The following is a 115,343-nucleotide window of genomic DNA, read 5'->3' on the forward strand; positions in this document are numbered from 1 at the left end:
CACCAATCAAAATTGACTTTGATGAGTGAATCGTTGCGTAACGATGGACGGATTTGGGTTCCCAAGAAGGCTGGCGACAATCGCGCTGCCAAGGATATTCCCGAAAGCGAACGCGATTATTATCTCGAACGCAAATATCCTTCGTTCGGCAACCTCTCACCGCGCGATATTTCTTCACGCGCTGCCAAAGAAGTGTGTGATGAAGGTCGCGGCGTAGGTCCAGGCGGCTTGGGTGTCTATCTCGATTTCAGCGATTCGATCAAGCGGTTGGGCAAAAATATGATTGCCGAACGCTATGGTAACTTGTTCGAGATGTACGAACGGATTACTGGCGAGAATCCCTACGAAGTGCCAATGCGGATTTATCCCGCTGTGCACTACACCATGGGTGGCTTGTGGGTTGACTACAACTTGATGAGCAACGTCGAAGGTTTGCACGTTTTGGGCGAAGCCAACTTCTCCGACCACGGAGCCAACCGCCTTGGGGCGAGTGCCTTGATGCAAGGTTTGGCCGATGGCTACTTTATTCTGCCCTACACAATTGGTGATTACATTGCCAGCGCCAAATTAACCCCAATTAGTACCGATCACCCAGCTTTTGCTGAAACTGAGCGCGAAGTAACCACGCGGCTCAAGCAATTGCTTGAGATCAATGGCAAGCGCAGCGTCGATGATTTCCATCGCGAGCTTGGCAAAGTGATGTGGGATTACTGTGGCATGGCGCGGAATGATGCTGGTTTACGCACCGCCTTAGAACGCATTCCGCAAATCCGCGAAGAATTCTGGCGCGATTTACGCGTGCCAGGCAGCGGCGAATACTTCAACCAAGAGTTAGAAAAAGCCGGACGCGTGGCCGACTTCCTCGAATTTGCTGAATTAATGTGCCACGATGCGTTGATGCGCACCGAATCGTGTGGCGGTCACTTCCGCACCGAAAGCCAAACCGAGGATGGTGAGGCCAAACGCGATGACGAGAACTTTACCTTTGTGGCCGCTTGGGAATACAAGGGCGTTGGTACCAAACCAACTATGCACAAAGAAGTTCTTGAATTTGAAAACGTTCACCTTTCAACTCGTTCGTACAAGTAATCGCTGAGGTGCTTCAATGAAATTAAAATTGCACATTTGGCGACAAGATAACGCCAAAACAGCGGGCAAAATGGTCAGCTACGATGCCAACCATGTCAGCCCCGATATGTCATTTCTCGAAATGCTCGATGTGCTCAACCAAGAGTTGATCACCAAGGGCGACGATCCGGTGGCCTTCGACCATGACTGCCGCGAAGGGATTTGCGGTGCTTGTTCGATGGTGATCAACGGGATTCCCCACGGGCCACAGCGGGCAACCACCACCTGCCAATTGCACATGCGCTCATTCAAAGATGGCGACGAAGTGTATATTGAGCCATGGCGGGCCGAGCCATTCCCTGTGATCAAAGACTTGGCAGTTGATCGTGCAGCCCTCGACCGAATTATCGCCGCTGGCGGCTTTATCTCGGTTGGTACTGGCTCGCCGCCAGATGGCAACGCGATTCCAATTTCCAAAGAGATTTCTGATTTGGCGATGGATGCGGCGGCCTGTATTGGCTGTGGCGCGTGTGTTGCTGCTTGTCCTAACGGCTCAGCAATGTTGTTCACCGCTGCCAAGGTCTCGCATCTGAACTTGTTACCCCAAGGCGAGCCAGAAAAAGATCAGCGGGTGATCAATATGGTTGCCCAAATGGATGCAGAAGGCTTTGGCAATTGTACCAACTATGCTGAATGCCAAGCCGCCTGTCCCAAGGAAATTAGTATCCAGTTTATTGCCAAGATGAACCGCGACCTCATTCGGGCCAAGTTGCGCGAAGGCAACAACGCTGGCTCTGGCAAAACCGGTGGGGCGTAAGCTCTAGGGATCGGTTGCTGGTAGGTGGGGATCGGGCTGTTATTAGCTCGATCCCTGTTTTGGTTAACAAGAGATGCTATAATGCCACAGGATCTTTATACAGATAGGCCAGGTTGATTATGAATCAAGTGCATCCGCATAATCCTCAAATACGATTGAGTCATTTAAGTATTAAGAACTTCAAAGGAATTGAAGAAGTTGAAATCGATTTCCCTGAACCACAACTCAATGGCGATCCAGATATTATGGTTATGGGTAGTCGCAATGGTTTAGGCAAAACATCAATATTTGAGGCTTGCTCGTTATTATTTCTCTATATTTTTGGCAGCGATCGCTTTCGTGATATGGTATCACAGGTTAGTCGCTATGGTATTTCGATCAACATACCTGATCTATTGATTCGTTCTGGGATTGATAAGTTTGATATCTCAGGTCAAGTAACGATTGAAAATAAAGTTTACTCTCCAAAAATTACATTTTCAAGAAATGGCAAATTCAAGCTTGAGAATGAAATACCAAAATCACTAACAAAAATGTATGATTATAATATTATTGATTATTTTCATACAATGCTTGGATTACAACCAAATCCTTTAATTATTTCAAATTTCATCTACTTCCATAGTCATCGAAAAATACAAGAAGGTAGTTTGGAATTAGGTAATATGCTAGACGATAATACTAGTATTGGGATAAATAATAAAAATTCAATCTTACGTAGAAATTCTAATATCAAAAGTACCTTCAAACAAGAAATTCTTCGATTATTAATGAGTCGTGGTGGCTTATTTGAAAGTTCTAACGAGCAAAAAGCTGAGCTTATTTTAAATAAACTTAATGATTTAGTTGAAGAATATGCTAATGGGAGAATAGAAAAACTTAAAGCATTACCAGACAGCACAATTGAGTTTTTAGTAACTCCAAGTAATGGCGGAGAATCTTTTAATTTTGATGGATTAAGCTCAGGCCAAAAAGAAATTATCTCAACATTATTTCTAATTTGGAATTATACCGAGAATAATCCTGGGCTTATATTAATTGATGAACCAGAACTACACTTAAATTCACAATGGCATAGGCCATTCATTAAAAATCTTTATAAGCTTGCACCGAATAATCAATATATTATTGCGACCCATTCAGAAGATATTTTCGATTCAGTTGATGCTGATCGCCGAATTTTATTATCGGATGACTGATTATGGCCAAGATTCAAGTTTCAACAGGTATTCCTAATGCCGAAGCTATTAAACAATCCAATCAACATGTCTTATATGTTGAGGGTAATGGCCCAAATTCGTTTGATCATCAAATTATCAGTGAATTATTAAGCGACCAGGATATCTCGATTGATGTTAAGCCATTTGGCCCAGCATCACGTATTCAAGGTGCAGCTCAGGCATTAGCCCAGCATCATCCAACATATTATTTCTTAATTGATCGTGATCATTTAAAAGATAGTGAAATCGAAGAATGTTGGTCGAATTTTCCCAACCCCGAAAATCATAATCTTTTGGTATGGAAGAAACGTGAGCTAGAAAATTATTTCCTAGATATACCATTTCTTTCCCAAAGTGAGTTTTACAAAAAACCTAGTGATGAGCTGTATGAGAAGTTATTACGGCTTGCTCAAGCAAGAATATATCTTGATGTAGCAAATATGATTTTAACTGAGATTCGTGAGCAAATAAAAGGGATAGACTTTACTCGTCCAAAACCACAAGAATGTACTAGCAAAGATTCAGCACTGATCTTTCTGAGAGAAAGTAATTTTATCGCTCAGAAAAGAGATATCCTTCAAGCTTATATTGATAATAAATATCTTGAAACACTGTTTCTGGAAAAATTAGAATTATTGACCGGAGGACAGGAGCCCTTGAAGGTTGGTGAAGGTCAGTGGGTTAATCTGATGCAAGGAAAAGAACTATTAAGGCCATTAATTAATGATAATTTTCGAGTTATAACGACTAATAGAACATATTTACAAGGCGATGAAAGATTAAAGACGGTGCTAAAAAGGTTGGTTAAGCAAGTACAACTCGATAACCAACCACACGACTTTCAAAATCTATGTGGATTGATCAAAAAACAAATAGCGAAAAAGTAAGCTATTGAGGGATCGGGCTGATACTAGCTCGATCCTTGTTTTTGATCCACGAAGTGCACGAAGAGTTGAAATCGCGAAGGACGCGAAGAGCACAAAGGTTTTTTAGCCACAGATTCCCACAGATAATTTCCGATAGCCGATAACTCAAAGCCTATAGCCATATTTCCTCTGCACTTCTGTGTTAGAAATCTAGCCCCTGACCTCTGACTCCTGACCCCTTAGCTTTTTGCTCGATCTTCTTTTGATGGTGCTATAATAGAGTCATTATATCGGCAATCGGACAACTGAAGGATGACGCAAGGTTGTGCGTCGGATGGCTCACTGCATCCTGCGGTGAGCTTTTCATATATCCCAAGGAGGATAACCCCATGCCAATCGATTGGAGTGCTAAGTTCGCGTTTGAAGGGCTGACCTATGATGATGTGCTGTTGATTCCAGCCTACTCGGATGTCTTGCCTTCGCAAATCGACGTTAGCACGTGGCTGACCCGCGAGATTCGTTTGAACATTCCAGTTGTCTCATCTGCGATGGATACCGTGACCGAAGATCGCATGGCAATTGCGCTGGCTCGCGAAGGTGGCCTTGGCATTATTCACAAAAATATGGCTCCCGCGCAACAAGCAGATTTGGTGCGGCGGGTCAAGCGCTCAGAAAGTGGCATGATTACCGATCCCATCACCTTACGCCCCGAGCAAACCATCGGCGAGGCTTGGGAACTGATGAGCGATTACCATATTTCAGGGGTGCCGATTACCAGCGCTGCTGGTGAATTAGTTGGGATACTTACCAACCGCGATTTGCGCTTTGAAACCGACCCCACTCGCAAAATCAGCGAATTGATGACCAGTGAAGAACTGGTCACCGTGCCAGTCGGCACAACCCTCGAACAAGCCAAACAAGCTTTGCATCAACACCGGATCGAAAAGGTTTTGGTGGTCGATGAACATGGCAAGCTCAATGGTTTGATCACAGTCAAGGATATTCAGAAGCAGATCGAACATCCTAATGCCACCAAAGATGCTTATGGCCGCTTGCGGGTGGGCGCTGCCGTCGGCGCATCGCCCAGCGAATTAGAGCGGGTGCGCTTGTTGGTTGAGGCTGGGGTTGATGTGATTGCGGTCGATACTGCTCACGGCCACTCCAAAGCCGTGCTCGATGCCATTGCCCGAATCAAACAACAATATCCTGAACTGCAAATTATTGGCGGGAATGTCAGCACTGGCGAAGGTGCTCGTGCCCTAATCGAACACGGTGCTGATGCGGTCAAGGTCGGGCAAGGACCTGGATCGATTTGTACCACTCGGGTGGTATCAGGTGCGGGGATGGCACAAGTTACGGCGGTGATGGAGTGTGTTAAAGCAGCCGAAGAAGCAGGCGTGCCAATCATCGCTGATGGCGGGATTAAGTATAGCGGTGATGTTGCCAAAGCACTTGCTGCTGGCGCACATACGGTTATGCTCGGTGGTTTATTGGCAGGCACCGACGAATCGCCGGGCGAGATGATTCTATACCAAGGTCGCTCATTTAAATCCTATCGCGGCATGGGTTCGATTGGCGCGATGCAGCAAGGCAGCAGCGACCGTTATTTCCAAAGCAACCAGCCTGCCCGCAAGTTGGTGGCCGAAGGAATTGAAGGTATGGTTCCTTACAAAGGCGCACTGGCTGATACCATTTATCAATTGGTTGGTGGGTTGCGCTCGGGGATGGGCTATGTTGGGGCGCATAATGTTGATGAATTGCGCAAGAATGCCCGCTTCTCGCGAATTTCGCCAGCTGGCTTGGCCGAAAGCCATCCCCACGATGTAACGATCACCAACGAAGCTCCCAACTACGAGCGACGCGGCTAGGATTCAGAACAGCCCTGCTTCCTTAGAATTGGAAGCAGGGCTGAAATTTTAGCCAACTTGAGCGCTATCGTTGCCAACAGCAGCTAAAGTTTCCTTTAAATGATGGCCTTCGTGCCAGATACAGCCACCAGTTTGGGCAACTGGTGAGGCTGCTTCGCCACCCCAAGGCGCAACCATCGGGGCTGCTAGTTGCTCAGGAGTGAAGCTTGCCAATGTATCCTTGATTTGCTGGCGCACGCTAGTCCATTGCTCAAGAGCTTGTTCATAGCTAAGATTGTTGCGTTCTGAGACAGTGCGACCATTGAAAGCATTAAGCGCCGCTTCGGCTTCCAAATCGGGCATTTCGGTTAGGTAGCCTTGGCCTGCTTGATGCGCCTGTAAGCCCTTCAAAAACTCTTCTTCCCAAATCGTAATATGGCAAATAATGTTGGTGACCGTCCAAGGGCCATCAGCATAAACCAAGGCATTGGGGTCGAGTGCTCCAAATTTGGCTTGGTTGGCAGCCCGATCAGCATCCAAAGCGGCGATCATTTCGGCAACAGTAGCGTTTTGCATCTGATACACACTCCTATAACAGAACGTATGTACGATTATACCTAACTAGCAGCTCGATCAACTCAGTCTAAAGGTTGAGTTATTTGCCTTGCCATTTCGCAGCCCGTTTTTCTAAAAAGGCACTCGTGCCTTCCTTGACATCTTCGGTAACGCAAAGTTGGCCAAAGAGGCCATTTTCGTAAGCGATAGCATCACGCAAGCTCATTTCAGCGCCCCGATTGATTAAGCGTTTGGCAAGCGCAGTTGCTAATGGCGCGTTTTTGGCAACTTTGGTGGCCAGTTTATGGGCCTCATCAAGTAATTCGCTAGCAGGCACGATTTTTTCAATTAAGCCCAGCCGCTGAGCTTCGCTGGCAGGAATTCGCTCGCCAGTAAGGACTAAATATTTTGCCACGCCAGTGCCAGCCAAACGTTGGACGCGCAAGGCTCCACCCCAACCAGGCACAAGTCCTAAACCAACTTCAGGCAAGCCAACCTGCGCTTGCTCGCTAGCGATGCGGATATCGCAACCCAAGGCTAGCTCGAAGCCACCACCAAGCGCAAAACCGTTGATTGCTGCGATGGTGACTTGTGGCAATTCGCCCAGTTTCCAGAGCACATCGTGCAAGGCCTCTGACATTTGGCTGCCTTGCAGCGAGCTTTCGATGCTGTTGACCTCGCTAATATCTGCGCCAGCAACAAAGGCTTTTTCGCCAGCCCCAGTGATGATCAAAGCTCGCACTTGGGTATTGTGGGCTAATTGCTCGACGGCTTGGCCCAATTCACGAATGGTTGCACTGTTCAAGGCATTCAAGGCCTTAGGCCGATTAACCGTAATAACCGCGATTTGCTCGTTAATTTCAAACACAATATGTTCAAATGACATAGAACCCCCTATGTAAAGGATGAAGGATGAAGGATGAGGGATGAAGGATGAAATTTGGATCAATCATTGAGCGAATATTCTCTATTTCGCAGCATTGAGCATAAAGGATGAATTATATGTGATGAAGCTCTGAATCATATATTTCATCCCTCATCCTTGTATATAATTCATCCTTAGTAAGAATAAAAGCCTTGGCCCGATTTGCGCCCGAAGTGGCCGGCGAGCACCATGCGGCGCAGTAATGGTGGCGGGGCAAAGCGTGGCTCACGGAATTCATCAAACATAATATTGGCGATCGAGTAGACCGTATCAATCCCCACAAAATCGAGTAGGGTTAATGGCCCCATCGGATGCCCACAGCCAAGCTTCATGCCTTCGTCGATGTCTTCACGGGTAGCAACGCCGCTTTCAAGCAAACGCACTGCATCCAACAAAAACGGCACAAGTAGGCGATTGACAATAAATCCAGTGGTATCGCTGGTGTTAATGGGGGTTTTGCCCAAAGCCCGGGTAAATTCGTGCAAGCTGGCAATCGTTTCATCGGAGGTTGTCAGAGCACGAACAATTTCAACCAATTTCATGACCGGAACCGGATTGAAGAAGTGCAATCCCGCAAAACGGTCGGGGCGTTTGGTCACTGCGGCCATTTCCATAATCGTTAGCGATGAGGTGTTGGAAACAAAAATCGTGCTGGGGGGACACAATTCATCGAGCGCAGTAAAAACTTCGCGTTTGGCTGGCAATTGCTCAACAATCGCCTCAATAATCAAATCGCAATCTGCCAAATCCTCGAAGCTGGTAGTGCCATACAAGCGGGCCAAGCTTGCATCACGGTCGGCGGCACTTAGTTTGCCTTTGCTAACATCCTTTTCCAAAATGGCGTTGATGCGATCCAAGCCTTTATCTAATACAGCTTGATTAACTTCTCGCACAACCGTCATGAAACCTGCTTGGGCCGCAACTTGGGCAATGCCCGCGCCCATCAAGCCACAGCCAAGTACCCCGACTTTCGTGATCGCCATCGATCATCTCCTTGTGCTACAACAAGCAATTTATGCTCGCTATTATAGCCGACTTAGAATGCAGTGCGTTAGGAAAAGGATGAAGGATGAGGGATGAAGGATGAAAAGGGCAAAAGGTAAAAGGCAAAAGTAGGGATCAGCGTCGGCTTTGACAACTGACCCCTATTAACTGGCCGCTTATTTAATGTTGGCTAATTGGGTTTGGCTGACCCTTGGTATCTTCGGGTTCTTTGGTTGGCGATGGTGCTGGTGGCTCCTTCGTTGGTGCCGGAGTTGGCGGTGGCTGGGTTGGGGGCACGTCGGTTGGCTTGACATCCCCTGGATCTTTGGTTGGTACAGGTGCGGTTGGTTCGCGCACGACAGTTGGGGTGGCGGTTGGTAGCCCAATAACAGGGATTTCGGTTGGTGCTGGCACATCGGTTGGCTGCATGGTCGGTGCTGGCACATCAGTTGGTGCTGATGTGGGCATCGGCGGCACATCGGTCGGCACATCAGTTGGTACTGACGTGGCTGTTGCAGTTGGTTTGATCACCGATGGAGGAACCCTAGTCGGTTTAGCAGTTGGCCATGGCGTGCTGGTTGAAGTTGGTAATACCACCTCGGTTGGTTCCTGGGTAGGAGTATGCGGCTTGGGTGGTATTTTGGGGTTGGTAACGTGTGGCACATCGGTTGTATTAGGAGCCAAAGCTGGCTGATAGACTGCGGTTGGTCCAAGTGTAGCTTTAGCTTGGGCGGTTGGGCTAACGGTTGTATTTGCTACATCAACTCGCTGGCGGCTTTGATCAAGCGTCTCGATCAGATCATTGTGTTTAATATCGTCGGTGGCATTTACCACCGGAATAATTGCAATTGTGGTTTGTAATTGCTGATTGACTTGGCTCAATTTGCTGCGCCGTGGGTCATTGGTATCGGTTGGCGCAAGTGCTAGCTCAATTGACTGAGTTTCGTTGACCACTTCATCGAGCAATTCATCTGGTACTGGTTTATTCAAGGCCACCAAACTGGCAATCTCACGCTGGCGCTCGTTGACCAGATCGATCCGAGCAGTTAATTGCTCAGTGCTCGGCGTAAACACTAGGCTAATCGATTCGCTCCAACGTTTGATGCCATACAAACTATCACCTGGCAAGGCACTCGCCGAAGCTGATAAGACCATATTTCCACTCAAACAAACCAGGAATAAGATTGTCGCGGTAGCCCAACCCCAGCGTTGGGTTAATAAGCGCCGCCGTGGTTTAGGCTTTGAGGTGGCTTGGGTGCGATAGTGTTGAGCTAAACGCATAAAATCAGCTTGAGCGTGGCTTGCTCGCACTGGCATAGTTGGTGGATTGACCCGTTGTAATTGAATTAATGGATTAATTAATTGCTGGATAGCCTCGGCATGGTGCGGATACTGCTGGCAGAGTGTTTCGAGGCTGGCCCCGTTTTGCCATGCATCAATAATCATATGGCTCAAATTATCGTTCATTAGTCCCCCACTGGTCGAAGTAATCGACCCAGCGCGTTAAGTGCCCGATGCTGTAATGCTTTGATAGCACCTTCGCTACGACCAGTGATTTGCGCAACATCACGTATACTCCGATCTTGCAGAAATCGCAGTATGATCACTTCAGCTTGCTCATCGGTGAGTTGCTGCAATGCCGCATAGAGTTCAGCATGATCCAACGATTCTAACGATTGTTGATCTGGCCCGTCGGCAGGATCAACTACACTTTCCACAAGGGTTTCTTGTTTGCGCCGCCCTTGACGACGTAAATGATCAACCACCCGATCATGGGCAATCCGATACAGCCATGAGGCAATGCTCCACCCTTGATAATTGAATGAAGCCAAGCCTTCGAGCATTTTTATAAACACATCGGCGCGAATATCTTCGGCTGTCTCGCGGTCGCCGATGCGATAGTAAATATAACGAAACAACGCGGGCGAATATGATTCATAAAGAAATTGCAGCACTGCATGATCATAGGCTTTGGCGCGTTCGATAATTTCTTGATCGCTGAGAGACTCGAACAAAACGAGCGTCCCCTTTCAATGTATACCGTCTGAAGGGTCAATTTGTTACGGTTGAATTGGCACCGTTTTTGACCATTCATCCCCATGGTACAATAGCTTGCGTCTCAGCGTGGAGTCACCCCTTGTCGATGGTGCTTGCTCCTGCTAATGTGCTGCTCTGTCATTCATGTAGATCACAAAGGAGTGTTCATGGCATCGTCAGTGGCCCTGCCAACGTTTCAATCAACCGCCCGATTATACCGTTGGTTGATTCAACCTGGTGCTGAGGTAGCAGCAGGCCAGATTGTAGCGTTGGTTGTTGATGCACACGCTGAATGGGCGCTTCCAGCACAGCAAACTGGAACGGTTGCGGCATTATTAGTTAATGAGGGAGCCACCCTCGATGCGACTACTCCATTATTACAATTTGTTGAAACGGTGTCAAAACGTCAACTTACTGTCACCCCACTTGCTCGTTGCATCGCCAAGCGCCATCAACTCGATTTAAACACCATTAGCGGCACACTCGCCGATGGGCGGGTTGGTAAACGCGATATTCTAGCCCATTTGCCTGATGCTTCTCCAACCACAGCTGAGCCGACCGAGCAACTCGCCGCGCCTGCCGATGGGTTTTGCGTTGCTGAACAGATGGGCAATGCCTTTGCGCAATCTGAGCAAGTAATTGTGGTTGCTGCTCCTAAAAGCCCGCCAACCAGCCAAGCAACGCCGCAAGCAAGCATGCTTCAGCCGTGGACTGAAGCCCAACTCCAACAAATTCAGCTCCGTCAACTTGCCGCTGCCAGCATTCCCCAAGCCTATTGCTCGCACGCCATTAGCTTGGATCGATTTGATCCAACTGAATTAACTGCGCATTTACTGCTAGCAACAATTCAGGTCTTGCAACGCCATCCGTTATTACGCAGCGTTTGGGTCGATGGCGATCGCTTGGAACGTGCTAGTTTACATATGCATGTTGAACATCCTTTGGGTAGCTGTAGCATTCCATTTGCCGCCGATTTGAATTTGCGTGGCTTACAACGGGCATTAACTAGCGCGACCAATGAGCAAACTGGGGTGTTTAGCTTCATCCTGAGTGCGGTGAATCTGTGGAGTGCTGCGCCGATCAACTATGGTCAATCGGCGACCTTGCATATTGGGGCCACGCGCAAAGTTTTAGTTGGCGAGGCATTGCAAATTAGCCACCAAGCAATCGCTACTCTCAGTTATGATAGCCGTTTGATCAGCGATGCTGCTGCCGAAGCATTTTTAGCTGATCTCGCCAAAGCCCTGGCTTAATTTAACGATTGTACAGCAATTGCATCGGCCCATGTTAACGTGCCAGGCATTGCGCTAAGCCCAATTCGGCCAATTTGGCCTGGCTCAAACCAGAAATCGCCCAAACTGAGCCAACTACCAGCATGGTTGGCTTGCTCGATCACAATTTCGCTCATCCCATCGCTATGGGCAATGCGATAATGGGCTGTGCCAGCCTTGGTTGCAACGTTGGGAATAAAGACCAATACGCGATAACGACCCGCTTGGGCGATCCATGGCCGCCAGAGGGTTTGACCACCAGTGCTTGTCCAATGTGAGCCATTGAAATTGCCCACAGAATCCGCTTGCCAGCCGCTGCCATAGCGCGTGGTCGTGGCTGGGTCGCTATCATCGGCCAAACTGCTCATGGCTGGTTGATTGCAACTATCCACCTGATCGAGCCATAACCAACGGCTGCTGGCTCCGGCTGGATGCGCAGCCCATGGATCGGGCAAGGTGCTACACCAACCAGCGGGGTCAACATCGCGCCCTAAGCGCTGAATGCTCAAATGGAGATGATCATTAACGCTACAACCAGTTTGCCCAATCAGCCCCAGTAATTCCGATTGAGCTACCTGCTGGCCTGCTTGGACATCAATCCGCCCCAAATGCCAATATGCGCTGCGATAGCCATTGAGATGCTGAACCACCACCACGCCTGCTGGTGTCGCACAGCCGCTATCAATCCAGCCCGCAAATAGCACCGTGCCCGCTGCCACCGCCAAAATCGGGCTATCAGTAGGTAGATCATAATCCCAGCCATTATGCCCATCATAGCCCAATTCAAAACTTAGACCATTACCTAGCATCGTGCCATCGGCATTAATTAAAGGATACTGATGGTCGAATTGGGCAATTGGATGGTTGGCAGCACTAAACGGCGTGAGCATAAATGGCTGATCGATTACTGAATTGTAGATTGGCTGGCGCGGATCGCCCATAATCGGCGTTACCTGCGCGACCCATGACTGTTTGCCAGAACCCAACAAATGCTCAAGCTCAGTTTGGTTATGGGTTTGAGCCAAAACCCGCAACAAACTTGCATTCGCGAGATCTAAAGGTTGCTTGGTTGACCACCAGCCGCCATGCTGAAGTTGAAATGTGTTGGTAATTGGCTGGCTTAAACCTTCGCGTAGTTTGAGCGTTGCCCAGAGCACTTGTTGGGGAAAGCCTGCTTCGGGGCCACCAAAGGCATGCTCAAACCCTGTTGAATCAGCTAAATCGTGATTAATTGCTAATAAACCGACTAACACCAGTGGATTAATATTCCAGCGCAAGGCTTGGCCTGTGATGATATTGGCAGCATCTTGTTGGATGCCATTGCCCACAGCAAAGGTTTGCTTAGCCAAGGTGGGCCAGTATTTAGCCAGTAACCTAGCAATAGTTTGGGCATCGCCATAGCGAGCATCTTGCAAGCGCACCGGATCGATCAACAAGGGCAATTGGCGTTGTTCGGTTGCGCTGCCAATGCCTGCGCCTTCGGGTATTGCTGTTGCACTTGGTATTTCAATTGCTGGTTTAGGATTTATTTGGTTAGTTGGTTGTGGATCAAACACGCTTGGCAAGAGCAATGGTATTGGCAAAAGCAGACATAAATCAAGCACCAGCAGCAATAACAATGGCTTGGGTAAGCCACGATCAAAACGCCAAGCACGCTGCAATGTTCGATTGGGGCTGAGTGAATGACGGGCCATAGACCAAACTCCTGCATACGAAAACTGTTGTTAGCCTAGCCTGCCACTACTCAAAATGCTACCCAGCGAGATTACCAACTGATGTCAGGAATAAGAACATAGAGCAAAGAACATAGAACAGAAGGATGCGGGATCAGGGGGCAGGGGCTAGATATCAGGATGTTAACCTAGCGGCGCAGAGAATGAAATGTTCATCTACGCCCCTGTGTTAATCTTATTTGATGATTAGCAAACTTCGACTCTTCGTGGTTTCAGGGTGTATAGATTAACCAGGAGTGGGGTCGTTACACCTCGCGCCGTGATTGCAACTTGGTAGCTTCCCGCAATACTATTGGCCTGAAGCTGCGACACGTTGTATTCCATTAGATGAAGCCGAGATCATGCCGAACTCTATGACTGCCCCAACATCACATGATTGATCAGCGCGACCGCCGATCCCACACCATGCTCGGCACGCAGCTGCTGTCCAAGAGCGGCGGCCCGACACCCTATGTCGGCATCAGTCACGGCGGCGCTGATCGCGGCGGTCAGTCCAGCGACGCTCAGCCGCTTGCGCGGGATCGGCTGTGGCCCAACGCCTAAATCCGCGACGCGTTTGCCCCAGAACAACTGATCGCCCATAAACGGCACAATGATCGAGGGCACGCCGGCCCGCAACCCGGCGGCGGTGGTGCCGGCCCCGCCGTGGTGGACGACCGCCGCCATTCGCGGAAACAGCCAGCTGTGTGGGATAGACCCAATCATATGCACGTTGGCTGGCAAATCAGCCACGCTCAGGCCGCCCCAGCCAGCGGCCAGCACGCCGCGCTGGGCGGATCGCTCTAAGGCCTCTAGGGCGATCCGCCCAGCTTCCTGCGGATCGCGGCTGCCCATGCTGCCGAAACCGATGTAAACCGGCGCTGGTCCGGTGGCCAAGAAGGCGGCAAGGTCGGCTGGCGGCGACCAGCCGGCCGATTCATCGAGAAACCAGTAACCGGTCAGATGATGCCTGGTAGGCCAGTCAGCCGGGCGCGGTAGGACATGGGCGCTGTATCCGTACAGCACTGGCATCTGGCTCCGTGCCAGCGTGCGGAACGGCCCCCAGAACGGCGCTTTTGGGAGGCCCAGCGCTTGCCGGGTAGCCTCATCGGAGGCCTTGAGGCTGTGCCAAAACAGCTGGCGGGTGGCATGGAACGAGAATCGGTTGAGCGCCCGACCGAAGGGCAGGTTGGGTACCAGTGGGCTGGGAAAAGCGTGGGTCGGCGTGAATGGAAAGACGTGGCTTTCGATCAGCGGAATCTTGAGCGCGGCGGCGATCGAATGGACACCGCCGAACACCGACATTCCAGCCACGATCAAGTCACTTCCTTCCAAGAGCGGCGGCAGGATGCGAGCGCTTTCGGTGGCACGCTTGCGCATCTCGGCACGCATGCGCATGAGGATGGTCAGGAAGTTGCCGTTTTCGGTGACTGCACGCCACTCGGGGCTTTGCAGAAGCTCCTCGATGTCTGGTCCAGTGGAGTGAAACTCCAGGCCTGCATCGTGGGCCAGCCCGGCGAAATTGACTGACCCCAGTAGGCGCACGTGATAACCGGCATTCTTTAGGCCTGCGCCGAGAGCGACATAGGGCTGCACGTCGCCGCGCGATCCGGATGTGACGATTGAAATGATCGGCATTGGGTGTCTCCAGTAAGTGGTTCGTCGTTCGAGCATTGTTCGGTAGGTCGTCCTGAACGTGGACATTAACGCCCTTCCATGCTCGATACAAGCTACTAAGTGCCAAATCCATTAATGATGAGGTCGGCTGCGATGTCGGGGACGGTGTCCCAGTGGTCGGCAAGGATGCGGTCGCCCATGATATGCTCGATCATCAGGCCCATGATCATCCCGGCAACGGCCCGGATAGTCAGCTTGAGCGCGGTTGGGCTAAGGTTGTGACGGACGGCGTGGTCGGCCAGCATTGTTTCAGCGAGGGTTAGGGTTGGCTCAAGGATCTGGGTATAGTACATGCCGCGTAACTCCTCGTTGACCATCATCTCCGAGAGGACAATGCGGAACAATGCGAAGTTGTCGGTTTTTAGGTCTGTCCAGGGGTGCTGGAGCATGGTACGGATAATCGTCGGCATATCGCCGTCGGTGGCCTCTAACGGGATGCTATCAGCCAGCACAACGGCCTTCATACGCTCGAAAATGCCCATCAGGATGGCAGTCTTGGTTGTGAAGTAGGTATAAATCGTGCCTTCGGCGATGCCGGCCCGTCGAGCGATATCGCGCGTTGTGGTCGCGTGGAAGCCTTTTTCGGCGAACACTGCGGCAGCGGCATCCAAGATCTGGTTAGTGCGTGCGGCGATGCGTTGCTGCTGGATTGGGTCAATCATCTAGATTCCTCCGATACCTGCGACGCGCTGAGTAAAGATGAGTGGTTACTCATTTAAATGAGCAATCACTCATCTAAATGAGTATGAAGTATGCGCTGGTGTTTGTCAAGGGGGAGTGTCACCATAAGGCGTTTAGCTGCGATGCCAGCAACACGATGAATTGTAGCGCTGTCGCTGCTAATTAGAGCACATTTGTGCCATAAAAACCCATCGACGAAATCATAGAGACCTCAAAGCATGCTGGATGATGGGTATTGTGGTACGATTTCAGACTGAACAGATGTTTAATGCAGAAAACTAGGAAAATCTGCGTTTAACTCCATGGTGGTCTTGCGGTACTACTGGTTCAGAGTTGCAAGGATAGGAGGAGTATTGAACTATCGGATGCACCAGCGAGGCTGTTATGCCCAAACGTACTGGCTGTGCCTACGTGGCAACAACTCCAAATGCAGATTACCGGCCCAAACAGTATCTCTATGAACTCATTTGCCCCATTGGCTTAACTGAGGATTCGGTCGCCGACCGCGCCATCAAAACCACCGTGCGCGATCATCACCTATCACCTTGACCATTGGCGTGCCAATGGCCTTCTTGGCTTGGTTGCGGCTCCCACGTCCCTCCAGCATGCTGCTCGATTTGGTCGCCTTTGTGTTTGCGCTCAAGGCCGAGCATCCCCCGCTCAGGCCCATGAACTGGCCACGATTTGTTTTATCAAACATCTAGTATCAAAACCATTCGGCGCATGCTCGCGCCTCGCCCAATACCGCCATCGGATACCCTTTGGGTGATTGGTCGGTTGACATTCGCTATCTCGATATGAAGCGTTTGCGTGGCGGCAATAGTTACTGTATTAATGCCCGCAGTATTGGAGAGAAAGGTTGTTTGTTGAATCGTGAGTGTACCATTATCGACTAGCTTACGCTGATTACCTCGATTATGCTAGATCATATGTGGATATTCAACCAGCAACACTGGTTTTAACGCAGCGGCGCAGAGAAACATTTAATTCTCTGCGCCGCTGCGTTAAAGCTGTTTAATTACTTGGGAGCTTTACGCTCTTCGTGATTGCAAACGTCTAGCCTCTGATCTCTAGCCCCTGAACCCTACTTTACAATCAACTCAACCTCGATATTGCCACGGGTTGCGTTGCTGTAAGGGCAAACGGTGTGGGCTTTTTCAACCAAGGCTAAGGCAGTTTCACGCTCAACCTTGGGCAAATCGACAGTCAAGGTAACGGCCAAGCCATAGCCACCTTGGGCATTGGCCCCAAGGCTGACTGTGCCAGTCACGCTTGAATCAGTTGGATCGGCTTTGGCATGTTTGGCGACCAAACTTAAAGCACTGTGAAAACAGGCAGCGTAGCCAGCCGCAAACAATTGCTCGGGGTTGGTCGCGCCGCCAGGCCCACCTAACTCTTTGGGCGAGGCAAGATCGAGCGTTAAGCTGCCATCAGCTGCGGTTACTTGGCCCGTGCGTCCGCCCGTTGCCGTCATTGTGGTCGTATATAAGGTTTTAAGTGCCATAATCATCTATCTCCAAAAACATACTAGATTTATATTGATAACAATCATATTGTATGCAATATAATTTGTCAACAGCTAATTTTCGTGCTACGGTGCTTGAGTTATATAAACAGGAGGCCAGCGATGAACTTGGAACAACAGGGCTTATTGTTGGAGCAGCAATTGTGCTTCGATGTCTATGCGGCCTCGCGAGCGATCAATAAGGCTTATCGGCCACTTTTAGAAGCCTTGGGCTTAACGTACCCTCAATATTTGGTGATGTTGGTGCTGTGGGAGCATGAAGCCCAGACCGTCAAACAACTCGGCGAACAATTACAACTCGATTCAGGCACGCTCTCGCCATTGCTCAAACGACTTGAAAGTGCAGGCTTTTTGCAGCGTCAACGCCGTGCCAGCGACGAACGTGAAGTTGAAATTCAATTAACCGAAGCAGGCCAAGCCTTGCGCCAACAGGCCAGCAATGTACCAGCCTCAATTTTTCAGGCAATTGGCTTAAGTGCTGCTGAATATCTACAGCTTAAGCGTTTGCTACGCCAAGTGATGGCTTCGGTTGAAGCAAATCTCCCTGATTAGGGATGGTTAGTTTTGATAAACTTGATTCAATCGATCATGATCACCACCCCTCCGCCCCGCCTCAAGGCGGAGAACGCAGGTGGTTTTCATCCCCCTGCACCCCCTAAAGCACAATCATTGGATAGCTATCGCACAATAGCGAATCTGCAAAGAGATGTTTGACGAAGTGCTTTTGATCGAAATGCGACGGCCCCTACGATCAAACCATCTATGGTATAATCAAGGCCCGTACTGATGATATTCAGTGCGGATTTTTTATTTAACGCGGAGCACAGTAAATGACGAAGTATATTTTCGTGACGGGTGGCGTAGCTTCATCGGTGGGCAAGGGAATCACCGTGGCCTCGCTGGGCCGTTTGCTGAAAAGTCGTGGCATTAGCGTTTCAATTCAAAAACTTGATCCATATATCAATGTTGACCCTGGTACGATGTCGCCCTACCAACATGGCGAGGTCTTTGTGACCGAAGATGGTGCTGAAACCGACCTCGACTTGGGCCACTACGAACGCTTTATTGATGAAAATTTGTCCCGCGTTAATAACATTACAACCGGCCAAATTTATTCTTCAGTGATTCAAAAAGAGCGCCGTGGCGATTTCCTCGGTGGCACAATTCAAGTTATTCCGCATATCACCAACGAAATTAAAAGCCGCGTAGCCTTGGTCGCCAAAAATACCAATGCCGATGTGGTGATTGTCGAAATCGGCGGCACGGTCGGCGATATCGAAAGCCTGCCCTTCCTCGAAGCTATTCGCCAAATGAAAAAAGATGTGGGCCGTGATAATGTGATGTATATTCATGTCACCTTGCTACCCTATCTCCAAGCCAGCGGCGAACTCAAAACTAAGCCAACCCAACACTCAATTGCTGAACTGCGCCGCGTTGGTATCTCGCCAGCGGTGGTGTTGTGTCGCTCCGATTTGCCAGTTGATGATGATATTCGTGAGAAAATCGCCCTGTTTGCTGATTTGCCCAACGAGGCGGTGGTAGCTCTACCAACCGTCGATTCAATTTATGAAGTGCCGTTGGTGCTTGAGGAAGCAGGCTTAGGCGATTTAATTATCGAACGCTTGGCTTTGGCTGCTCAGCCAGTCCAACTTGATGAATGGCGCTCGTTAGTTGAGCGGATCAAACAACCCAAACGCCATACCACCGTGGCGATTGTGGGCAAATATGTTGAACTGCGCGATGCCTATATGAGCGTCGCTGAATCGGTGCGCCACGCTGGTTGGGCCCAAGATATTCAAGTTGAGATCAAATGGGTCTCTTCAGAAGAGCTTGAAGTCGCTGATCCAGTAACCATGCTCGGCGATGTGCAAGGGATTATCGTACCTGGTGGCTTTGGCTATCGCGGGGTCGAGGGTAAAATTCGGGCTGTACGCTATGCTCGCGAAAACAAAATTCCCTTCTTGGGGCTCTGTTTGGGCATGCAATGTGCCACGATTGAATTCGCTCGCTTTGCCTTGAATGCGCCTGATGCTAACTCAACCGAGTTTAACCCCAACACCAAACTGCCCGTAATCGACTTTATGCCTGATCAATTGGATATTAGCGACAAGGGCGGGACGATGCGCTTGGGAGTTTACCCCTGTATTTTAGCGCCCGATACCAAAGCAGCCAAAGCCTATGGTCGTGAATTAGCCTTGGAACGCCATCGCCATCGCTTTGAGTTTAACAACAAGTATCGCAAGGCCATGGAAGCAGCTGGCTTTGTGATAAGTGGGCACTCACCTGATGGCCGTTTAGTCGAGATTGTTGAATTGCGCGACCATCCATGGTTTGTGGCTTCGCAATTTCATCCTGAGTTCAAATCGCGCCCGAACAATCCTCATCCATTGTTCCGCGATTTTGTGCAGGCTGCCTTGGAACAAACCGCCGAATAATTGGTTGTTGATTGCTGGAGATCGGGCTAGCAATAGCTCGATCTTCATTTTTTAACGCAGAGGCGCAGAGCGTTTAATATTTTCTCTGCGCCGCTGTGTTAAAACTACCCTTTCATAATTCATCTTTCATAATTCATCCTTTTATCTCTCAGTCTAAGGGCTTAGAAATTTCCGCCCGACGACTGATGCCAGCCTGCTTAACAGCGCTTATAGTTAGCCCATCACCAAATCAGATTCGATTGCAACATAGGAAAGGAACGAGCACCATGCGACGGCTACTCACCAATCCACAACCAAAACGCCAGTCAAGCACACATTACTCGCCAATAGCCCACATTTGTGGCTCATTGCGTAATGTAGATTTAGGCTATGGTTTTGCTGGCGAGATGAGTTTGACGAAGGATGGATGGCGACCAATAGTGTGACGTGTACTGACACACGCTAGTGCTATGGTCGTCACAGCAGTGACGACTATTTTGTTTTAGCTAGAGGTTTGCTCATGACGCTCGAAGATCCTACCCGCATTGATATTGTTGCGGGTTCACTCGACCCCGCCCGCCCTGGGTTGGATTTATGGGTCGTGGACACTGGTTCAATCAGTGATGACAGCCTCCGCTATCGTTTGCTGATTGCGAAAGTCTTGATCTATGCCAATTATATTGCCAGCCCAATGTTTACCGTTCAACATCCTAAGATTAAGCGCTCCGATGTTTTGATTCGGGTGGTTTGCTTAACTGCCCCAACCAAAACGATGCGCGACGTAACTGGGATTGTTTCATGGTTTGATCAAACCTTGCGTGTGCCTGTGGTGGTGGAAGATGCCGCCAAGGTTGCCAAGCGCTTGGATGCCTGCCAAGGCGAAGTTCGCCGCTATGTACGTAAGGTGTTGGAATTGGCGCAGATTGAGACAGCGCCCGAACCAACATCATGGCGCTTGCCATGGCGCGGTAAAGCCAAAAAGCCCGCTTGAGGGAGAGAACGAGCGGAGCAGGAATTAACCAATAGTTTGAGGTATCGCTAGCCAATGATCGATTTCATCATCAATGGGTTAGCGCTTGTGGGAGAGAATCAACAAACTGGCGAGGTGAAGGATTTACAATTTAGCCAGCTTCCTCGCCAGCTTGTGGGAGACAAGTGAGAGTTTGCTGAGGTGCTTGTGGGACATACTTCGCTTGAACCACGAAGTTCCACGCCTTTTCCTCAGCAGCCCTGACCGTTCAGCATACCGATTGAAGGAGTCGTATGCCGCTACCAGAGGAACCAAACAATGTTAACGTGGCGAATGTGGGCTTTAATCAGCCGCTTCTTGGAACCCTTGTAACACCATGATCGTCTCGTGATAGATCTTGACGAAGGTGAGGGCTATAACCGCGAAGAACGCGAAGATCACGAAGAAGGTTTTAACGCAGAGGCGCAGAGCATTTGGTTATCGGAATATTATGAGGGTTTTGTACTGGTGACAGGGATTCAGGTAACTCACTGATCCCCAGCCCCTAAACCCTAATCCCTAAACGTGAGCATATAGTTTAACGGCAGAACATCAGGATGTGCTTCGGCACAGTACTTCGACAACTCTTCCTCAATTTGAGGTGATCGTGGGAGTTACTTCGTTAGCCTGACGTACAGGTTCGATTCCTGTTATGCTCACCAATGTGATCCACGAAGGGCACGAAGAAGGTTTTAACGCAGAGGCGCAGAGAGGAAGGCGCTTGGCTATTGACAGCATCTGTGGGCTTGGTTTCATCCTTCATCCTTCATCCTTCATCCCTCATCCTTCATCCTTAAACTTCGGGCCTATAGCTCAGTTGGTAGAGCAAACTGCTTCTACGTCAACTTCCTCGTTCGCGAGGTGATAGTAGGAGCTACTTAGGTCGCAGGTTCGAGTCCTGCTAGGCCCGACCTATTGTGGCTCCATGGTCTAGTCGAATCAGCTGTGATGTAGTTGCCCAAACCAATTCACAGCGTTTGACCCGCAAGCGTGATTCGGGCTAGACCATGGTTTTTTTGTTGAGAAGAGTCGTTTCCCTTCCTTATAACTTGGAGGTGGCCATGAACACTGTTCGCCGCCTGTTTGCTCGCACGCCTGATGCAGCTAATGGGCTTAACCACGAGGGCTTTCCCACCTATCAACGCAGTTTGGCTGAACGTTATGTGCAAAACTTGTTGACCAATACGATTGGCTCGACCTTTTATGCCTCGCAAGGTACCAATTATGGCTTGGCCTTGGAGTTGCACCAAACGATGTTAGCCCATGACCCACTATTTGCTGCGAAAGCCTTGGTGTATGCTCGCGAACAAGGAACCATGCGCCTTCAGCCAATTATCGGTTTGGTTGTGCTATCAACCGTCGATTTGGGCTTATTTCGCCAAATTTTCAACCGAATTATTCTAACGCCAGGCGATTTGCAAGATTTTGTACAAATTGTGCGTTCGCGCCAGCTTCGGCCTGGCATGGGCCGCGCAATCAAGCAAACAATCAATGCTTGGTTGCTTAACTTGAGCGAATATCACGCAATTAAATATGGCGGCACGAACGCAGGCAGTATGACCCTGCGCGATGTGCTGCGCCTAACTCGCCCGCAACCTGTCGATGATCGCACTCATGCCTTGTTTAGCTATTTGATCGATCGCGAACGCTGGCGCAAAACTTGGGCCGAACAAGTGCCTACCCTGTTGCCGCAAATCGCGGCGGTCGAGCAACTTAAACGCACGAGCGATCCGACCGAGCAGCGAGCGTTGGTTGAGGCTGGTCGTCTGCCCTACGAAATTGTCACGGGTACTGGCAAGCCAGATTTGGCAATGTGGCGAACGTTGATCGAGCAAATGCCCTATTTTGCCTTGCTGCGCAATTTGGCCAGTTTGCAACGGGCTGGTGTGTTCCACGATGCGGCGATGGTTGAATATGTGGTTGGCCGTTTGAGTGACCTTGAGGCCTTGCGCCGCGCCAAGATTTTGCCCTTTCGTTTGCACGCCGCTTGGTTGGCCTTCACGCCATTGAGCGAGCAGGAAAAGCTGATTCAGCAAACCCTTGAGCAGATGCTCGAAATGGCCTTTATCAACATGCCCGAAATTCCTGGGCGAGTGGTAGTTGCCCCAGATGTTTCTGGCTCGATGGGCGGGCAAATCAACCCTAAATCGCGGGTACGCTATGTTGATATTGCTGGCATTTTCGCTGGCTCGCTCTATCGCAGCAACCCAACCGCCCAACTATTGCCGTTTAATACCAGCATTGTTCAGATGGAGACTTGGCGCGAAACCAAGCTGATGTGGGTTACAAAGCAGATTACGGCCAAACTTGGTGGTGGCACAGCGGTTTCCGCCCCAATTTCCTACTTGTACGATCGCCGTGAGGTGGTCGATGTGGTGATTGCGATTACCGACAATGAAGAATGGGCACGCGATAGCTATGGTGGCACGAGTTTCGTCAGCGTTTGGCGTAAATATCTGGCCGAGGTTAACCCTAAGGCTCAAGCATTTTTGATCACGATTGCGCCCTACCCGCACGCGGTTGCCCCGCCCGAAGAGCCAAATGTGAGCTTTATTTTTGGTTGGGCCGAACATGTGCCCGCCTATATTGCCCAAAGCCTGCTTGGTTACGCCGATCAGCTTAGCGCGATCGAACAAATTGCGCTGTGATCAAGCCCAATGCTAACAATCCCTATAGAGTAATTCTATGGGGATTGCTGCATTTAACCCGATTTTTCGTGTATGATTAACCAATGCAACGGCTCATCAATCGGGCTATGCACAACAACGAGCATGCAATGAAGCATGAATGCTATCAATGTCGATGGCGCTAGCAGAAACCAATTGGTGTGAATATGCAGACAGAACATTCCGATCTCCTTCCACGTTACACCACTGCTCTAATTGGGCGTGATGCTGAAACTGCTGAAATTGGCGCTTTATTGGCGCAAGGTCAGCGGTTAATTAGTTTAGTTGGGGCAAGCGGCGCGGGCAAAACCCGTTTAGCGGTTGTTTGTGCCCGTTTATATGCCGACCAGTTTGTTGGAGGCTGTTTTTTTGTGTCGTTGGTACCGATTCGCGCTGCGGGTTTGGTGCTGGCAACGGTTGCCGAAAGCCTCGGTATCGCTCCCACCACCGATCAACCATTGCTGACCACGATTGCCGCTCATTTTCCACATCAACCTAGCTTGTTAATTCTCGATAATATTGATCATGTGGTTGAGGCTGCTTCTGATGTCCAAGCATTAGTTATGGCTGTGCCGCAATTAACGATCTTGGTCACCAGCCAAGTTGCGCTGAATGTGGCTGCTGAAACGATTTATCGGGTGCCATTATTGAGCGTGCCTGCCGAAGATGCTCGTTTGAGTGCCAGCGAAATTTTGCAATATGGCGCGGTTCAATTATTCAGCGAACGCTTGCGACGCTTGCAGCCAATGCTCAAAGTCGATCAACCACAGGCTCAAGCGATAGCCGAAATGTGCCGTTTGGTGCAGGGCTTGCCGTTGGCCGTCGAGCTAGTTGCCAGCCATAGTCGCAGTTTGCCACCCTCGGATTTAGTGCGAATGGTGCGGCATCACTTGCGTTTAGGTGCGGCCATGATCGACAAAAATAGCACCATGCAACGCAAAGAAATTTTGTGGCCAGTGCTCGATTGGTGCTATCGCCTGCTTTCGCCAACGCTACAAATTTTGTTTATTCGCTTGGGGATTTTTCGCGGCAGTTGGACGCTCGAATCGGCGGAAGCGATCTGCGCGGGAATTCCCGATGTGCCGATCAATGTGGTCGAAGGATTACAGACCTTGGTCGATAAATCGTTGGTGCAGCTTGAAACCTTGCCCAACGGCGACCATCGCTATCTGATGCTTGATGCAGTGCATGCCTATGCCGAGGGTCGTTTACAACGTCGCCGTGAAGCTAACCACCTGCAACGTTTGTATAGCTCGTACTTTACCCATTTGGCTGAGAGTGCCGAAAAACCCTTGCTCGGAGCCGAGCAGCCGTTGTGGATGGCCCGCTTGCAGAGTGATATTTACAACTTGCGCTCAGTGCTCGATTGGGCGGTTGAGCAACATCCAGCCACAGCTTTGCGAATTGCTGGCTCGTTGTGGTTGTTTTGGTTTACCAAAGGCTATGCCCAAGAAGCTCGCATTTGGATTCGCCAAGCATGGCGGCGTGAACATGAAATTGAGCCTGTTGTGCGGGCAAAAGCAGCGATTGCCGCAGGCATTTGTGCCCAATATTTTGCCGATCATGCTGATGCTACCTTGTGGTATGAGCGTGGTCAAGCCTTGTTCAAGCAAGTTGGCGATACTTTTGGCGAAACACGGGCTTTACATAATTTGTCATCATTAGCCTATCAACAACGCTACTATCAAAAAGCAATTGAGCTTGGTGAGGATGTGGTGGCCCGTTGGCAAGCGATGGATGATCGTTCGGGCGAAGCTGCCGCCTTGAGTAATTTGGCCAGTTCCTACACTGGTTTGGGGCGTTTCGATGATGCTGAACGGTGCTATCAACAAAGCCTGCAACTCAACCGTAGTCTTGGCAATCAAGTTGGCATTATTCTCTGTCAGAGTGCCCGTGGCTGGCTCGCTTGTGCCATTGATGATTTAGCATTAGCCCAAGAGGCACTTGAAGAATCGCTCAACCTGGCCTTGCAAAACGATGCACGTAACTTAATCCCTGGTTCGCAAAGTGCATTAGCCCGAGTTTGGTATAAACAGGGCCAGATCCAACGTGCTTTCGAGCTTTTGCGGCCTGTTTTTGATATGCAAGCCCAATTGCAAAATTTGGAGCAATCGGGCGAAGAAATGATAACCCTCGCCGCTGTTTTGGCTGAGCACTATCCGGCTTTAGCTCAACCAGCGCTTGAGTTTGCTGAACGTATGCAAGACCCCTATAATGAGGAACTTCAGCCAGATCCGGCGATGCTAGGCTTTTTCACTCAAACTGCTGAGCGGGTAAACTATTTTGCAGGGCAAGCTGCGGCTACATCAACGCTACCAGCAATTAGCGAATTTCTCGATTTAGTCGATCAAACGGTTGATCCACGAGTGTTAGGGTAAAATTTTGGGATCGAGGAGTTTTGAGCATAGAGGGAAACGCTTCGGGAGTGCTCCCCTCGCCCGCCGCAGTGGGCGAGGGGCTGGGGGTGAGGGCATAGGGAACTGGTTGTTAACCTTATAATCCATTACATTTAGTCAATAGCCACACTGCGCCGCTCCTTAAATGCGCGTTTCAACCCTTTCGTTTGCTTCTCGATTGCCTAAATTAATAAGGATACTCTGATGATGCGACAGATTGGGCGCTGGACAGGCTTAGCAGTGATTATAGGCCTTGCTGCTGGCCTTGCTAGCGCCTTTTTTTTAGTTAGTTTGGCTTGGGTGACCAGCCTGCAAACCAACAACTGGTGGTTATTGTTAAGTTTGCCGTTACTTGGTGGCTTGGTGGCGTGGCTCTATCAACGCTTTGGCACGAACGTGGCGGCTGGCAATAATCTGATCATCGAACAACTGCATAACCCTGATTCGGCTGGGATTCCCTTGCGCATGGCTCCCTTGGTACTGCTTGGAACCTTGCTAACCCATCTTGGTGGTGGTTCGGCTGGGCGCGAAGGTACGGCAGTGCAAATGGGGGCGAGTTTGGCGGCGCGAATTGGGCGTTGGTGGCGTTTACCCCAAGCTGAATGGCGTTTGGTCGTGATGATGGGCATCAGCGCAGGGTTTAGCAGCGTCTTTGGTACGCCGATTGCAGGCACGATTTTCGCCATGGAAGTGCTGGCATTTGGGGTTTTGCGCTATGAAGCATTATTGCCCTGTTTGGTAGCAGCCTTGGTTGGTGATGGGGTGGTACGTTGGCTGAATGTTGCTCATAGCCATTATCATGTGGCAAGTGTACCCGATTTGAGCATGATTTGGGCGATTTTAGTTGTAGCAGGAATTTGCTTTGGCTTAGCTAGCAGTGCCTTTGCGATCTGGACTGAATTGGTGCAAACATGGTCGCGCCGTTGGCTGCCCAACCCAATTTTGCGGGCAGTGGTTGGTGGCGGACTGATTGTCATGATTAGCTTTTTATTGAATACTCGTGATTACAATGGGCTAAGTTTGCCGCTGCTAGCCCGGGCTTTCGAGCCACAAGGCGTTGTGCCGTGGGCATTTGCGCTTAAATTATTGTTGACAGGCTTGACCTTGGGTGTGGGGTTTAAAGGTGGCGAAGTAACGCCATTATTTGTGATTGGCGCGACGCTTGGCTCTACGCTAGCCCAGCTTTTTGGTGTGCCTGCTGATCTGCTGGCGGCTTTGGGTTTTATTGCGGTGTTTGCTGGGGCAGCCAATACCCCGATTGCGTGTGTTTTGATGGGTGTTGAGTTGTTTGGCTCGACCTTGCTTGGACCCTTGATGCTGACAACCTGTATTGCTTACAGCGTTTCTGGGCATCGCGGGATTTATGCCGCGCAACGGGTTGGCTGGGCCAAACGCCAGCACTTGGGCTATCAAACAGGCAAACGGCTTGATCAACTGGATGTTGATTAAAAAAATGAGGCCCGAACTCTAGCCTAGTGTCGGGCCTCGGCAGCGCTATTGATTTGCACACATCAATACGTTTAAACTACCACGTCAGTCCTAAGAGCGCTGGGTTTTTCCATTAAACTACGGCCCCAAAGTTTGGCGGAGCTGGCTAGATTCGAACTAGCATCCAGCGGTATATGCATGATAGTGTTTGACTTGATGTTCAACAGCAAATACTGAATCTAGAGCGATAATCTGAATTTGAATGGCTGTGTTAGCGCCTCTGCCAATTGGGCTACCCAGCCTAGTTTTGGTGGCTGGGGGAGGATTCGAACCTCCACTTTCTAACACGACGTTTGCCGATTCAGCTTGAGCTTTAGTCTCAGCTTGCGCTCTTGCGCAGTGCTATTGTAGGCTAGGTTGCGGCTTTGAGCAATCGTGCTTTAGGCTGATTCATGAGGAACTAGGGGTCAGGGATCAGTTATGGAAACCAAGAAGAACACGAAGCATACGAAGGCTGATTTTTAGCCACAGATTGGCACAGATGTATTTGATTATTCCGCTGTACCAACAAGGTGATTTTTGTTAGCCACGAATTGCCCAAATTCCACAAATGATCCATTTCATCCCTTTTAATGCTCTGCGCCTCTGCGTTAAACTCCCATCACCCAATAACCAAGCACTCATATCTTTATGTTCTATGCTCTCTGTTCTATGCTCTCTTTCCTGATCCCTGACCCCTAGCCCCTGATCCCTACAGGCTATACAACTCAAAAGTACGTTGCAACATCGTTTGCAACTCAAATTGTTGTTGAATGCGTTGGCGGGCGGCTTGGCGGCAGGCTTGGTTTAATGCTTGATCGCTGAGCATGCGCCCGATTGCTTGCGCTAGCGCAGCACTTTGGCCTGGCTCAACTAGTAGGCCTTGAACTCCAGCGCTAATTGCTTCGCGCGTGCCGTCGGTGCTGCTGGCGACAATTGCTTGCCCACTGGCCATGGCTTCGAGCAAGGCAAACGATAAGCCTTCGTAAAGCGATGGCAAGACAAAGACATCAAGCGCAGCCAAAGCGGCAGGCATATTGGCCTGCTGGCCAACAAAATGAACTTGATTTGGCTTGGGTAGTTGTTGGGCGGCTTGGCGTAATTCGTCAGCTAAATCGCCCTCACCAATTAATGCGACATGCAGGTTTGGCTGCGCTTGCCACAGCGTTGGTAAGGCATCGAATAATATTTGATGGCCTTTTTGGCGACTCAAACGTCCCACCACGCCTAAAAGTGGCACATCGGTGGGAATCTGCCATGCTTTGCGAGTTGCTGAATCGCGTGGTTGCGGTTGCCAGCGTTGGCTATCAACTGCATTATAAATTGTGTGCAAACGCCGTTTGGGAAAGCCAAATTGCTCAAGCAATAATTGAGCATTGCCTTGTGAAACCGCGATGCCAGCGTGTAAGGTGGCGTATTGCCAACGCCGATTGAGCAAGCGCAAATGGTGTGAAAGCCAATTGAAGCGAGGAATTGGCGTTACCAATTGGAAGGTGATAACTCGGCGTGGCACTCGCGCTAAGGCTGCACCCAATACCAATTCAGCAGCGCGGCGCGGCGAAGGCACAACGAAATGCACAATATCAGGCCGTAATTGGCGAAAAAGCCGCGCCGCTTGATTAATTGCTTGCAACGATAAGCCATGGTCGTGCACCACATCCAAGGTTGCGATGCTCGCCCCATGGGCTTTGGCTCGATCGATCAAGGATTGGGTGGCTGGGCGCGGCGGCAGCAGCAAACCAAGCTCAAACTGCTGTTGATCAGTATTCAGCAACAGCGTTTCTAAATAGCCCTCGGCTCCGCCAAGCGCTGTGCTATCGCTAACAAACCAGAGTCGCCGTCTCATGCAGGCACTCGATAGATCGCTAAACGAGTTTGTTTGATGCGATAAATCGGCAAGCGCTCAGCTAATTCATTAACGCAGCGAGTTACCCCAACACACTCAGGGTGTGCATCGACCCAAGTATAATCATCCCAAACGACCACCCCGCCAGGCCGTACCAATTTTAATGCTACCTCGGTATCGGCCTTAACGAAGGGATACGAATGATCAGCATCAACCAACACTAAATCCATTTGGCCATAATATTGGCTAAAATCGAATGGCTCTAAACCAAGCCAAAGCTGGGTGATTTTGCTGGCCTCAGGGGTATTGTGAAAATGCTGGCCTGGCGTGAAGCTTAATTCAAACTGATAGCCATTGCGCCGCAGATACTCGTTGCGAGTCTTGACATCAAGATCAAGGGTGTAGATGTTGGTTTCAGGGCTGCTATGCTGGGCCATCATGCGCGTGGTTGCGCCCATGTAGGTGCCAAATTCAAAAATCGTTTTAGGTTGGCTAATTTGGGTCACCCCTGCCAGTGATAGCAATTCGGCCAAAGGCATTTCCATCGTATCGTCGCGCACAATCGCGGCAACTGGCACTTCGATGCTAGCTTGGTGACCTTCGGGAAACAGCTCAGGCAGCGAGCGTTGAGTCAGGGTATATTCAGCGTAACGCCCATATTGTTCAAATAGGCGTTGGCGCACGGTTTTTTGATTATTGGCAACCCGCCAAGCGATATAGCGTTGCAACACGGGCTTGGGGATAAATGGCCGCACTCGGCTTTTCCACGACATAGCGCTTCCTTTGACAATTAATAAATGTAATGGTTCATTGGTTGGCAATGACGTTCATATCCTCACCCCCTAGCTCCCTCTCCCGCACGCGAGGCGAAGGGGAACTGCTCGGAAGTACCCGCCACAGTGGGAGAGGGGTTGGGGGTGAGGGTACGGCGAAACTGGTTGTGAACCTTATAATCCATTACAAATAAAGACTGGTAACTGCTTGCGATAATTCGGCCAGATCGACGGTAGCTGTGCCAACTTTGCCCACCACAATTCCGGCTGCCAGATTGGCCAATTGCATGGCCTGCTCTAAACTGCTGCCACTGGCCAGTGCCAAAGCCAAAATTGCCACAACCGTATCGCCTGCTCCGGTTACATCGTAGACGTTGCGAGCATGGGTTGGCAAAAAGACTGGAGCATGGTCGTTGCGATAGAGTGCCATTCCATCAGCGCTGCGGGTAATGATCAGCGCTGCGCCTTGCAGCAACTCTAATAATTGATCGGCTGCCTGCTGCAATTGTTCAAGCGTTTGTAAGCTTAGTCCAGTGACAACTTGGGTTTCTTGCAGATTAGGCGTAATAACGCTGGCTTGGGCATACCGCCGATAATTAATCCCCTTAGGATCAACCACTACCGGAATGTTATATTGCCGTGCTTGTTGAATTACATGCTGACAAACCCGCTCGGTCAGTACACCCTTGGCATAATCCGAAAGAATGCAAACCTGATAATTGGCAATCTGTTGATCGACCCAAGTACAAAGCGCTGCTTCGCTGGTTGGATCAAGCGGCGTGCTGACCTCGCTATCATAGCGCAACATCTGTTGGTTATGGGCGATGATGCGGGTTTTGAGCGTAGTTGGGCGTTGAGCATTGATCAAGCCGCTGCTTTCGGCAACGCCCGCCTGTTGCAGGGCAAGTTTGAGCTGCTGGCCCGCCAAATCATCGCCGATCACCCCACCGAGCAGCACTTGGGCATTGAGCGCGGCAATGCTGGCGGCCACATTGCTAGCTCCGCCTGGCCGATAGCTGCGCGAACGCACATTGACGATCGGCACTGGCGCTTCGGGCGAAATGCGAGTAACATCACCCCAAATATATTCATCGAGCATGACATCGCCAACAATTAAGACCCGTTGTTGGCTTAATTTTGCCAGCGTAGCAGTTAATTCATGCACAATGAATCTCCAATTCGATCAATTCATGGGCTGGGCGTGGCTGGATATAATCGATCTTCAACGGCTGCCCAACCAAAGCTAATTGCTCCTCAACTGCCGCCAAGACCATTGCTGGCGTAATTTCCTGCATACATTGGCGCTCGATTGGGCAATTCTCCCAGAGCCAACAAGGTGCACAATTTAATGGCGTGTACAAATTGCTGTTGCAGCTATAGCCCGATTGAAATGGCGCTTCACGACCACCAAAAATAATCACCGAGCGGCAATCGACCGCCCGTGCCAAGTGCATTTGAAAGCCGACAAAGCCAATAAAGAGCTGGGCGGCCTGCAAAATTGCTGCCGATTCACGGATGCTGGCTTTGCCCCGCAGATCGATCACATGCTCAAGTTTGGGATCGCTGGGCATGCCAAGTTGCACAATTGTAAAGCGTTTGGCTAATTCGTTAACCACAATTTGCATGCGTTCGGGATACCACTCTTTGGTTGCGATTGGATAGCGTGCTGCCAAAATTGAGCTTTGCACCGCAATATACGGCTTGGAAATAATATGTTGAGTACGTTCAGCTTCAGTTAAATGCAGATAAGGCCGCACGCCCACCGGATAATCAATGCCTAAAACTGAAGCCATATTGGTAATCAGATGCTGTTGTGGTGGTAAATCGCGGGCTTGCTCTTTAATATGGGTCGTATAATTGAGCCGCTTGAAGGGTAAGCCATGCTGTTCAATGATTTTAAAATAGTAAGGCATCACCGGAATAATGCCAGCAATATCGGGATTATGTGCAAATAACTCCGGATTATTGGTTTGCATCCAAAGATCGGCTTCGCCATGTTCGCGCAATGCCCGAAAAATTGCTGTGCATAACAATTGATCGCCGAGGCCACCGCCAAACCCTAACACTCGTCGGATTGTCGGTTTGCGCAGATGCAGATTTAAATGCCACCAGCGTGGCAAAAATTTGCTTTGCCAATCGTAGCGCAGGCGGCGTTGAACTCGCACTAAAAATGAGATTTGGTTTGGATCTGCCACAACTAGGCCTCAATTTTCTCGCACACCAGTTCCCACGAATAAATATCAACATCGGGGTTTTCATGAATAAATTTGGTTTGGCCTAATTCACGCAATAAGCCTTTAACAAACTCTAACGAGAAATGGGCATGCTTGTGATGAGGATTGTAGGGCTGACCAGTTTTTTGGCAATGTACTCGAAATCGTTGTTCATCGGGACAGAAAATTACCAAACGACCACCAACTTTTAATACCCGTAACCATTCTTTTAATGCAGCTTTGGTATCGTCGAAATCTTCGAGCAAATGCGACGAATAAATATAATCGATCACATTGTCGGCGAACCAATATAAATGATCGGCATCGCCGCCCAATTGCACCGGATATTGGCCGACCGCAGTATAGGGTTGTGGCAAATCGACCCGCACCGCCCGAGGATTAATTGGGTCGCCACCAAAGCCCAAATCTAAGCCATAACCGACACAAAATGGATCAAGTCGGGCACGACATTTTGATGTTTCGCTGGCCCAAGCCCATTTACTAGTACGTTTAGCCTGAATTTTGGGCAAAATGGTGCGCATCGCTGAACGCGCAGCAGTTTCGATGCCTAAGGCTCGGCTGACAGTTTTTAATGCTGGCAAAGCCCGCAGATAATTTTTCCAAACAATTTGGCGTGTGCGAGCAATATATTTAGTCATGGCGCGAATCCTTGTTACAGGCAGCATAGAGCGCTGCTTCAACCCGATCGATCATGGTGGTCATGCGAAACTCATGATCCACAATCTGGGTGGCTTGATCATGCAGTTTTTGAGCTAAGGCTGGTTGATTAAAGAGGGTTACAATATGGGCGGCGCAGCTCGCGGCATCGTCGCGGGCAAACACCATACCCGTTTGTTCATGCTTGATAATTTCGGTTGTGCCGCCAGTATCCGAGGCTACCACCACCAAACCCATTGCCAATGCCTCAACCACCGTGATGCTAAATGGCTCGTCCCAACGTGATGGGAAGATCAAAATATCGTGGCTGGCGTAGATCTCAGGCAGCTGTTGGCGCGGTAATTTGCCTCGCCAGTCAACACTCTGGCTAATACCAAGGGTTTCGGCATAGCGCTGCATCTCGCTGGTATATTCGGCAGAAAGTCCAGATCCAACAATCGAGAGCGTTGCTTGCGCGAAGCCATGGTGTTGCTGAACCAAGGCAAAGGCCTCAAGCAATGTTTCCATGCCTTTGTGGCCGGAAATTTGGCCAACGAATAATAAACGCTGGCCCATACTGGCTGGCCGTTCGCGCCGCACAAACAAATCGTAATCAACGCCCCAGCGAATCACTTGAGCATTGGGCATTGGGCCGATGGGTTGGGTTTGCTTGAGCAAAAAGTCGCTGGCAAAAATTGCGTTGGCATAGCTCAATGGCAGATTATTGCGAAAGCCAGTTTTACACCCAAGTTTCCGACCAAGCAGTTTGCGCCCCAGCCAACGCACAGGATGGCGCGGCATATAGTGCCATGGATCGAAAATTCCAATCCGGATTGGCCAATGATCGGAGATGAAAAAGACGGTGCGATAGCCGCGTGCTTGGAGCATACGCACTGCCGACATCGAGGCTTGGTAGAAGCTCCAGACAAACACAATATCGGGTTTTAGCTCTTCAGCAAGCGCTAAAATGCGCGGCTGATTGTGGAGTTCGCGTTCATACAAACGGCGTTGATGAGCCAAAGTGGTTTGAGCTACTGGGTGAATATCGATCGTCAGCGAACGCTCGATAAAGCCTTCACGTACTTCACGATCTACGCCGTAGGTGCTAGTTAAAACCGTGACATCGTGACCTTTGGCGCGTAATCCAGCAACCACATCGCCACAACCAACCTCGTAGCCACCGATATAGTGCGGCGGAAATAAGCTGGTCAACACCAGAATCTTTAATGGTTGCATTAATCGCGATCCTCTTGAGCCGTCTCAGGCCATTGCCACTGACCGCCAAGCCGTACATTGCCGGCATAATCCAATCGGCTCATTGAGGCTGGAGTAGTCGGGCCAGGCAAAATTTCAACCTGAGCACACCCAGGCAGGTAATCCAAGGCACTACCATCGCCCGAACGCACCCCAACATCAAGCAAATAGATGCCTGGTTGCAAGTTGAGCGTGTCGAGGGTGCTGGTGAGTTGGCCGTGCTGGCCACGCTTGACTTGGTAACGCGGTGCATTCAAATCACTATCAACCGTCATTAGGCGCGTGCCTTCAAGCGATGAGAACCCATAACCAAACGACACACCATAGACATCGGCATACGATTCGTAGTTAAAGCTCACGTTGAGCACTTCGCCATGCAAAATTGGCTCGCCATGATTAAAGGTCAGGTCATTTATCTTAAAGCGTTTGCCATAATCGTAATGGCGGGTTGCCTCGCGCAGATCAACGCGCGAGCTACTTGAAGTGACAGTTTGCATCAAATATTCGTTGACAATTGCTGCCGAAGGGCCATCTTTGAGCACAGTGCCTTGGTTGAGCCATACCACTCGTTGACATAAGCTGCGAATTGCCGCCATATTGTGGCTGACAAAGAGCACCGTGCGGCCATTTTGGGCGACTTCGCCCATTTTGCCTAAACATTTCTTTTGAAATTGGGCATCGCCAACCGCTAGAACCTCATCAACAATCAGAATTTCTGGCTCAAGGTGAGCGGCCACCGCAAAGGCCAAGCGTAAATACATGCCGCTGGAATAATGTTTAACCATCGTGTCGATAAATTGCTCGACCTCAGCAAAGGCCACAATTTCATCGAACTTACGGTTAATTTCGGCGCGGCTCATGCCCAGAATCGCCCCGTTGAGATACATATTTTCGCGGCCTGTGAGGTCGGGATGAAAACCCGTACCAACTTCAAGCAGCGTTCCAACCCGTCCGCGAATCAAGGCTGAGCCAGTGGTTGGCTCAGTAATCCGCGAAAGCACTTTTAATAATGTACTTTTGCCCGCACCATTGTGGCCGATAATCCCAACGACCTCGCCCTGTTTAACATCGAATGAAACATCACGCAGCGCCCAAAATTCCTTGGTCGCAGCTTGGCTACCTTGACCGCGCATGGCTGAACGCAAGCGGCGGGCAGGGGCTAACATCATATCGGACACCGTTTCGCGAAAGGTTTTTTGAAATGCATTCGCCCCAATGCGAAATTGCTTACTTAAATGCTCAACCTGGATCGCAATCTCGCTCATTGTTACACCATATCTGCAAATTGTTTTTCAATTCGGCGGAAGTATAAAGCTCCGGTGAACAGCAGGAACACTGCAATGCCCACCGATGGCAGCATGGTTGACCAACTAATTTGGCCTGTACCAAGCATCGACCAACGAAAGCCATCGATTACCCCAACCATTGGGTTCAAGCCATACAACCAGCGCCATTCTTGAGGAATCAAGCTGCTGGAGTAGGCCACGGGGCTGCCATATTGCCAAAGCTGGGCCATAAACGGAATGACATAACGAATATCGCGAAACTGCACATTTAACGCAGCCAGCCATAAACTTACGCCTAAACCAGTGATCAGCACCAGCATAATGAATAATGGCAGTGCCAACATACGCATGCTTGGCGTGATGCCAAACCACAGCAGCATGCCAAACATCACCACAAAGGCAATAGCAAAATCGACCAAGCCACCAAGCACGGTTGAAATTGGCACAGTTAAGCGGGGAAAATAGACTTTTTTGATTAAGTTGGCGTTGCCAACTAAGCTATTCGATCCCTGACTGAGCGCGTTGGCAAACAGCGCCCAAGGCACGAGCGCCGTAATCGAAAAGGCTTCATAGGCAATGCCATCGGAAGGCAATTTGGCCAGCCTGCCAAAAATCAACGTAAAGACAATCATCGAAAAGACTGGTTGGATGATTGCCCAAGCTGCGCCAAGCACCGTCTGTTTGTAGCGAACTTTAACATCGCGCCAAATCAGAAAAAACAGTAATTCACGGTAGGCCCAAAGCTCGCGTAATTGCAGCGAAACCCAGCCTTTGGATGGTTCTATCCGCGTGATGGGGGTTGTTTGTAACGTCGTGGAGGCTCTTTGCACTGTTTTCTCACCACACAATGTTTGTTAACAGACCAAGCCATTATAGCATATTGGGTTTTGATTTACGAAGTGCACGAAAGGGTCAGGACTCAGGGATTACGAAGTGCACGAAAGGGTCAGGACTCAGGGATCAGGGACTAGGATGAAACCATGAAGCTTGGTTTTCTGATCCACGAAGGACACGAAGGGGGCGAGGGGTCAGGATTCAGGAATGAGGGGGCAGCGTTGCATTATCGAGTCCAAGCAGGAAGCCTGACTCCTGATCGCTAGCCCCTGACTCCTAAATCCGCTCTACGCATCTGCGTTAAAAGCTTGGCTTTAATTGGGTCATCGACCTTATTTCATCCTTCATCCCTCATCCTTCATCCTTTTTACTCTGCTCTGCGCCTCTGCGTTAAATAAAGATCGAGCTATTGCTAGCCCGATCCCCAATTCCTATGCTCTATGCTCTAATTAATGAAACGCTGCCATCCCAGCAGTCCCAGTTTCGCCAGTTTGCTCGATTTGGGCCTCAGCTTTTTTGCGCCCGCCACGCAACTCGATTTCCTTGAGGAAGAAAACCACCACAAAGCCCAAAAGCGTGATGCCAAAGCTGAAGATAAACACATGATGGATGCCATCAACCAAGCCATATTTGACCGCACCCAACAAGGTATTGTAAAGTGCTTCGCCTTGCTGGCCGCCTTGCGCAAATTGCGCTTGAATTAGCGATTGGGTTTCGGGCGAAAGCAAAATTTGCGGATTGTTGAAGGCTGCCAAACGTTCGGCTGGCACATTTTGGGCAACTTCGGCTGGAATTGCTGCCTTGAAGGCTGGCAAATAAGCCGAATTCATCACCGAACCCATCGCTGCCAAGGCAATTGTGCTGCCAATCGAGCGGAAGAAGGTCAAGGCTGAGGTTGCTTGGCCAATTTTGTTGGGCAAGGCATTTTGGGTAATCAAGGTATACAACGACATCCCCGCACCCATGCCCAAGCCCAGCACCACCATATCAATCGCCACACTGGTATTGGTCGAATTAATATCGAGCTGCAATAGCATAAAGCCGCCCAATACGCTAATTGCCATACCAACAATGGCGATAATTTTGTATTTGCCAGTTGCCGCCACAATTTGGCCCGCCACCACGCTACAGATAATCGCGGTCAACATCAATGGAGTCATAATCAGGCCGCTATTGGTAATCGAGGTGCCAATCACGCCTTGCACAAACAAGGGCAAGAAGAAAATATTACCAAATAGCGCCATATTCGAGATGATTGTGATCAGCACTGAGATGCGGAAAATGCTATTTTTGAACAGGCTTGGCTCGATAATCGGCTGACCATTGTTGTGTTCCAGCCATGCTTCAAAGCCAATAAATGCACCCAAAAATACAATCGACAAGCCAAACATGCTCAACACCTGAGCCGAAAGCCAAGCGTATTGCGAGCCAGCCCAGGTAAAGCCCAGCAACAGTGGCACTGTGCCAGCAACCAACAAAATCGAGCCGATGTAGTCAATTTTGACCCGTTGGGCTTTGCGGCCAAGGGTTGGCATCAAGAATACCAAGGTCAAGAGCGCGATAATTCCCAACGGCAAATTGACGTAGAAAATCCAGCGCCATGAAACGTGTTCAGTCAACCAGCCACCAGCGGTTGGCCCAAGGATGGCCGAAATTCCAAAAACCCCACCAGTGATGCCTTGCCAGCGAGCGCGTTCGCGTGGCGTGAATAAATCGCCCACAATTGCCAAGGCAATCGGCATCAAGGCGGCTGCGCCTAAGCCTTGCAAACCACGAAAAATGATTAATTGGTTCATGCTTTGAGCCGCACCACATAAGCCTGAGCCAATTAAAAAGACAATTAAGCCAAAGATAAACAACGGCTTACGCCCAAACATATCCGAAAGCTTGCCATAAATTGGTACCATCACGGTCGAAGCTAACAGATAGGCCGTTGTAACCCAGGTATAGCGATCAAAGCCGTGCAATTCGGTGATGACTTTGGGCATCGCCGTACCTACAATCGTTTGATCAAGCGAGGCCAACAGCATCACCAAGAGCACGCTCAACATCGTGAGCAAGGTTTCGCGCTTGGTATAGCGTGGCTGTTCAAATTCAACTGCTGCCGAAGCCGCTTGCTTAATTGCCGTTTCCATTCCGCGCCTTTCTTAAGCTTACTTCCGTGAAATCCCATGGAAGAAAATTTGAATTATTTGAGGCAGCAACTCTTCAAACGCCACTGTTTGATCAGTTGTCAGATGATGGTAGTTGCGAGGAGAAAGCAAATTGAGATACATCACAATCATTACTTTGGTTGAGATTTGCGGATCAAATTCGCCCTGAGCTTTGCCTTGCTCGATAATTTCGCGCAGCAAATTGCGTACATGATCAATAATCGGCTGGGTGCGTTCATGCTTTTCGGCAAACCGCGAACGCATATCAGCACTGCCAAACACCTCAAGAAAAATCTGCATGCGGCGGGCTTCGCTCGGGTCGTAGGTGCGTTGCAGAATTGCTTCCAAGCGTTGACGGGCACTGCTGGTGCTGGCCGCAACGTCTTCGATTACTTGCACAAAGTTTTGTAATTGCCGCTCCACCAGGGCAATCATCAAATCTTCTTTGCTAGGAAAGTGTAGGTAGACTGTGCCTTTGGCAATCCCAACTTGGGCTGCAATATCGTCGATTGAGGTTTCGTGGTAGCCGCGCTCCAACAAAATGGTTTGCGCCGCCTCTAAAATCAGCCGAGCGCGTTCTTCGCGTTGGCGCTCTTTCAACGACATAGCGGGCTTGGTTGATTTCTCTAGGCTTGGCATGATCAATTCCTTACGCTCAGCCATTATTTGACCATCAAGCAATTTATGACTGATAAGTCAAATAATAACCATGAAACTATTCGATGTCAATTCAGTCAAAAGTCCTAGGACTTGGGGTTAAATAGTAACAGCGCCAAGTCTCGGCGCTGTCGCGGGTTAATTGGTCGTTTGGAGCATTATGGCAACAAGGTTCGGCGAATTTCGGCAATTGCGGCGTTACGGCGATCGCGTAATTGCTCGCCCCATAGCACCGTTGGCACCGATTTACGCACCGCACAATCGTCAATCGGGCAACGCTGGCAGGTTTCGTGAATCACTGTGCGATGAATCGCCGGATCATCGACGAACTTGATTACCTTAGCTAGTTCTGGCGTAAAGCGAAAACCAACCACCACACTACTGCCAACAGTTGGGGTCAGCACCAATGGTCGCGCAAAACCTAAATCCAAAAAGCGATCTTGGCTTTCTAAAAACTCCGAGATTTGCACATCGACCAAAGGCTGTTGCTGCCCATTGTGATCAGCTAGATTGATCAAGAGCCGCGAGGCGAGCCAACGCCGACAGTAATGTTCGTGTAAACCGATTCCACTTGGTAGCAACAAGCGATTCATATTAATCCGCTTGATCAGCTTGTAGGAGCCTTCAACATTGTGAAAACGCAAAAAGTGCAATGAAATACCAAAGGCCGCCGGAATGACCTCGCTGAAACGATACAATAACATTTCGGGCGTAACATCATAGTGGTTGAGCATCGCCAGCAGCGGCTCGGCGCTCCACGTCGTTTGATTGAATAAGGTTGCAATATCGGCGATCATCGGCTGGCGTGGCATCAACAACGCACCGCCAAAATACGAGGCTTTGAAATCGTTGGAAACTTGGCGAAACGACAGCACTTGATCAGGCGTTGAGGTGACCGAACGCTCATTCAAGCCCAGTGCCGCATAACCAAGCTCGCGAGCCAAAATAAATTTGCGCTGCAATTGGTACAAATTCGGATTGATCAACAAAGTTTTGCGCGGCGTGTCGATATACACCGCGCGATAATGCGAGAGAATTTCGTGCTCAGCCAAGCTGGTTTCATCAATATGATAGCCAAATTGCTGCTGCAAAATCTGTTTGAGCTGATCGATGCCCACTGGAAAGAGATTAAGCTGATATTTGGTGGCAAAGGCTTCAGCTTCTTCCTCAATTTCGGGAAAATAATTCTCATGAATTTCTTGATACGAACGCAGCGCCGCCCGAAAGAAATGCTCATCCTTCATATCATATTGGCGGGCAATTTCCCAAATTGCGTGTAACAAGGCGCTAGCTTTATCAGGCGCTTTGGTAAATAAACCAACCAACTCATTCGGGTCAAGCTCAAATTCCTCGAAAGGAAAATGGCGTAACAACGGCGATGAAAGCATATTTTCAAGGTAGGCCAAGGCCGGATTCAGCTTGATCGAAACCAGTTCATCGTAACCTTTGCCCAGCACTTGAGCCATTTTGACAATTTTATCAGGCTTAGGATACTTGCGCCCCTTCTCCATCTCAGTCACATACGACGGCGATAATTCAGCGCGTGCAGCAAATTCAGTCAGGCTTAAATTGGCTTCGAGGCGGGCTTGACGCAGTTTCATGCCAAAAATTAAATTAATTACATCAGTACTCATTCGGTTCCTTCATGCTGCAAAGTCTCGGAAAATAGCGTGAGGCAACCCACTCCCGCTTAACTATACCATCAGAATGAACTTGCCCAATTGTGCTCAGTCGCAAGGCGGAGATCTTAAATCGGCCTTAGGCTGATGGCAAATTGCGGCCAGCAAACGATACTTTGCCATAGCAATACCAAATCAAGCAGGAGCAACCTTAGCCTTATGACTGAGCAACAAGCAGCAATTCAGCTGAGTAATCCACCGCAAATCGACGGATTTCAAGTACGCTTTTTTCGCGACGACGCGGACTTTGGCGCAATGGCTGAAATTTTTACCGCCGCCTCGAAAGCCTTGGCCGAACGCAATATCACAACGGCTGAGGATATTCAACGCCAATATCGCAACACCCCTAACACCGATCTGCATAAAGATCTGGTGATTATCGAAGTTGATCATCAGCCAATTGGCTATGCATTTAGTCGTTGGTACGATGAAACTGCTGGCAATCGGATTTTACGAGCGATTGCCCATATTCGGCCAGAATGGCTCAATCGCGGGATTGGCCATGCAATTTTGTCCTATCAAGAGCAACGATTACGCGAAATTCATGCCGCAAATCCTACTAGCAACACGCCCTTCTTCCAAACCTATGGCTTTGATCGCAACCCCTACAGCGCTAAGCTTTATCAAGAATTCGGTTATGAGGTGGCACGGCGTGGTTTCAGCATGAAACGCGATTTGAGCCAACCGATCGGCAGCCAAGAACTACCCGCAGGGATCGAAACCCGCCCAAGTCCACCCGAAGTCTATCGCCAAATTTGGGCCGCCGATGCCGAAGCCTTCCGTGATCACTGGGGCTATTCCGAGCCAACCGAAGCCGATTTTCAACGCTGGGTTCAATCGCCATTCTTTCAGCCGGAGCTTTGGCAAGTGGCATGGGAGGGCGATCAAGTAGTAGGCATGGTGCTCAACTATATAGATCATAACGAAAATAGCGAGTACAACCTTAAGCGTGGCTATACCGAAGGCATCAGCGTGCGACGGCCATGGCGCAAACAAGGGGTTGCTTCTGGCTTAATCAACCGTAGTTTAGCGATGTTCCGCGAGATGGGCATGACCGAGGCGGCCTTAGGGGTCGATAGCGAGAACCCAACTGGAGCACTGCGCGTGTATCAACAATGTGGTTTTGAAGTTGAGTACGCTTCAACAACGTATCGTAAGCCGTTGGAATAGAACATAGCGCAAAGAACATAGATAGAAATTGAGTAACAGGTTTGATCCACGAAGGACACGAAGATCACGAATGTTGGTTGAATGGTGCAAGGGCATTGGTCGGCAATTCAGGCAATTAATCACCCCACCTTCCTTCGCGCTCTTCGTGTTCTTCGTGGTTTCATCCTTCATGTCCTTCGTGCGTTTCGTGGTTAAGTACTTAATCTTTAAATGGATAATCCTGCCAGAGCTTGCTCAAAATGATGATTGCACAAGCTCCAATGCTGATCCACACAAAACTAGCATAGCCCAAAAAGTATGCCGCAAGCGGCGCAGTCCCGATCATTATGAGTGCGGCCCAACTACTGCGTTTTAAGCCAAGCGCAAAAAAAGCGCCTAAAGCTAACAGGGGCAAGGCCAAAATTGGCGCAAGCACGCTAATTACGCCTAAACCAGTCGCTAAACCCTGACCACCAACAATTAATAGCCAGTGTCGCCAATGTTGCCAAGGTGTTTTCAAACTGCGTACTAGCAAATAGGGCGAGTAGCAATGGCCCAAAACTGCCGTAATCCCAACCAGCGCCACTGGCCATTGGTCTGCCAAGATTGAATCGGCAAACAACATGGGTATGAGCGCCTTGAGCGCATCGAGCACCAGCACCAATACCCCAGCCCAAGCACCCGCCACCCGCAACGAATTGCGTGCTCCCACATTGCCCGAGCCAGTTGAACGCACATCTTGGCCACTTAACAGCCGCACAACCGGCACAGCGAAGGGAATTCCACCAATTAAATATCCCAATAACCCAAATAATCCGATCAGCATGACAAACCCTCTACACCCGAATGGTTAATGCGGCTGGCTGAATAGTAATATTAATCTCGTGCAAGCTCGCACTAAAAACCTCGCCATCAACATGAACTGGCACGCCGCGTTCACTATACAACTTAAAGGTACGGGTTTTGAGCATTGTCACACTTGGTAGTGCGGTATGGCTTCCTTGGCGCACGCGGCTCGAATCACGTACCATCGACCAGCGCGATTGATCGCCAGTCAGGCAAACATCAAGCACTCCATCGTCAATTTGCGACTCAGGTGTAATCCAAAAGCCGCCGCCGTGGTAGCCACCATTGCCAACCGTCGCCATATTGATGCGTTTTTGCAAGGTCAGATCATCAGTTTCAATCAGCAAATCGCGGGCTTCATAGCTTAAAATTGATTTGAGCACCGCGATGATATAGACCAAACCGCCTTTGACTCGTTTGAGTTTTTGGGCCTCAATCGCCACATTCGCATCCAAACCAATTCCAACACCATTGATAAACCAGTGCTGATTGATCATGCCAAGGTCGATGTGGCGCAAGCGATTGGTCGCAATTGATCGAATGGCTTCGACAATATTATTAGCTGGCACTTTGAGCATTTTGACAAAATCGTTGCCCGTGCCCAGTGGAATAAAACTCAATGGCAATTGCGAACCAGCCATGCCATTCACAATTTCATTAATCGTACCATCGCCACCCGCCGCGATAATTCCATCCCAATTGTCATCAGCGACACACTGTTGGGCTAAGCGTGTGGCATGGCCGATGTGAGTAGTTTGGAATAACGTGGCTTCAAGCCCAAAATGGCTGAGCATGGCCATAATGTGCGGGGCTTGGTGGGCTGCGCGTTGGCGATTGGAATGGGGATTCAAAATGACTGCTAGCCGCAGTTTTGACATAATGATGCTCCTCGTCATGTGGGTGCTAGCAGCATTATAGCAGGGGTGTTTTGAAACGGGGCTAGTTGTTAGCGATGCGGGATGAGATTTAACCACGAAGAACATGAAGCGCACGAAAAATAAGCTTCGTGACCTTCGCGTTCTTCGCGGTTGAAAAGATATTCTTTGCTCTACGCTCTTACTTAGGCAAATGCTCGGACAACTTCGGGCATTTCGAGCACGGTCGATTCAAACCAATTGAGTTGTTCGCGCAGCGCCACAACTTCGCCCACAATTAAAATCGCTGGTGCGCCGATGCCCGCCGCTTTAACCGCTGCCTCAATTTGATCAAGTGGTGCGACTACCGTTTTTTGCTCAGCAGTCGTGCCCCAGCGAATCACCGCAGTTGGCGTATCGGCTGGGCGACCATTGGCGATCAAACTGGCCACCGTGTGGTTGATTCGTGTGATCCCCATCAAAAAAACCAGGGTATCAACACCTTGGGCCAAGGCTTGCCAATTGATCCGACTGGTTGGCTTGGTTGGATCTTCATGGCCTGTCACAAAGACCACCGATGAAGCCACATCACGATGAGTCACCGGAATTCCGGCATAGGCTGGAGCAGCAATTGCCGAAGAAATGCCTGGCACAACTTCCCATGCAATTCCGGCAGCGCTCAAAGCAGCAGCTTCCTCACCACCACGCCCAAACACAAATGGATCACCGCCTTTGAGTCGAACCACCAATTTACCTTGTTGAGCGTGCTCAATCAAGGTTGCATTGATCCAATCTTGGCTGGCGGAATGTTGACCGCCGCGCTTGCCAGCCGGAATCAATTCGGCATCGCTACGAGCTTCGGCCAATAATTCGGGCAACACCAAGGCATCGAATACCACAACATCGGCACTTTGCAAACGGCGTAACCCTTTGACGGTAATTAAATCGGCGGAGCCTGGACCAGCCCCGACTAATGCAACAAATCCTTCGCGTGTCATAGATCCTCCGTTGGCAAGTGATTGAGCGTCGTCGGCTGTTGGGCTAATTCAATCAGCAATTGATCAAAATACTGCTCACGTTCTGCTGTACTTAGTGCCGCAAGTTCGGTGCGTTGGCCTGCGACAATTTGAGCCAGCGTGGCATAACGTTGATCAAAATAAGTGCTGAGTTGTTGGCGTAGATAGCGACTTAAGGCTGGGCTAGCCCCGCTGCTACTGACGCTAAACAACAACGAGCCTTGACGATGATTAGCGGTTGTGATGAAATTCCCCTCTTCAGCAGCATCGGCGATATTGAGGAGGATTGAATGGTTGTGGCATTCCTGGGCAATTTGCTGATTGACCAAGCGTTGATTAGTTGCGGCAACAACCAAAAAAGCCTGTTCACAATCACCAAATTGATATTCACGAGCAATGTGCTGAATCTGACTGCTGGCTTGCCAGTGTTGTAGTTGTGGCGTTAGTTGGGGGCTGATCACAATTGGTTTTGCGCCACCTGCGATTAATCCAGCAACTTTGCGCTCGGCAACCGCACCGCCACCAATTACCACACAACGCTGTTGGGCTAAATTGGTCAAGACTATTGGGTACATAACAATCAGCCTTTAGTCACCAACCAAATGGTTAGCGCCAAACAGCAGTGGTTGGGCAAAAGCAACATTGCAAATCAAGTGGGTAGTCCCAGTATAATCAACAATTCTGTTTTTGCGTAGCAATAAATCAGCCGATTTTTATCGAATTTGCGCCATCATTGCCCTCACCCCTAGGCTATCGCTTTCAAAGGTAGGTTTTAACGATCCCTCACCCCCGACCCCTCTCCCACTGCGGCGGGAGAGGGGCGTTCCACCCCATTCATGATGGTGTGGTTCCCCCTCGCCTGCTGGGTGGGAGAGGGGGCTAGGGGGTGAGGGATCGTTCATCGACTATGAATCCCACCAAAGACCTACCTTTGTAAACTTCCCCTCGCTTGCAGGCTAAGGGTGAGGGAAACTGCTAGCGGCCTTTATTCCAAGAGCCTTCTTCCGTCCACACGCCTTCTTCGGTTTCTGGCTCGCCAAAGCCAAGATAAACTCGCAGTTGGTCGTCGGTTTGGCGCTTGGCCCAATGGCGGAACTGATCCTCGGGGCTGGTGCGTTGGGCTTGATAGGTGGTCACCAAGTTGCCCAAACGATCGGCCAATTCTGACCATGGCACTTTGGTTGCCACCCGTCGGCCAATCGCTGCATCGTCGCCCAAGGCTCCGCCAAGCAAAATATCGGTGGCTGGTAGCTTGTTTTTGCTGCCATCAGGGTTGCGAATTACACCGCCCTGCAAGCCAATATCGGCGATGCTATGCTGACTGCACGAGTGTGGACAAGCCGAAAGATGGATGCGCAACGGCACATCAAGCTCAACTTTTTGATCCAAGGCTCCGGACAATTGCCAAGCAGCTTCTTTGGTTTCGATGGTGGCGAAGTTGCAGTAGGGCAAACCAGTACAAGCAACAACCGTGCGTTGGATGCGTGGGCCATTTGGCTGCAATTCTTGCAATAATGGTTCGGCCAGCAAGCCATCCAAACGCGCTTCAGGAATGTAGGGCAACAGTAAATTTTGGCTGTGGGTCAGACGAATTTCGCTTTGGCCATATTCACGCGATAAACGGGCAGCCTCGCGAATTTGAGCTGGCGTGATGCGGCCTGTTGGTACAAGCAAGCCAACCCAGTAGAGATTGGGCTGCTTTTGGCGAAATACCCCAACTACATCGCCACTGTAAACTGCTGGTGGCACATCGGTTGCCGCCCGTTCCAAGGGGTGCCCAAGGTAGCGCACAACTTCTTCGCGGAAGCGCTCTGCACCCCAATCGGCGATCAGATATTTTAGCCGCGCATGGTTGCGCTTTTCGCGGTAGCCAAAATCGCGATAGACCAAGGTGATGGCGCGAGCAATTTCAACCACGGCATCGAGATCGGCTGGCACAAATACATCAATATTTTGGGCCAGATGGGGTTCGTGTGAAAGCCCGCCACCAACCCAAACGTTGTAGCCTAGCACAACCTCGCCATCAATTTCCTTGCGTCCGGGGGTGAACGAAAGGTCGTTGATTGGTGCTTGGGTCGCATCAAGTCCGCCACCAGCCACGGAAACTTTATACTTGCGGGGCAAGTTTGAGTAATCGGTGTTATACGCAAAGTGCTCGTCGAGTGCCTTGAAAAATGGCCGTGGATCGATCCACTCATCGGCAGCAATCCCAGCGACTGGACTACTCACAACGTTGCGCGGCACATCACCACAAGCCTCAATCGACGAAAGGCCAACGCTTTCCAAGGTTTCAAATACGGTTGGAATATCGCGCAAGGCAATCGTATGCAATTGGAAGGTTTGGCGGGTGGTAATTTCGACCCGACCAGGCGCAACAGTTTCTGCCAATTGTACAATTGCATCAGCTTGATCAGCGGTCATGATTCCGCCAGGTAAGCGCACCCGCAACATGAAAAAGCCATCTTTGGGCTTATCGTGATACAAACCATACCATTTGAAACGGTTCATATCGCTTTCGGTAACTTCATTGATATCGCCACTTTGGGCGTAGCGATAAATATCTTCAAGTACCGCCAAGCCATCTTTTTCAAGTTTTTGCAGTTCGACTGGGTTTAGTTTTGGGGTTGTAGCAGTCATGCGCCCTCCTCAACGGCGGCAACCGTCGGTAGATAGCCAAGTTCTTCCAATGTGTTAACAATGCGGGCAACGCTAGCATCGAGCGATTCGGCGTGGCTTGGAATCACCACCTCAGGATTGGTTGGTGGTTCATATGGGTCGGAGACCCCAGTGAAATGGGGAATTTCGCCAGCCAACGCCTTGGCATACAAGCCTTTGACATCGCGGTCGATACAAACTTCCAATGGGCAATCGATATAGACTTCGACAAAACGAGCGGTGCTGGCGCGAATTTCCTCGCGGGTTTGGCGATAGGGCGAGATAGCGGCGGCAATTGCCACTCCGCCATGGCGCGAAACCAAATCACAAACCCAACCGATGCGCCGCACATTGGTATCGCGATCTTCCTTCGAGAAGCCCAAACCTTTGCTCAAATGGGTGCGCACAACATCGCCATCAAGCACCTCGACCCGTTGGTCGCGTTCGCGCAGCACCTCGGCCAAAGCCGCCGCTATCGTCGATTTGCCTGCGCCTGATAAACCAGTAAACCAGATAATATATCCCTGACTCATAGAAAATCCTTTATGGGAAGGGTGAAAGATAAGGGATGAAGGATGAATTCATTCCTATATTGTCGATGCTGTTTGTTCCCTTACCCCCCGCCCCTCTCCCACTGCGGCGGGAGAAGGGAGTGCTGTCGGATCGGTTCCCCCTCGCCTGCTGGGCGGGAGAGGGGGCTAGGGGGTGAGGGATGTTCTATGCTCTATGTTCTATGTTCTTTAACTCAATTCACGCAGCGATCAATTCTTCGATAACTTCACGGCGGCTGAACTCAGGTGGTGGCAATTCGCCGCGTGACAAGAGCGCCCGCACGGCAGTGCCACTCAAAATAACGTGGTGTTCGTTGGAGTGTGGGCAGGTTTTGGCCGAGGCCATCGCGCCACAGCGTTGGCAGTAGAAGGTATGTTCAAAGAACAACGGCGTAATGCCTAAAGCTGCTGGATCAAATTCGTTGAAAATATATTGGGCATCGTAGGTGCCGTAGTAACTGCCAACCCCAGCGTGGTCGCGGCCAACAATGAAGTGGGTGCAACCATAGTTTTTGCGATTCAAGGCATGGAAAATCGCTTCGCGTGGGCCAGCATAGCGCATTGGCGCAGGGAAAACTCCCAGCAATACCCGATTGGCGGGGTAGTATTCACGCAGCAAGCGCTCGTAGGAACGCACGCGGGCTGGCGCTGGCACATCATCGCTTTTGGTTGTGCCAACTAAGGGGTGTAGCAACAAGCCATCGACGACTTCTAAGGCACATTTTTGAATATATTCGTGAGCGCGGTGAACCGGATTGCGGGTTTGGAAGCCCACGACTGTGCGCCAGCCAGCATCGCTGATCGATTGGCGCACTTCTTGGGGAGTACGTGGCAAGTGTGGAAATGCCCCTTGCTCAACCTGCAACAACCAAATTGCCCCGCCAACCCGCCAGCGTGGGGCGGCATATAAACGGGCAACACCTGGGTGAGCGCCATCGGTTGTGCGATACACGTGTTGGGCTTCGTGTTCAACATCCACTGGGAAAATATCTTCAACTTCGAGCACTGCCAAAATCGTACCTTGTTCATCAGTTAATGCAACTGGCTGATCAAGCACCAAATCGTAGGCTTGATCTTCGGTAATTGGCAAGGTAATCGGAATCGACCAGGGCAAGCCATTTTTGAGGTGCATAGTTTCGACGACCGCCTTATAATCGTGGCGATTCAAGAAACCAGTTAAGGGGCTATACGAACCAATCCCAATCATCAAGAGATCGGCGCGATGTGGCTCATCGAGCACAATTCGTGGCAAATCTTGGGCCGATTGCAACAAATTTTCGCGTAAAAGACCGCTAGGAATCCGATTGACCAACGTACCGCCGTGAGGCAAGATTAATGATGGAACAGCCATTGAAGCACACCCTCGAACATATAATAGCAGCTAGCATAAAGTGGCACCTTTATGCTAATCAACATTGATTACACATAACATAACGAACAAATCGAATTTTAGATATGGAGTCCACACTCGGTTTTGTTGAAGCCAGCCCAGCGCCCGCTGCGTGGGTCACCGTTCACAGGGTGGCTTGTACAAGTGTGACATCCGAGGCTGGTGTAGCCTTGATCCAACAATGGGTTATAAGGAACACCATTGGCATGAATGTAGCGCCAAATATCGCGCTCCGTCCATAAGGCTAAGGGGCAAATTTTAACCAATTGATGTTTTTCATTCCAAGAAACTACTGGAGTATTTGCCCGTGTGCTGCTTTGGTCGCGCCGCAGCGCAGTTAACCAAGCATCGTAGGGAGCCAGCACATCTTTGAGCGGCTCGACCTTGCGTAGTTTGCAGCACAAATCGGGGTTGTTGCCCCAAAGTTCGGGGCCGTGGGTGGCGGCTTGTTCAGCCACAGTTTGGCGTGGGCGCGAATATTGCACCGTAATGCCATAATGCTTTTCAATTTGCTCAACCAAAGCGTAGGTTTCGCTGAACAGCAAGCCTGTGTCGAGCACCAGCACTGGCAAGTTTGGCTCAATTTTGAGCGCAATATCGAGCAACACCATGCCAGATGAACCGCCAAACGAACACGTCAGGGCTAGATTAGGAAAATAGTGATCGATAGCCCAACGCACAATTGCTTGAGGAGTTTGGCTCGTTAATTGAGTATCGAGTGCTGTCAGAGCCTCACGGCTTGGCAGGGTTGCGTGCATGACCATAAAAAAAACCTCATCTGTATATTGGGCAGACGAGGAGTAGGGATCGTGGCATGACTGTCACGGGCTACTGCTCATCTGTCAGACATCACTGTCGGAATTAGCACCTTAAACTTAACTGATCAGGTTAAGGATGGTTGCTGGGGCTTCGTCGGGCCGATCCCTCCGCCCCTCTGGATGAGTGCAACGGGTTTAGTTTTTTAAGCTGTGAGGAATATAACATACTTGATAAACAAAGTCAAGAATTATTCTATCGTATTTTAGTCAAGATTTGGAGTATACTTAATTACGGATGAGTTCAACGGGCGATTTAGCCCATTCTAATGGTCAATTTTAATTTGCCTAGCTCTCTAGCTAGCAACGATAGCAATCAAGGATAGTTAACTGAATGACTCAACAATATGCTTTGGCGACCCTCGGCGGGGGCTGTTTTTGGTGCTTAGAAGCGGTCTTTGATGATCTGCAAGGCATCATCAGGGTTGAATCGGGCTATGCTGGCGGCCATGTTGCCAACCCAACCTATGAGGAAATTTGCGGCAAAAAAACTGGCCATGCCGAAGTGGTGCGCTTAACCTATGATCCCAGCGTGATTAATTTCAGCCAAATTTTGGATGTCTTTTTTACCATCCATGATCCAACCACGCTTAATCGGCAAGGCTACGATGTTGGGCCACAATATCGCTCGGCGATCTTTTATCATGATCCTGAGCAAAAAGCGGTGGCTGAGCAAACGATTGCCGGATTAAATGCCAGCGGTCAATGGTCTGACCCGATTGTGACTGAAGTAACACCAATTAACAATTACTACGAAGCCGAAGATTATCACCAAGAATATTTTGCCCATAATCCCTTCCAACCATATTGTATGGCAGTCGTTTCGCCCAAGGTGCAGAAATTTCGCAAGGAATTTAGCAAGCAGCGGAAATCGTAGAATAAGGATGAAGGATGAAATCGTTCGTGGAATTTGTGAAATTCGTGGCTAAAAACGTCTCTTCGCGCTCTTGGCGGTTTCATTCCCCGTAGGGTTTCTGCCTGCGCTTTGTAGACGACAATCTTGATCCATTATTAAATACAAACAGGGTTGGTATACCCCATATACCAGCCCTGTTTGTATGTTCCCGACTCTCCCACAAACTAATGCATATGGCTACCTTCTGAGCAGTAGAATACAAGTATTGACGCTATCCGCCTAGATACTTGTCTAGGGTTGTGTTGCCTTGATTTATAGGAAGCTTGACATTGATGCAAGGGCTTGCTACCATCAAAAAAGTTACTTTCTCCTTGAAAAAGGATATTGTTCTATGACAAACACCAAGGATCGTGCCAGTCAAATTAATGCAAGTTTTATTGAGGCTGCCGAAAGTATCCGTATTCAACGCAAACGCCGCTTCGAAGATCAACTTTGGCATACCAAGCAAAAAAAGCAGGCTAATCCATTTAGTCAACAAGCGATTTGGGCCGAATACCCAACCTATAAACGGCTCTTGGAGCAACGGGCCAAAAATCAAGTAGCTGAACATGTGGTGCGGGGAATTGCGAGCATCTTGGAATGCCCAATTCATGAGCGCAATCATCTATTGCGTAGCGCTGGCTATGCTGAAGATCCAGATATTCTGAGCGGCGCTGCCCTAACTGCTCAACTGGCGCAATATCAAAGCTTACTAGATATTTTGCTTTATCCAGCCTTTTTAGTCAATCAAGTTTGGGATGTATTAGCGATTAACCAATTAATGGAGCCAGTATTTCAGCAATTTTTGGGCATTAGTTTTGATGCAATTCCGCATGCGCATCGCAATATCTTGCATTTAATGTTCGATCCAGTCAATTATTCGGCTCGCAGGCTTCTAAATAAAGGTGGTTTACAATGGGAGCGCGTTGCCCGCAGTTACGTCTATAGCTTTCAACAAGCCAATCGCACATGTCTGTTTGAACCATGGTATCAGGCAAAAGTGGCTAATTTGATGCAACTCCCCGATTTTGTCACAATTTGGCAGAGCATCGACCCAACTACCAAAGCCCACGATATGCTGAGCCAAACCCAAACCGATAATTTGGTCTATGGCTTGCGCACGATTTATATTAGCGAATCAGACACCTACACCTACCCACGAATTCATGCCTATGTCGATGCAATCGGCACTAAACCCGATTAATCTTAAACATCTCCTTGATTTGAAAAATATACATATATAGATTAATATAATACCGTGAATTGTGTTAGTTATTTGGAGGTTCAAATGCCATATCGTCGGGTCAGCCGGTGGCTTTGTTTGGGTTTATTGCTCTTTAGTAGTATGTTAGTACCATCCTCCACTATTTTTGCTAATGATCCAAATGAAATTGCCGAAGAGGATATAATTCCAGATGCATCGAGTGCTTGTCCGGTTACCAAAAGCATCGATATAGCAATGTATCGTAATACACCAACTGAACAGTATTGGAGTTCTGATGATATTTATACGGTTGGTTGTTTAAAAAATTCGGCAATTAAAGTTAAACCTCCTTATTGTATGTCAATTAGGGTCCGTTTGTTGACCAAGAACATTGAGCCACCACAAACGGTTTACCTAACAGATTGGCAACGAATCTGTCCAAATAATAAATTCATCAAGGTTGCTACCAATATTTTGCCTACCACTCGTTATAGACTTGAAGTTCCTTATTTTAACTATTGGCCAATCTATGACTTACCCGTAAGAGATTAACATACGTAATAGAGAAAGCTCCTCATCATTGTAAATGAGGCGCTTTCTTTATTTTTAATTTAAGGCTGATAGGTTACGGTGAGCACTGGACGATAACTAGTTAGCATTGCCTCGCCGCCAGCAATTCGTAAATAATCGGCTTGAACATTGCCATTGGTCAGATTTTCAAAGCGTAGCCGAATTTGCGTCCGACCTTGTTTGTTGATTGCGTTTAATCCTGCTGCACTAGCAGTACCATTGAGTCCATTAGGGGTTTGCTGAAAGCTCATAGAATTGTTGGCGGTGGTGGCCGCAGCAAAGTCACTTAATTCAAGATAACATGTCAAATTCAAACAACCGCGATTTAGGTCACCAACCAAAGCTCCTAGCCCTGTCCAAGGTGTGCCGATCGCACTTTGCTCATACGCCAAGGTCAAGTTTACGCTGGTAATCGTCGCTCCATCGGGAATCGCCGAGGTATCAAATGAGAGCATCCCGCGCAGGCTAGTGCTGCCACTATCGCCAACATACATACTTGGAATTAATATATAACCTCCCAAGCTGGTTTGGGCAACTAGGCCATCTTCCAAACCCCACGACGGAAACTGCAAATTTTGACCATTGCTAGGCGTTGGGCTGGGAACAAGAGGTGTTGCTGTCGGATTAATCGGCGTTGCTGTTGGCGGAACGCTGGTCACGCTTGGTGCTGGCGTAACGGTTGGGGTTGGGTTAGCTGCGGTTTGGCTAAAAAAACGCCAAAATTCATTGGTTGCTTTTGGTCCTTGGGGGTCGGTGTACGAGCCAGCGCTGCTGCCACCCGACCAGGCATGACCCATTCCGTTGACTGCCCAATGCTCAATAATTGGTTGATTAAGCGCATTATTGTAGATTGTGCGCGTGTAGCTTCGACCACCAGGCACAGTGCCCGCAATGGTCTGATCAACCGTGGCATCGACCGAATTATTGCGTTGGGTATCATCAAGATAATCATTGGTTGTAAGCCATTGCTGCACAACTTGTTGACCGTTGATCGGCGTAACGACACTGTCTGCCGTGCCATGAACCACTATCACCCGCACCAAATTCGAGCGTGCGCTAATTGCTTGATAGGCTGCCAAACCTTGTGATTCGGGGTTGGGGCCGCCCGATTGCATGGCCGTCGAAACGTTCAGCACACTCGTAGCAGCCTTATATTCCAAGCCGCCAACCACGCCAATTGCCGAAAAAATATCGGGATAGGTCGCGCCCATGATCACGCTCATCGCCGCGCCAGCCGAAATTCCTGTAATATAGCGCCGACTTGGATCAACGTTATAACTCGCTTGAATTGTGCTAACCATTGCGGCGATGATGCTTGGCTCGCCAGTTCCTCGCGCTTGGTGCTGTGAATCCCACCATTGCCAGCAACGATTGGTATTGCTGCTGGTTGGTTGCTCAGGGTAGAGCACCAAAAATGTCTGGCTATCAGCCAAGGCATTAATTTCAGTGCCACGGGCAAAATCATCGGGCGTTTGGGTACAACCATGCAGCATCACCACCAAGGCTGTGGGAGTTGTCGCCGAATAATTGGTAGGAACCCATAATTTGTAGTTGCGTGAGCCAGCACTTGTTGTAACCGACCCTGTAACCCATTGACCAGCACTAGCCGCCTGCGGACTCCAAAAACTTGCCAAAAGACCAAGTAAGAGTAGAACGATCAGCCATCCTCGTTTCATGAGCAATCTCCTTTGATTGAAACTAGTTGGGCGCTGTGGGCAATGGGGCAGGAAGGAGTTTAAGCATAACAGCAAGCAGTTACAACTGAGTTACACCTGTTGGGGAGCGGGAGTAGAGGCCAGTGGTCAGGGGTTAGGGTTCAGGAACCTGAGATAGCATAGCGGTCGGGATGAAAAGGATAATTGGTGAAATTCGTGTAATTCGTGGCTAAAAATCAGCCTTCGCGCTCTTCGCATCCTTCGTGGTTTCGGCTTTCAAACTTTTCATAGATTATCTAAATACACTAAATTTTCTGCTAGCGAATATTCGCTTGACAGCTAGAAGACATTGTGATATTCTTCATTCAGTGAATATTCGCTGGATGTAAAAAATTATCTAGTAAGCCTGTTTTTACCAGAATCCATGCACCAATCCTACGTCGATGGTGACGCACCGGAAAGGAACGCCCGCATGACCGATCGGCAACATGGCGTGAAAATCAACGCCCCTATCACCCCCGCTGCGGCGGAATTGTTGACGGAACCAGCTCTACACTTCTTAGCTGCCTTGCATCGCACCTTTGACCAAACTCGCCGCGACTTATTGCTCGGACGAGTGGAACGCCAAAGCCGGCTTGATGCAGGCGAAACCCCTGATTTTCTCGCTGAAACTGCCCATATTCGTGCTAGCGACTGGCAAATTGCGCCCATCCCCGATGAGATTCGTAATCGTCGCGTGGAAATTACTGGGCCAATCGATCGCAAAATGATCATCAATGCACTCAACTCTGGAGCCAATGTCTTCATGGCCGACTGTGAAGATGCGACCACTCCAAGCTGGGATAACCTGGTCAGCGGCCAATTGAACTTGCGCGATGCGGTCAATCGGACGATTAGCTTCACCAACGAAGCTGGCAAGGCCTATCGTTTAAACGAACAGGTGGCAGTGTTGTTTGTGCGGCCTCGCGGTTGGCACTTGCTCGAAAAACATGTCACGGTTGATGGCGAACCCTTGGCTGGTGGTTTGTTCGACTTTGGCTTGTATTTATTCCACAATGCCAAAACCTTGCTCGAACGTGGCTCTGCTCCTTACTTCTATCTGCCAAAACTCGAAAGCCATCGTGAAGCCCGTTTGTGGAATGATGTGTTCGTGTTTGCCCAAAAGCAGCTCGGCTTGCCCCATGGCTCGATCAAGGCAACTGTCTTGATTGAAACAATTTTGGCAGCTTTCGAGATGGACGAAATTCTGTATGAATTGCGCGACCATTCGGCTGGCCTAAACTGTGGCCGCTGGGATTACATCTTCAGCTGCATCAAGAAATTTGCCAAATTACAACATTTTGTGCTGGCTGATCGGGCTTTGGTAACGATGACCTCACGCTTTATGCGCTCATATTCATTGCTGGCGATCAAAACCTGCCATCGCCGTGGCGCTCACGCGATGGGTGGGATGGCTGCTCAAATTCCAATCAAGCACGATGCTCAAGCCAATGCTGAAGCCCTCGCTAAAGTGCAAGCCGATAAAGAGCGTGAAGCCCGCGACGGTCACGACGGTACTTGGGTCGCTCACCCAGGTTTGGTTCCTTTGGCCAAGGCTGCCTTTGATGCCTTGATGCCTGAAGCTAACCAAATTGGCAAGCAACTTGAGGTTGAAATTACTGCCGATGATTTGCTGCGCTTCGAGCCATCAGCGCCGATTACCGAGCAAGGCTTGCGCAAAAATATCAGCGTTGGCATCCAATATATCGAAGCCTGGCTTGGTGGTTTAGGCTGCGTGCCGCTCTACAACTTGATGGAAGATGCAGCGACTGCTGAAATCTCCCGTGCTCAAGTTTGGCAATGGGTGCATCAACCCAATGGCATCACCGAGGATTTTCGCAAAATCACCCTCGATTGGGTGCGCAAGTTGATCGTCGAAGAACTGGCCAATATCGAACAAGAAGTTGGCGCAGAACGCTATCGCAACGGTCATTATGATCGGGCTAGCCAATTGTTTGATCAACTGGTTGCTAACCCAAACTTTACCGAATTTCTCACGCTTCCCGCTTACGAACAAATCGATTAAATGAATTAATTGGCAGCTTGCAGGCGCTGGCATCAAACAACAATGACCAAAACCTGCAATCCTACGCTGGGATAGATTCTTGATTTTCATTACCTTGGCGACGTTGCCCAAGCGCTTTGAGCGATTGTAATGAATAGCCACTATTGTAATTTGACAAAGGAGTCAGCCATGAACACCACGAACGGTATCTCAACAACAGAACTGGAACGGGGTTGGGCAACGGACGCACGTTGGCAGGGGATTCAGCGCGATTACACAGCCGAAGATGTTGTGCGCTTGCGCGGTTCAGTCATTATTGAGCAAACTTTAGCTCGCATGGGTGCTGAACGCTTGTGGGATCTCTTACACAGCGAAGATTACGTGCATGCGTTGGGTGCGCTGACTGGTAATCAAGCGATGCAGATGGTCAAAGCTGGCTTGAAGGCGATTTACTTGAGTGGCTGGCAGGTGGCCGCCGATGCCAATATGGCTGGGCAAATGTATCCCGATCAAAGCTTGTATCCCGCTAACAGTGTGCCCCAAGTCGTCAAGCGCATCAACCAAACCTTGCAACGCTGCGACCAAATTTATCATTCAGAAGCAAAAGATGGCACGTACTGGTTTGCGCCAATTGTTGCCGATGCTGAAGCTGGCTTTGGTGGCCCACTGAATGCCTTTGAAATGATGAAGGCCATGATCGAAGCTGGCGCGGCTGGGGTGCACTTTGAAGATCAATTATCATCAGAAAAGAAATGTGGCCACTTGGGCGGCAAAGTCTTGATCCCAACCAGCCACTTTATTCGCACGCTGCAAGCTGCCCGCTTGGCCGCCGACGTGATGGACGTACCAACTTTGGTCGTCGCTCGTACCGATGCCAATGGTGCATACCTCTTGACCAGCGACGTTGATCCACGTGACCGCGAGTTTTGTACAGGCGAACGCACCCCCGAAGGCTTCTTCTGTATTCGCGGTGGGATCGATTCAGCAATTGCCCGTGGCTTGGCCTATGCTCCATATGCCGACTTGATCTGGTGTGAAACCTCAACCCCAGATTTGGAAGAAGCGCGGAAATTTGCTGAAGCGATCCATGCTCAATATCCAGGCAAATTGTTGGCCTACAACTGCTCGCCATCGTTCAACTGGAAGCGCAACTTGGATGATGCCACGATTGCTAAGTTCCAAAGTGAACTTGGTGCGATGGGTTACAAGTTCCAATTCATCACCTTGGCTGGCTTCCACGCCTTGAACTACAGCATGTTCGATTTGGCAACAGGCTATCGCGACCAAGGCATGAGCGCCTATGTCCAATTGCAACAAGCTGAATTCAACCGCGAAAGCGAAGGCTATACCGCCGTCAAGCACCAACGCGAAGTTGGCACTGGCTACTTCGATTTGGTAGCTCAAGCAGTTTCAGGTGGGATGTCATCGACCACCGCTTTGAGCGGCTCGACCGAGCACGAACAATTTGTTGGAGCCCATTAGAAAGTATGAGGGAAGAGGGATGAAGGATGAATAGTAGGATTTAGGGGTTGGGAATAGAACATAGAACATAGATGGCTTTTGGCTGAAGGCTATGGGCTATCGGAACATTTTGTGGTATTGCAATAATTCCGATAGCCTAGCGCCTATAGCCAAACTGACCCCTGATCCCTAGCCCCTGAATCCTACTCGATCTGCGACTATTGCGAAGCCAGTGAGCCGGCTTTGCGATGGTAAACACCCTGCATTGCTCGCACCGCGCCGATCCCTCCCTGATCGCGGTGCGAGCTTTTTTGTGTTTACGCTGCTTAGCGTATAATACAGCCCTCGCTTATGTTTTGGAGATTTGGCAATGGCGCAGCATCGCAATGTGATTTTAATTGGCATGCCTGGCTCGGGCAAAAGTACATTAGGCATTTTATTGGCCAAAGCTTTGGTATTTGATTTTATCGATACCGATGTGGTGATTCAAACCCGCCAACATGGCCGCTTGATTGATATTCTCGAACGACTGGGGGCTGAGCAATTTTGTGCGGTCGAAAATCAATATTGTGCCGAACTAGAGCTTGATCAATATGTGGTAGCGACGGGCGGCAGCGTGATCTATAGCCCCGATGCTATGGCTAATTTCCAGCGGCTTGGCACAATTGTCTATCTTTCAATTGAATTAGATGAGCTGTTGCCAAGGATTACCGATATGGATTCACGGGGCATTGTCATGCAGCCAGGCCAAAGTTTTGCCGATTTATATGCCGAGCGCGTGCCACTTTATCAACAATTTGCCAATATTACCGTAGATTGCACTGGCGAAGATCACGAACACACCGTCAGCCAAATTATGGCCGCGTTAAACGCCGATAATTAATCTGGCTATGTTCAACCGTAATGGTGCCATCAGCGCCGAAGAACCGCTCGCCACTATCTGCTGGGATCGAAAGCAGATCAATTGGGGCTGAACGTTTGATGCTGCTCGTCAGTTCGCCAACCACTTGAGCCAATGGCTCCAAGTTGCTGTCCCATTTGGCAAACACAAAATGAGTTTGGCGATAGCGCTTGAGCAAGGTTTCCAGTTTATCCATCCCCACATGGCCGGCCTCGCCCCAAACACTTGGTAACCCTTGGCAATCGAGCGCAATCACATCGGGCTTATAGCGCAGGCCGATTGGGGTTTCAACCCGTGCCTCAGGATAACTGGGCAAATACAAAGCCCAAATTAATGCCTTCATGATCACATGTTCACTCGATTCGACTGGGCGTTTAATCATCACCACCTGTGAACCATGGGCCTTAAACGTCCATTTGCGGCGTAGAAATAGCTCATTGCTCATGTTTGCAACTCCACATGCACCAGCACGTACAGCCTATAGTATAACCATTCTACGTTCTGAGAGTATGAAAGGATTAATCATGGATTCGTTTTTGCCATTTCTGATATTTGTTGGTTTCTTGGGCCTGATTATCGCTTGGCATGTGTTTGAGCATAAACGTTCAGTGCAATTAATTCAGCAATGGGCTGCTACAAATGGCTATCGAATTATCGCCTTGGAGCAACGTTGGTTGCGGCGTGGCCCGTTCTTCTGGCGTTCTGGTAAGTATCATACAGTATTCTATGTCGATGTGATTGATCCACAAGGAATGGCGCGGGCGATCTGGGTGCGTTGCGGTGGCTGGATTAGCGGCCTATTCTCCGATCAACTTGATGTACGCTTTGATGGGTAACCAACGATCGGGATTAACGTATTGAGAGCAAGTGTAAAGGAAGGATTGTTATGATTGTGTATGTTTTAGCGACGTTGGCTGTGGTGAGTGGGGCATTCTTGCTTGGGCGGTATCAAATTCTCAAGCGCAACGAACATATTGAAGCCTGGGCGTTGGGCCAGCGCTATCAAATTGTTGAAATAAAGCGACCTTGGCTCAGTTTAGGGCCATTTCTCTGGCGCACTGGCGAAAACGATCAGGTGTATAAAATTGAATTACGTGATCAAGCAGGCCAGCCGATTGCTGGTTGGCTGCGCTACCGTGGCTATTTCTTTGGCAATTATGAAATCGATTTGGAAGTTGAATAATGCTGTATGTTGTGCCATTTATGCTGGGTTTGATTGCTGTCCTTGGCCTGTATTTGAGTATCAAGCAATCGCAGGCAATTAAGCAATTGATCAAGGCTTGGGCTGAAGAACATCAGTATCAAATTATAAGCCAAAGGCGTTGCTATTTGGATTTTGGCCCGTTTGATGGCCGCGATCGCCGTCAAAATCAGGTTTTCTTGCTAGATATATTGAATGAACAAGGGGCGCAGCGCCAAGCATGGGTTTGTTGCTATGCCCCCTACTTTGAAATTGAATATATCGAATGTGAAGCTGTGGTGGTTTAATGACCCTGATTGGCTCCAACCATCCGCCGGAAAAGGCTGCCAACAAGGCTAAATGGCTGTGGCTCAGCTACCCCCAATTGGCTGGTGCTGGTCTGATCAATCAGCTTGATCACGCGGGCGAAGGTTTCGATTTGTTGCTGCATCAAATCAAAATCGAGTTTATCGATTGCGGCGTTGCTGGGCGTGGCACATAAATAATTGGGCGCTGGAATCAGCGAAATCGTCGGAATATTGGCTTTGTAGAATGGCTCGCCCTCGCCAAAATAAATTTCATTGATTGGCATAATTGTGAGCACGCGCTGTTTGGTGCGTTGCAACAATGCGGTGTAGTAGAGTTGCTCTAGCATTGGGCTAGTGGTATAGGTCAACTCAATTTCGGGTTGCTGGCTTGGTTGATAATCGCTTAATGCCCGATTATCAAGCCATTCAGTACAGCCCAAATGCTCCAAGGTCACACCTGCAATCGCCCTCCACTGCTGGCCGTTCCACAATTCGGGGTGCTCGGCCAGCCAAGTGCTGGTAGCTTGGCCATGCTTGCCAAGTTGCGGCAATTGAAAATGGCCTGTGGCAAAAATAAAAATTAAATTACGTTGATGCTGCTGTTGTTTGAACCAACGCACTAATGCCAATAAACCCAGTGCGCCATTTTCCTCAGGCGCGTTCGGCCCATCGGTATGGGTATTAATCAAAATACTTTCGCTAGATGCTTGGCCTGGCAAAACCACATACAAGCTATCAGTTGGACATTGTTCGGTAAGCGTCGCTTCGAGGGTGAAACGAATTTGTTGGCCGACTGCCCGGTTGAGTTGTTGGCCAACTGTGTGATTGACCCAAAGTGCTGGACAAGCTTGATAGCTGGTGGTGAAGGGCAAATATTGGGCATCGGCATTGGCCGCTGAGATTTTCGACCAAATGCAGATTACGCCTTTTACTCCAGCTTGTTTGGCGGCGGCTAAATTTGGGCCAGTCAGAAACGAGCCAAGCGTTGGGTTTCGCAGCAGTTTGGGCAATTGTTGGGCTTGGGCAAATTTAGTTGGATGCAGAAACAGCATGGTTGGTAAGGCCGGAACTGCCACTTCAACCAAGGCAATTTTGCCAGCGGCTTGCTGAAAATTACCAGGGCTTTTGCCACAATCAACCAATTCGCCGACGATACCCTCAGGCGGCGTACAACCAGAATATGGATAGTAAAAGCTACAGGGAATGTTGGTTTCGTTGTCAGCGCCATCAAGCAGGGCTAAATTCCAATTTTGGGCCTGCCAACGGGTAAAATAATAACGATCACGCTGAACCTCACAGCCTAAGTTGGTTAATTCTGCTGCCAAAAATTCAATAAAGGCCTGATGAGCCTCGCTGCCAGTTAGCCGTGGCCCCAATTGCTCAAGATACCGATGCCAGCCGATAAGCTCTTGACTTGTGGTGATCTTCATTCATCTAGCCTCACTACCACAGGATTTTCAATTAACCAGCTTAATTCTGCCACAATTTCACGTTGCCACTGCCAATCGTTGCGCAACTGCGACACAATCAAATCGGTCAAATTCATCCGCAGCCAATAGCAGTGCAAACGCTTTTCAAAATTATCAGGAATTAGATCGTGGTGCTGGGCAAATTTGAGCCATGACTGTAAATAGATTTCAGCTTGACCATAACAACTTTGCTGGGCAATATCATAAACCCAATCGCCATAGCCAAAATCGGCCCAATCGAGCACCGCCACAATTGTTGGCGGCTGACAGAGCACATTATCAAAGCCAAAATCACGATGAATTAAATGCCGTTCAGGGTTGATAGAGCCTAGCAATTGTTCCATTACGCGATAGCCTTGGCGTAACAAAAGCCCAGTTTGATCGTCGCGCTTAATCCAATCGTGCCAATCAAAATCAAATTTGTAGTTGCCAATATCTAAAACTTCTTCAGCCCATGATTGATAGCGGCCATGGCCTTGACTGTTGACCGAACCCCATCCAGTGACTGATCCTAGCTTAAGTTGATGCAGTTGATGCAAACTTTTAAAGAGTGCTGGCTGAATCTGCCTGAGTTCTGCTGCTTCGAGTGAGACAATTGTTTGGCCTGCAACATGCGGGCTAATCGCGTAGGCCCAGCCATCAGCAAATTGACCATGCGCCAGAATTGCTGGAATTGGCAGCTGTTGGCCCCAATGCTGGTAGGCGTAGACATCCTTTAAGAAATCGTTGTAATACTTGCTAATCCGCACAACATAGTGCTTGGCTTGGCTGCAAAATCGATAGGCTTGGGCAAACCAACCTGCCCCGATAAACTCCACTTGGGCCAATTCAAAGCCGGAATTGGCCTCAATCGCTTGAGCTAATGCTGGATCAATCTGCATCAAACGTTCTCCAATAATTGAGTAGTGCTCCAAATTGATTGTACCCTGATTGATCCACGAAGCGCACGAAGGATTTTTTAGCCACAGATTGACACAGATGGATTTGATTATTCTGCGATGCCAAATAGCTGAACCATAGCCACTAGACTCGACCTTTCTGCCTTTTACGTTTGCTTTTATCCCTCATCCTTCATCCTTACTCTCCGCGCCTCTGCGTTAAAACTTAATCTACGAATAGCTATTGTTCTTTGCTCTCTGTTCTTCAGTGCAACTCCTAATTGCGAGGGTGGACTAGCGATTGATTGTATTGATTGCAGTGAGCCAGCATACTTGAGTGCTAGAATGATGAAGCCGGTAATATATGTGGAGAGCAGGCTTGTGGTGCGTAAGCTGAGTTTTTGGGGGCTGAGTATCAGCGTTTGGCTGGCTGGTATGGCGCTGCTGGGCGGCATGTTTGGCTGGAATTTAGCATGGTTCAAAGATTGGCAGTGGCTGGCCGAGCAAACTGGCTGGCGTTTCTGGCTGAGCCAATGGCTTTTTCGGGCATTGCTCTGTTTGCCCTTAGTGCTTGGTTTGCTGGTATTGCTACATCCCTTGTGGCTTGGCCGCCGCGTACTTGCTGCAACTAAAGCCGATTTAGTGGTTGCAGCCGCTCCTAATGCCGAAACGTTAAGTCGGCGGCGTTTTATGCTTGAAGCTGGCTTATTGGGTGGTTTGGTTGGTTATAGCAGTGTGATTGAGCCATTCAACCCTGAAATTGTTGAGCTTGAGTTGCCGATTGCCAATTTGCCTAGCCGTTTTGAGGGCTTTAAAATTGTGCAATTAAGCGATTTACATGTCTGTGCTTATACTCCCGCCACTGATGTAGCCCGCGCCGTATCATTAATTAACCAGCTTGATGCTGATATCGTGGCGATCACTGGTGATTTTGTTGATCAGCATGCGAAATTTGCTGATGATGCAACTGTTCCGCTGCGCCAATTGCAAGCCCGCGAAGGCATTTTTTCGGTGCTCGGCAACCACGATTACTATACTGGCGATATTGATCGTATGATTTGGGCGATTAAACGAGCAGATCTTGGGCTGTTGATCAATCAGCATACGATTATTCGGCGTGGCGCTGACCGTTTAAATTTGGTGGGCTTAGATGACCCCAAACATGATGATGGTGATGGCTGGAGCCATAGCAGTATTGATCCGGCGCGAGCATTTGCCAAGTTACGGGCTAGCGATCCCTGCATCACGCTCTTGCATAACCCGATTTTTGCGCCAAGCGTGGTAAAGGCGTATGGGCCGCAGCTGATTTTGGCTGGCCATACTCATGGTGGCCAGATTTGGGTTCCAATCTTAACCGAAAGTGTTGTACGTTCGCGTGATCATTTTGTGGCTGGGCGCTATCAACTTGCCAATAGCCAAATCTATGTCAATCGTGGATGGGGGTTTACCGGGCCACCGCTGCGTTTTGCTAAGCGTCCCGAAATTAGCGTGGTGCGTTTAACAAGGGGGCAGGAGTCAGCTCTCAGGGACTAGAGGGCTATGAAAAGCACGAAGTTAAGTTTTTCGCCACAGATGAGCATAGATTGCTATTATCATCGTGCTATCCCCAAGCGACTTGTGATATTCCCACTGTGTGGCTTCATCCCTGAATCCTGACCCCTAGCCCCTACTGACCCTCTGCGTTCAATGCCGCTCCCTGCTCCCTCGATTAAATAATTTCAAGCACTTGCTGCTCGATCACCTCGCCAATTAGCCAAAGTGGATCGCCAGCTTGGGCAAAACGCTGTTCGAGGGCATTGGCATGCTCGGCTACAACTGCAATTAACAAGCCGCCCGAGGTTTGGGGATCGTATAACAAGGCTTGATGGGCTGGATCAGCTGTTTCTGCATAATTAACTGGCATTTGTTGCTCGACATAAGCGCGATTGGTATGCAACCCACCGGGCATAATTCCGGCTTGGGCGTAGCGATAGGCTCCTGGCAACAATGGTAAGGCCCGACTATTGATCTGTAGCCCAACCCCACTATTACGAGCCAACTCCAAGCCATGGCCCAACAAGCCAAATCCTGTAATATCGGTGGCGCTGCGAATTGTGCCAAGTGCCGCGATATGCTCGGCTGCTTGGCGATTGAGTTTGAGCATGCTCTCGATTGCTGCTGCTAAATCTGCTGGCTCGCCAACTTGGCGCTTGCTGGCGGTGCTAATCACGCCTGTGCCGAGCGCTTTGGTAAGGTATAACTGATCGCCCGCTTGGGCTTGGGCTTTGCGGGTAATTAAGGCTGGATCGATTAAACCAGTCACGCATAAGCCATATTTTGGCTCATTATCAATGATCGTATGGCCGCCAGCTAATACGGCTCCGGCTTCGGCAACTTTATCTGCACCGCCCTGCATAATTGCTTGAATAATCGCTGGATCTAAATCGCGTGGGAATCCGGCAATCGCCAAAGCCAAAATCGGCTTGCCACCCATGGCATAGACATCGCTTAGCGCATTGGCAGCGGCAATCGCCCCAAAACTATAGGGATCATCAACAATCGGCGGAAAGAAATCCACCGTTTGCACCAACGCTTGCTCTTGGTTAAGTTGATAGACCGCTGCATCATCGCTGACATCGAGGCCAACTAAAAGCTGCGGGCTGCTGGGTAAACGCAAGCTACTAATTAAATTGCTGAGAGCACCTGCCCCCATTTTGGCGGCTCAGCCAGCGCAAGAAGCTAGCTCAGTCAGCCGAATTTGTTCACGATCAGCCATGAGTATGCTCACTAAATTACATAGAAATTAAAGAATTTTAGCAATATCAGCCGTTTAACATTATACACATATTAAGAATCGCGTATAATAGGGCATCTCCAAAGGCGGCCCCTGTTTTTTCCGATGGTCCTACAGTGAGGTTCTGGCATGCACACACACAATGGACGTTGGTCGCGTTCGTTAGCGGTCGGTTTTGCGGTGTTGGCGGCGTTTGTGTTAGCGCCAATTGCTTCGATTTCGGCCCATAGCAATCATGATCATAAGATTTATGTTGCACCATTTGGCAAAGATGAGGGTGATTGTTCGAAGATTTGGCAGCCCTGTTTGACGATCGATTATGCGATTAGCCGTGGGACTGGCAAAGGTGATGAAATTCGGGTTGCTGCTGGCGATTATAGCTACGATGCTCGTAAGGTAGGCTTATTGCTGAGCCTCCAAATTCCAGTGCGCGGTGGGTATAGTGCTCGTGATAATTTCATGCAGCAAGATCCCCAAGCCAACCCAACCTATGTTGCTGGGATTCCCAGCCGCTATCGGGAGCAGTTGGCGGCAATTGGCTTTGCGCGGGTTGAAGATCGCGATGGTCGTCATAGCCCAGAACTTGAGCGGATGCAAATTCCTAGCGAATTGGAAACCCCAAGTACTGCTCAGCCTTGTACGAATGGCATGGCTGGGATTTTCGAGTGTAGTGGCATCGACTTTTTGGGCAGTGTGCCACTCTCAAGTTTTCGGGTAAATGGTAATGGTGCCGGTGCCGGCAGTAATTTGTGGGGCCACGTCGATCTCAATACTGATCGCGAATATGCGATTATTGGGGTCTCCAACGGTACTGGCGTGGTTGATGTGACTGATCCAACCAATCCGGTGGTGATTGGCACGGTGCCAGGCAATAGCTCATCGTGGCGTGAAGTTAAGGTCTATCAATATTTCAACCAAGCTCAAAATCGTTGGAATGCCTATGCCTACCTTTCAACCGAAAGTCGCACTCAAGGCTTGCAGATTGTCGATCTGAATCACTTGAGTGATCCAACACCTTCGGTTAGTTTGGCGGCAACCTATACCGCTGACTTTGGCTCATCGCACACCGTCTATATTAAGAATGTTGATCTCAGCACCAATGTGGCGTTGCCTGGCAAAACGGCTGTGCTGTATATGAACGGGGTTGGTAAAAACGGCAGTCGCTTGAATTCAGGCGTGTTTCGCGCCTTTGATATGAGCAATCCGTTGACTCCGCAAATTATTGATACTGGCGTGCCGGATACGAATATTAGCTATACCCACGACGACACCAGCATGATTATTACCGATTCACGGACTTCGGCATGTGCGCCTGGCCACCAAGCCTCGTGCGAAATCTTGTTCGATTTCAGCGAATCGTCGGTCGAAATTTGGGATATTACCGATTCGGCCAATCCATTCCACATTAGTTCACGGCCTTATTCAGGCAGTGGTTACACCCACTCGGGCTGGTATAGTGATGACAAAATGTATCTGTTCATTCAAGACGAATTGGATGAACAAAATTTAGGTCATAATACCCGCGTTCGTACCATGGATATTCATGATCTGGATAATCCAACGATTAGCGCTGTATGGGACGGCCCAACCGCCGCAATCGACCATAACGGCTATACGATTGGTAATAAATATTACATGTCGAACTATTTGCGTGGTTTGACGATTCTTGATGTGACTAACCCTAATAGCATCCAAGAAGCAGCCTTCTTCGATACCTATCCTGGTAGCAATGACTCCGATTTCGATGGGGCTTGGGGGGTTTATCCTTACTTGCCAAGCGGCACTTTGATGATCAGCGATATTTCACGTGGCTTGATTTTGGTACGCGAACCAACCAGCACTCCTGATCAAGCGATTGCTGGCTTGGAAGCAACCAACGATGGCCCAACCACTACTGGTGATGTTACCAATTTTGAGGCGACGATTCAGGCTGGTACGAATGTAACCTATGCGTGGGATTTTGGTGATAACACTGCTGTGGTGACCTCAACCAATACCACGATTAGCCATACCTATCCAAACGCTGGTAACTATACGGTTGAGTTAACCGCCAGCAATGGCACCAATTCGCAAACGGATACAACAACCGTGGTGGTGCAAGCGCCGCCACAAACCGAATGGAAAATTTGGCTGCCCTTTGCGATTCGGGCGGAATAACGCTTAAATCCTTTGGAGATCAACAGGCGGGGCATTTGCCCCGCTTGTTGCGTTAATTTTAGAGCGCAGTGCGCGGATGCTGTTTGTGCCAGACCCGTTTGCCTAGGGTCGAGAGCGCAATTTCAACCGCAACTGTTGCCGTGCGATTGCGATCATCAAGAATTGGATTGACTTCGACAATATCTAAGCCAATCATGCGCCCTGATTCGGCGATCAATTCGGCGGCCAAATGGGCTTCGCGATAGGTTAAGCCACCAGGCACAGGTGTGCCAACCCCAGGCGCAACCGCAGGATCAAGTACATCTAGATCGAAGCTGACATAGAAACCATCACGAGCTTGGTTGGCAACGCTGATCGCCCGTACCATGGTTTCATACATGCCATAGCGATCGATATATTCAGTGGCAAAGACTTGTACTCCAGCCTCGGTGAGCAATTGGCGCTCTTCGGGGTCGAGGTCGCGCACCGCTACTAACGCCACTCGATGTGGGTTAATCATCGAATTTGCTAGGCGCTGACCACTCAAATGAATCAAGCGTTCATCGCCGTAACCACACAGTGCTGCCAAGGGCATGCCATGAATATTGCCCGAAGGCGAAGTGCTAGGAATATTGAAATCGCCGTGGGCATCAATCCAGAGCACCCCAATATCACGATTGTGGGCGGCTCCACTAACCGAACCCAAGCCTAAACTATGGTCACCACCAAGCACGACTGGCACATGGCCTTGGCTACACGACTGATCAACCTCGCTGGCTAATTGAATCAAGGTATCACGAATTGGCTCGAAATAGCGCAACGTTAGGTCGCCGACGGGCAGGGTTTCGGCGATGCTGGCCGTGAGATTGCCCCGATCAATCACGGTATGACCAAGCTCCTCTAATTGTGAACGTAAGCCTGCATAACGAATTGCACTTGGCCCCATGTCCACGCCGCGCCGCCCTGCACCCAAATCGAGCGGGACACCGATAAGATCGATTAGCACAAGAACCTCCTAGTGAATCTTGCTTTCATGCACCATTGAATGAAAGCCTAGGCCTATTTTAACCGATAGCTGGCCAATTGAGGGCAATTGCTGATCATGTGGCTCCAGCACAGGCTTAATTCTTAAAAAACCGTGCGCACAAAAAACCAACCATATGCTGTAATAGACTCATTTGATGTTCGCTATTTTTATCACGATAGGCTTGAGCAGCCCCTGGAGTGTGTGGTTCTGCTGATATGTGCGCTAAGTTGGGTTAAAGGTTAAAGCCATTTAACTTTTATCACCCATAGGTCACCCATAAGGTGTAGGAGCGATCATCACAGAAATAGCGCCTGGGTTTAGGCCATAATTCCCACGACAAGCATGCTGCTATGCGCTATAGTTCACAATTAGAGGACGAGTTATGAGCATTATGCCATTTGCGGCATGGCCAAAATTGTTAAGATGTCACCACATTCCCATTCGACTTAGCCTGTCGCTTGACATGCCGCACTAATCTAGGCACGATCATAGGCGTAGCACCAGCAGGAATTTGGCAATAGCAGGTTGATCTGCGCTTAGCTCATGTTCTCGAAAGGATTTGTGATGATCAAACGACAGTTTCATGCGCGGGTGGTTGTGATGCTCGTAATCTTCAGTCTGTTGGCTGGTGGATTACTGTTGCAACCATTGACCCATGATGCAGCCGCCCAAACTCGCTCAACAGTTCAATATAGTTATAATCCTGAGCGGCAACATGTGCATTCTGGAAGCATTAGTTTTTTTCGCCAAACGATTTTTAATTCGAGTTCGGCATTAACTGGCGCTTCGTTGTTCGATAGCCCAACCGGGATGATCTTCGGCCCCGATGGGCGTTTGTATGTCGGCCAGTTTAATGGGCGAATTTTTGCAATTACGCTCAACCCAACCAACCATCAAGCTACCGCCGTTCAGGTGATCGAAACAATCTACAATTATCCTAATACTAACGACGACGGTTCGCCTGCAACTGGGGTGAATGGTCGTCAGTTGGTGGGGATTTTGTTTGATCCGGCTTCAACGCCATCGAACATGATTTTGTATGTTTCGCATAGTGACCCACGCTATGGCTACAACAGCGATACAACCTCGCAAAAAATCAACACCCGCTCGGGCACAATTAGCAAATTGGTCAGCACTAATAATTTTGCAACCTCTACCGATATTATTAAGGGTTTGCCGCGCTCACGCGAGAACCATAGCACCAACAGCATTGTTTGGGGTCCAGATGGCTGGATGTATATCTCGTCGTCGAGCAATACCAATAATGGTGCACCAAGCGCTCACTTTAGCAATTTGGCCGAATATTATCTCTCGGCGGCAATTTTGCGAGCCAATGTGCGCGATGCAGGCTTTCCTTCAGCAGGCATTGATGTCAAAAATGTCAATAATGCGGCAGCTTTAGCTCCATTTGCTGGCCAATTTGAGATGTATGCGACTGGCTATCGCAATGTTTATGATTTTATTTGGCTCAATAATAAGTTTTATGCCAATGTCAATGGTGGCAACGATGGCTATGGCGATACGCCGAGTGCCGCTCAATGCCCTGGTGGGGTGGAAATTAACCCACGCTATTTGCCCGATACCCTGAAAATTGTGACTCAAGGCTCGTATGGTGGCCATCCCAACCCTGCCCGTGGCGAATGTGTGCTGAACAATGGTAATGCCCAGGGTTTGCCAACGCCACCAAACTACAATCCACCAGCCTTGACCTACGATTTCCGCCCATCCACTAATGGGATTACGGCGTACATTAGCAATGCCTTTGGTGGTGCGTTGCAAGGCAATTTGATTGTCGCAACCTATGGTCAAAATCAAGATGTCAGCCGCGTTCAGCTTGATGCGAATGGCAACCCAACCATGATTCAAACCTTGGCCAAGTTCAATCAACCGCTTGATGTGGTGACCGATGCCAAGGGTGTGATTTATGTGGCCGAATTTGGCAGCGATGCAATTACCATCCTTGAGCCAGAAGATTTACCCAATTGTCCGCCACCGCCGCCCTACTCTAGTGCGGTCGATAGCGATAACGATGGCTACTCGGATTTTGATGAAGATCAAAATGCTACCAATTTGTGTAGCCGTGCCAGCGTGCCCAACGATTTTGATGGCGACATGATTTCCGATTTGACTGATCCTGACGACGATAACGATGGCATTCTTGATGTCAATGATCAGTTGTATTTTGATGCAGCAAACGGCAACAACACCAAATTACCCGTTGAATTCAATTGGAATCCTGGTGATGCACCGCTAGGTAAGGTTGCCAATACGGGCTTTACTGGGGTGCAAATTACCAACGGAGTTACTCGTACCGCCGAAGCCAAGATTGCAGTTGGCGCTGCTGGTGGTTTTACCAACATCATCACCACCGAAGGCACGAATGCTGGTACGATCAATACCCAATCCAACGCTTTGCAAATAGGCTTTGATCCCCATCGCAACTTCCGAGTTGAAACGCGGATCACCGAAATGTTCCTTGGGCGCACGCCTGAGGGCGATCAAGCGGCAGGTTTGTTCTTCGGCCCCAACCAAGATAACTACGTGAAATTGGTGGCAACGGCCAATTTGAATGGCGACGGTACGAGTGGCGACACAGGGTTGCAATTTGCCATGGAAGTTGCCGGAAACTTGCAAATCGATCCAACCAATAATAATCCGAGCATGATATTGCCTGGTGTGAGCAATATCGACCTGCGCTTAGACGGCAATCCTGCTGCTCAGACCATGACCGCCTATTATAAAACTGATGGCGGCAACTGGACAGCAATTGGCACGATCAATGTTCCTTTGTGGTTCTTCAATACGGGAACGCCAGCGGGAATTTTGGCAACCAATCATGGCACACCAAATACCATCTCATTTATTTTCGATTTCTTCCGCTTGAGTTATCGCGATATCGTGGCGCGGATCAACGGTGGTGATCGTGATTGGACGACCAACGACGGAGCTGCTTGGAGTCCTGATACGAGTGCCAACCGTCCATATTCAACTGGTGGCGGCACCTATGTCTTGATTCCAGGCGTTTCGTGTCCCCAAATCTACAATGTGACCCGCGACTTTGATCGGTTGTACTGCTCTGAACGCAATACCAGCGGCTCAGCGGTGCAATATACAATTCCGGTCAGCAGCACTGGTACGTATGCGGTGCGCTTGCACTTTGCCGAACTGTATTGGGGCACGAATGGCCGGCCTGGGCCGAACCAGCGTAAATTCAATGTTCAGCTTGAAGGCACAACGGTGTTGACCAATTTCGATATTTTCAGCGAAACTGGCGCAACCTTCCGGCCAATCACCAAGACCTTTACCACCAATATTACTGATGGTGCGGTCAATATTGGTTTGCCAACGGGCCAGCCAGGCAATGTTGATCAAGGCAAGATTTCGGCGATTGAGGTTTGGGGGCCAATTCTCAACATTGCCAATGTTACGCCAACGGTCACGCCATCGCCAACGGCAACCAATACACCATCGCCGACGGCAACCAACACACCAACCAATACGCTAACACCAACAATCACGAATACACCGACCAATACCAATACGCCAACGCCAACATCGACTGGCACGGTGACGGCGACCTTTACACCGACCAACACGGCCACGCCAAGTAATACGCCGACTAACACACCGACCGAAACCGTAACGCCCAGCGCTACGGCAACCCAAGGCGCGGCGACCTATCGAATTTGGCTGCCGTATACCGTCAAAAACTAAGCCCGATTCCAACGGAGCCATCACGCGCGGATGGCTCCGTATTTGCTCAAAACTCACAGCTTAGTCATGACGTGAATTCCTTAAAAATGTTTTTTAAAACATTAAAATATAACAAAAAAGTATTAAAATTCATGCAAATGCTGGCCAAGAAAACCAAAATTTGCGATGCAAGGATTGACAAAATTAGTACCATTGTATATAACAGTACCGTACTTTTAGTCAATCTCAACTGATATACTGATCGATAACGATGTCCCGTAGCAAATGCTCTTTTTTTGATCGATCGCGATTGATGCGGTTTTTTGCGCGTTAAGCGTTGAAAGGCCACCACTCGCTACGGGTCACAAGCTGTTCCAGGAGGGGTCATGACCATGAAGCGGTCTATTGTTCGTTGGTTGCATGGGGTGCTCGCAGCATTCTTGTTTAGCAACCTTTGGCTTGTGGGCGCACCACCAACCATGGTGGCAGCGGCGGTTCCGGCGGTAACTCGCCAGCCACTCACGCCAACTCAAGCTAAAGCCCTACTAGAGGCACCACGGGTAACCGATACCTTGCCGCTCAACGGCTCGACCTCGGTCAACCGTGATATTTTCATTGCAGCAAACGTGTATATTCCTAATGGCGGGCTTGACCCCCAAACCTTGACAGCAGCTTCTGTCAAATTGATTCGGGTGATTGATAGTTATGAAATCGCCGCCCGTTTAACCACCTCGGCAGCGGGCGATGTGATTATTCTCAATCCCAACGATTATCTCGACCCATTTACCCAATATCGTTTTCGGGTGAATGTGGGGGTAGCTGCGAACAATTTGCTACTTGATATTGCTGGCGAACCGTTTGAAGCCTATGAATCGACCTTTACGACTGGGAGTGCTGGTGGCCCTGCGGCAACTGGCAACATTCGTTTTAACAAAGTTGCGACGGGCATTACCATGCCCAATGATTCTGGCTATACTTCGTTGGCAATTGGCCCTGATGGCAAGCTCTACGCTGCCACGGTCAAAGGCCAAATTGTGCGCTATAGTATCAATCCCGATGGAACCCTGGATAGTGCTGGTAGCTTGACCATCCAAACGGTGCGGACCTATACTGGTACAACCCAAGATCGCATGATCATTGGTTTGGTCTTTGATCCAGCCTCAACCCCATCCAGCCCAATTTTGTGGATTACTCACAGCCCCTATGCGCTGAGCAACGGCCCCGATTGGAGCGGTAAACTTACGCGCCTGACCGGAGCCAATCTAACCAGTGCCCAAGATTATTTGATTGGCATGCCGCGCTCATCACGCGATCACCTTTCAAATAGTTTGGTGTTTGGGCCGGATGGCGCATTGTATATGACTGTTGGTAGCAATAGCGCCATGGGTCATATTGATAATGGTTGGAACTTGCGGCCAGAGCATAAATTAGGCGCTGCAGTGCTGCGGATCAATCAAACTGCCTTAGCCAGCGGCTCGTTACCATTGAATGTGCAAACTGAAGATGGTGGCACCTACGATCCATTTGCTGTAAATGTGCCTGTCACCATTTATGCCTCAGGTGTACGCAACGCCTACGACTTGATTTGGCATACAAATGGCGAGTTGTATACGGCGACCAATGGCTCGGCTGCTGGTGGTAATACCCCACCAACCCCAAGTAATTTGTCAAACTATGCTCCATGTCAAAATCGGATCGACTTTGCGACCAATGGCGCATATGTTGGTCCAGATGTGCCAAAACTATCGTCAAGCTCGAATACCCGCATTCCTGATCAATCCGATTTTCTCTATCGGGTTGATCAAGGTGGCTATTATGGGCATCCCAACCCGCAACGTTGTGAGTGGGTCTTGAACGGCGGTAACCCAAGTTCAGCCGTCGATCCCGCTGAAGTTGCGCCTGGTGGCAGCAATGTTGGCTATCCAGTTGGTACGCAATCCGACCGCAACTATCGCGGCTTCTCATGGGATTTCGGCTTACACAAATCACCCAACGGCACAATCGAATATAAATCAAACACCTTCAATGGCGCACTCAAAGGCAAGTTGATTGTTACGCGCTACAGCGGTAGCAAAGACTTGGTTGTGCTGACAATTGGTGCTAACAAAGAAATTATCAGCGAACAAGGTGGCCTACCTGGGATGAAAGATTTCTCAGGGCCGCTTGATGTGATTGAAAATACCGCCAACGGCAACTTATATGTTTCCGACTATTTGGCCGAAAAAATCTATCTGCTGACACCTGATATTCAGCCCGAACCACGGATTGATATTCGCCCAGCTCGGCGCGTGTTTAATTTGGCACGGCCAACCGCTGGTACACTCGATTCAACGACTCAAACCTTTGTGATCAGTAACACTGGTCAAGCCAATTTGAGCGTAACAGGTGTGCAGTTAATTGGGCCTGAGGCTGGCTCGTTTGTGATTACCAACTTGCCAAGCTTCCCACAAACCTTAATTCCAAGCGCAACCTTGAGCTTGAATGTGGTGATGCGAGCTAATGCTGCCACCAGCTTGGGCACAAAAGGCGCGATTATCCAAATTCAAAGCAACGACCCAATTAATCCCAAAATCGATGGGGCATTACGCGGCTTGGTCTATGCCAATGGCACAGAGCCATCGTTGCAGTGGATTCTCGATACCTACGAATTCCCGATGAATGTTGGCGATGATGATCCATCGACAACACCGATCCATAGTGCTAATGGGACATCGTTGGTGCTTGGCCAAGAAATTGTGGCCGATTTCTTCACCCGTGCGACAACTTCGCCGATTACCCTAGAACCATTGGCGGTCTTTGCCCCAAGTGGTCCTGCTAGCACGGCCCTAACTTTGGGTTGGTATCCAGTCAAGAGCGCTGGGGCCAATCGCACGAGCATCTTCTCAGTGCCAAATACCAGTGCTCAACGCTTGAATCCAAGCATCAATGGTAGTTTGACACTCGATCCAGGCTATGAATTCTTCGATTTCTATACTCAATGGCCAGCCCACGCTAATCGCTTGGTCTATGGTCAAGATAGCTTGAACAGCTTTGATGTAGCTAACCCTCATCACATGCGGGTTTACCCACTTAAAACGACCAACGATTCAACCGTTACCAATGCCTATGTGGTGGTCTTTGAAGAGGCTACGGCTGGCTTAGAATATCAAGATTTGGTCTTTATTGTGCGCAATGTGCGGCCAGTGCGCTTGCCAAGCATGAGCACACCAATTCAAATCAATTTCCAAAGTGCCTCGACTGCTGTGCCGCTTGGCTACATGCGCGATTGGGGTCAAGCGTTTGGTAATCGCAACGAAAAAGATCAAGGCGATGGCTCGTTGTATTATGGCTGGGTCAACCCCAATACGATCACCCCAATTCTGCTTGATACCAATGGCCGCTATCGTTTTGTCGCTAATATCGACAAACGCTACGATTCATTGATGCACATGCGAGCCAACGATCTTTCCGGTGGCTTCGGTGGGGTCAAAGAACCTGGCTCATGGGAAATTGCAATTCCCAACGGTATCTACTCGGTCACGGTTGCCGTGGGCGATCCCCAAACCCAGCAAGTGCCAGAGTTTGATCGGCATACGATCAATGTTGAAGGCGTGAATGCGATTAACAATTTTGCCTCATCGGGGGCAACTGGTGCACCAACCCGCCACTCGACTCAAACGGTTGTGGCGACGGTTAGTGATAATCGCTTAACCATCGATGCCAATGGTGGGATCAACACCAAGATCAACTTTGTGACGATCACTCCCTATGTGGAGCCACCAACCCCAACCCCAACCCATACGCCAACCAATACACCAACGGCAACTAATACGCCCACGGTGACCAATACACCAACATCAACTAGCACGGCGACGGCAACCAATACGGCTACGCCATCGAATACGCCAACCGTGACGACCACACCAGTGCCAACCACGCCTGGTACAACCCAACCGACCAATACCTTTACGCCAAGCCCAACTGTTGGCCCAAGCGTTACGCCTGGTACACCAACCGCGACCGTTACGCCAACGATTACAGTTACGCCTGGTACGCCAACCGTGACGGTGACCCCAACCGTAACTGTGCCGCCAGCAACCAATCGGGTTTATATCCCGATGGTGATTTTGGGTGGGCCACAGGGTGGCTCTGGTGGTGTTACCTTTGGTCTCAAAGGTATGTATCGGCCAGCAATTGACGGTGCTGTGAGTACCCGTCAGTACAATGATCAAAACTTTAGTTCAGCCATCGAGAGTGCTGTGCGTCAACTCCAAACTATGATGACGCTTCAAGTCTTGGCTGGGGCATGTTTCGGCGCTGGTCAGCTGGAAATCGAAAATGTTGAATCGCATAACATCCCCTATAACGATTGGCTGATGTTTAGCAAGATTCAAAATCCGGCTGCACGCAGTGGCACACGCAACTACTTCCGCAATACGGGTGTGGTGCGGGTGCGTAACACCGGCACTGGGCCGTTGATTCTGAGCAGCATGACCATTACTGGCTCATGGACGTTGAGCGGTACTTTGAGTTTGCCAACGATTTTGCAGCCCAATACATTCCGTGATATTCGCTTGGATTTCACGCCACCAAATGACCCTCGTAGCAACCCTCCTGGGATTGCCTATTCGGGCCAGATGTTGCTCAAGACCAATGATGCTGCTGAGCCGAATAAAATCATTGAGCTTCGTGGCTGGTGGCAAGCCCAAAATGAGGGCGACGATGAACCAAATATCCAACAAATTATGGATTTCTTTGGTTATGATGTGCGGATCGTTTATCCAGGCCAAACCTGGAATGCTGATTCAGGTGCATTAACTCAAATTGGCGAAGAAGTGATTTCGCCTTACTGGACGCGCTTTGATTCAAGCAAACCAGTGCGGGTGGTGCAATTGGCTGGCTTACACCAGTGCTGTACCACGAGCACCGCCAGCGATATTGCTTGGGCAGCCCAAGGCAGCACAACCCTGCAAGAATCTAGCACCCACCATCCATCCGATGGTCAAACCTACTTGCCACGCTTGTATGATGGCAGTGATTTGTTTGATATCAATTTGAACCCAACTGGAACGTTCCAATTTATCATCTCACAAACCGCATGGGGCGATCCTCAATACAACAATCCAGTTGGCAAGCACTATCTACGGGCGTGGCCATTGCGTGATCGCAACGGGGTCTTGATTCCCAATAGTTATGTGCTCTCGATGGACTTTAACGGGATCAACTACGACTACAACGATAATGTTTATATTGTGAACAACATTCGGCCTGAGTTTGTGGCTGTTGATGATTCAACCGTGGCGGCAATGCCTGGCACGCCTAGCCTCAACTTGGAATTCAATCAAAATTATCCCAATACCTTGATTGATAACACCAGCGTTGGCACGGGCTTCCCAATCACCCAACGCAACAAGAATGACTTCAAACAGATTAGCGTTGGTTCGTCATATGACCCAACGCTGCTGACGATGAACACTACTGGAGCCGGCACGCTGACCTTGGTGTCGCCTGCAGGCACCCAGGATGGCACAACCAATACCCAAGTTAATGCCTTGCAACTGCCGTTCAACGCTCAAGCCTCACGTTTTGCAATTACGACGCGGATCGATGGCAGTGTGGCGGGCTTTACCAGTGCCAATCGTCAAGCAGGCATCTTCTGGGGCATGGAGCAAGATAATTATCTGAAAGTGATGCTTAGCTCAGCCAGCACCCAACCAGTCATCGTTTTTACCAACGAAACTAATGGGACAAGTGCAACTGTGGCAACTAGCCCAGCCATTGCTAGCCCTGCCAATGTTGTAGCAACCGAATTGCGCTTGACTGGCGATCCAAAAACCGGGGTGGCCACGGCTGCCTATCGGATTATTACCGCAGCTAATCCTAACCCAAGCTTTACGACATTGGGCCAAGTGACCCTGACCGGTGGGCGCTATCAACGCTTCTTTGATCGCAAGGTTAATGCAGGCATTTTGACCACCCACAAAACCAGTACAACCTTCAACGCGGTTTTTGATAAATTTGTGATTGGGCTTGACGAAACCACCGCCGCGCGGCCAGTTTTGGCACGGGTTGATGTTGGCAGCGCCAACAGCTTCACCGATAGCGCCAGCAACGTTTGGCAAGCTGATACTGGCTTATTCGAGCCAAGCAATGCTGCGGCTGAAGGCACTGGTACGCCAGCAATCGACAATACTCTCGATGACACGCTCTATCAGACCTATCGTGGCAATGTGGGTAATGCAACTCGCACGATTACCTATAACTTGAGTGTGCCTGCCACGGTGCAAAAAGTCGATGTGCGTTTGCACTTCGCCGAACTCTTCTGGGGTGCGCCTGGTGGTGGGGCTGCTGGCCCAGGCCGACGGGTGTTTGATGTTCGAGCTGAAGGCGAAACTATCCTCGACAACTTCGATATCACTGGCTCGGTTGGGGCTGCTCGCGCCGCCGTCATTGTGCCAATCGATGGAATTACGGTTATCGATGGCCAATTGCAACTAGCATTTGATGCTGAAATGGACTTTGCTTCAATCTCAGCAATTGAGGTCTTTGCAAGCACGGTCAATGGCAATGTGCCACCAACCGCCAATGCTGGGGCTGATCAGCAAGTTGCGCTAAATGCTAGCGTGAATTTGGCTGGCACCAGCAGTGATTATGAAAACACGACCGTAACTGGTGCTTGGACCCAACTTGAAGGTACAACGGTTACTTTGTCGGGTAGTGGCAATAATCGTAGCTTTACCGCTCCAGCTAGCGCTAGCACCTTGGTGTTCCGCTTTACTGCAACCGATGCTGGCGGCGCAAGCACCAGCGACACCGTGACGATCTTGGTTGGCGATAAGCCAATCGAGCAAGTGGTGGCGGTCTCGAACGGCCCATCATCGCCTAACGATGCAATTACCTTCCAAGCTGTGGTGGCTTGTGGCAGCAACGTCAATTTTGCTTGGAACTTTGGCGATGGCACTCCAGTGGTCAACGAAAGCACTGGTAAGGTGCGCCATGCCTTTGCAACCAAAGGCACGTATAACGTAACCGTCACCGCCAGCAATGGCTCAAGCAGCGTTGCAACCTCGTTGCAAGTACAGGTCTTGCCATTGTTGACCCGCTTCAATGCAGGCGGTTTCAGCAGCTTGACCACACCTGATGGTGTGCGCTGGGCTTCCGATAGCTATTCGCAAAATGGTAGCACCTCGAACCCAGGCAGCTTAGGCGATGTCGCCAACACCGATAACGATGTGTTGTATTACGATGATCGCTTTGCCACGGGCGCAACCACCGCAACCTTGGATTATGCGATTCCAGTGCCAACCAGCGGCCAATACACCGTGCGCTTGCACTTCGCCGAAATCTTCTTTGGGGTGGCGAACGGCGTGGCTGGTGGCACTGGCAAGCGGGTCTTCGATGTTAATCTCGAAGGAACGCGGGTGCTCAACGACTACGACCCAACCCTCGCTGTTGGTGCTAAAGCTGCTGATACCCGTTTATTCACAGTCAATGTGACTGATGGGGTGCTGAATATCAAGTTCGCACCTGAAGCTAGCCGCCCAACCGTGAGCGCAATCGAGGTCTTTGGGGCGCAAAATATGACCTTTGCTACCCCAACCGCCTTGCCATCGCCAACTAATACGCCAATTGGTACCTTCACGCCAACGCCCGAAGGCACCTTCTTCTTGAAGGTCAACTTCCAGCCCAACGATGCTGGGGTTGTGCCCAATGGCTATGCCAAGGATTATGGCCAAGGTTATGGTTTGCGTGTCGATCCAGGCCAAGGCTCTGGCCTAACCTATGGCTGGGTTGATAGTGCTGGTCAGCCCAAGAGCTTGATCACAGATCCACGTCGCCGTAGCGTCAATAGCGATCCACGTTTGGATACCTTGATGCACATGCAGTTGACCACTGGTGGCGGCAAGTGGGAAGCATCGATTCCAAACGGGGTCTATGATGTAACCGTGGCGGTCGGCGATGCCCAAGCTGGTGGCTCAGCAATGTCGCATAACGTTACAATCGAAGGCGTGGTGGCGATCAACCAATTCGTGCCGCCGGCTAATGCCTCGAATGGCGCAGCCAGCTTGCATCAAACCAACACCGTGCGAGTTACGGTCAGCGATGGTAAGTTGACGGTTGATCCAGTTGGTGGCACCAATACCAAGATTAACTACTTGGATATTAATTGGTTTGGTTCGTTGGCAACTGCCACGCCAACTAATACGGCAACGGCGACCGCCACCAACACCCCAACCAATACGGCAACGGCGACGGCCACTGATACCCCAACCAATACGGCAACGGCCACAGCAACCGAAACGCCAATCAACACACCAACCAATACCAATACGCCAACTCCAAGCAACACGCCAACCAACACGGCAACCTTGGAGCCAGGCATTACGCCAACGATCACCAATACGCCAACAATTACGCCAACGCCAACTGAAACAGCTACGCCAACCGCGACTGCTTCGGTTACGCCAACCGCAACGACTGGCACAGCAACCTATGTGGTCTTCTTGCCTTACACGGCTAAAGATAACTAATCACTGAGCTTCAGCATCCGGTGGAGTGTTATGCTCCGCCGGATGTTTTTGTTTAATCGTTGAGCGCAAATAGCCATTGCTGAGGGAAATGCACATACACCGTTTGGCCAATTTCGCGAATTGCTTGGGCTGTTTCGCGTGCTACAACCATTTGCTCGTTAGTTTGCAAACGATATTCCCAGCGCTCACCAAGGTAGCGCCGTTCGATAATTTGGGCTGCAATAGTTTGAGGGTGAGCCTGATCGTTAATTTGGATATGCTCAGGCCGAATTGCAACGTGCCTTGTATTCGGGGCAAAGTTTCCATTAAATTGACCAAGGCTGCTGCAAAATGTTGCGCCTTGCATCTGCCCCGCAATAATTGCTCCAACCCCCACGAATTGGGCGGCGGCACGGTTGGGCGGTCGCTCAAATAGTTCCATTGAGTTCAAATCGGCAATAATTTCACCGTTGATCAATAAGGCTGTGCGTTGCGCCAACGCCAAGGCCTCGCTTAAATCGTGAGTCACGATGATGGTGGTCATGTGTAATTCGCGATGCAGCCGCGCAATCACGCCTTGCAAATTAACCCGAATTTCGGGATCAAGGCTGCTCAACGGCTCGTCGAGCAACAGCACTTTGGGCTGAACTGCCAAAGCTCGCGCAAGCGCCACGCGCTGCTGCTGCCCGCCTGATAGTTGCTGCGGTTTGCGCTGCTGCATGCCGCTCAATTCAACTAATTCTAAAAGTTCAGCCACTTTTTGGACAATTATTTTTTTGGGTGTTTTGCGAGCTTTCAAGCCAAAGCCAATGTTTTCGGCTACCGAGAGAAACGGAAATAAATAGGGCTGCTGAAACAGCAAAACAATCTCACGTTGATGAGCAGGCACAGGATTCAGCAAACGCTCCGCCAGCCGAATCTCGCCAGCATCCGGTGCTTCAATGCCTGCCAATAGTTTTAGAATCGTCGATTTGCCTGAGCCAGAAGGCCCAAGCAAGGCCAAAAACTCACCTTGATTGAGCATTAGATTGATATTTTGGAGAATGGTCTGTTGTGCATACAATTTAGTTAGTTGATCAAGTTGCAAATAACTCATGGCCGTGGTGTAGCTCCTGTTGCTGGCGAACCCAAGTAGCGAGCCACCAAGCCTAGCAACAGCAAGAGCGGCGCAATAAAAATCAGGCTCAAACTGGCGATCAGGCTATAGTTGCCGCCGCTGGCTGCTGAAAATAACAACAGCGGCAGGGTGATAATCTTGCCGCCGCCGATCAGCAAGCTCAGCACATATTGGCTCCACGAAATTAAAAATGCCAATACACCAGCCACCACCAAACTTGGCAAGAGCAAAGGCAGGCTGACTCGCCAAAATACTTGCCATGGGCTAGCGCCCAAAACCGCTGCTTGATGTTCATAATGACGATCATAATGGGCCAAACTACTGCCCAAGGTCAGCACCACATACGGCAAAACTGGAATCAAATGCACCAACATCACCCCAAACAGCGTGCCAGCCAAGCCTAGCCGCAAAAATACGATGTTCAAGCCAATGCCTGTGGCAACGCTCGGCACGACCGTTGGCAGAAAAAACAAACCATAGATTAAGCCACGCCCACGAAATTGCTGCAATTCCAAGACTCGTGCTGCTGGATAGCCGAGAATCAGCGCTAAACCACTCACGCCTATCGCGATGATCAAGCTTTGCTCAAACCCCCGCCGCACCTGTGGATCGCGCAATTGACGCATAAACAGCCCACTATCCCAGCGTTCAGGCCACAGCGTCGGAAAAAACCAGCCTTGAGCAAAGGCATACACCAGAAAAATTGCGATGGGCACAATTAATAACAACGCTAAGAGCAATACCTGCCTGCGATAACTCATGGTTGCTGCTCCGCTCGTCGCCACCGCCAAGCCAAGCCCACCACTACCAGAATAATTAAACTCATCAGCATGCTTACAGCCATACCCTCAGCTCGCGCTTGCAAATCGGGATTGAGAAATAGCTCCAAGGCCATCGTTGCTAGCATTTCAGGGTAGCGCACCCCAACCAAGGCTGGCACTTCGTAGGCTCCAAAAATAAAACTAAACACCAACAAGCTCCCGCTGATTAAGCTGGGAGCCAAGAGCGGCCAAAGCACCAAGCGCAAGCGTTGCCAACGATTAGCCCCCAAACTTTGGGCCACCAAAAGATAGGCTCGACCTTGTTGACGTAATGTTGCCAAGCCGATGAGCAGCAAAAATGGCACTTCCTTGGTGATATAAGCCAGAATAATCCCAATGCCCCAGCGATCGCGCACCAATACCGGAAAATCCTTGGGCTGGTCGAGCCAACCGACGGCAAAGCCGATGCGGGCCAAGATGCCGCTTTGACTAAGCACCAACAGCAAGGCCATGGCCCAAACGCTATGCGGAATCGCTAAGTGCAAATTGCTGACAATGCTTAGCCCGCGATAGTGCTGTTGACGCTCGGCGATGCTGCTGAGCAAGCCCAAGCAAATGAATGCCGAGCCAAGCGTGGCGGCAAGACTGACCCACACCGAAAAAAGCAGAGCTGACCACCATTGGCTGCCAAGCTGCTGGCCGAGCAAAACATTACGATAGGCCGCCAAGCTTAGCTCGCGCTGATCTAAAAATGCTAGCCAGCCAAGGCTTTGGGCGATGCCATAGCCAAGGCTGCTACCAAACAAACCGAGCATAATGATGCTTGCTGGCGCTAATCCAAGCCAGTTGCGCCATTTAGCCATTGCAATTACTTTCGCAACACATTGGCATCCCAGCCTTGCTCAATCAAACTTTGATATTCGGCGGCGATATCGCTGCGCAACGATTTGGCCAAATCACTGGCAGGCGTGGCTGGATCGCCCAGTTGTTGGGCGGCACTCGCCAATTTGGCTGCCAAAGCCGGGTCGCTGACCTTGGTTGGGTCGATGCCATAGCCCAAGCCAAAACCATTTTCCGGCAAAATTTGGGCTGCTTGAAGTTCAGGGTCGAGAATCAAATTGGCTAATACCAAGGCCGCTGCTGGATTTGGCGCGGTGCTGGGGATGGCGACATAGTTGAAATCGCCGATCATATTATCATCAAAGACAAATGCTCGGGCACTTGCTGGCACTAAATTTTCCTTGATCAACGAGCCAGCTCCAGCGATTGCTTGGGTGATTGAAAAATCAACTTCGCCATTAGCAAACAGGCTGTGTAATTCGTTTTCGGTTTTGGGGTAGGTGCTGCCTTCGCGCCACAAGCAACCTTCTAACTGATTGAAATATTCCCACAACTTGGGCGACCATTGATCCCATAATTGCTGATTGAAAGCTCCGAGCCATTGTTCAGCGCCGCCACTGACTTCAAACAAGGCTTGTTTGACAAAGCGTGTACCCTGAAATGCGCCTGGGCCAGGTGCGATATAGGTAACTTTGCCCGGATTGGCGCAGGCATACTCCTTGAGCGCAGCATACGAACGGGGCAAATCGCTGGCTTGAAGCTTAGCTGAATCGTAAATCAACTGAAATTGAGCCGATGACCATGGGCTTTCGAGGCTTTCGACTGGCTCGCCAAAATCCAGATTGACTGCGGGATTGTTCCAGTTGACATATTTGCTGTTGGGCAGGTTTTGGCCCCAATCGCCACGCAACAGTTTAGCTTGTTTCAAAGAGGCAAAATTTTCGCCGTTGATCCAAATTAAATCGACAGCGCCAGTAGTTTTGCCCGCCTCTTTTTCGCTGAGCAACTGATTGACCACATCGACGGTATCGGCGACTGGCACGCGATTGAGCGTAATATTGTAGCGTTCTTTGAGTGCCTTGCCATAAAATTCATCAACAAAGCGATTGATGCTATCCGAGCCACCCCACATATACCAGTTGACCGTTTGGCCATTGGCGGCCTGCTCAATCCTGGCCCAATTGCTCAGATCAAGGTCGGTGTTGCTGGGAGCGCTGGTTGGTGTTGCGGCATTGCTGCCACAACTGGCGATGATCAGGCTCAAAAGGCCAATCAACAACCCCAAATTCCAAATCCGTTTGCCTGCGGTTGCTTGCATAACTCTGTGTTTACCCTCGGCTAGGCCGCTGGTTTAGCGGCTTCACGACGCTTAAGCCAGCGCGAAATCGCGATACTGATCATAAAAATAATAACTGAGCCAGCAAAGGCCCAAGGATTAAACGAAAACTCGGCGTTGGCAAAATCGCCCTCGAACGATGCCCCAAATAGCACAAAGGTCAGCGTGCCAGGAAACGAGCCGAGCATGGTTGCCAGCAAAAATTGCTTCCAGTTGATCCGCAAAATCCCTGCCAGATAATTCACTAAATCGTAGGGCAAAAAGATCAAGCGCATCAACATAATCGTTTCGAAGCTGTTGCGGCGTAAACGCTCGATATAGCCATTTACGATGCCGGTTTGATTTTGGTTTTGTTCGGGTTGGCCGAAAAAACGCCCAATCGTATAGGCTACGAGGGCCGAGCCATTGGCCCCAATCACGGTGTAAATCAAGCCCCAAACGCTGCCAAAGACACTGCCGCCAGCAAGCGTTAAAAATGTGGCTGGGAAGAAAATCAACGGGCGTAGCAGGTACACCCCAATGTAAATCAACACGCCTATATCGCTTTTGAGTAGTTCGATTAATTGACCAACCGCCGCCGCAGGCGAAAGCTGATTGCGCCATGAATACCAGAGATAGCCGCCAACCAGCAACACCCAAAACCCCGCAGCGAGCAATTTTTGCCAATGGCGTTGCCAAAACGATTTGGTCGATGTCGATGTGCTAGTGGTCATGGCGTGGTTCCTCGCGAAGATAGCGTTTGGCCCAAATCAAGCGCTGGCCAATCGTAACGACAACCAAGGCAGTCATCAGCTGAAATAACAGGCTCAAGTGGCTGGGGAGTGCAATAAACAAACTGAAGAACAGCACCGTTTCAGTGCCTTCGATCAAGCCACTCGGCATGGCGATGCTGGTCATAGCGGCTTGGGCTTTAGCTCCTTGTTGGCGTTTTTCTAAAATTGCCGCCAAATAGGCCCACGAAATTGCATTGACATAAAAGCTGCTGATCAGGCCAGCGGCAGTCAAGGCATTGCCAAGCGTCGGTTGCCCCGCCACTAAGCCAATCGGCAGCAAAGCATAAATAATCACATCGAGCAGAATATCGATGTAGCCACCTAAATCGCTTTGCTGGTTGCTTAACCGCGCAACCGTGCCATCAAGCCCATCGAGCAGCCGATTGAGCAGCCAACAGCCAAAGCAGGCCCAATACATTTGTTGCCAAGCGCAAATTGCCGCTGCCAAGCCGCAACCAAAGGCTGCCAAGGTGATGATAGTTGGGTGTACACGCTGGAGTCGTTGGGCGATTGGGGCTAATAATTGCTCTTTGGGTTGGCGTAAAAACTGATCGACCATCGCCTATAGCTCCTTGTAACGATCGAAGCTATCGTAGCTTAAAGATTGAGGCTAAATTCTTAACAGTTGATGATCTATCGGTTATTGGATAATCTGCATTCCCTCACCCCTAGCCTTACAAGGGTCGGTTTTAACGTTCCCTCACCCCCAACCCCTCTCCCACTGCGGCGGGAGAGGGGATTTCCAATCATCATGATGCAATCCCCCTCGCTCGCTGGGCAGGAGAGGGGGCTAGGGGGTGAGGGCATGCCCTAATTAGGATTGATGCTCAGCTTGCCAGTTTTCGCGCACGGCGACGACCTGCTCTTGATTGGCTCGCACATCGCTGGTGCGATCGTTCAAACTGGCGAGCCATGCTTGGCCTTCGGGCGATGTATACCATTGGACGGTTTCCAAAAAGCCTTGTTGGAACGAATAGCGTGGTTGCCATCCCAACTCGCGCTTGATTTTGCTCAAATCCATGGCATAACGGCGGTCGTGGCCAGGGCGATCAGCCACAAATTCCACGCTATTTTCAATTGTCAACGAGCGATCAAGATATTCGCTCATAATGTCGAGCATGGTTTCGACCAAGTGATAGTTGGAAAGCTCAGCCTCGCCGCCAATTCCATAGGTTTCGCCAATTCGGCCTTTTTGAATCACCAAAGCGATCGCTTCGCAGTGATCTTGGACATGCAGCCAGTCGCGGATGTTGCGGCCAGGAATGCCTTCAGCATCGGTATAGAGCTTCACTTTTTGGCCTGCTAACAACAGCGCAATCGAACGAGGAATCAATTTTTCAGGCGTTTGGAATGGGCCATAATTGTTGGTGCAGTTGGTGATGGTAATTGGGTATTTGTGGGTGTGGGCAAAGGCTCGCACCACATGATCCGAGGCTGCTTTGCTCACAGCATAGGGGCTACTGGGATTATAAGGATAGGTTTCGTGGAATTTTTGGGGATCATCGAAGGCTAAATCGCCAAATACTTCATCGGTCGAAACATGGTGAAAGTGGCCGACCCCAGCTTCGCGGGAAGCTCGTAGCAAGCTAGCAGTGCCTTCGATATTCGAGCGATAAAATTGACGTTCCATTTCAAACTCGCCCAATGAGCGATCAACGTGGGTTTCGGCGGCAAAGTGCACCACCAAATTGACCCCCGCCAACAGCTTGAGCATGGCTGGGTAATCGCAAATATCAGCCTGCACAAACTGGCAATTAGGGCGCTCGCGATAGCCTGCCAAGTTGCTTAGATGGCCTGCATAAGTCAGGGCATCAATTACCACAACCTCATCAGTAGGATTCGTATCCATCCAATAACGCACAAAGTTGGAGCCAATAAAGCCTGCCCCGCCTGTAACTGCAATGCGCATAAAAACCTTGGAACCTTTCTATCGTTGGAATGTCTGAATTGTCGTCAATAGTCGCTGCATTGTGGATGATAGCGGGGTAGTTGTCAACTTGGCGGGGATTAGAAGCTTGGTGCGGTGCTGGGTAGGCTGTTGAAACTTGCCATAGGGCTTGAATCTCTATGCCCCAAAATTGAGCCAGCACCCTCAGCGTAAAATGAAGGTGCTGGCCTGCCAAACAGCATTACATTTTGGGCTGAGTTAGGCTAAAAGTATTGCCAAAGGGATCTTTGAAAGTGGCTTCGATCCCATAAAATTGCTCTTGCGGCGGAGCCACAAATTCGACCCCACGCGCTTGAAGCTCGATATAAGCGCCATGACAATCGGCAGTTTGGAAAACGCCTGGCCCAACCACACCGCTTTGCAAGACCGAGCGCATTTGACCAACAACCTCAGTGCTCATCATCGTGCCGCCTTCTTTGACTTCGAATAGCACCAAATCGAGCTCAGGCTGGGTTTTGGGGCCGACCGTCAGCCAACGAAAACCATTATCTAACTTCATATCCATTCGCACGTCAAAGCCTAATTTATTGACATAAAAATCGTAGGCGACATCGTGGTCGAGTACATAAATCGTTGCATGCGAAAGTTTGGTAATCATTTGATTGCTCCTAATACATTATTACGAACATTTGTTCATAAGTTGAGTATAGGCTGATCAGCGGCCAAAAACTTCTTGAAAATTGCGCAGTTAGTGCTTGTAGCTCAAACCAATGCCAAAAATCGTGAGATAGCACGAGGGTACAAAGCGCCGAGGTAGGCTGAAACCTTGGAAGTTGCGGCGGCGATAGTGGCTGGGCGCATGGCCAGTGCTGCGTTGAAATAGGCTGCTGAACGAGCCGAGGCTCTGAAACCCAACCGCAAAACAGACTTCGGTTACCGATAAATCACTAGCGACGAGCAACTCACGCGCTCGTTCGATCCGCCGATGAATCAAATACTGGCGAGGGGTAATTGCAAAATTGCGCTGAAACAGGCGCAAAAAGTGATATTGCGAAAAGCCAATCTGCTCAGCCAGTTGTGGTAACTCTACTTGGTCGGCATAGGTGCCATCGATATATTGGCGGGCTTGCCATAATAGCTGCTTGGTTGCTGCTGATGCCAGTTTCATGCCACCCCCAAATACAGCTATTATAGCAAACTTAAACTCTAAATCAATACATTTGTGCGTATTTTTTGATTAGCGCAAGACAAAGACCTTGCCACCAGAGCCAGGTACTTCGATTGTGGCCATGCCTTCGGGCGTTTCACGATCGTAGTTGTAGACCCATTCGTGCCATAAGCCACCAACCGGAAAATGCACGTCAAGGTATTGTAGGGTGATGCCAAAATTCACCACGACAATCACATGTTCGCTGCCATCGTCGGCCCAGCGATAGTAGGCCAACAATTTGCGCTCAGCATCGATGGCGACTGGCCGAATATTATTGCCAACCAAGGCCTTCGATGAGGTACGCAATTGGATCATGCCACGATAGAAAGCATGCAAATCAGTGCCCTCAGACGTTTGCAATAACTCCCATTTGAGCACATTTTTATCGATCGTGCGCTCAGTATCCATGCCAAATTCTTGGCCATGGTAGAGCATCGGCACACCAGCAGCGGTAAACAGCACAATCGCGCCCAGCCGCGATTTCAAATATGCCGTTTCGCGGCTGATATTTTGGTTGGTTTGGGCTTCGTAAACAATCCGCTGCTCATCGTGCGATTCAAGATAATTGATCGCTTGGGCATTATCGCTATAGCCAGCATTGCGAAAATCAATTATTCCCAGCGTGGCCTCAACATTGCCATATTGATTGCCCTCGAAATCGCCTTCGCGCAAGTTGGCAAACATTTGCGAATGAAACGAACGATGCCACGATGAATCCATATCAGTTTGATGCACCATGCCAGTATAATCTTTGAGATTTTCGGCAATCAAATAGACATGCGGCTTGATTTGGCGAGCTTGCCAGCCCAAGAATGAAACGCCATTCTCGCCGTCAAAGCCAATTCCCTCGGCGTGATCATAGCGAAAACCGTCGATGTGCATATCGCTGAGCCAATAGGTTTGCACATCGCTGAGCAACTGCTTAACCGCTTCGTTCCAATGGTTCAAATCGGGGAAGCCCCACGGGTTGCCGTCGCTGCTAAAGTAGGGGCTTTGATCATAGGGATACAAATAGTTAATTGGGCTAGAGTGATCGACATGATTAAACACCACGTCCAAAATTACCCCAATGCCATGTTGGTGGGCCGTATCAATCAACTCGCGCAAATCGGCGGGCGTGCCGTAGGTCGATTCGGGGGCAAAGAAATAGGCCGGATTATAGCCCCACGACCGATCACCAGGAAATTCAAATAACGGCATCAATTCAATCGCGTTGACCCCTAAATCTTGCAAATAGGGAATTCGTTCAGTGACGGCTTTGAATGTGCCAGCTTCACTAAAATCGCCAACATGAATTTCATAAATCACTAATTCATTCAGCGGACGAATGCCAAAACTATCGTCCTGCCACTCGTAGGCTGGCTCGCCAACATGAATAATCGCCTGCGGCTGATCGCCACCAGCCCAGCGCAATTCACGAGCATAGGGGTCACCGATGATCGTCTCGCCATCAATCACAAATTGATAGGCATATTCGCCAGCGGCCAGATTTTCTTTGATAATCCACCAAATCCCGCGATCCGAAACATTTAATCGATCAGCGGTCTGGTTCCAATCGTTAAACGAGCCAATTAAATGGACACTCTGCTTCCATGGTGCATACAGGCCAAACGCCACCGCGCCATTGCCTAAATCGCGTGCACCCATCCAAATCCCATTGGGCAAACTAGCCACCGTTGGTGAAGCATCAGGATTGGCTTCGTTTTGCATATATGTGAACCTCATCGACTAACTAAATCACTAGCTACAACTCTAGATTATCAATTTCCAAACCTCACATAGCAGAGTCTATGCCACAAATGGAGGCTTTGGCAAACCAATTAAGCCCAATTAACGCACCAAATATCAGGTCACGACCTGATGTCAAGCCCTTTTAAGCTGATTAAACTAGCTATACGCCCGCCACAGCATCGATTTATAGGAGTGAGCCAATGATGTTGCACGCCAGCAACGAACCAGCCCTTGATGATGGGTTGCAACGTTATCTTAATGAAATTGCTGAAACTCCACTCCTGGCGGCAGAAGAGGAGCAAAAGCTAACCCAAATTGTTCATGTAGCGCGTCAAGCTCAGCCCACCCCAGCCTGTCGAATTGAACGTTGCCCAAGCTGTGCCCTATTTGAGCAATGTGTAACCAAACTCAAAGAGCCAGCCCACGAACAATTGGTGCGAGCCAATTTACGCTTGGTCGTCAGCATTGCCAAGCGCTATCGTGGCTTTGGCCTGCCCTTCCAAGATTTAATTCAAGAGGGCAATATTGGCCTGATGAATGCGATCGAGCGCTTTGATGCCACTAAAGGCGTGCGCTTCTCAACCTATGCTACTTGGTGGATTCGCCAAGCGATCACTCGTTCGTTGGCCAATCAAGGTCGATTAATTCGCTTACCAGTGCATCGCTGGGAGCTGTTGATTAAAGTGCGGCGGATCGAAACCAAATTGCTGCAAGCACTAGGCCGCGAGCCAAGTGCCCACGAAATTAGCACTGCCTTGGGTGTCCCCGAAGAAAAAATTTGCGATTTACTGAGCATCGCCCAAGTGCCAATCTCGTTGGCAACCCCTAAAAATGAAGAAACTGATATGTTGCTCGGCGATAGTTTGCCCGACGAAGATTGGGAAGATGAACTCGAATGTTTGCTGACGAGCATTGATGCCCAATATACCCGGGCCATGCTCAACCAACTCTCCGAGCAAGAGCAAGAAGTATTGACATTACGATATGGCTTAAAAGATGGTAAAAGCCGTTCGCTTTCCGAAGTTGGAGCAGTGGTGGGCCGTACCCGCCAACGGATTCAACAAATTGAGGCGGGCGCATTGCAAGTCTTGCGCACTCAGTTATCACAATAGCTGAGCTTAAACGATGAATAGCTATTTGATGGTCGCAGGATTACTCACCGTGCTCATGGCGTTAGCCCATAGTATTTTTGGTGAACAATTAATCTTGCGGCCATTAGCGCGTCAAATCCAAACCACCCCTAACCACTTGCTCCAATCGCGCCTGCCAACCTTGCGTTTTACATGGCATATCACCAGTGTGCTCGGCTTGGGCATGGCTTGGCTCTTTTTCGATTGTGCCCTACAAGCTCAACTCAATCCTAGCCAAATTTTGCTCTTGCGTACCAGCTCAATCACCTTTATTGTTTGCTTTGGCATTGCCCTGATTGGCTCACGTGCCAAACACCCCTCATGGATCATCTTCTTAATTATTGCTGGGCTGACGTGGCTCAGCACCAGCGCCTAAAATCAGCTATACTATCCGCACAAACGAGCTATTGATTGAGTGGGTGTTTATGCCAAAAATTCTGAGTGCTGAATTTCATCAACGCCATTCGTTGGTGGTTGCGCGTGAGCTTTTAGGTTGTAGCCTAGTACGACGCTTGGCAACTGGCGAAGAATTACGTGGGCGGATCGTTGAAACTGAAGCTTATACCCCTGATGATCCTTCGTGCCATGCCCATCGCCGCAATACCCCTCGCGCCCGTTCGATGTTCCAGCTTGGCGGCATCAGCTACGTCTACATCATCTATGGCATTTATCATTGTTTAAATGTCGTGACCCAAGGCCTTGGCGAAGGCTCAGCCGTGCTGATTCGAGCGATTGAACCCTTGAGTGGCAGTGCCACGATGGCCCAACTTGCCCAAAAAGATCCTGCCAAGCCCATGCGAATTGCCAGTGGGCCAAGCATGGTTTGTCGGGCCTTAGCGGTTGATAAAAGCCTTGATGGTATTGATCTGAGTTCACAACAGGCTGGCTTGTGGTTCGAGCAAGGCCCAAGCATTCCAGATCAGGCAATTGTGCAAACTCCGCGGATTGGGATTAATAGCGATCCGCATACTGTGGCTGCACCATGGCGCTTGATTGTGGCTGATTCAAATGCATTGAGCGGCACACGTCGCCAAAATCAAGGGCAAACGTATCAACCACAGCCCGATTGGTTCCAAAAACAAGCTATCTAGCTATTTTAAAAGCCATTTGACACAAATCCACCTTTTATGTCATTATTAAGCTGTTCGTGGTATAACAACCAACACACTACCATGACTCCCCAGAGCAGGATACGGTTAAGATTTTGGCAATAGCCTACCGTCGAGGGCTATTACCACCCTTTTAGCACGCTAGTGTTGGAGGATTCATGGCCGCACCAATCGTTCAAGCTGATTTTGAAGTAATGGATCAAGTTGCCCAACGCCTCAGCAAAAATGCCGAGAGTGTTACGGCAATGCAAAATACGCTCAAACAAACTATTGAAAACTTACGTTCTACATGGCAAGGTGATGCTGCAGTTGCCTTTCAGAACGAAATGCAAGCTGATATTTTGCCTGCAGTTCAACGGCTGATCAATGCCTTCCAAACCGCCCAAAGCACAACCTTAGAAATCAAGAAGGTGTTACAGCAAGCCGAACAAGAGGCTGCCAATTTATTTAAAGGCGACCCAACTGATGGCTCAGCCAGCACCCAAAGTACTAGTTCAAGCGCTGGTGGTGGTGGAGCTTCAAGTGCAGGTGGCGATACTGCCGCAGCCAGCGCTAGCCCAAGTAATGTTGGGGTAATGGCTGGTGGCACCAGCAGCGCTTCTGCCAGTGGCAGTGGTGGCGGCGGTGGCGGCGGTGGTGGCGGTGGTGGAGCTGCCTCGGCCCAAGCAAGTGGTGGCAGCGGTGGTGGTGGCGGAGCTGCCTCAGCCCAACCAACTGGCCAACCCAAGGCTACTAGTGGCGGTGGTGGCGGTGGCGGCGGTGGCGGAACTGCCTCAGCCCAACCAACTGGTGGTAATGCAGCCGCTGGGGCAAACTCAAACCTTGGCAAACTCTCTGAAAAATACGAAACTGGTGGACGTGGCCCAGGCACTGTTTCATCGGGTAAAGGCGACCTTGGCGGCGCTTCGTATGGCTCATACCAAATGACCAGCCAAACTGCCATCAAAAAAGACGGCAAAATAGTCTTTGTTAATGGCGGACGGGTCGCTGAATTTTTGCGTAACCCTGCTGGCGAACAATATGCCAAAGAATTTGAGGGCTTGAAGCCTGGTAGCGCTGAATTTACCGCCAAGTGGAAGCAAATCGCTGCTCGTGATCCACAAGGCTTTGCTGCTGCCCAACATCAGTATATTGAAAACACTCACTATCAGCCCCAAGTCAACAAGCTCAAGGCTGCTGGCTTTGATGTAAACAACTACTCACCTGCAATGCGCGATGTTGTTTGGTCAACTTCAGTCCAACATGGCCCAGGCGCAAGTGTGATCACCAATGCGCTCCGTGGCAAAGATCTCAGCCAAATGAGCGAATCGCAAATTATTAATGCGATTTACACCGAACGGAGCAAAACCTTAGATAATGGTCGCTTGGCCTATTTCAAGAACACCAGCGATGCTGGAGTTATTCAAGGCTTGAAAAACCGCTTCGTCAACGAACGCAAAGATGCCTTGAACATGTCGGCAAATCACTAAATCTTGGTCTTTTTTAGCAAATGCCCCGCACGATCAAACGATCGGCGGGGCGTTTGCTTGGTTAAGCTCGTTGCTTATGGAATGATATACCAAACATTATCGACTTTTTTCATTTTCGAGGTGCTGCTACCCGATGAACCAAAGCCTTCGGTCGCCATATCGGTTTTTTGTTCTTGACCCATCACCGACATGCTCATTGTGCCACTGGCGATTTTGATTTCAGCATCGTCGCCGCTTTCTGAAACTTTTTCAACTTTGAGGTTTTCGACCTTGACGTTCAATTCAGCGCCAAGCGAACCCAATTGTTGCAATGACGTTAAGATTTCGGCTTTTTGGGCAGCTTGTTGCTCAGGCACGAAATATTTTGAAAGGGTATCGGCCCATTTTTCTTGGGTAGCGGTTTCGCTGAGCTTGGTATCATTGAACGCAGCCACAAAATCGTTGAAGAATTTTTCGGCCCGAACTTCGGGGGCTTCGGCGGCTGAACCACCACAAGCAGCCAAAACACCCATCACCATCAACAACATCAAACCTGATGCCAAACGACGAACCAGTTTCATAATGCGTTTCCTCACAGACCCTATGGGTAGGGTAAAATTTCCACAGTCGCAAGCATAGCAGCACTGTCAAGGGGTTAATAAACTAATTGGATCTACTGATGCATCAAGAGTTGCCACCACTCACCTCGCATAGGCTGACAACCCCAAGCTTGGGTAACCAACCGTTGCGGCGATTTCAGCGCCATAAAATGCTGCAAATTGAGTTGATTGATTAGTTGAGGTCTGGTGTTCTGCGATACGCTCACGAATATAGCTACGTTTATCTGGGTCATAATTAGGCAAAGCTTGGCCTGCAAAGCGTTTAAACCGCCCGTTGGCGCAACCAACGTGGTACATACCCAACCTGCATTCATTCTCCTTAATTTGGTGATGTTTCAAGCCGCATGTTCAAGAAGTTGTTCTCGTTCAGCTTAAATTCCTTAATAATTACTTAATGATTTTCATGCTGTGCTTAATGCAAAAGGAGCAGTGGATGAATTTGTAAGGTTATCGTAACCGAGCTAGTTGTACTTTTTTCAAGTGTGGCATACAATAGAGTAAGATCGCTACGCCATTATCGCGCTCCATGTACCACAGAAAGGATGCAGCGATGCCCCCAATTCAAAAAGCGTTTGTTATGGTTGTCGAAGATAACGCCGACAACATGTGGATTATTACCGAAATGCTGAATGATGACCCGCGTGTGCGTTATTGCAACGTTCGGCCATCAGGTAAGCAACTTTTCGCATTTATGGCTAAAAATGACGTTCCACCAATTAATTTAGTCCTGCTTGATTTAAATTTGCCTGGTGATGACGGATATAGCATTCTCGAAAAGATTCGGGTTCATCCGAAATTAAGCAATGCCATCGTGGTTGCAGTCAGTGCCGATAATACTGCTGAAGATGTTGCTAAAGTACGCGCTTCGGGGTTCGATGGATTTATTGGTAAACCTTTACGCCATGATCGGTTTCCAGAACAATTACAACGGGTAATGGATGGCGAGGCAGTCTGGGAGCCAGATTAGGTAACGATAGGCCGAGGGACGCAAAATGGGTGCGCTCAGTGGGTTGAGTTCACCCATTAATTGTTTAAGCAAACATGTGATAATCACGCGATCCCGCTAGTTGGAAGGCTAACCGCAAAGCATGTTGTAAATCGTTGGTGGTGCGGGTGCAGGCCAAATTCATGCCCAACGAGACCAAAATTTGGGCAACATCAGGCGAAATGCCACATAAGATAATTTGGGTGCCGAGCAAACGCGCCGATTGGGCCAACTGCAACAAACTATTGGCCGCCACATAATCCAGCGCGGCGATCCCCGTAATGTCAATAATACAGACCGTCGCATGATTTTGGCTGATTGTCATAAGCACATTGGCGGTGATTTGACTGGCTCGTTCTTCGTCAACTGTGCCAATCAAGGGCAACAACATCACGGCATCGGCAATCTGCAATAACGGAGCCGAAAGCTCACGAATGGTTTGCAACAGTTGCTCTTGCTCTTGATAAACATCGGTCAAGCGGGTTAGGGTTTGCTCAAGTTGCGCATTGGCTTGGGCTAAATCGCGCTGTTGCTGCTGATCACGCAAGCGTCCAAGTGTAATTGCCAAGGCGCTGCCAATCCGATTAGCAAAAATGTTGAATAACGAAACTTCGACGGTGCTGAAAGTTTGGCCTTTCAAACGCCCAGCGTAGATCCAACCTAGCAATGCACCTTCGTTCCAAATTGGCAAGCCAATTGCTGCTTGCATCGGGTACTGGCCTTGCAAGGGGTCAGCGGGCCATGGCAAGGGTTCGCCAGCCTGCCAAGCATGGCTATAATCGCCTAGTTGCTGTGGTTGTTCAAGCTCGATGCTTGGCAAAACACGCTTGAGCCGCACGCCACGGCAGGCCTTGGCAACCAATTGCAATGGGGCTTCGAGCAGATAACAGACCGCAACTTCGCAGGCAAACAGCCGCGTGACTTTATCCAGCGCAACATCCAAGGTTGCCTCAATCGTTGTGAGCGTTAAAGGCAGCGATGAAATTTCATAGAGAATGGCAAGTTCGATTTCACGATTGAGCATACAAGGTTCATCCGTTCAATGGTCAGGCCTGACCAATAGCGTACACAACAACGGTTTTATTATGAAACAACGCCCCGCCCGTTTCAGCGGCAGCAATTTCACCAAAGCTAAACATCCCGACAACTGGTACATCCAAACCAGCAACTTCGCGAATGCGCTGCACTTCGGTGGCGGCTGCATCGCCCAACATAGCCAAACGCGAGACGCAATCAAAGATAATTAATGCTGCTGGTGGCCCATTCAGTGCAGCCAAAGCCCGTTTGGTGGCCAGTTGCGCGGCGTTGAACAAGGTTTCATGCGAGCCATGCATAATATGCGCGACCACATTTTTGGGCACGCTGGCAATGCATTCGATCGAGCCATCAGGATGGGTGCGCAGCGGGTCGCGAATCAAAAATTCGCCATTAATTTGGGGTAAACCAATTGGATGATCGATCACAAATCGCCCAAAATTTTCCACCGTCAAATCGGGGAAAAGCTCTTGATAGACCGCAAAGGCAGGCCGCCCATCAAGCTCATAAATAATCGTGCCTTCGCTGCGCGTAACCACCAAACCGCGGGCGGCAGGCTCCCAGCCATGTTGCACCCCAATCCCCATTGGAGTTGACGATTGCAGTAGGCCAACTGCGGCACCATCGCTAATTACCTGATCGTTGACAAATTGATAGGTTTGTTTGAATTGGAAGCTATCGCCAGCGCCGCCACCAACCAGCGGGCATAACGGGCCAAAAGCAGCGGTGGCATGCTGCACAAAATCGGTCAAGGTGCCAGCCAAACCATCGACCAAGATCAAGGCAGCTTGTTGACTAGTAGGGTTATCTAAAACAGCCTCTAATTGATCAGCCAACTGATCGGCAACCTTGCCCGGATCGGCTTTGACCCCTGCGACAAGGCTCAAATCCAGCTTGAGATCATCGGAAGCCAGTGCGAGTAGCACCACACCATGGGTAAAAGTGCCGGCATTGCTAATAATGCCGCCAGCACAACAGCCGATTAATGGCGCTTGTTGGCTTGCTGCACGAATGCCTTGAACAACGGCGGCCTGATCATAGGCATCAGTGGTAAAGGCGATCAGACAGGTTGGCGAATGGGGGGCAAGCTGCGTACAGGCTTGCTGGGCGGCGGCGAAACCAGCATCATAGCTGTGCTCAATCTGCGATGCACCGGTAGCTGCGTGTGTCGTCATTGTGGAATACCTCACAACACAAAAGATGCAGTGACTGCATTGTCGCAAGTGCGGATTAGCTAGGCCTAGGATACGATGGCGAATGGAATATAGGCAATAAACCGAAGGATTAACATGTGCTGTCTTAGCGGGTGAAAGTGGTTGAAAACGAGGCTCGGTAGTTGCTGAGCTTGACTACCGAGCCTCGTTGAATGGCGATTAACCCTCAAGCTCGTCGGCTAATTCGCGCACGGCTCGTTTGGCATAGAGCCAGACCGTACCAAGTTTGGGGGCAGCGATGGTTTTATCAAAGACCATGACCAGCAAAAATTGCTTGCCAACATCAAAAATATAGAAATCGTAAATATCACCTTCGTGCATATACAGGCCGCTGCCTGGGTCGTTATGCAGTTGACGGGTATAATCGACCATTGTTGAGAAGCTGGTGGCCAACAAGGGCAAAAATGGCGGCAATGGCAGCGAGGTATGGCCCTCTTCGACCAATGGTACACCCCAACGGTCGGTCAAAATTGTCGATTGCGCCCCAAGCTGTACGCCGAGATCTTTTAGTTTTGCCACCAAAGGAGCCAAGGTTTCAGCAGTGAGCACCAACGAACCACCGCTACGCAACTTCGAGCCAAACGAATCATCAAAATTCGTGGCTGGGGCAGGTGGTGGCGTTTGCTGCACTGGGGGCGGCGTTTGTTGGGCAGGCGTGGTTGGCCGCGCTGGCGCAGGTGCTTGACGGTTTGGTTGTTGGGCCGCAGGCCGTGGGCTAACTGGTGGTGGTGCGGAACGCGAAACTGGAGTTGGGCGGGCGCTAACTGGCGGTGGCGCAGTTCGTGTTCGCTGAGGTGGTGCAGTTGGCCGCGGACTAACTGGCGGCGGTGCTTTGCTCACGCTGGCGGGCGCAGTTGAACGGGCTATCGGCGTTGGCGCTTTGGAAACTGGCGGTGGACCACCCATCCGCGCAGGTGCAGGTGCTTTGGAAACGCTTGGCGGCGGAGCAAAGCGAGCAGGAGCTTCGGGTTGTGGTTCTGGCTCAGGTTCTGGTTCATAGACAGGCTCTGGCTCGACCGGGCGCGGCGGCGGGACGGCTTGCAACGCTTCATCTAAAGCATCAAGCACCAACACCGCAGTTAAATTACGGTCGATGAAGCGAAATACCCCACGTTGTGCCGCTTGTTCAGCAACCTCAGGGTTAGCCGAACGTGCAACCAGAATCACCCGTGTGTCGGGCGCGAAATTTGGCACAAGATCAGCCAAATCCAAGCCACTAAACCCGGGCAAATCGTAATCGGCAACCAAGACATCGGGCGCAATTTGCTGCAACTCCCACAATGCTTCATTGGAAGATTGCAACATAGAAAGCTCAATATCGCCTGTGACAGCCGTACTCAGCGATTGAAGCACCGGATTATCACCAGCTACCACAAAGACCCTATAGCCCATACAAACTCCTACCTGTGAGGCTAAAGCCCCCGCTGTGGCAGTGCAACCGTAAACGTACTGCCGCGACCTTCTTCGCTTTGAACCCAAACATGACCATTATGCAATGCAACTAGCCCTTGCACAAGGGCTAAACCTACCCCAGTACCCCCATACTCTCGGGTGAGTGATTGGGCTACTTGGTAAAAACGCTCGAATATCCGTTGTAGATGGGACTCAGGAATGCCAATGCCTGAATCGCTGACGCTAACAAAGACCCATGGGCCAGGTTGCAGCGTACCTTTGAAATACGCATGTTCATAGGGCACTGCTTGAACAGTCTCACACCATGCCCGTACCGTAATCATCCCCTCAGCCGGGGTGAATTTCATGGCATTCGAAAGCAAACTCATCAGCACCAAGGCAATTTTGGCCCGATCGGCATACAAGGTGCACAAGGCATCGGGTGGGGTGGCTAATGAAAGCGTCTGCGATTTCTTCTGCGCCAGCCCATGCATTTGATCAATCACTTCGTAGAGCAATTCATCGAGCACAATTGGCTCGACCTGCAGCTCGGTTTGGCGGGTATCCAAACGCCGCAGATGGGTCATATCGTCGATGATTTCTTTCATGCGCTGAGCGCTCTCGACCAAACGATCAAGATAGGTGCGAATTGGCGGCTCACTGCGTTCTTGAATCACGATGCCATAGCCTAGTACGACTGCTAGCGGCGTGCGCAACTCATGCGAAGTAATCGAAATAAATTCACTCTTCAGCCGATCAAGTTCTTGTAAACGGCTATTGGCTTCTTGCACGCGGGTGAAGAGTTGGGCATTATTCAGCGCTGCTGCCGCTTGATTCAACAACAGCATCATGCCTTCGATCTGAGCGCTGGGCAAGGCCTCGGTATAATCAAACAAGGCACTGCCGATCATCGCTCCACCAACTCGCAGCGGAAAGGTGATCACGTTGTGGTCAGCTTCGGCTAGCTTGAGCGTAGTTTGAATTGGCTGTTGCTGTTGATAGGTTTCTTGCAAAAGCTGCCAGCCAGCCTCATTTAATTGGGGGTGGCTCGCTTGCCCCATCAACAAACGCGGCGATTCATCGGGTTGCTGCAACAGAAAATAGCCAAATTGACAGCCAATTTCGCTATTGGTGACCCGTACAATCTCGCCACACAATTCGCTTAGCGAAAGCGTGCGATTAAAGGCGCTGCTTAATTCAAGTTGATGCACAATTGCTTCAAGCTTGACCTTTTGTAACACCATTGCCCGTTGATGCAACACTTGGGCTACCGTCAAGCGCATTTCTTCGATTTCGAAAGGCTTGCTCAGATAGCTGGTTACGCCTTGTTGGACGGCTTCGCGCAAGGTTTCCAAGGTTGTTTGGCCTGTCATGATAATCACGGCTAAGCCTGGATTTAATGCCCGCGCCTGCCGCGCCAACTCAAGCCCACTCATCTCAGGCATTTTAATATCGGTCAACAACAAATCAAACACTTGATGGCGTAAATGATCAAGTGCGACTAAACCCGATGTGGTGTCAATAACCTGATAGCCAACATTGCGAAGTGCTTTCGCGCAATAGCGGCAAATCGACGTATCATCATCAACAACAAGGATAGCCGGAGCACGGCTATACTCAGAGGCTTCGTTGGGTTGGCGTTCGGTCATGGCCAACTACACTCCTCGATCAACCTAGATTGGTAGGATCAGGGTGATAGGGGTTCAAGAGCTGCTGCCGGTAGCAGCGTTTGCTTCCCATCACTAAGGGTTATTTCAACGACATGCGAACGAACACCAGAGGGCAAGAGTTGTGGCAATGCCGGAAAACTGCGCACAGTGCCAACTGTGCCACGATGTGGTCCAGCCACAATCCGCGCTGGGCTACCAACTGCCAAGCTGGCTTTCACCACGGCAGATTGTTCGATATTGCGTACCCGTGAGAGTGGAATCACCACCCGAGGGCGGCGTTGAGGGCTACGAAGTTGGGTAACGCCTTCGATCAAGGCTTCTTGTTGATCATACGAAGCTAAAACTTTGAAAAGCGCTTCGTTCATAGGATTCACCCCAAAGCCTTCAGTGATCATCAGGGTCAGGCCTGGATCACGGTTGTAGGGCGGGGCCGGCAAGCGCCATGTATTATAGCCTGTGCGCCAAGCATCAAATCCATCATCGCCAAGGAAATCGCGCAGTTCATGTTCTTCGATCCCGCCGACGATCACACCGCGTACTTGTTCATCAATTGCTCGGCGGAGTGCCGCTGCGGTGATGCTGGCTCCGCCAATCAAGATCGCATAGGCCGAACGGGCATCGATCGAGCTAATATCAACTTGTTCCTTGGGATCAGTCACTAGCAACCGCAGCACCCCAAAACGCTCGCCACCAAGGCCAAAAATGCCCTGAACATACGATGCAGGCGTTTCGATAATGACCGTGCGCGAATCTGGCACTTCCATCACGATCCCACGAACTTGGGCTTTGAGCTCGATTGGCAATGAATTTGGAGTTAATGTCACATAGCCAGTGCTACGATCGATTGTTGTTATTGTACCAGCAACTGGAGCCACCACCGTAGAGCCAGCAATTAACCCCGCCCGCGCCAAAACTTCGCCCTTGGCAACTTTATTGCCCTCTTCTTTTTTCATTTTCGAATAAACTTGGGTTGGCAAAACCCCCAGATCACGGGCAATATTAATAATTTGGGGATCAAGTGGGTATTGTGCCCGCAACACGATATCATCTGGCTCCACCCGACTACCAACCCGCACCAGCACTTCTCCTTCAACTGGTAGTTGGCGTTCGATGCGTGCAACCGTATGCATGACGACCGGGGCAGCACCATCAGGGTAGTAGTGCGTCATTGGTTGGGTCTCCTACAGGCAGTGGCAACAGGCTGCATTATAGCATAGCCCGGCCCTCTCGACATAGTGGCTTTTTGGCGCTTGGCAAGCCTGCAAAATAGTTATCGATAAAGAATATAATCATCAATCACTATAGCTTGATGCGCGTACTACCTTAGTGGAATTCTTCAATCCTATTTTAGGGGGTGCAGGGGATAAAAACCCCTTACATTAACCATCGTTAGGTGGGATATGCCGTCGATTGGCATGCCCTCACCCCCTAACCTAATCTTTCAAGGGTAGGCTTTTAACAATGATTAGGTGGGATATGCCGTCGATTGGCATGCCCTCACCCCCTGACCCCCGCTCCCGCACGCGAGGCGAGGGGGGAACCAGCCCAGCATGACCAGTGGATCTCCCCTCTCCCGCCCAGCGAGGCGCGGGGGAAACCGCCATCATGAAGACTGGAACTCCCCTCTCCGCCGCCGTGGGAGAGGGGTTGGGGGTGAGGGATCGAAGATTACTTAAAAACCTATCTCCGTAAAGACGCAGCTTAGCGATTATTTAGTTCGACGCTACAACGCAGCAATTCAGCCACACTCCAAGCTTGCCATGGGCAGCCACGCGGAGTGATCGGTGCATCGCCATCGAAAATCTCGCTGACCGAGCCAATCCCAGCATCGCGCAGGTGATCGGCGAATGGTTGCAGATAACTCCGCGCTTGCTCAACCCCATAGACTTTGCTGACCGCACTGATATATGGCCCAATTAGCCAGCCCCAAGTAATCCCTTGATGATACGAGGCATCGCGAGTTTTTAAATCGCCGCCATACACGCCAAGATATTGGGGGTCGTGGGGAGCCAATGAGCGTAAACCATATGACGTTAAGAGATGGCGGGCGCAGCTATCAACCACTGCTTTGGCGGTGGCATCATCAAGCGGCGAGTGCGCCACCGAAACTGCCAATAGTTGGTTGGGTCGCAACGCCGAATCAGCGCCATGCGGGCCGTCGATCACATCGTAGAGATAGCCATGCTCAGCCGACCAAAAGCGGCGATAAGCAACCGCTACTCGTTCAGCAGCACAGCGAAAGCGCTCAACATCGTGATCATTACCCAGTAAGGTGGCAAACTCGCCCAAGGTTCGTAGGGCGCTATACCACAAGGCATTAATTTCAACCGCCTTGCCCTCGCGTGGTGTGACTACCCAATCTTCAAACTTGGCATCCATCCAGGTTAATTGGACATTAGGTTCGCCAGCAGTCAAGAGATAATCATCGGCCACTTTGATTGAGTAGCGCGTGCCACGTTCATGCCAATCAATAATTTCGACCAATTTGGGGTATAAATCGGCGACCAATTGAATATCGCCAGTTGCTTGATAAACCGTGCGTAGCGCCTGAAAAAACCAGAGCGTTGCATCGACGGTGTTGTATTCTGGCTCAGCGCCAACATCAGGGAAGCGGTTGGGTAACATCCCTTGGCTCAAAAAGTGGCTCCACGTACGCAAAACATCAGCCGCCAACGTAGCCCGCCCCGTTGCCATCAACAAACCTGGCAAAGCAATCATGGTGTCGCGGCCCCAATCGCTAAACCAAGGATAGCCAGCAATCACGCTCCAGCCTTGCCATGTGCTGCCATCAGGCAATTGTACCGTCCGCCGCACCATAAATTGATCGGCGGCATACACCAGTTGCTTAATAAATTCGGGAGCTTTGTGCAAGAGGCGAGCCTGCTCAAGCAATTGGGCTTGGCGTGCTTGTTCACGGGCCAGCGCTGCCAGACCATCAGTGCTTGGATTGGCCTCGGTCGAAAATATCAAAGTTAGGCTTTGACCTGGCTGCAAGGTTGCCCTAAATCGGCCCGTTTGCAACAATCGTGCGGTATCAGGGTAGCCCCGCTCTAATTCTTCACGATAATAAATATCTTCAACCCATGTTGCTGGCTCGTTTTGCCATGTCGCATGGTCGCTGAGCATGCGCACCTGCGTGCCAGCAGGCGTGGTCATCAATACACCATTAGCCAAGGCGGCAAAACTTGGCTGCCAATTAGCATCCACGGTTGTATCGTGATGATCACGCTCGCTCAATAATGGGCGTAATTCAAGTTTGATCGGGTCGTTGCCACGCTCATGGGTCAGCAGCAGATAGGTGGTATTAGCCCCATCTTCCATCCAAATGCGTTGGCCTAGCACCGCTTCGGCTAAGACATACCGCGCAGTTGGAATCGCGCCATCTAGTTGCCAAGTTTCAAGATTACGATAGCCCGTGCTTAAACGGCCATCGCTAGTTTCAAAGCTGCTCAGTTCATAGGTTTGTGAGCCATATTCAGCGCTAGTTTGCAAACCACCAACCAACAAAGTACGACCAAGCGGTGGCTCTAAGGCAGCAATCAACAAGCCATGATATTTGCGAATTGGGGCATTGGCCAAGAGCGAACCCATAGCATATGCCCCAGCCCCATTGGTTACAATCCATTCGCGGCGTAGCGCAGCAGCGGGATGCCCAAGAATTTCACGTCCAAACATAGTGTTATGTCCTGCTAAAATGGTCGGCTATGTCTGCGATTATAGCAGAGCCGCCGCTTGAATTTGAATTTGCTCAGGTCGATAGCTCAAACGGGCCTGTACACCATAGCTGATCGTTGGAATCCAAGGTAGCAATAATTCCAACAAACTGGGCGATTGAAAATGCTGAATTTTGGTCGCAGGATGGGGATAGTAAATATAGCCAGCATAGGTTTGAGTTTGCCAGAACAATTGACAACTGATAAACGAAAAATCCTCAGGTGGGTGTAATTCAGTCCAATGGACTGCCCGAAAACTATAATCGGCTTGGAGCAAACGCCACTGGGCAGGCTGAATATCGAAATTAATCGTTGCCAAATGCAAGCCAGTTAAATCAAGGCCTAATGTTGCAAAATAGGGCTGTTGCATGGCGATTGTGCCAGCAGGATAGGGTGATACAGCCGATTGCCCTGAAGCCACACCATGGCCACGAATAACTGTTCCATCAACCCAGATTTGGCTCATAAACCCACCGATCGCTAAATGCTGGGCTAAGTTTAAACCAAAACCTAAAAAATCCAAACAGCACCATGAATTCATGGTGCTGTGAAAATCAAACGGCTTGCTAGCACTTATTGAGGCGGGGCAGCGTTCATGTCCATATGGAAGAATTCCCAGATGTGGCCATCGAAGTCCTGAATGGCGCGACTATACATAGCACCCATTTCAATTGGCTCGCTAAAGCTGGTAGCGCCAAGTGATAGTGCTTTATCAAACATGTGGTCAACAGCCTCGCGGCTTTCCATCGTCAACGACACCAGCACTTCAGTCGCACTGCGGGCATCGCTAATTGCCGCAGTTTGAGGAATAAATTCTTTGAATTTGGGATGGGTCAGCAACATGACATAAATTGTATCGCTAATCACAATGCTAGCAGCAGTTTCGTCGCTAAATTGCAGATTTTGTTGGTAGCCCAGGGCTTTGAAGAATTCAATTGATTTGGAGAGATCTTGCACTGCGAGATTAATAAAAACTTGGGTATTCACGTAGCAACTCCTTACCTACAAACACAATCGACTGTACTCAATCCGTTGATTTTGTTTCATCGGCAAAGGCTAAACCTTTAGCTGCCAACGCTTCGTGCAACTGACGAATGCCCTTCGGCCCCATGCCATGTAATTTGCCTAGCTCCCGAGCGCTGACTTGGGTCAATTGCGCTAAACTGCGATAACCAGCATTGTGTAAGGCTCGCAGTGCTGGTTGGCTTAGTTTGGAAGGAAAATCCTCGGTTGATTGTTCAGATGCATTCATCAGCCAAGCACCTTTGCTAATAAAACAAATGTTCTAATATTGGGTAGTATAACGATTAAACTTCAAAAAGTCAAGCAGTAATTTCATAAAAACAAGCTTTTTGGGTTTAATGATCTTGGTTCTCCATTACTGCAGGTTCAGCGATTTTGGCTATCGGATTCCTACTATTCAAACTTTGAGCCAGAGAAATTCATCGCTCAACCTCAGTTGATGATGTGCCAAATGAGACTATACCGATATGGTGATAATTTCAAACGATTCCCTAAATTCGGTTATCATAGTCCATAGATAAAAGCCCTTGCAATGCTCAGCTTTGATATTATGTCTATCAAGATTTGATTCACAGCATTTAAAGGTCTACAATTTTTATTTCTATCATTATAGAATTAACCAAAGGTACTTGTGATGAAATCATATTCGCATACGATTAAACTTTTCCTCGTATTTTTTATAAGCACTATCATCATATTCGTTCGTGGTAGAACAGCATTCTTGTACCCAAATCTCTTTGTAGAAGATGGGTATTTCTTTAGCTATATGCTCAATAACCATACTATCGATCAAATAGGGTTTATGTATGCAGGATATCGTTCAATAGTTCCTAACATTGTTATTTATCTATCATTATTTTCGCCATTCTTACCATTATCACCATATCTAATGGCTTTGTTTTGTTTGTTTAACAGTGCTGCGGCATTTACATTATTTGGTTTACGTCGATTTCGTTATTTTATTGAAAATGATGATGTTCGATTAATTATTTGTTTAATTATGGTATTACTGCCAACTGGTGACTATGTACTTCAAAGTAATACTGTATATTCCATTTGGAATAGTTTTTTTGTATTACTTCTATTAATTATGCTTCCTGTAAGCTCATCAAAGCTCGCGACAATTTTTCAAACGATTATATCATTATTAATAATTTTCTCACATGCTATGGTATTGATTATTGTGCCATTCTGTATTTATTTTTTGTTCAAGCGCCCAACCCTGCGCGACAAAATCTATCATGCAACCCTGATCGCTGGGGTTGGGTTGTATATGCTGACAAGTGTTGAACCAATTAAATCTGAAACCTCATTCGCTCCAATGAACCTTGGGTTTGGCGTTCAACTGGTCTTTGAACGAGTCTTTTTTGAAGGGATTTTTGGCAATATATTACGGATCGAATTAAACCAACACACACTTTATTTAGCTATGGCGATTGGAATTATGATTGGACTAAGCCTAGTAGGCTTAATCTATCGCTGGCGAACATATCTGCCTAAAAGTGTGCTGGAACAATTTTTTATGATCGGATTCTTGATCGTTGGCATGACGATGATGCCAACAATTAGCCGTAATTTACTGTTACAACGTGAATCGCTTTTGTTTGATCCATGGTCAGCAAATCGCTATTTCTATGTTCAACAACTCTTGCTCATACTAGTTGTGCTCCAACTTGGCTATTATCGATTTATAAAATCACAAATCTTGCTTGGATCAATCACAATTAAGCGAATGGCGGTTACAACTACCGCAATTATTGGCTTACTTTGGATTGGTTACTTAAACTATAAACATCGTCCAACATTCTTTAATCCACCCGAACAAAGTGGCCGTGAGGTGATTTATTTTCTTAGTTCACTTGATAAGCATTTACATGACCCTGCGAAAGCTGCCCAACCAATCAAGCTTGATCGCGGTGTTTGGTCAATTACCTATACTGGTTATGATAGCAGTCAGAAGAAATGAGAGAGGAGATATGATGATATAAATTGGCTAATATCAAGCCTAATCACGTTCTTGTACGACAATTTGATGATTAATATTTTGAGAGGATCTAATGACTACCAAACGTATCACGTACTTAATACTGACACTCCTTATTTTTGGAGCCACAGCTAACATAGGTTTTGCCGCCGATAGTGCAATCCGTTACCCAATTGCCGATTTTGAAACCGGTGTTGATCCACGTTGGAGCCAGTCTTCCCCTGCCCCTTTAGCAATCACTTCCCCTAGCTTTGCCTGGACACCAAATCAGCCTGATAACATTAATTACTGGGATGTTACCAGTGATCGTGATGATCAAAATGAATATGCCGATCAAATTCTTAATACCACATCTTTAGATCTCAGCCGTTATGATCGCATAACCCTTACGTTCTATACAAATATTTATAATGGAAGCCAAGTTACTTCTGAAAAAGGAAAAATTCAAGTTATTATCCATGATACAAGCTATGGGGATGTTGTTATAGGCACATTGGTCAATGGGACCGCACAACATGATATACATCGGATGAGTCTTAGTGGGTTACCAGCTGCTGCCAAAGATCAAATTGATCAGATCCGTTTTCGGATTTATGAAGACTATTTTGGTGCAGTGGCTGCAAATGGCCAAACCCAACCGAGCACCCGTATGCAACGAACTCATCTCTATACGATCGGTGCAGAAATAGGCTCAAATGTTCCGCATATGACCCTTGCTGATTTTGAGAAGGGCGTAGATCCACGTGGCGTTCTCTATGCTAATGGCTTAACGACCCAAGGCCCACATTATGCATGGGCTCCAGCACAAACCGATAATATCAATTTTTGGGATGTCATTAGCGATAATGATGGACAAAATGACTTTGCTGATTATCACCTAGTCCTTGTCCCACAGAATTGGCAACCATATACTCAATTACGAATAAAATTCTATACAACTTGTACAACTAGTTGTGATGGAAAAATAACGCCGATTATTCATGATACTGATGGTGGATACACCATTCTTGGAACATTTAGTGCCAGCCAACGTGATGCCCAAAATTGGATTACGATTCCGCTGACTGGTGTGGCAAATCGCGATCAAATCGATGATTTGACACTTCGGGTGCATGAAAGTTATTTTGGTGGTACGAACATTAATGGGGCTTATCAGCGAACTCATGTTTACGATATCGAATTAGTCAACACTGGAATTTATTCACATCTTTCTATTTCGGGCGATCAATCAGAATCTAATGCATTTAGTCGTCCTTCCAATTATGATTATGCTCCTTCTATTATGAAGGATGGGAATATTTATAAAATGTGGTGGTGCACTAGCGAAGTTACAGTAGTTCCTGGTGATACCGATACAGTTTGGGATGTTATTCGTTATGCAGAATCAACCGATGGAACGAATTGGACGATTAATTCCAATATTGTTTTACAAGTTATGATTAATTCCCCAGAAACAAATGGTGCTAAGAAAGGGCATGCATGTGATCCTTCCGTTGTTAAGGTCAATGGAACCTATTACATGTACTATGATGCTGCAGGCCCAACCCAAGAACAATGTGATAAAACAGCGATTCAAAATCTTTGTCCTGCGGGATATATTCAGTATAATCAGATTTATTTGGCAACATCAACTAATGGGGTCAATTGGACAAAGCGAGTTAATCCTACCACCGGAAAACCACAACCTGTTATTGCAAATACCTATTCGCCCCCAACACTCTATGGTATAGGACAGCCAACCGCATTGTATTTAAATGGCCGCTTTTACTTATATTATACCGATAGCGCTAATTGGATGTCTACTCGGCTCAAAATCTCACATAATGGGATATTTGATGATAGTGATGTAGGCTATCAGGTGTATTCCGATATGGATCTTGTGCCAACCTATCATAAAGACTACGGAACTTTTATTGCAATGAGCGCTCATGATTTAAAGGTAACACCAGAAACCCAAAATAAAAATCCACTCTATGTTCTTCAATCGCGTAACGGAGTTCGCTGGACAAACGATTATCAGACACCATCTGAGATGATTAATGTAAACCCTAACCAAGGAACAAATGTTATTCATAACCCAGGAATATTAACCGATCCACATGGATTAGCATCGGGAAACACATTACAGGTATATTATGGGGGTGGACCTGATCTTCTTCCTGCTTGGGAGATCATGCGTACCAATGTAAATTTAACACCTTCACCCTAATTAATCCTCAAAGATGTTCAATCCTCACCGTTTATTCGGTGGGGATTATTTTTTAGTCAGTAATATTTAAAAATTTATTGCTCATCATTGCCTTGATCGCTGAAATTAGGCAGATCGCGACGCGGTTTATGCTCATCGAGCGCTTCCCACACATTCGAGATACGGCGGCGACGTTCGCTGCGGGCTTGTTGCTGCTCATCGCCTGGGGTGCTTTGCAGGGCATCCCAAATTGGGCGACGCAGGCTGCTGGTGTGTTTGGGGCGTAAATTGACTTTATAACGACGTGGCTCACCCTCGAGAATCAAGACATGCTGCTGTTCAATCAATTGGGCGATCGCCTGCTCCATTTCGGCAATACTCAATTGCTCAGCATCGGGCAAATCGGCCAATGCCTCAACTAGTTTGGCTTCATCAACCTCGCGCTGGCGCAAAATCGCCCGAATTATGGTGCGTTCGGCCAACGATAAATGCTCAAAATCTAAGGAACTAAGACCGCCACTTGGTTCGGCTGAACTATCCATAAACCAACTCCACAGCTAGAATTGTGCCTTGAGCAACTTAATCGGGGTGCTGAGAAATGCCCGAACATAGCGTTGAGTGGTGACGAGGGCTTCAAAATGGGGCCAATGCCCCGCGTTGGGAATAATTCGCAAATCGGCATCGGGCAATTCAGCGACCACGCTGCTGGCATCGCGCAAGGGCACTGTATTATCTTCCATGCCCCATAAATAGAGCGAAGGATGGCTAATCTTGTGCAATTGGCCACGCAAATCGTTTTCGCGCATGGCGCGATAGCATTCAGCCCGAATTTGGCCTTGGCCTGGCCGCCGCACATCGGCCTTGATGCGTTCATGGGCTTCGCTGCTAATGGCGCTGCGCTCAGCATACGAAGCTGGTTTCATCACGCGATCAGTAATTCGCCAGATGCGGGTTTCAATCAGCGAAGTCACTCGATCGGCAAAAGGCACGCGCTCCAACACCACCAACGGCCCTAGAAACATATTGATAAACATCGATAAACGCCCGCTGATCGTTGGGCAAATCAACACCATGCGCTCGATTAGCTCAGGATGACGCAAACTCATGGTCAAGCTAATCATTCCGCCCATCGAATGACCAATCAACACCGCTGGTTGATCGGTGACTTGGCGCAAAAGGTCGGCCAACAGATCTGTGTAGGCTACAATGCTCACCGGATTATCACCCTTAGGCGATTGGCCGTAGCCTGGCAAATCGACCGCCAAACAGCGATAGCGTGACAAAATTGGAAACAACGGCGACATGGCGAACCATGAGCTTGACCAGCCATGAATTAACAAGGCCACTGGTTTATCGCTTGCTCCCTCTTCCCACACATGAATCGGTTGATCGTTGACGGTATAGATTGGCATAGCTGGAGCCTCCGCTGGTGGTTAGCTGGTTTGGTCAGGCGGGCGGCGATCACGGCGTTGGCGAGCTTCACGGGCTTTTTCTTGCAAATTACGAAAGAATTCGCTATCAACAATTTCATCAACTTGCTGTTTGCGTTTGCCTTCATCAACAATAATTTGCAATTCGGCCACTTGCTGGCGCAATTTATGTTCGCGTTCGCGCACTTTATCAACCATCATGGCAAAAACGCTGGCAAGCGTGGCAACTTCATCGCGCAAACGGCTGCTGCTTTCGGGTACTTCTGAGCTATAGTCGCCATTACTAATTTGCTTGGCTACGGCGGTCAAGCCAATAATTGGCTTGGTCAGGCGATGGGCAATCAGATAAATAGCAATAGCCAAGAGCACCGTCACAATCAAAAAGCCGGGAATCAAGGTTTGGCTGATGCGATTGCGCACGGCGGTAACTTCGGCCACACACATATCGACCCCAACTGCGCCAACCGTTTCGCCTTTGGCATTGAAAATTGGTGCGGCTCCAGCAATCCACTGACCCCATTGATCAGTTGATGGATTAGGATCGATGCTTGGTTCGCGCAAACCACGGGCCATAGCTGACGAAAAGCCACCAGCTGCCGTAAAATTTGCGTTCATCAAAGGGCGGGTATCACGGTTAATCGTACAGCCATAGGCCGATTCAGTCAGCAGCTCTTGTTCACGCGGAGTAGCCGATTGACCTGGGGGAATTGCTGCGCTCACCACAAATCGTGCTTGCTCTGGCTCATTGGGCAGCTGAACGAAGGTATAAATGCCTGAAGCCTTGGGATTGGTAGTTTTGACCTCGCGCAAGTAGGCATTGATTTTAAGATAAGTTGGATCATCAATTTGGCCTTGGGTATACAAGGCGCTATGTTCATCGCCATCAATTCCAGCGGCAGCCGTTTTGGCAATCGCCATCAGATCGGCTTCGAGGTCAGTTTGGGCATTATCGGTGGCATAATTCAAAAACCAGACAAACACCCCAGTTAAAACAATTAAAAACAGCAGGGTAAAAATGGCCAACAAACGCCAACGCAGGCTCAAAAAACGGCTTTTGGGTGCTACGGCTGTCATAGGTGCTATTCCTTACCGCAACGACGCGAGGGCGTGCTGCACAAAAGGATTGTCGGATTCCAAATAGTAAACATCATGGTAAATCGCTTCAACTATCGTTCGTATGGTTGCAACATTTAACATGCTAGGTTGGCTTGGGTAAAACACCAAGTGCATTGGTTGCGGCGCAATTGTTAGTTGCCGCGCCGCCTGATCATCGCTATTTTTGATCACTGGCGGCTCAATATACTCAACTGGTAGCAGCACTGCCCCATTATTCAGATGAAAGCGCAAACGAGCCTCGCGTTCTTGGCGTTCAAGCTCATGCTGAGCATCCTCAACCCTCGTCACTTCGGCACTATACCCCAAAACCGCCTCATTGCCACTATACAAGGCATCGAGTGCCAATTGTTGATGGGTAGCCTGCACCAGCCAACGCCCAATGCCCGTGCCACGTGCCCGTTGATCGATGCCAATAAATGCCCCGTGACCAAAATTGCGGCGATACAGATAGCTGAACATGCGTACCCCGACTGGCTTGCCGTGCTGCTCAATCAACCACAAATGGTCGAGAGTGGCGGGGTGGCTGCGCGAAAATGGCTCAGCATACATCGCCAAAAATGGCTCATAATGGGCCAAATGTGGAAAAATCGTGGCAAATAGCTCTTGTACCAGCCCAATTTCGTTGGCTTCGGCCCCCAAAATTGCCCGCAATTGCATGCCCTTGGGAGCATCACGATTGGCGAGTGGCGGAATCATCGGCCAGCGCACACTATCTTGCAACTTATTCCACAATGGTTCTAATTCACCAAACTGAGCTAATCGCGCCTCAGAACTCGATGCCATCGAGAACGCTCCTTCGTCGAGAGCGCGACAGTCGCCAGTTCAGCAGACTTTTATCGTACACATGGCGGATACGCCAAGCGGCCCAAAGGCCGACAGCAGTTGCCACTGCTGCAAAGCCAAGATAAATTAGCGTACTAACCGAAGCCGCCAGCTCCCCCAGCCAGCTTGGCAACAACAGCACACTAATCACCCCACACCCAACGATTGTCGCGAATGAATAACAATAGCTATCAAGAAAAACGCTTACGCGCCCGCGCCGCTCGTCGGGAACAATACTCTGAACTGATTTGCGTAATGGTTCATCCCAGCCGCTTTGGGCTAAACGTGCCCCAAATCGACCAATTAACCCGCCGATCAGTGGCTGAACCAGTGCCCCCAGAATACAAAGCAGTAAGACGATAGGTAGGGCGATAAAACCTTGTTTCGGGCTGGTTTTGCTGAGCAAGCGCCCAGCTAACAGCCATTGAAATGCCAAAAGGGTGACCACAAAGGCCAATTTGTAAAAACCATAGACTTGTTGAAAGCGTAACGGATCGGCTGCTGCAATTTGATCAATGCTGCGCAAAAAGTGAAATTCGACCACCGTCAAAGCCAAGCCTGTGGTGAATAATACCAGCGCCAACAAACTAAACAGCGGCACATGGCGAATCACATCGGCTCCAACTTTAAAGGTCTCGCGAATCGATTCCCGTTCAGTTTTGCTTTGCCGCGCCCGAACTGGGTGTTTATGAAACATTAACCAAACTTGGCCAATGCCCAAAAAGCATAAAACCGCACACAAACCCAGCACCAAACTGGTATTTTGCTGATCACTGCCAACCAACCAGGTGGCGATCAGCGCCGCCAAGCCGTTGCCCAGTAGGCTGCCGATGGTCGCGCCAGCTCCTAGCAAGGGAAATAAGCGTTTAGCCTCGGAAGTCGCATAAATATCGTTGGCTAAGGCCCAAAACGCCAACGGGAAAATTGCATATTGCTGTTCGTTCAAAATCGACAAGGCTGGATAGATCAGCCAAGCGGGTGCTTTGAACCAAAATAGGCCTAAAATCGCCAGATAACATGCCCCAAAGCCGGCCAATAGCCGTTGAATTAATTTGATCCGCTCGGTGCGATCAACGATTAAGGCATAGCTGCCAGCAGCGACAATCGTTAGCAGCATGCCGACTGGCCAGAGCCACAGCAATTGTTCGGTGCCAAGGCTGCTGATAAAGCCCGCCATTGCTACTACATCGGCAAGCTCAAGCACCAAGGTATTGAGCGCTAACAAGCCCATGAGCGTTAGCACCAAACGCCATTCGTTCGGACGTAACTTTAAGCCTTGTTCCAGCCGTTTCAACATGCAGCCAGCATCCTTTGCGCAAATACAACAATGTCCAAGTTCGATTAAGCGGTCAAGGTTGCAGCCACATTCGTTAAGAGTAGGGAAATCGGATGGTCGGGATGTTCTACCACAAAGATATTCGATGAGGTTCGTTCAAGCAACAAGCTTGCTTGATTGTAATCGGCCAACAATTCATCGTAGGGCAAGGCTGCCAAGACTGGACGTTGATAAATTTGCTCGATTTTTTGCTGGACTTCGCGCAAATTATAATGCTCAGGAATTTGATTGACAATCAATACCATTTCGTTGATGCCAAGTTGCTCGGAAATATCGATCACCACGCCTGTACCTTGGAGATCTTGCTCGCGCAACTGCAACACCAACACCTGAATATCCGAGAAGGCGATCGATGGCAGCGCGGCGAATTGCACGCCTGGCTGCGTATCGATCAGCAGCGCATCGAGCCGGAGAGTATTGATCAACAACTCAAAACTATCGCTGAGCAAGCTAATATCATAATCGATCGTGCTGTTGCGGGTAGCAAATGGCACTAAATAAAGCTGCCCCTTGAGCGGATGGCGAACGGTTGGATTGAGATTGACGGCGGTTGATTCGATGCCACATTTGCCCCACAGAAAATCATTCAGGCTATGGGTGATTGCGCCCTCGGGCAAACCAAACAGCCACTGGATTGAGGGCGAGTGGACATCGCTATCAATAATTGCCACCCGTTGGCCGGCGGCTGCCAAAATGGTTGCAATATTGGCAGTTAATTGTGATTTACCGGTGCCTGGGCGAAACGAATGGATGGAAACAATCTTCGGCATGGGTGCCTCGCCCTCATTCCACAAATTACACTAACCGATTGGCGACTCCACGCAGCGATTGGCTTAATGGATGGTCGGGGTATTGCAAGACGAAAATGCCAGCACTGGCCAGCGTCATCATCTCATCGGAATGAGGCAGAACCGCCGCAACTTCGCTGTTGTAGGTTTTTTCGACGCGGGCCTTGACTTCGGCAAAATTGAATGAGGTTGGTACTTTGTTCACCAACAAAAACAGCTGCGGCACATCCAACTTA

The 115,343-nt window shown here is 49.5% G+C and carries 97 protein-coding genes, 2 tRNA genes and 1 riboswitch (2 of these 100 cut by a window edge); of the genes, 37 read left to right on the plus strand and 62 right to left on the minus strand.

The features are described from left to right. The 5 genes from ABEB26_RS12345 to guaB all read left to right on the plus strand — a co-directional run. Positions 1-1,089, plus strand: partial view of a fumarate reductase/succinate dehydrogenase flavoprotein subunit gene (locus ABEB26_RS12345; protein ID WP_345722317.1) — the 3' portion only. It extends 825 nt beyond the left edge of the window; only the last 1,089 of its 1,914 coding nucleotides appear in the window; its start codon lies beyond the left edge, outside the window; the stop codon is at positions 1,087-1,089. Between the two features lie 16 nt (positions 1,090-1,105). Next, the gene (locus ABEB26_RS12350; RefSeq protein ID WP_345722318.1) at positions 1,106-1,885 is read left to right on the plus strand and encodes a succinate dehydrogenase/fumarate reductase iron-sulfur subunit; all 780 of its coding nucleotides are present in this window, start codon (positions 1,106-1,108) and stop codon (positions 1,883-1,885) included. Between the two features lie 119 nt (positions 1,886-2,004). Beyond that, positions 2,005-3,084, plus strand: coding sequence for an AAA family ATPase (locus ABEB26_RS12355; protein WP_345722319.1), 1,080 nt, complete (start codon positions 2,005-2,007; stop codon positions 3,082-3,084). Positions 3,085-3,086: 2 nt separating this feature from the next. Further along, positions 3,087-3,992: a hypothetical protein gene (locus ABEB26_RS12360; RefSeq protein ID WP_345722320.1), complete on the plus strand. Its 906-nt coding sequence runs from the start codon at positions 3,087-3,089 to the stop codon at positions 3,990-3,992. A gap of 368 nt (positions 3,993-4,360) precedes the next feature. Next, positions 4,361-5,839: an IMP dehydrogenase gene (guaB, locus tag ABEB26_RS12365; protein ID WP_345722321.1), complete on the plus strand. Its 1,479-nt coding sequence runs from the start codon at positions 4,361-4,363 to the stop codon at positions 5,837-5,839. A 48-nt stretch (positions 5,840-5,887) separates the two neighbouring features. Here the strand turns inward: guaB and ABEB26_RS12370 are convergent, their stop codons facing one another. From ABEB26_RS12370 to ABEB26_RS12390, 5 genes are all read right to left on the minus strand, one after another. Continuing rightward, a complete protein-coding gene (locus ABEB26_RS12370; protein WP_345722322.1) occupies positions 5,888-6,394 on the minus strand; it encodes a DinB family protein in 507 nt (168 codons plus the stop codon). 79 nt (positions 6,395-6,473) lie between these two features. Continuing rightward, on the minus strand, positions 6,474-7,259 hold the full coding sequence (locus ABEB26_RS12375; RefSeq protein WP_345722323.1) for an enoyl-CoA hydratase/isomerase family protein: 786 nt from the start codon (positions 7,257-7,259) through the stop codon (positions 6,474-6,476). A gap of 173 nt (positions 7,260-7,432) precedes the next feature. Beyond that, complete coding sequence (locus tag ABEB26_RS12380; protein WP_012188758.1) at positions 7,433-8,281, minus strand: 3-hydroxyacyl-CoA dehydrogenase family protein; 849 nt, start codon at positions 8,279-8,281, stop codon at positions 7,433-7,435. A gap of 181 nt (positions 8,282-8,462) precedes the next feature. Next, the gene (locus ABEB26_RS12385) at positions 8,463-9,749 is read right to left on the minus strand and encodes a DUF5667 domain-containing protein (protein ID WP_345722324.1); all 1,287 of its coding nucleotides are present in this window, start codon (positions 9,747-9,749) and stop codon (positions 8,463-8,465) included. Beyond that, positions 9,749-10,297 (minus strand): sigma-70 family RNA polymerase sigma factor, encoded by a 549-nt coding sequence (locus ABEB26_RS12390; RefSeq protein WP_012190315.1) that lies wholly within the window; start codon positions 10,295-10,297, stop codon positions 9,749-9,751. Before ABEB26_RS12390 ends, ABEB26_RS12385 begins: the two co-directional genes overlap by 1 nt. Positions 10,298-10,486: 189 nt before the next feature. Between ABEB26_RS12390 and ABEB26_RS12395 the strand changes: the two genes are divergently transcribed. Beyond that, the gene (locus tag ABEB26_RS12395) at positions 10,487-11,572 is read left to right on the plus strand and encodes a biotin/lipoyl-containing protein (protein ID WP_345722325.1); all 1,086 of its coding nucleotides are present in this window, start codon (positions 10,487-10,489) and stop codon (positions 11,570-11,572) included. On the opposite strand, the gene ABEB26_RS12400 is transcribed toward ABEB26_RS12395, so the two are convergent. The 3 genes from ABEB26_RS12400 to ABEB26_RS12410 all read right to left on the minus strand — a co-directional run bounded on the left by ABEB26_RS12400 (position 11,569) and on the right by ABEB26_RS12410 (position 15,641). Next, complete coding sequence (locus ABEB26_RS12400) at positions 11,569-13,284, minus strand: peptidoglycan DD-metalloendopeptidase family protein (protein ID WP_345722326.1); 1,716 nt, start codon at positions 13,282-13,284, stop codon at positions 11,569-11,571. The two genes, ABEB26_RS12395 and ABEB26_RS12400, sit on opposite strands and share 4 nt — an antisense overlap. A 390-nt stretch (positions 13,285-13,674) precedes the next feature. After that, a complete protein-coding gene (locus ABEB26_RS12405; RefSeq protein ID WP_345722327.1) occupies positions 13,675-14,940 on the minus strand; it encodes a glycosyltransferase in 1,266 nt (421 codons plus the stop codon). 95 nt (positions 14,941-15,035) lie between these two features. After that, positions 15,036-15,641, minus strand: coding sequence for a TetR/AcrR family transcriptional regulator (locus tag ABEB26_RS12410; RefSeq protein WP_345722328.1), 606 nt, complete (start codon positions 15,639-15,641; stop codon positions 15,036-15,038). Between the two features lie 403 nt (positions 15,642-16,044). On the opposite strand from ABEB26_RS12410, the gene ABEB26_RS12415 reads away from it, so the two are divergent. Next, positions 16,045-16,209: a hypothetical protein gene (locus ABEB26_RS12415; protein ID WP_345722329.1), complete on the plus strand. Its 165-nt coding sequence runs from the start codon at positions 16,045-16,047 to the stop codon at positions 16,207-16,209. A gap of 535 nt (positions 16,210-16,744) precedes the next feature. On the opposite strand, the gene ABEB26_RS12420 is transcribed toward ABEB26_RS12415, so the two are convergent. Continuing rightward, complete coding sequence (locus tag ABEB26_RS12420; RefSeq protein WP_345722330.1) at positions 16,745-17,164, minus strand: organic hydroperoxide resistance protein; 420 nt, start codon at positions 17,162-17,164, stop codon at positions 16,745-16,747. 123 nt (positions 17,165-17,287) lie between these two features. Between ABEB26_RS12420 and ABEB26_RS12425 the strand changes: the two genes are divergently transcribed. The 9 genes from ABEB26_RS12425 to ABEB26_RS12465 all read left to right on the plus strand — a co-directional run bounded on the left by ABEB26_RS12425 (position 17,288) and on the right by ABEB26_RS12465 (position 27,119). Next, a complete protein-coding gene (locus tag ABEB26_RS12425; RefSeq protein WP_345722331.1) occupies positions 17,288-17,737 on the plus strand; it encodes a MarR family winged helix-turn-helix transcriptional regulator in 450 nt (149 codons plus the stop codon). Positions 17,738-18,015: 278 nt separating this feature from the next. Then, complete coding sequence (pyrG, locus tag ABEB26_RS12430; protein WP_345722332.1) at positions 18,016-19,620, plus strand: CTP synthase; 1,605 nt, start codon at positions 18,016-18,018, stop codon at positions 19,618-19,620. A 266-nt stretch (positions 19,621-19,886) separates the two neighbouring features. Next, positions 19,887-20,045 carry a hypothetical protein gene (locus ABEB26_RS12435; protein WP_345722333.1) on the plus strand — a complete coding sequence of 53 codons (159 nt, stop codon included), beginning with the start codon at positions 19,887-19,889 and terminating at the stop codon, positions 20,043-20,045. A gap of 74 nt (positions 20,046-20,119) precedes the next feature. Continuing rightward, positions 20,120-20,590 (plus strand): hypothetical protein, encoded by a 471-nt coding sequence (locus ABEB26_RS12440; RefSeq protein ID WP_345722334.1) that lies wholly within the window; start codon positions 20,120-20,122, stop codon positions 20,588-20,590. A 545-nt stretch (positions 20,591-21,135) separates the two neighbouring features. Further along, positions 21,136-21,270, plus strand: a tRNA-OTHER gene (locus ABEB26_RS12445). A gap of 140 nt (positions 21,271-21,410) precedes the next feature. Beyond that, a tRNA-OTHER gene (locus ABEB26_RS12450) sits at positions 21,411-21,518 on the plus strand. Positions 21,519-21,669: 151 nt separating this feature from the next. Further along, positions 21,670-23,256 carry a TROVE domain-containing protein gene (locus ABEB26_RS12455; protein ID WP_345722335.1) on the plus strand — a complete coding sequence of 529 codons (1,587 nt, stop codon included), beginning with the start codon at positions 21,670-21,672 and terminating at the stop codon, positions 23,254-23,256. A 185-nt stretch (positions 23,257-23,441) separates the two neighbouring features. Continuing rightward, a complete protein-coding gene (locus ABEB26_RS12460) occupies positions 23,442-25,652 on the plus strand; it encodes an ATP-binding protein (protein ID WP_345722336.1) in 2,211 nt (736 codons plus the stop codon). A gap of 222 nt (positions 25,653-25,874) precedes the next feature. Continuing rightward, positions 25,875-27,119, plus strand: a complete 1,245-nt coding sequence (locus ABEB26_RS12465; protein WP_345722338.1) for a chloride channel protein — start codon at positions 25,875-25,877, stop codon at positions 27,117-27,119. Between the two features lie 730 nt (positions 27,120-27,849). Here ABEB26_RS12465 and ABEB26_RS12470 read toward each other — a convergent pair. From ABEB26_RS12470 to ABEB26_RS12520, 11 genes are all read right to left on the minus strand, one after another. Continuing rightward, positions 27,850-28,983 carry a glycosyltransferase family 4 protein gene (locus ABEB26_RS12470; protein ID WP_345722339.1) on the minus strand — a complete coding sequence of 378 codons (1,134 nt, stop codon included), beginning with the start codon at positions 28,981-28,983 and terminating at the stop codon, positions 27,850-27,852. After that, on the minus strand, positions 28,980-29,756 hold the full coding sequence (locus tag ABEB26_RS12475; RefSeq protein ID WP_345722340.1) for an O-methyltransferase: 777 nt from the start codon (positions 29,754-29,756) through the stop codon (positions 28,980-28,982). The genes ABEB26_RS12470 and ABEB26_RS12475 overlap by 4 nt, the downstream gene beginning before the upstream one ends. A 184-nt stretch (positions 29,757-29,940) precedes the next feature. Beyond that, positions 29,941-30,921 (minus strand): D-glycero-beta-D-manno-heptose-7-phosphate kinase, encoded by a 981-nt coding sequence (gene rfaE1, locus ABEB26_RS12480; RefSeq protein ID WP_345722341.1) that lies wholly within the window; start codon positions 30,919-30,921, stop codon positions 29,941-29,943. Beyond that, positions 30,914-31,951 (minus strand): glycosyltransferase family 9 protein, encoded by a 1,038-nt coding sequence (locus tag ABEB26_RS12485; RefSeq protein WP_345722342.1) that lies wholly within the window; start codon positions 31,949-31,951, stop codon positions 30,914-30,916. The genes rfaE1 and ABEB26_RS12485 overlap by 8 nt, the downstream gene beginning before the upstream one ends. Before the next feature lie 2 nt (positions 31,952-31,953). Continuing rightward, positions 31,954-32,628 (minus strand): class I SAM-dependent methyltransferase, encoded by a 675-nt coding sequence (locus ABEB26_RS12490; protein ID WP_345722343.1) that lies wholly within the window; start codon positions 32,626-32,628, stop codon positions 31,954-31,956. Next, positions 32,621-33,862 carry a glycosyltransferase gene (locus ABEB26_RS12495; RefSeq protein WP_345722344.1) on the minus strand — a complete coding sequence of 414 codons (1,242 nt, stop codon included), beginning with the start codon at positions 33,860-33,862 and terminating at the stop codon, positions 32,621-32,623. Before ABEB26_RS12495 ends, ABEB26_RS12490 begins: the two co-directional genes overlap by 8 nt. After that, positions 33,862-35,145: an ABC transporter ATP-binding protein gene (locus ABEB26_RS12500; protein ID WP_345722345.1), complete on the minus strand. Its 1,284-nt coding sequence runs from the start codon at positions 35,143-35,145 to the stop codon at positions 33,862-33,864. The genes ABEB26_RS12495 and ABEB26_RS12500 overlap by 1 nt, the downstream gene beginning before the upstream one ends. A 2-nt stretch (positions 35,146-35,147) precedes the next feature. Further along, complete coding sequence (locus ABEB26_RS12505) at positions 35,148-35,996, minus strand: ABC transporter permease (RefSeq protein ID WP_345722346.1); 849 nt, start codon at positions 35,994-35,996, stop codon at positions 35,148-35,150. A gap of 453 nt (positions 35,997-36,449) precedes the next feature. Beyond that, positions 36,450-38,135, minus strand: a complete 1,686-nt coding sequence (locus ABEB26_RS12510) for an MDR family MFS transporter (protein WP_345722347.1) — start codon at positions 38,133-38,135, stop codon at positions 36,450-36,452. Between the two features lie 18 nt (positions 38,136-38,153). Continuing rightward, positions 38,154-38,792: a TetR/AcrR family transcriptional regulator gene (locus ABEB26_RS12515; RefSeq protein WP_345722348.1), complete on the minus strand. Its 639-nt coding sequence runs from the start codon at positions 38,790-38,792 to the stop codon at positions 38,154-38,156. Positions 38,793-38,968: 176 nt separating this feature from the next. Further along, positions 38,969-40,444 carry a helix-turn-helix domain-containing protein gene (locus ABEB26_RS12520; RefSeq protein WP_345722349.1) on the minus strand — a complete coding sequence of 492 codons (1,476 nt, stop codon included), beginning with the start codon at positions 40,442-40,444 and terminating at the stop codon, positions 38,969-38,971. A 204-nt stretch (positions 40,445-40,648) separates the two neighbouring features. Here ABEB26_RS12520 and ABEB26_RS12525 point away from each other — a divergent pair, with 204 nt between their 5' ends. Beyond that, a complete protein-coding gene (locus tag ABEB26_RS12525; RefSeq protein WP_345722350.1) occupies positions 40,649-41,659 on the plus strand; it encodes a GNAT family N-acetyltransferase in 1,011 nt (336 codons plus the stop codon). Positions 41,660-41,858: 199 nt separating this feature from the next. On the opposite strand, the gene ABEB26_RS12530 is transcribed toward ABEB26_RS12525, so the two are convergent. The 8 genes from ABEB26_RS12530 to ABEB26_RS12565 all read right to left on the minus strand — a co-directional run bounded on the left by ABEB26_RS12530 (position 41,859) and on the right by ABEB26_RS12565 (position 49,714). Further along, the gene (locus ABEB26_RS12530; RefSeq protein ID WP_345722351.1) at positions 41,859-42,464 is read right to left on the minus strand and encodes a glycerol-3-phosphate acyltransferase; all 606 of its coding nucleotides are present in this window, start codon (positions 42,462-42,464) and stop codon (positions 41,859-41,861) included. Between the two features lie 10 nt (positions 42,465-42,474). Continuing rightward, entirely contained in the window at positions 42,475-43,362 is an 888-nt protein-coding gene (locus tag ABEB26_RS12535; protein ID WP_345722352.1) for a diacylglycerol/lipid kinase family protein, read from the minus strand. Positions 43,363-43,544: 182 nt separating this feature from the next. Continuing rightward, positions 43,545-44,336, minus strand: a complete 792-nt coding sequence (gene cobA, locus ABEB26_RS12540) for a uroporphyrinogen-III C-methyltransferase (protein WP_345722353.1) — start codon at positions 44,334-44,336, stop codon at positions 43,545-43,547. Further along, entirely contained in the window at positions 44,333-44,929 is a 597-nt protein-coding gene (locus ABEB26_RS12545; RefSeq protein WP_345722354.1) for a precorrin-2 dehydrogenase/sirohydrochlorin ferrochelatase family protein, read from the minus strand. The genes cobA and ABEB26_RS12545 overlap by 4 nt, the downstream gene beginning before the upstream one ends. Positions 44,930-45,329: 400 nt before the next feature. Further along, positions 45,330-46,991, minus strand: a complete 1,662-nt coding sequence (locus tag ABEB26_RS12550; protein WP_345722355.1) for a nitrite/sulfite reductase — start codon at positions 46,989-46,991, stop codon at positions 45,330-45,332. After that, positions 46,988-47,542 carry an adenylyl-sulfate kinase gene (gene cysC, locus ABEB26_RS12555; protein ID WP_345722356.1) on the minus strand — a complete coding sequence of 185 codons (555 nt, stop codon included), beginning with the start codon at positions 47,540-47,542 and terminating at the stop codon, positions 46,988-46,990. The genes ABEB26_RS12550 and cysC overlap by 4 nt, the downstream gene beginning before the upstream one ends. Before the next feature lie 217 nt (positions 47,543-47,759). Next, the gene (gene sat / locus ABEB26_RS12560; RefSeq protein WP_345722357.1) at positions 47,760-48,911 is read right to left on the minus strand and encodes a sulfate adenylyltransferase; all 1,152 of its coding nucleotides are present in this window, start codon (positions 48,909-48,911) and stop codon (positions 47,760-47,762) included. Positions 48,912-49,009: 98 nt separating this feature from the next. Continuing rightward, positions 49,010-49,714 (minus strand): phosphoadenylyl-sulfate reductase, encoded by a 705-nt coding sequence (locus tag ABEB26_RS12565; protein ID WP_345722358.1) that lies wholly within the window; start codon positions 49,712-49,714, stop codon positions 49,010-49,012. A gap of 68 nt (positions 49,715-49,782) precedes the next feature. Beyond that, positions 49,783-49,895: riboswitch (SAM riboswitch) on the minus strand. 204 nt (positions 49,896-50,099) lie between these two features. Here ABEB26_RS12565 and msrA point away from each other — a divergent pair. From msrA to ABEB26_RS12580, 3 genes are all read left to right on the plus strand, one after another. Next, entirely contained in the window at positions 50,100-50,642 is a 543-nt protein-coding gene (gene msrA, locus ABEB26_RS12570) for a peptide-methionine (S)-S-oxide reductase MsrA (RefSeq protein ID WP_345722359.1), read from the plus strand. Positions 50,643-51,012: 370 nt separating this feature from the next. After that, positions 51,013-51,864 (plus strand): MmyB family transcriptional regulator, encoded by an 852-nt coding sequence (locus ABEB26_RS12575; protein ID WP_345722360.1) that lies wholly within the window; start codon positions 51,013-51,015, stop codon positions 51,862-51,864. 84 nt (positions 51,865-51,948) lie between these two features. Beyond that, positions 51,949-52,416 (plus strand): hypothetical protein, encoded by a 468-nt coding sequence (locus ABEB26_RS12580; RefSeq protein ID WP_345722361.1) that lies wholly within the window; start codon positions 51,949-51,951, stop codon positions 52,414-52,416. A gap of 59 nt (positions 52,417-52,475) precedes the next feature. On the opposite strand, the gene ABEB26_RS12585 is transcribed toward ABEB26_RS12580, so the two are convergent. Further along, complete coding sequence (locus ABEB26_RS12585) at positions 52,476-54,110, minus strand: extracellular catalytic domain type 1 short-chain-length polyhydroxyalkanoate depolymerase (protein ID WP_345722362.1); 1,635 nt, start codon at positions 54,108-54,110, stop codon at positions 52,476-52,478. A 451-nt stretch (positions 54,111-54,561) separates the two neighbouring features. Here ABEB26_RS12585 and aceB point away from each other — a divergent pair, with 451 nt between their 5' ends. From aceB to ABEB26_RS12600, 3 genes are all read left to right on the plus strand, one after another. Then, entirely contained in the window at positions 54,562-56,154 is a 1,593-nt protein-coding gene (gene aceB / locus ABEB26_RS12590; protein ID WP_345722364.1) for a malate synthase A, read from the plus strand. A 168-nt stretch (positions 56,155-56,322) separates the two neighbouring features. Next, positions 56,323-57,615: an isocitrate lyase gene (gene aceA / locus ABEB26_RS12595; RefSeq protein ID WP_345722365.1), complete on the plus strand. Its 1,293-nt coding sequence runs from the start codon at positions 56,323-56,325 to the stop codon at positions 57,613-57,615. A gap of 349 nt (positions 57,616-57,964) precedes the next feature. Further along, positions 57,965-58,477: a shikimate kinase gene (locus ABEB26_RS12600; RefSeq protein WP_345722366.1), complete on the plus strand. Its 513-nt coding sequence runs from the start codon at positions 57,965-57,967 to the stop codon at positions 58,475-58,477. Here the strand turns inward: ABEB26_RS12600 and ABEB26_RS12605 are convergent. Continuing rightward, positions 58,449-58,940 (minus strand): hypothetical protein, encoded by a 492-nt coding sequence (locus ABEB26_RS12605; protein WP_345722367.1) that lies wholly within the window; start codon positions 58,938-58,940, stop codon positions 58,449-58,451. The two genes, ABEB26_RS12600 and ABEB26_RS12605, sit on opposite strands and share 29 nt — an antisense overlap. A 79-nt stretch (positions 58,941-59,019) precedes the next feature. Here ABEB26_RS12605 and ABEB26_RS12610 point away from each other — a divergent pair, with 79 nt between their 5' ends. From ABEB26_RS12610 to ABEB26_RS12620, 3 genes are read left to right on the plus strand one after another with little or no spacing between them, the layout of a single operon-like run. Further along, a complete protein-coding gene (locus ABEB26_RS12610) occupies positions 59,020-59,331 on the plus strand; it encodes a hypothetical protein (RefSeq protein ID WP_345722368.1) in 312 nt (103 codons plus the stop codon). A 50-nt stretch (positions 59,332-59,381) separates the two neighbouring features. Then, positions 59,382-59,678: a hypothetical protein gene (locus ABEB26_RS12615; protein WP_345722369.1), complete on the plus strand. Its 297-nt coding sequence runs from the start codon at positions 59,382-59,384 to the stop codon at positions 59,676-59,678. Then, the gene (locus tag ABEB26_RS12620; RefSeq protein WP_345722370.1) at positions 59,678-59,983 is read left to right on the plus strand and encodes a hypothetical protein; all 306 of its coding nucleotides are present in this window, start codon (positions 59,678-59,680) and stop codon (positions 59,981-59,983) included. Before ABEB26_RS12615 ends, ABEB26_RS12620 begins: the two co-directional genes overlap by 1 nt. Here the strand turns inward: ABEB26_RS12620 and ABEB26_RS12625 are convergent. After that, positions 59,980-61,413 carry a hypothetical protein gene (locus ABEB26_RS12625; RefSeq protein ID WP_345722371.1) on the minus strand — a complete coding sequence of 478 codons (1,434 nt, stop codon included), beginning with the start codon at positions 61,411-61,413 and terminating at the stop codon, positions 59,980-59,982. The two genes, ABEB26_RS12620 and ABEB26_RS12625, sit on opposite strands and share 4 nt — an antisense overlap. After that, positions 61,410-62,333, minus strand: coding sequence for a phosphotransferase family protein (locus tag ABEB26_RS12630; RefSeq protein WP_345722372.1), 924 nt, complete (start codon positions 62,331-62,333; stop codon positions 61,410-61,412). Before ABEB26_RS12630 ends, ABEB26_RS12625 begins: the two co-directional genes overlap by 4 nt. 378 nt (positions 62,334-62,711) lie before the next feature. Between ABEB26_RS12630 and ABEB26_RS12635 the strand changes: the two genes are divergently transcribed. Beyond that, positions 62,712-63,863, plus strand: coding sequence for a metallophosphoesterase (locus tag ABEB26_RS12635; protein WP_345722373.1), 1,152 nt, complete (start codon positions 62,712-62,714; stop codon positions 63,861-63,863). Between the two features lie 175 nt (positions 63,864-64,038). Here ABEB26_RS12635 and selD read toward each other — a convergent pair whose 3' ends face one another. Then, a complete protein-coding gene (gene selD, locus ABEB26_RS12640) occupies positions 64,039-65,085 on the minus strand; it encodes a selenide, water dikinase SelD (RefSeq protein ID WP_345722374.1) in 1,047 nt (348 codons plus the stop codon). A gap of 147 nt (positions 65,086-65,232) precedes the next feature. Here selD and ABEB26_RS12645 point away from each other — a divergent pair, with 147 nt between their 5' ends. Further along, positions 65,233-67,260: a choice-of-anchor B family protein gene (locus ABEB26_RS12645; protein ID WP_345722375.1), complete on the plus strand. Its 2,028-nt coding sequence runs from the start codon at positions 65,233-65,235 to the stop codon at positions 67,258-67,260. Between the two features lie 58 nt (positions 67,261-67,318). Here ABEB26_RS12645 and rocF read toward each other — a convergent pair whose 3' ends face one another. After that, a complete protein-coding gene (rocF, locus tag ABEB26_RS12650) occupies positions 67,319-68,245 on the minus strand; it encodes an arginase (RefSeq protein ID WP_345722376.1) in 927 nt (308 codons plus the stop codon). Between the two features lie 585 nt (positions 68,246-68,830). On the opposite strand from rocF, the gene ABEB26_RS12655 reads away from it, so the two are divergent. Beyond that, complete coding sequence (locus ABEB26_RS12655; RefSeq protein WP_345722377.1) at positions 68,831-71,980, plus strand: malectin domain-containing carbohydrate-binding protein; 3,150 nt, start codon at positions 68,831-68,833, stop codon at positions 71,978-71,980. A gap of 371 nt (positions 71,981-72,351) precedes the next feature. After that, complete coding sequence (locus ABEB26_RS12660; RefSeq protein ID WP_345722378.1) at positions 72,352-80,469, plus strand: malectin domain-containing carbohydrate-binding protein; 8,118 nt, start codon at positions 72,352-72,354, stop codon at positions 80,467-80,469. 52 nt (positions 80,470-80,521) lie between these two features. On the opposite strand, the gene ABEB26_RS12665 is transcribed toward ABEB26_RS12660, so the two are convergent. The 10 genes from ABEB26_RS12665 to ABEB26_RS12710 form a co-directional block, all read right to left on the minus strand. Then, positions 80,522-81,544, minus strand: coding sequence for an ABC transporter ATP-binding protein (locus ABEB26_RS12665; RefSeq protein ID WP_345722379.1), 1,023 nt, complete (start codon positions 81,542-81,544; stop codon positions 80,522-80,524). Then, a complete protein-coding gene (locus ABEB26_RS12670) occupies positions 81,541-82,326 on the minus strand; it encodes an ABC transporter permease (protein ID WP_345722380.1) in 786 nt (261 codons plus the stop codon). The genes ABEB26_RS12665 and ABEB26_RS12670 overlap by 4 nt, the downstream gene beginning before the upstream one ends. Continuing rightward, the gene (locus ABEB26_RS12675) at positions 82,323-83,189 is read right to left on the minus strand and encodes an ABC transporter permease (protein ID WP_345722381.1); all 867 of its coding nucleotides are present in this window, start codon (positions 83,187-83,189) and stop codon (positions 82,323-82,325) included. Before ABEB26_RS12675 ends, ABEB26_RS12670 begins: the two co-directional genes overlap by 4 nt. Positions 83,190-83,194: 5 nt before the next feature. After that, positions 83,195-84,484, minus strand: coding sequence for an ABC transporter substrate-binding protein (locus ABEB26_RS12680; RefSeq protein ID WP_345722382.1), 1,290 nt, complete (start codon positions 84,482-84,484; stop codon positions 83,195-83,197). 20 nt (positions 84,485-84,504) lie between these two features. Further along, complete coding sequence (locus tag ABEB26_RS12685; RefSeq protein ID WP_345722383.1) at positions 84,505-85,215, minus strand: TVP38/TMEM64 family protein; 711 nt, start codon at positions 85,213-85,215, stop codon at positions 84,505-84,507. Beyond that, on the minus strand, positions 85,205-85,834 hold the full coding sequence (locus ABEB26_RS12690; RefSeq protein WP_345722384.1) for a CDP-alcohol phosphatidyltransferase family protein: 630 nt from the start codon (positions 85,832-85,834) through the stop codon (positions 85,205-85,207). Before ABEB26_RS12690 ends, ABEB26_RS12685 begins: the two co-directional genes overlap by 11 nt. 255 nt (positions 85,835-86,089) lie before the next feature. After that, positions 86,090-87,184 (minus strand): dTDP-glucose 4,6-dehydratase, encoded by a 1,095-nt coding sequence (gene rfbB / locus ABEB26_RS12695; protein WP_345722385.1) that lies wholly within the window; start codon positions 87,182-87,184, stop codon positions 86,090-86,092. 220 nt (positions 87,185-87,404) lie between these two features. After that, positions 87,405-87,821: a VOC family protein gene (locus ABEB26_RS12700; RefSeq protein WP_345722386.1), complete on the minus strand. Its 417-nt coding sequence runs from the start codon at positions 87,819-87,821 to the stop codon at positions 87,405-87,407. A gap of 90 nt (positions 87,822-87,911) precedes the next feature. Beyond that, complete coding sequence (locus tag ABEB26_RS12705; protein WP_345722387.1) at positions 87,912-88,331, minus strand: helix-turn-helix domain-containing protein; 420 nt, start codon at positions 88,329-88,331, stop codon at positions 87,912-87,914. A 69-nt stretch (positions 88,332-88,400) separates the two neighbouring features. Beyond that, on the minus strand, positions 88,401-90,083 hold the full coding sequence (locus ABEB26_RS12710) for an alpha-amylase family glycosyl hydrolase (RefSeq protein ID WP_345722389.1): 1,683 nt from the start codon (positions 90,081-90,083) through the stop codon (positions 88,401-88,403). 221 nt (positions 90,084-90,304) lie between these two features. Here ABEB26_RS12710 and ABEB26_RS12715 point away from each other — a divergent pair, with 221 nt between their 5' ends. From ABEB26_RS12715 to ABEB26_RS12730, 4 genes are all read left to right on the plus strand, one after another. Continuing rightward, a complete protein-coding gene (locus tag ABEB26_RS12715) occupies positions 90,305-91,216 on the plus strand; it encodes a sigma-70 family RNA polymerase sigma factor (RefSeq protein WP_345722390.1) in 912 nt (303 codons plus the stop codon). A gap of 13 nt (positions 91,217-91,229) precedes the next feature. Continuing rightward, on the plus strand, positions 91,230-91,610 hold the full coding sequence (locus tag ABEB26_RS12720) for a hypothetical protein (RefSeq protein ID WP_345722391.1): 381 nt from the start codon (positions 91,230-91,232) through the stop codon (positions 91,608-91,610). 49 nt (positions 91,611-91,659) lie between these two features. Further along, positions 91,660-92,325: a DNA-3-methyladenine glycosylase gene (locus ABEB26_RS12725; protein ID WP_345722392.1), complete on the plus strand. Its 666-nt coding sequence runs from the start codon at positions 91,660-91,662 to the stop codon at positions 92,323-92,325. A 176-nt stretch (positions 92,326-92,501) separates the two neighbouring features. Then, the gene (locus tag ABEB26_RS12730; RefSeq protein ID WP_345722394.1) at positions 92,502-93,812 is read left to right on the plus strand and encodes a WXG100 family type VII secretion target; all 1,311 of its coding nucleotides are present in this window, start codon (positions 92,502-92,504) and stop codon (positions 93,810-93,812) included. A gap of 74 nt (positions 93,813-93,886) precedes the next feature. Here ABEB26_RS12730 and ABEB26_RS12735 read toward each other — a convergent pair whose 3' ends face one another. Both ABEB26_RS12735 and ABEB26_RS12740 read right to left on the minus strand, forming a co-directional pair. Beyond that, a complete protein-coding gene (locus tag ABEB26_RS12735) occupies positions 93,887-94,372 on the minus strand; it encodes a hypothetical protein (protein WP_345722395.1) in 486 nt (161 codons plus the stop codon). Positions 94,373-94,492: 120 nt separating this feature from the next. Then, the gene (locus ABEB26_RS12740) at positions 94,493-94,708 is read right to left on the minus strand and encodes a hypothetical protein (protein WP_345722396.1); all 216 of its coding nucleotides are present in this window, start codon (positions 94,706-94,708) and stop codon (positions 94,493-94,495) included. Between the two features lie 253 nt (positions 94,709-94,961). Here ABEB26_RS12740 and ABEB26_RS12745 point away from each other — a divergent pair, with 253 nt between their 5' ends. Next, entirely contained in the window at positions 94,962-95,378 is a 417-nt protein-coding gene (locus ABEB26_RS12745) for a response regulator (RefSeq protein WP_012188825.1), read from the plus strand. Positions 95,379-95,442: 64 nt separating this feature from the next. On the opposite strand, the gene ABEB26_RS12750 is transcribed toward ABEB26_RS12745, so the two are convergent. The 9 genes from ABEB26_RS12750 to ABEB26_RS12790 form a co-directional block, all read right to left on the minus strand. After that, on the minus strand, positions 95,443-96,420 hold the full coding sequence (locus ABEB26_RS12750) for an STAS domain-containing protein (protein WP_345722397.1): 978 nt from the start codon (positions 96,418-96,420) through the stop codon (positions 95,443-95,445). A 22-nt stretch (positions 96,421-96,442) separates the two neighbouring features. Next, positions 96,443-97,606: an FIST signal transduction protein gene (locus ABEB26_RS12755; RefSeq protein WP_345722398.1), complete on the minus strand. Its 1,164-nt coding sequence runs from the start codon at positions 97,604-97,606 to the stop codon at positions 96,443-96,445. A gap of 198 nt (positions 97,607-97,804) precedes the next feature. Continuing rightward, positions 97,805-99,037 carry a response regulator gene (locus ABEB26_RS12760; RefSeq protein WP_345722399.1) on the minus strand — a complete coding sequence of 411 codons (1,233 nt, stop codon included), beginning with the start codon at positions 99,035-99,037 and terminating at the stop codon, positions 97,805-97,807. 20 nt (positions 99,038-99,057) lie between these two features. Beyond that, on the minus strand, positions 99,058-100,686 hold the full coding sequence (locus ABEB26_RS12765) for an ATP-binding response regulator (RefSeq protein ID WP_345722400.1): 1,629 nt from the start codon (positions 100,684-100,686) through the stop codon (positions 99,058-99,060). Positions 100,687-100,724: 38 nt separating this feature from the next. Beyond that, positions 100,725-101,876, minus strand: a complete 1,152-nt coding sequence (locus tag ABEB26_RS12770) for a hypothetical protein (RefSeq protein WP_345722401.1) — start codon at positions 101,874-101,876, stop codon at positions 100,725-100,727. Between the two features lie 532 nt (positions 101,877-102,408). Then, entirely contained in the window at positions 102,409-104,382 is a 1,974-nt protein-coding gene (locus ABEB26_RS12775; RefSeq protein WP_345722402.1) for an amylo-alpha-1,6-glucosidase, read from the minus strand. Between the two features lie 39 nt (positions 104,383-104,421). Next, on the minus strand, positions 104,422-104,886 hold the full coding sequence (locus ABEB26_RS12780) for a hypothetical protein (RefSeq protein WP_345722403.1): 465 nt from the start codon (positions 104,884-104,886) through the stop codon (positions 104,422-104,424). A 107-nt stretch (positions 104,887-104,993) separates the two neighbouring features. Further along, entirely contained in the window at positions 104,994-105,407 is a 414-nt protein-coding gene (locus ABEB26_RS12785; protein WP_345722404.1) for a VOC family protein, read from the minus strand. 37 nt (positions 105,408-105,444) lie between these two features. Next, entirely contained in the window at positions 105,445-105,672 is a 228-nt protein-coding gene (locus tag ABEB26_RS12790) for a helix-hairpin-helix domain-containing protein (protein ID WP_345722405.1), read from the minus strand. A gap of 405 nt (positions 105,673-106,077) precedes the next feature. Here ABEB26_RS12790 and ABEB26_RS12795 point away from each other — a divergent pair, with 405 nt between their 5' ends. Together ABEB26_RS12795 and ABEB26_RS12800 are read left to right on the plus strand one after the other, a co-directional pair. Beyond that, positions 106,078-107,409, plus strand: coding sequence for a hypothetical protein (locus tag ABEB26_RS12795; protein ID WP_345722406.1), 1,332 nt, complete (start codon positions 106,078-106,080; stop codon positions 107,407-107,409). A 91-nt stretch (positions 107,410-107,500) separates the two neighbouring features. Next, positions 107,501-109,636 carry a glycoside hydrolase family protein gene (locus ABEB26_RS12800; RefSeq protein WP_345722407.1) on the plus strand — a complete coding sequence of 712 codons (2,136 nt, stop codon included), beginning with the start codon at positions 107,501-107,503 and terminating at the stop codon, positions 109,634-109,636. 74 nt (positions 109,637-109,710) lie between these two features. On the opposite strand, the gene ABEB26_RS12805 is transcribed toward ABEB26_RS12800, so the two are convergent. The 7 genes in view from ABEB26_RS12805 to ABEB26_RS12835 are tightly spaced (at most 44 nt apart) and all read right to left on the minus strand, a layout consistent with a single transcriptional unit that may run on beyond the window. Continuing rightward, the gene (locus ABEB26_RS12805; protein ID WP_345722408.1) at positions 109,711-110,157 is read right to left on the minus strand and encodes a hypothetical protein; all 447 of its coding nucleotides are present in this window, start codon (positions 110,155-110,157) and stop codon (positions 109,711-109,713) included. Between the two features lie 15 nt (positions 110,158-110,172). Continuing rightward, positions 110,173-111,027 carry an alpha/beta fold hydrolase gene (locus ABEB26_RS12810; protein WP_345722409.1) on the minus strand — a complete coding sequence of 285 codons (855 nt, stop codon included), beginning with the start codon at positions 111,025-111,027 and terminating at the stop codon, positions 110,173-110,175. 21 nt (positions 111,028-111,048) lie between these two features. Further along, complete coding sequence (locus tag ABEB26_RS12815; protein ID WP_345722410.1) at positions 111,049-112,119, minus strand: HAMP domain-containing protein; 1,071 nt, start codon at positions 112,117-112,119, stop codon at positions 111,049-111,051. A 12-nt stretch (positions 112,120-112,131) separates the two neighbouring features. Further along, positions 112,132-112,944: a GNAT family N-acetyltransferase gene (locus ABEB26_RS12820; protein ID WP_345722411.1), complete on the minus strand. Its 813-nt coding sequence runs from the start codon at positions 112,942-112,944 to the stop codon at positions 112,132-112,134. Next, positions 112,928-114,280 (minus strand): MFS transporter, encoded by a 1,353-nt coding sequence (locus tag ABEB26_RS12825; protein ID WP_345722412.1) that lies wholly within the window; start codon positions 114,278-114,280, stop codon positions 112,928-112,930. Before ABEB26_RS12825 ends, ABEB26_RS12820 begins: the two co-directional genes overlap by 17 nt. Positions 114,281-114,324: 44 nt before the next feature. Beyond that, positions 114,325-115,089 (minus strand): MinD/ParA family ATP-binding protein, encoded by a 765-nt coding sequence (locus tag ABEB26_RS12830; RefSeq protein ID WP_345722413.1) that lies wholly within the window; start codon positions 115,087-115,089, stop codon positions 114,325-114,327. Between the two features lie 25 nt (positions 115,090-115,114). Further along, on the minus strand, positions 115,115-115,343 hold the 3' portion of the coding sequence (locus ABEB26_RS12835) for a MinD/ParA family ATP-binding protein (protein ID WP_345722414.1). It continues 524 nt past the right edge of the window; 229 of the gene's 753 nt are visible here — the last part of the coding sequence; the start codon falls outside the window, past its right edge; its stop codon occupies positions 115,115-115,117.

It is taken from the genome of Herpetosiphon gulosus, assembly GCF_039545135.1.
GTDB lineage: Bacteria > Chloroflexota > Chloroflexia > Chloroflexales > Herpetosiphonaceae > Herpetosiphon > Herpetosiphon gulosus.

Bases quoted from the DNA above. Each gene is read 5' to 3' on its own strand.
- ABEB26_RS12350 (WP_345722318.1), top strand. From the start codon at position 1,106: ATGAAATTAAAATTGCACATTTGGCGACAAGATAACGCCAAAACAGCG.
- ABEB26_RS12355 (WP_345722319.1), top strand. From the start codon at position 2,005: ATGAATCAAGTGCATCCGCATAATCCTCAAATACGATTGAGTCATTTA.
- ABEB26_RS12360 (WP_345722320.1), top strand. From the start codon at position 3,087: ATGGCCAAGATTCAAGTTTCAACAGGTATTCCTAATGCCGAAGCTATT.
- guaB (WP_345722321.1), top strand. From the start codon at position 4,361: ATGCCAATCGATTGGAGTGCTAAGTTCGCGTTTGAAGGGCTGACCTAT.
- ABEB26_RS12370 (WP_345722322.1), bottom strand. From the start codon at position 6,394: ATGCAAAACGCTACTGTTGCCGAAATGATCGCCGCTTTGGATGCTGAT.
- ABEB26_RS12375 (WP_345722323.1), bottom strand. From the start codon at position 7,259: ATGTCATTTGAACATATTGTGTTTGAAATTAACGAGCAAATCGCGGTT.
- ABEB26_RS12380 (WP_012188758.1), bottom strand. From the start codon at position 8,281: ATGGCGATCACGAAAGTCGGGGTACTTGGCTGTGGCTTGATGGGCGCG.
- ABEB26_RS12385 (WP_345722324.1), bottom strand. From the start codon at position 9,749: ATGAACGATAATTTGAGCCATATGATTATTGATGCATGGCAAAACGGG.
- ABEB26_RS12395 (WP_345722325.1), top strand. From the start codon at position 10,487: ATGGCATCGTCAGTGGCCCTGCCAACGTTTCAATCAACCGCCCGATTA.
- ABEB26_RS12400 (WP_345722326.1), bottom strand. From the start codon at position 13,284: ATGGCCCGTCATTCACTCAGCCCCAATCGAACATTGCAGCGTGCTTGG.
- ABEB26_RS12405 (WP_345722327.1), bottom strand. From the start codon at position 14,940: ATGCCGATCATTTCAATCGTCACATCCGGATCGCGCGGCGACGTGCAG.
- ABEB26_RS12410 (WP_345722328.1), bottom strand. From the start codon at position 15,641: ATGATTGACCCAATCCAGCAGCAACGCATCGCCGCACGCACTAACCAG.
- ABEB26_RS12415 (WP_345722329.1), top strand. From the start codon at position 16,045: ATGCCCAAACGTACTGGCTGTGCCTACGTGGCAACAACTCCAAATGCA.
- ABEB26_RS12420 (WP_345722330.1), bottom strand. From the start codon at position 17,164: ATGGCACTTAAAACCTTATATACGACCACAATGACGGCAACGGGCGGA.
- ABEB26_RS12425 (WP_345722331.1), top strand. From the start codon at position 17,288: ATGAACTTGGAACAACAGGGCTTATTGTTGGAGCAGCAATTGTGCTTC.
- pyrG (WP_345722332.1), top strand. From the start codon at position 18,016: ATGACGAAGTATATTTTCGTGACGGGTGGCGTAGCTTCATCGGTGGGC.
- ABEB26_RS12435 (WP_345722333.1), top strand. From the start codon at position 19,887: ATGCGACGGCTACTCACCAATCCACAACCAAAACGCCAGTCAAGCACA.
- ABEB26_RS12440 (WP_345722334.1), top strand. From the start codon at position 20,120: ATGACGCTCGAAGATCCTACCCGCATTGATATTGTTGCGGGTTCACTC.
- ABEB26_RS12455 (WP_345722335.1), top strand. From the start codon at position 21,670: ATGAACACTGTTCGCCGCCTGTTTGCTCGCACGCCTGATGCAGCTAAT.
- ABEB26_RS12460 (WP_345722336.1), top strand. From the start codon at position 23,442: ATGCAGACAGAACATTCCGATCTCCTTCCACGTTACACCACTGCTCTA.
- ABEB26_RS12465 (WP_345722338.1), top strand. From the start codon at position 25,875: ATGATGCGACAGATTGGGCGCTGGACAGGCTTAGCAGTGATTATAGGC.
- ABEB26_RS12470 (WP_345722339.1), bottom strand. From the start codon at position 28,983: ATGAGACGGCGACTCTGGTTTGTTAGCGATAGCACAGCGCTTGGCGGA.
- ABEB26_RS12475 (WP_345722340.1), bottom strand. From the start codon at position 29,756: ATGTCGTGGAAAAGCCGAGTGCGGCCATTTATCCCCAAGCCCGTGTTG.
- ABEB26_RS12490 (WP_345722343.1), bottom strand. From the start codon at position 32,628: ATGACTAAATATATTGCTCGCACACGCCAAATTGTTTGGAAAAATTAT.
- ABEB26_RS12495 (WP_345722344.1), bottom strand. From the start codon at position 33,862: ATGCAACCATTAAAGATTCTGGTGTTGACCAGCTTATTTCCGCCGCAC.
- ABEB26_RS12500 (WP_345722345.1), bottom strand. From the start codon at position 35,145: ATGAGCGAGATTGCGATCCAGGTTGAGCATTTAAGTAAGCAATTTCGC.
- ABEB26_RS12510 (WP_345722347.1), bottom strand. From the start codon at position 38,135: ATGGAAACGGCAATTAAGCAAGCGGCTTCGGCAGCAGTTGAATTTGAA.
- ABEB26_RS12515 (WP_345722348.1), bottom strand. From the start codon at position 38,792: ATGCCAAGCCTAGAGAAATCAACCAAGCCCGCTATGTCGTTGAAAGAG.
- ABEB26_RS12520 (WP_345722349.1), bottom strand. From the start codon at position 40,444: ATGAGTACTGATGTAATTAATTTAATTTTTGGCATGAAACTGCGTCAA.
- ABEB26_RS12525 (WP_345722350.1), top strand. From the start codon at position 40,649: ATGACTGAGCAACAAGCAGCAATTCAGCTGAGTAATCCACCGCAAATC.
- ABEB26_RS12530 (WP_345722351.1), bottom strand. From the start codon at position 42,464: ATGCTGATCGGATTATTTGGGTTATTGGGATATTTAATTGGTGGAATT.
- ABEB26_RS12535 (WP_345722352.1), bottom strand. From the start codon at position 43,362: ATGTCAAAACTGCGGCTAGCAGTCATTTTGAATCCCCATTCCAATCGC.
- cobA (WP_345722353.1), bottom strand. From the start codon at position 44,336: ATGACACGCGAAGGATTTGTTGCATTAGTCGGGGCTGGTCCAGGCTCC.
- ABEB26_RS12545 (WP_345722354.1), bottom strand. From the start codon at position 44,929: ATGTACCCAATAGTCTTGACCAATTTAGCCCAACAGCGTTGTGTGGTA.
- ABEB26_RS12550 (WP_345722355.1), bottom strand. From the start codon at position 46,991: ATGACTGCTACAACCCCAAAACTAAACCCAGTCGAACTGCAAAAACTT.
- cysC (WP_345722356.1), bottom strand. From the start codon at position 47,542: ATGAGTCAGGGATATATTATCTGGTTTACTGGTTTATCAGGCGCAGGC.
- sat (WP_345722357.1), bottom strand. From the start codon at position 48,911: ATGGCTGTTCCATCATTAATCTTGCCTCACGGCGGTACGTTGGTCAAT.
- ABEB26_RS12565 (WP_345722358.1), bottom strand. From the start codon at position 49,714: ATGGTCATGCACGCAACCCTGCCAAGCCGTGAGGCTCTGACAGCACTC.
- msrA (WP_345722359.1), top strand. From the start codon at position 50,100: ATGACTCAACAATATGCTTTGGCGACCCTCGGCGGGGGCTGTTTTTGG.
- ABEB26_RS12575 (WP_345722360.1), top strand. From the start codon at position 51,013: ATGACAAACACCAAGGATCGTGCCAGTCAAATTAATGCAAGTTTTATT.
- ABEB26_RS12580 (WP_345722361.1), top strand. From the start codon at position 51,949: ATGCCATATCGTCGGGTCAGCCGGTGGCTTTGTTTGGGTTTATTGCTC.
- ABEB26_RS12585 (WP_345722362.1), bottom strand. From the start codon at position 54,110: ATGAAACGAGGATGGCTGATCGTTCTACTCTTACTTGGTCTTTTGGCA.
- aceB (WP_345722364.1), top strand. From the start codon at position 54,562: ATGACCGATCGGCAACATGGCGTGAAAATCAACGCCCCTATCACCCCC.
- aceA (WP_345722365.1), top strand. From the start codon at position 56,323: ATGAACACCACGAACGGTATCTCAACAACAGAACTGGAACGGGGTTGG.
- ABEB26_RS12600 (WP_345722366.1), top strand. From the start codon at position 57,965: ATGGCGCAGCATCGCAATGTGATTTTAATTGGCATGCCTGGCTCGGGC.
- ABEB26_RS12605 (WP_345722367.1), bottom strand. From the start codon at position 58,940: ATGAGCAATGAGCTATTTCTACGCCGCAAATGGACGTTTAAGGCCCAT.
- ABEB26_RS12610 (WP_345722368.1), top strand. From the start codon at position 59,020: ATGGATTCGTTTTTGCCATTTCTGATATTTGTTGGTTTCTTGGGCCTG.
- ABEB26_RS12615 (WP_345722369.1), top strand. From the start codon at position 59,382: ATGATTGTGTATGTTTTAGCGACGTTGGCTGTGGTGAGTGGGGCATTC.
- ABEB26_RS12620 (WP_345722370.1), top strand. From the start codon at position 59,678: ATGCTGTATGTTGTGCCATTTATGCTGGGTTTGATTGCTGTCCTTGGC.
- ABEB26_RS12625 (WP_345722371.1), bottom strand. From the start codon at position 61,413: ATGAAGATCACCACAAGTCAAGAGCTTATCGGCTGGCATCGGTATCTT.
- ABEB26_RS12630 (WP_345722372.1), bottom strand. From the start codon at position 62,333: ATGCAGATTGATCCAGCATTAGCTCAAGCGATTGAGGCCAATTCCGGC.
- ABEB26_RS12645 (WP_345722375.1), top strand. From the start codon at position 65,233: ATGCACACACACAATGGACGTTGGTCGCGTTCGTTAGCGGTCGGTTTT.
- ABEB26_RS12655 (WP_345722377.1), top strand. From the start codon at position 68,831: ATGATCAAACGACAGTTTCATGCGCGGGTGGTTGTGATGCTCGTAATC.
- ABEB26_RS12660 (WP_345722378.1), top strand. From the start codon at position 72,352: ATGAAGCGGTCTATTGTTCGTTGGTTGCATGGGGTGCTCGCAGCATTC.
- ABEB26_RS12665 (WP_345722379.1), bottom strand. From the start codon at position 81,544: ATGAGTTATTTGCAACTTGATCAACTAACTAAATTGTATGCACAACAG.
- ABEB26_RS12670 (WP_345722380.1), bottom strand. From the start codon at position 82,326: ATGAGTTATCGCAGGCAGGTATTGCTCTTAGCGTTGTTATTAATTGTG.
- ABEB26_RS12675 (WP_345722381.1), bottom strand. From the start codon at position 83,189: ATGGCTAAATGGCGCAACTGGCTTGGATTAGCGCCAGCAAGCATCATT.
- ABEB26_RS12680 (WP_345722382.1), bottom strand. From the start codon at position 84,484: ATGCAAGCAACCGCAGGCAAACGGATTTGGAATTTGGGGTTGTTGATT.
- ABEB26_RS12685 (WP_345722383.1), bottom strand. From the start codon at position 85,215: ATGACCACTAGCACATCGACATCGACCAAATCGTTTTGGCAACGCCAT.
- ABEB26_RS12690 (WP_345722384.1), bottom strand. From the start codon at position 85,834: ATGGTCGATCAGTTTTTACGCCAACCCAAAGAGCAATTATTAGCCCCA.
- rfbB (WP_345722385.1), bottom strand. From the start codon at position 87,184: ATGCGCATTGCAGTTACAGGCGGGGCAGGCTTTATTGGCTCCAACTTT.
- ABEB26_RS12700 (WP_345722386.1), bottom strand. From the start codon at position 87,821: ATGATTACCAAACTTTCGCATGCAACGATTTATGTACTCGACCACGAT.
- ABEB26_RS12705 (WP_345722387.1), bottom strand. From the start codon at position 88,331: ATGAAACTGGCATCAGCAGCAACCAAGCAGCTATTATGGCAAGCCCGC.
- ABEB26_RS12710 (WP_345722389.1), bottom strand. From the start codon at position 90,083: ATGCAAAACGAAGCCAATCCTGATGCTTCACCAACGGTGGCTAGTTTG.
- ABEB26_RS12715 (WP_345722390.1), top strand. From the start codon at position 90,305: ATGATGTTGCACGCCAGCAACGAACCAGCCCTTGATGATGGGTTGCAA.
- ABEB26_RS12720 (WP_345722391.1), top strand. From the start codon at position 91,230: ATGAATAGCTATTTGATGGTCGCAGGATTACTCACCGTGCTCATGGCG.
- ABEB26_RS12725 (WP_345722392.1), top strand. From the start codon at position 91,660: ATGCCAAAAATTCTGAGTGCTGAATTTCATCAACGCCATTCGTTGGTG.
- ABEB26_RS12730 (WP_345722394.1), top strand. From the start codon at position 92,502: ATGGCCGCACCAATCGTTCAAGCTGATTTTGAAGTAATGGATCAAGTT.
- ABEB26_RS12735 (WP_345722395.1), bottom strand. From the start codon at position 94,372: ATGAAACTGGTTCGTCGTTTGGCATCAGGTTTGATGTTGTTGATGGTG.
- ABEB26_RS12740 (WP_345722396.1), bottom strand. From the start codon at position 94,708: ATGTACCACGTTGGTTGCGCCAACGGGCGGTTTAAACGCTTTGCAGGC.
- ABEB26_RS12745 (WP_012188825.1), top strand. From the start codon at position 94,962: ATGCCCCCAATTCAAAAAGCGTTTGTTATGGTTGTCGAAGATAACGCC.
- ABEB26_RS12750 (WP_345722397.1), bottom strand. From the start codon at position 96,420: ATGCTCAATCGTGAAATCGAACTTGCCATTCTCTATGAAATTTCATCG.
- ABEB26_RS12755 (WP_345722398.1), bottom strand. From the start codon at position 97,606: ATGACGACACACGCAGCTACCGGTGCATCGCAGATTGAGCACAGCTAT.
- ABEB26_RS12760 (WP_345722399.1), bottom strand. From the start codon at position 99,037: ATGGGCTATAGGGTCTTTGTGGTAGCTGGTGATAATCCGGTGCTTCAA.
- ABEB26_RS12765 (WP_345722400.1), bottom strand. From the start codon at position 100,686: ATGACCGAACGCCAACCCAACGAAGCCTCTGAGTATAGCCGTGCTCCG.
- ABEB26_RS12770 (WP_345722401.1), bottom strand. From the start codon at position 101,876: ATGACGCACTACTACCCTGATGGTGCTGCCCCGGTCGTCATGCATACG.
- ABEB26_RS12775 (WP_345722402.1), bottom strand. From the start codon at position 104,382: ATGTTTGGACGTGAAATTCTTGGGCATCCCGCTGCTGCGCTACGCCGC.
- ABEB26_RS12780 (WP_345722403.1), bottom strand. From the start codon at position 104,886: ATGAGCCAAATCTGGGTTGATGGAACAGTTATTCGTGGCCATGGTGTG.
- ABEB26_RS12790 (WP_345722405.1), bottom strand. From the start codon at position 105,672: ATGAATGCATCTGAACAATCAACCGAGGATTTTCCTTCCAAACTAAGC.
- ABEB26_RS12795 (WP_345722406.1), top strand. From the start codon at position 106,078: ATGAAATCATATTCGCATACGATTAAACTTTTCCTCGTATTTTTTATA.
- ABEB26_RS12800 (WP_345722407.1), top strand. From the start codon at position 107,501: ATGACTACCAAACGTATCACGTACTTAATACTGACACTCCTTATTTTT.
- ABEB26_RS12805 (WP_345722408.1), bottom strand. From the start codon at position 110,157: ATGGATAGTTCAGCCGAACCAAGTGGCGGTCTTAGTTCCTTAGATTTT.
- ABEB26_RS12810 (WP_345722409.1), bottom strand. From the start codon at position 111,027: ATGCCAATCTATACCGTCAACGATCAACCGATTCATGTGTGGGAAGAG.
- ABEB26_RS12815 (WP_345722410.1), bottom strand. From the start codon at position 112,119: ATGACAGCCGTAGCACCCAAAAGCCGTTTTTTGAGCCTGCGTTGGCGT.
- ABEB26_RS12820 (WP_345722411.1), bottom strand. From the start codon at position 112,944: ATGGCATCGAGTTCTGAGGCGCGATTAGCTCAGTTTGGTGAATTAGAA.
- ABEB26_RS12825 (WP_345722412.1), bottom strand. From the start codon at position 114,280: ATGTTGAAACGGCTGGAACAAGGCTTAAAGTTACGTCCGAACGAATGG.
- ABEB26_RS12830 (WP_345722413.1), bottom strand. From the start codon at position 115,089: ATGCCGAAGATTGTTTCCATCCATTCGTTTCGCCCAGGCACCGGTAAA.